Source organism: Apibacter sp. wkB309 (assembly GCF_002964915.1).
Taxonomy (GTDB): domain Bacteria; phylum Bacteroidota; class Bacteroidia; order Flavobacteriales; family Weeksellaceae; genus Apibacter.
This window is the reverse complement of sequence record NZ_PSZL01000022.1, coordinates 57,672-173,014: the sequence shown is the minus strand read 5'-3', so window position 1 is coordinate 173,014 and position 115,343 is coordinate 57,672. Positions and strand designations below refer to the sequence as shown.

At 29.7% G+C, this 115,343-nt stretch carries 98 protein-coding genes (1 of these 98 only partly in view); 56 read left to right on the top strand and 42 right to left on the bottom strand.

The genetic code is table 11. The annotated features are described in order from the left end of the window. A protein-coding gene (gene ahcY, locus C4S75_RS06580; RefSeq protein ID WP_105297508.1) for an adenosylhomocysteinase crosses the window boundary here: on the bottom strand, window positions 1-288 show its start. Its footprint begins 1,026 nt before the window's first position; the window shows 288 of its 1,314 coding nt (coding positions 1-288); its start codon is at window positions 286-288; the stop codon falls past the left edge of the window. A gap of 300 nt (window positions 289-588) precedes the next feature. On the opposite strand from ahcY, the gene C4S75_RS06575 reads away from it, so the two are divergent. Next, complete coding sequence (locus tag C4S75_RS06575; protein WP_105297507.1) at window positions 589-1,371, top strand: nitrilase-related carbon-nitrogen hydrolase; 783 nt, start codon at window positions 589-591, stop codon at window positions 1,369-1,371. 97 nt (window positions 1,372-1,468) lie between these two features. Here C4S75_RS06575 and C4S75_RS06570 read toward each other — a convergent pair whose 3' ends face one another. Together C4S75_RS06570 and C4S75_RS06565 are read right to left on the bottom strand one after the other, a co-directional pair. After that, window positions 1,469-2,023, bottom strand: a complete 555-nt coding sequence (locus tag C4S75_RS06570; RefSeq protein WP_105297506.1) for an RsmD family RNA methyltransferase — start codon at window positions 2,021-2,023, stop codon at window positions 1,469-1,471. Beyond that, entirely contained in the window at window positions 2,020-2,781 is a 762-nt protein-coding gene (locus C4S75_RS06565; RefSeq protein WP_158254228.1) for a DUF3822 family protein, read from the bottom strand. The genes C4S75_RS06570 and C4S75_RS06565 overlap by 4 nt, the downstream gene beginning before the upstream one ends. Window positions 2,782-3,236: 455 nt before the next feature. On the opposite strand from C4S75_RS06565, the gene tig reads away from it, so the two are divergent. Further along, entirely contained in the window at window positions 3,237-4,595 is a 1,359-nt protein-coding gene (gene tig / locus C4S75_RS06560) for a trigger factor (RefSeq protein ID WP_105297504.1), read from the top strand. A gap of 785 nt (window positions 4,596-5,380) precedes the next feature. On the opposite strand, the gene C4S75_RS06555 is transcribed toward tig, so the two are convergent. Beyond that, window positions 5,381-6,058, bottom strand: coding sequence for a hypothetical protein (locus C4S75_RS06555; protein WP_105297503.1), 678 nt, complete (start codon window positions 6,056-6,058; stop codon window positions 5,381-5,383). Between the two features lie 145 nt (window positions 6,059-6,203). Here C4S75_RS06555 and C4S75_RS06550 point away from each other — a divergent pair, with 145 nt between their 5' ends. Further along, a complete protein-coding gene (locus C4S75_RS06550) occupies window positions 6,204-6,554 on the top strand; it encodes a hypothetical protein (protein WP_105297502.1) in 351 nt (116 codons plus the stop codon). A 17-nt stretch (window positions 6,555-6,571) separates the two neighbouring features. Here the strand turns inward: C4S75_RS06550 and C4S75_RS06545 are convergent, their stop codons facing one another. The 5 genes from C4S75_RS06545 to C4S75_RS06525 all read right to left on the bottom strand — a co-directional run bounded on the left by C4S75_RS06545 (window position 6,572) and on the right by C4S75_RS06525 (window position 11,654). Continuing rightward, window positions 6,572-7,522, bottom strand: coding sequence for an endonuclease (locus C4S75_RS06545; RefSeq protein ID WP_105297501.1), 951 nt, complete (start codon window positions 7,520-7,522; stop codon window positions 6,572-6,574). Between the two features lie 381 nt (window positions 7,523-7,903). Then, window positions 7,904-8,464, bottom strand: a complete 561-nt coding sequence (locus C4S75_RS06540) for a hypothetical protein (protein WP_105297500.1) — start codon at window positions 8,462-8,464, stop codon at window positions 7,904-7,906. Between the two features lie 169 nt (window positions 8,465-8,633). Beyond that, on the bottom strand, window positions 8,634-10,673 hold the full coding sequence (metG, locus tag C4S75_RS06535) for a methionine--tRNA ligase (protein ID WP_105297499.1): 2,040 nt from the start codon (window positions 10,671-10,673) through the stop codon (window positions 8,634-8,636). Window positions 10,674-10,796: 123 nt separating this feature from the next. Next, complete coding sequence (locus tag C4S75_RS06530; RefSeq protein WP_158254227.1) at window positions 10,797-11,189, bottom strand: DUF2752 domain-containing protein; 393 nt, start codon at window positions 11,187-11,189, stop codon at window positions 10,797-10,799. Between the two features lie 90 nt (window positions 11,190-11,279). Beyond that, the gene (locus C4S75_RS06525; protein WP_105297497.1) at window positions 11,280-11,654 is read right to left on the bottom strand and encodes a CD225/dispanin family protein; all 375 of its coding nucleotides are present in this window, start codon (window positions 11,652-11,654) and stop codon (window positions 11,280-11,282) included. 359 nt (window positions 11,655-12,013) lie between these two features. Here C4S75_RS06525 and C4S75_RS06520 point away from each other — a divergent pair, with 359 nt between their 5' ends. From C4S75_RS06520 to C4S75_RS06480, 9 genes are all read left to right on the top strand, one after another. Beyond that, window positions 12,014-12,943 (top strand): dihydroorotate oxidase, encoded by a 930-nt coding sequence (locus C4S75_RS06520; protein WP_185116740.1) that lies wholly within the window; start codon window positions 12,014-12,016, stop codon window positions 12,941-12,943. A 72-nt stretch (window positions 12,944-13,015) separates the two neighbouring features. Then, on the top strand, window positions 13,016-13,636 hold the full coding sequence (gene udk, locus C4S75_RS06515; RefSeq protein WP_105297496.1) for a uridine kinase: 621 nt from the start codon (window positions 13,016-13,018) through the stop codon (window positions 13,634-13,636). Window positions 13,637-13,639: 3 nt separating this feature from the next. Further along, entirely contained in the window at window positions 13,640-13,993 is a 354-nt protein-coding gene (locus C4S75_RS06510; protein ID WP_105297495.1) for a septum formation initiator family protein, read from the top strand. 208 nt (window positions 13,994-14,201) lie between these two features. Next, the gene (locus tag C4S75_RS06505) at window positions 14,202-15,296 is read left to right on the top strand and encodes an AI-2E family transporter (protein WP_105297494.1); all 1,095 of its coding nucleotides are present in this window, start codon (window positions 14,202-14,204) and stop codon (window positions 15,294-15,296) included. Between the two features lie 148 nt (window positions 15,297-15,444). Further along, window positions 15,445-16,620: a class I SAM-dependent methyltransferase gene (locus C4S75_RS06500; RefSeq protein WP_255410599.1), complete on the top strand. Its 1,176-nt coding sequence runs from the start codon at window positions 15,445-15,447 to the stop codon at window positions 16,618-16,620. Window positions 16,621-16,745: 125 nt separating this feature from the next. Then, window positions 16,746-17,960 carry a serine hydrolase gene (locus C4S75_RS06495; protein WP_105297493.1) on the top strand — a complete coding sequence of 405 codons (1,215 nt, stop codon included), beginning with the start codon at window positions 16,746-16,748 and terminating at the stop codon, window positions 17,958-17,960. Between the two features lie 113 nt (window positions 17,961-18,073). Next, window positions 18,074-19,522: an asparagine--tRNA ligase gene (asnS, locus tag C4S75_RS06490; RefSeq protein ID WP_105297492.1), complete on the top strand. Its 1,449-nt coding sequence runs from the start codon at window positions 18,074-18,076 to the stop codon at window positions 19,520-19,522. 424 nt (window positions 19,523-19,946) lie between these two features. Continuing rightward, window positions 19,947-21,416 (top strand): RNA polymerase factor sigma-54, encoded by a 1,470-nt coding sequence (rpoN, locus tag C4S75_RS06485; protein WP_105297491.1) that lies wholly within the window; start codon window positions 19,947-19,949, stop codon window positions 21,414-21,416. A gap of 16 nt (window positions 21,417-21,432) precedes the next feature. Then, window positions 21,433-22,227: a thymidylate synthase gene (locus tag C4S75_RS06480; protein WP_105297490.1), complete on the top strand. Its 795-nt coding sequence runs from the start codon at window positions 21,433-21,435 to the stop codon at window positions 22,225-22,227. Window positions 22,228-22,314: 87 nt separating this feature from the next. Here C4S75_RS06480 and C4S75_RS06475 read toward each other — a convergent pair whose 3' ends face one another. The 8 genes from C4S75_RS06475 to C4S75_RS06440 all read right to left on the bottom strand — a co-directional run bounded on the left by C4S75_RS06475 (window position 22,315) and on the right by C4S75_RS06440 (window position 48,072). Next, complete coding sequence (locus C4S75_RS06475) at window positions 22,315-23,826, bottom strand: YARHG domain-containing protein (RefSeq protein ID WP_105297489.1); 1,512 nt, start codon at window positions 23,824-23,826, stop codon at window positions 22,315-22,317. Window positions 23,827-24,124: 298 nt separating this feature from the next. Beyond that, entirely contained in the window at window positions 24,125-25,519 is a 1,395-nt protein-coding gene (locus tag C4S75_RS06470; protein WP_105297488.1) for a DHA2 family efflux MFS transporter permease subunit, read from the bottom strand. A gap of 242 nt (window positions 25,520-25,761) precedes the next feature. Next, window positions 25,762-34,086 carry a CARDB domain-containing protein gene (locus C4S75_RS06465; protein WP_105297487.1) on the bottom strand — a complete coding sequence of 2,775 codons (8,325 nt, stop codon included), beginning with the start codon at window positions 34,084-34,086 and terminating at the stop codon, window positions 25,762-25,764. A gap of 11 nt (window positions 34,087-34,097) precedes the next feature. Beyond that, the gene (locus C4S75_RS06460) at window positions 34,098-39,236 is read right to left on the bottom strand and encodes a dockerin type I domain-containing protein (RefSeq protein ID WP_105297486.1); all 5,139 of its coding nucleotides are present in this window, start codon (window positions 39,234-39,236) and stop codon (window positions 34,098-34,100) included. Between the two features lie 701 nt (window positions 39,237-39,937). After that, window positions 39,938-40,600 carry a YiiX/YebB-like N1pC/P60 family cysteine hydrolase gene (locus tag C4S75_RS06455; protein WP_105297485.1) on the bottom strand — a complete coding sequence of 221 codons (663 nt, stop codon included), beginning with the start codon at window positions 40,598-40,600 and terminating at the stop codon, window positions 39,938-39,940. A gap of 94 nt (window positions 40,601-40,694) precedes the next feature. Continuing rightward, window positions 40,695-46,604 (bottom strand): alpha-2-macroglobulin, encoded by a 5,910-nt coding sequence (locus tag C4S75_RS06450; RefSeq protein WP_105297484.1) that lies wholly within the window; start codon window positions 46,602-46,604, stop codon window positions 40,695-40,697. Window positions 46,605-46,922: 318 nt separating this feature from the next. Then, window positions 46,923-47,312, bottom strand: a complete 390-nt coding sequence (locus C4S75_RS06445; RefSeq protein ID WP_105297483.1) for a DUF3037 domain-containing protein — start codon at window positions 47,310-47,312, stop codon at window positions 46,923-46,925. Next, on the bottom strand, window positions 47,290-48,072 hold the full coding sequence (locus C4S75_RS06440; protein ID WP_105297482.1) for a HipA family kinase: 783 nt from the start codon (window positions 48,070-48,072) through the stop codon (window positions 47,290-47,292). Before C4S75_RS06440 ends, C4S75_RS06445 begins: the two co-directional genes overlap by 23 nt. 281 nt (window positions 48,073-48,353) lie before the next feature. Between C4S75_RS06440 and C4S75_RS06435 the strand changes: the two genes are divergently transcribed. From C4S75_RS06435 to C4S75_RS06425, 3 genes are all read left to right on the top strand, one after another. After that, window positions 48,354-49,433: an Mrp/NBP35 family ATP-binding protein gene (locus C4S75_RS06435; RefSeq protein WP_105297481.1), complete on the top strand. Its 1,080-nt coding sequence runs from the start codon at window positions 48,354-48,356 to the stop codon at window positions 49,431-49,433. A gap of 14 nt (window positions 49,434-49,447) precedes the next feature. Next, window positions 49,448-49,687 carry a NifU family protein gene (locus C4S75_RS06430; RefSeq protein ID WP_105298136.1) on the top strand — a complete coding sequence of 80 codons (240 nt, stop codon included), beginning with the start codon at window positions 49,448-49,450 and terminating at the stop codon, window positions 49,685-49,687. A gap of 137 nt (window positions 49,688-49,824) precedes the next feature. After that, entirely contained in the window at window positions 49,825-50,610 is a 786-nt protein-coding gene (locus tag C4S75_RS06425; RefSeq protein WP_105297480.1) for a DUF3108 domain-containing protein, read from the top strand. Window positions 50,611-50,615: 5 nt separating this feature from the next. On the opposite strand, the gene C4S75_RS06420 is transcribed toward C4S75_RS06425, so the two are convergent. Further along, window positions 50,616-51,614 carry a hypothetical protein gene (locus C4S75_RS06420; protein ID WP_105297479.1) on the bottom strand — a complete coding sequence of 333 codons (999 nt, stop codon included), beginning with the start codon at window positions 51,612-51,614 and terminating at the stop codon, window positions 50,616-50,618. Next, window positions 51,611-52,177: an RNA polymerase sigma factor gene (locus tag C4S75_RS06415; RefSeq protein WP_105297478.1), complete on the bottom strand. Its 567-nt coding sequence runs from the start codon at window positions 52,175-52,177 to the stop codon at window positions 51,611-51,613. Before C4S75_RS06415 ends, C4S75_RS06420 begins: the two co-directional genes overlap by 4 nt. A gap of 176 nt (window positions 52,178-52,353) precedes the next feature. On the opposite strand from C4S75_RS06415, the gene C4S75_RS06410 reads away from it, so the two are divergent. The 4 genes from C4S75_RS06410 to C4S75_RS06395 are packed head-to-tail and all read left to right on the top strand — an operon-like array spanning window position 52,354 to window position 57,475. After that, window positions 52,354-53,433 (top strand): DUF6263 family protein, encoded by a 1,080-nt coding sequence (locus tag C4S75_RS06410; RefSeq protein WP_105297477.1) that lies wholly within the window; start codon window positions 52,354-52,356, stop codon window positions 53,431-53,433. A 30-nt stretch (window positions 53,434-53,463) separates the two neighbouring features. Continuing rightward, the gene (locus C4S75_RS06405; protein WP_105297476.1) at window positions 53,464-53,691 is read left to right on the top strand and encodes a hypothetical protein; all 228 of its coding nucleotides are present in this window, start codon (window positions 53,464-53,466) and stop codon (window positions 53,689-53,691) included. Beyond that, on the top strand, window positions 53,678-56,191 hold the full coding sequence (locus tag C4S75_RS06400) for a YfhO family protein (protein ID WP_105297475.1): 2,514 nt from the start codon (window positions 53,678-53,680) through the stop codon (window positions 56,189-56,191). The genes C4S75_RS06405 and C4S75_RS06400 overlap by 14 nt, the downstream gene beginning before the upstream one ends. A 3-nt stretch (window positions 56,192-56,194) precedes the next feature. Beyond that, window positions 56,195-57,475, top strand: a complete 1,281-nt coding sequence (locus tag C4S75_RS06395; RefSeq protein ID WP_105297474.1) for a glycosyl transferase family 1 — start codon at window positions 56,195-56,197, stop codon at window positions 57,473-57,475. 1,085 nt (window positions 57,476-58,560) lie between these two features. Here C4S75_RS06395 and C4S75_RS10120 read toward each other — a convergent pair. After that, window positions 58,561-58,947: a hypothetical protein gene (locus tag C4S75_RS10120; protein WP_185116739.1), complete on the bottom strand. Its 387-nt coding sequence runs from the start codon at window positions 58,945-58,947 to the stop codon at window positions 58,561-58,563. Window positions 58,948-59,028: 81 nt separating this feature from the next. On the opposite strand from C4S75_RS10120, the gene C4S75_RS06380 reads away from it, so the two are divergent. The 10 genes from C4S75_RS06380 to C4S75_RS06335 all read left to right on the top strand — a co-directional run bounded on the left by C4S75_RS06380 (window position 59,029) and on the right by C4S75_RS06335 (window position 65,590). Further along, window positions 59,029-59,265: a hypothetical protein gene (locus C4S75_RS06380; RefSeq protein WP_105297472.1), complete on the top strand. Its 237-nt coding sequence runs from the start codon at window positions 59,029-59,031 to the stop codon at window positions 59,263-59,265. A gap of 96 nt (window positions 59,266-59,361) precedes the next feature. Continuing rightward, window positions 59,362-61,362 (top strand): kinase, encoded by a 2,001-nt coding sequence (locus C4S75_RS06375; RefSeq protein ID WP_105297471.1) that lies wholly within the window; start codon window positions 59,362-59,364, stop codon window positions 61,360-61,362. 45 nt (window positions 61,363-61,407) lie between these two features. Next, window positions 61,408-62,262, top strand: a complete 855-nt coding sequence (locus C4S75_RS06370; protein WP_105297470.1) for an AAA family ATPase — start codon at window positions 61,408-61,410, stop codon at window positions 62,260-62,262. Next, entirely contained in the window at window positions 62,259-62,873 is a 615-nt protein-coding gene (locus C4S75_RS06365) for a hypothetical protein (protein WP_105297469.1), read from the top strand. The genes C4S75_RS06370 and C4S75_RS06365 overlap by 4 nt, the downstream gene beginning before the upstream one ends. Before the next feature lie 112 nt (window positions 62,874-62,985). Continuing rightward, window positions 62,986-63,177, top strand: coding sequence for a hypothetical protein (locus tag C4S75_RS06360; protein ID WP_105297468.1), 192 nt, complete (start codon window positions 62,986-62,988; stop codon window positions 63,175-63,177). A gap of 6 nt (window positions 63,178-63,183) precedes the next feature. After that, the gene (locus C4S75_RS06355; RefSeq protein WP_105297467.1) at window positions 63,184-63,648 is read left to right on the top strand and encodes a hypothetical protein; all 465 of its coding nucleotides are present in this window, start codon (window positions 63,184-63,186) and stop codon (window positions 63,646-63,648) included. A gap of 107 nt (window positions 63,649-63,755) precedes the next feature. Further along, entirely contained in the window at window positions 63,756-64,022 is a 267-nt protein-coding gene (locus tag C4S75_RS06350) for a hypothetical protein (protein ID WP_105297466.1), read from the top strand. Window positions 64,023-64,056: 34 nt separating this feature from the next. Continuing rightward, on the top strand, window positions 64,057-64,752 hold the full coding sequence (locus tag C4S75_RS06345; protein ID WP_255410598.1) for a DUF3164 family protein: 696 nt from the start codon (window positions 64,057-64,059) through the stop codon (window positions 64,750-64,752). Next, window positions 64,739-65,182 carry a hypothetical protein gene (locus tag C4S75_RS06340; protein WP_105297465.1) on the top strand — a complete coding sequence of 148 codons (444 nt, stop codon included), beginning with the start codon at window positions 64,739-64,741 and terminating at the stop codon, window positions 65,180-65,182. Before C4S75_RS06345 ends, C4S75_RS06340 begins: the two co-directional genes overlap by 14 nt. 213 nt (window positions 65,183-65,395) lie before the next feature. Continuing rightward, complete coding sequence (locus C4S75_RS06335; protein ID WP_105297464.1) at window positions 65,396-65,590, top strand: hypothetical protein; 195 nt, start codon at window positions 65,396-65,398, stop codon at window positions 65,588-65,590. Here C4S75_RS06335 and C4S75_RS06330 read toward each other — a convergent pair. After that, window positions 65,587-66,036, bottom strand: coding sequence for a hypothetical protein (locus C4S75_RS06330; protein ID WP_105297463.1), 450 nt, complete (start codon window positions 66,034-66,036; stop codon window positions 65,587-65,589). The genes C4S75_RS06335 and C4S75_RS06330 overlap by 4 nt on opposite strands. A gap of 575 nt (window positions 66,037-66,611) precedes the next feature. Between C4S75_RS06330 and C4S75_RS06325 the strand changes: the two genes are divergently transcribed. From C4S75_RS06325 to C4S75_RS06245, 17 genes are all read left to right on the top strand, one after another. Further along, entirely contained in the window at window positions 66,612-67,043 is a 432-nt protein-coding gene (locus tag C4S75_RS06325; protein WP_105297462.1) for an N-acetylmuramoyl-L-alanine amidase, read from the top strand. 4 nt (window positions 67,044-67,047) lie between these two features. After that, the gene (locus C4S75_RS06320) at window positions 67,048-67,560 is read left to right on the top strand and encodes a hypothetical protein (protein ID WP_146105586.1); all 513 of its coding nucleotides are present in this window, start codon (window positions 67,048-67,050) and stop codon (window positions 67,558-67,560) included. 74 nt (window positions 67,561-67,634) lie between these two features. Next, the gene (locus C4S75_RS06315; RefSeq protein WP_105297460.1) at window positions 67,635-68,834 is read left to right on the top strand and encodes a DUF2586 family protein; all 1,200 of its coding nucleotides are present in this window, start codon (window positions 67,635-67,637) and stop codon (window positions 68,832-68,834) included. Window positions 68,835-68,841: 7 nt separating this feature from the next. Continuing rightward, the gene (locus C4S75_RS06310; protein ID WP_105297459.1) at window positions 68,842-69,255 is read left to right on the top strand and encodes a hypothetical protein; all 414 of its coding nucleotides are present in this window, start codon (window positions 68,842-68,844) and stop codon (window positions 69,253-69,255) included. A 19-nt stretch (window positions 69,256-69,274) separates the two neighbouring features. After that, entirely contained in the window at window positions 69,275-69,580 is a 306-nt protein-coding gene (locus C4S75_RS06305; RefSeq protein WP_105297458.1) for a hypothetical protein, read from the top strand. Between the two features lie 181 nt (window positions 69,581-69,761). Then, entirely contained in the window at window positions 69,762-72,464 is a 2,703-nt protein-coding gene (locus tag C4S75_RS06300) for a tape measure protein (protein ID WP_146105585.1), read from the top strand. 11 nt (window positions 72,465-72,475) lie between these two features. After that, window positions 72,476-73,144: a DUF6046 domain-containing protein gene (locus C4S75_RS06295; protein ID WP_105297456.1), complete on the top strand. Its 669-nt coding sequence runs from the start codon at window positions 72,476-72,478 to the stop codon at window positions 73,142-73,144. Between the two features lie 5 nt (window positions 73,145-73,149). Next, entirely contained in the window at window positions 73,150-74,121 is a 972-nt protein-coding gene (locus tag C4S75_RS06290) for a hypothetical protein (RefSeq protein ID WP_105297455.1), read from the top strand. 3 nt (window positions 74,122-74,124) lie between these two features. Further along, window positions 74,125-74,628 (top strand): hypothetical protein, encoded by a 504-nt coding sequence (locus C4S75_RS06285; protein WP_105297454.1) that lies wholly within the window; start codon window positions 74,125-74,127, stop codon window positions 74,626-74,628. An 8-nt stretch (window positions 74,629-74,636) separates the two neighbouring features. Continuing rightward, window positions 74,637-74,846: a hypothetical protein gene (locus tag C4S75_RS06280; RefSeq protein WP_105297453.1), complete on the top strand. Its 210-nt coding sequence runs from the start codon at window positions 74,637-74,639 to the stop codon at window positions 74,844-74,846. Then, complete coding sequence (locus C4S75_RS06275; RefSeq protein WP_105297452.1) at window positions 74,843-75,130, top strand: hypothetical protein; 288 nt, start codon at window positions 74,843-74,845, stop codon at window positions 75,128-75,130. Before C4S75_RS06280 ends, C4S75_RS06275 begins: the two co-directional genes overlap by 4 nt. Then, window positions 75,114-75,464, top strand: a complete 351-nt coding sequence (locus tag C4S75_RS06270) for a hypothetical protein (protein WP_105297451.1) — start codon at window positions 75,114-75,116, stop codon at window positions 75,462-75,464. The genes C4S75_RS06275 and C4S75_RS06270 overlap by 17 nt, the downstream gene beginning before the upstream one ends. Before the next feature lies 1 nt (window position 75,465). After that, window positions 75,466-75,777 carry a hypothetical protein gene (locus C4S75_RS06265; protein ID WP_105297450.1) on the top strand — a complete coding sequence of 104 codons (312 nt, stop codon included), beginning with the start codon at window positions 75,466-75,468 and terminating at the stop codon, window positions 75,775-75,777. Between the two features lie 3 nt (window positions 75,778-75,780). Then, window positions 75,781-76,659, top strand: coding sequence for a nucleotidyltransferase (locus tag C4S75_RS06260; protein WP_255410597.1), 879 nt, complete (start codon window positions 75,781-75,783; stop codon window positions 76,657-76,659). Beyond that, complete coding sequence (locus C4S75_RS06255; protein WP_105297449.1) at window positions 76,649-77,137, top strand: hypothetical protein; 489 nt, start codon at window positions 76,649-76,651, stop codon at window positions 77,135-77,137. The genes C4S75_RS06260 and C4S75_RS06255 overlap by 11 nt, the downstream gene beginning before the upstream one ends. 18 nt (window positions 77,138-77,155) lie before the next feature. Further along, a complete protein-coding gene (locus C4S75_RS06250; protein WP_105297448.1) occupies window positions 77,156-78,157 on the top strand; it encodes a hypothetical protein in 1,002 nt (333 codons plus the stop codon). A 338-nt stretch (window positions 78,158-78,495) separates the two neighbouring features. Further along, the gene (locus tag C4S75_RS06245) at window positions 78,496-81,603 is read left to right on the top strand and encodes a hypothetical protein (protein ID WP_105297447.1); all 3,108 of its coding nucleotides are present in this window, start codon (window positions 78,496-78,498) and stop codon (window positions 81,601-81,603) included. 94 nt (window positions 81,604-81,697) lie between these two features. Here C4S75_RS06245 and C4S75_RS06240 read toward each other — a convergent pair whose 3' ends face one another. Genes C4S75_RS06240 through C4S75_RS06230 form a run of 3 tightly spaced genes read right to left on the bottom strand, consistent with a single transcriptional unit; the run spans window position 81,698 to window position 84,555 of the window. After that, complete coding sequence (locus C4S75_RS06240; RefSeq protein WP_105297446.1) at window positions 81,698-82,621, bottom strand: glycosyltransferase; 924 nt, start codon at window positions 82,619-82,621, stop codon at window positions 81,698-81,700. 9 nt (window positions 82,622-82,630) lie between these two features. Beyond that, window positions 82,631-83,542, bottom strand: a complete 912-nt coding sequence (locus C4S75_RS06235) for a glycosyltransferase (RefSeq protein ID WP_105297445.1) — start codon at window positions 83,540-83,542, stop codon at window positions 82,631-82,633. Further along, window positions 83,539-84,555 carry a hypothetical protein gene (locus C4S75_RS06230; protein ID WP_105297444.1) on the bottom strand — a complete coding sequence of 339 codons (1,017 nt, stop codon included), beginning with the start codon at window positions 84,553-84,555 and terminating at the stop codon, window positions 83,539-83,541. Before C4S75_RS06230 ends, C4S75_RS06235 begins: the two co-directional genes overlap by 4 nt. 95 nt (window positions 84,556-84,650) lie before the next feature. Here C4S75_RS06230 and C4S75_RS06225 point away from each other — a divergent pair, with 95 nt between their 5' ends. Then, a complete protein-coding gene (locus tag C4S75_RS06225) occupies window positions 84,651-85,283 on the top strand; it encodes a VanW family protein (RefSeq protein WP_105297443.1) in 633 nt (210 codons plus the stop codon). An 86-nt stretch (window positions 85,284-85,369) separates the two neighbouring features. Here C4S75_RS06225 and C4S75_RS06220 read toward each other — a convergent pair whose 3' ends face one another. Then, the gene (locus C4S75_RS06220) at window positions 85,370-85,960 is read right to left on the bottom strand and encodes an META domain-containing protein (RefSeq protein WP_105297442.1); all 591 of its coding nucleotides are present in this window, start codon (window positions 85,958-85,960) and stop codon (window positions 85,370-85,372) included. Between the two features lie 305 nt (window positions 85,961-86,265). Here C4S75_RS06220 and C4S75_RS06215 point away from each other — a divergent pair, with 305 nt between their 5' ends. Continuing rightward, window positions 86,266-87,057: a DUF2797 domain-containing protein gene (locus C4S75_RS06215; protein ID WP_105297441.1), complete on the top strand. Its 792-nt coding sequence runs from the start codon at window positions 86,266-86,268 to the stop codon at window positions 87,055-87,057. Here the strand turns inward: C4S75_RS06215 and C4S75_RS06210 are convergent. After that, the gene (locus C4S75_RS06210) at window positions 87,046-88,935 is read right to left on the bottom strand and encodes an LTA synthase family protein (RefSeq protein ID WP_105297440.1); all 1,890 of its coding nucleotides are present in this window, start codon (window positions 88,933-88,935) and stop codon (window positions 87,046-87,048) included. The two genes, C4S75_RS06215 and C4S75_RS06210, sit on opposite strands and share 12 nt — an antisense overlap. Window positions 88,936-89,100: 165 nt before the next feature. Between C4S75_RS06210 and C4S75_RS06205 the strand changes: the two genes are divergently transcribed. Beyond that, a complete protein-coding gene (locus C4S75_RS06205; RefSeq protein ID WP_105297439.1) occupies window positions 89,101-90,465 on the top strand; it encodes a dihydrolipoamide acetyltransferase family protein in 1,365 nt (454 codons plus the stop codon). Between the two features lie 88 nt (window positions 90,466-90,553). Continuing rightward, window positions 90,554-90,931 (top strand): copper resistance protein NlpE N-terminal domain-containing protein, encoded by a 378-nt coding sequence (locus C4S75_RS06200; protein ID WP_158254226.1) that lies wholly within the window; start codon window positions 90,554-90,556, stop codon window positions 90,929-90,931. Between the two features lie 82 nt (window positions 90,932-91,013). Here C4S75_RS06200 and C4S75_RS06195 read toward each other — a convergent pair whose 3' ends face one another. From C4S75_RS06195 to C4S75_RS06160, 8 genes are all read right to left on the bottom strand, one after another. After that, complete coding sequence (locus C4S75_RS06195) at window positions 91,014-91,589, bottom strand: hypothetical protein (RefSeq protein WP_146105583.1); 576 nt, start codon at window positions 91,587-91,589, stop codon at window positions 91,014-91,016. Between the two features lie 103 nt (window positions 91,590-91,692). Then, complete coding sequence (locus C4S75_RS06190) at window positions 91,693-92,304, bottom strand: J domain-containing protein (RefSeq protein WP_105297436.1); 612 nt, start codon at window positions 92,302-92,304, stop codon at window positions 91,693-91,695. A 145-nt stretch (window positions 92,305-92,449) separates the two neighbouring features. Next, window positions 92,450-94,099 carry a ribonucleoside-diphosphate reductase subunit alpha gene (locus tag C4S75_RS06185; protein WP_105297435.1) on the bottom strand — a complete coding sequence of 550 codons (1,650 nt, stop codon included), beginning with the start codon at window positions 94,097-94,099 and terminating at the stop codon, window positions 92,450-92,452. An 8-nt stretch (window positions 94,100-94,107) separates the two neighbouring features. Continuing rightward, a complete protein-coding gene (locus C4S75_RS06180) occupies window positions 94,108-94,401 on the bottom strand; it encodes a hypothetical protein (protein WP_105297434.1) in 294 nt (97 codons plus the stop codon). Further along, complete coding sequence (locus C4S75_RS06175; protein ID WP_105297433.1) at window positions 94,402-95,376, bottom strand: ribonucleotide-diphosphate reductase subunit beta; 975 nt, start codon at window positions 95,374-95,376, stop codon at window positions 94,402-94,404. Between the two features lie 299 nt (window positions 95,377-95,675). Continuing rightward, the gene (locus C4S75_RS06170) at window positions 95,676-96,551 is read right to left on the bottom strand and encodes an NAD kinase (RefSeq protein ID WP_105297432.1); all 876 of its coding nucleotides are present in this window, start codon (window positions 96,549-96,551) and stop codon (window positions 95,676-95,678) included. Between the two features lie 15 nt (window positions 96,552-96,566). Beyond that, on the bottom strand, window positions 96,567-97,223 hold the full coding sequence (locus C4S75_RS06165; protein ID WP_105297431.1) for a CBS domain-containing protein: 657 nt from the start codon (window positions 97,221-97,223) through the stop codon (window positions 96,567-96,569). Between the two features lie 51 nt (window positions 97,224-97,274). After that, window positions 97,275-97,610, bottom strand: a complete 336-nt coding sequence (locus C4S75_RS06160) for an MmcQ/YjbR family DNA-binding protein (protein WP_105297430.1) — start codon at window positions 97,608-97,610, stop codon at window positions 97,275-97,277. Between the two features lie 106 nt (window positions 97,611-97,716). Between C4S75_RS06160 and C4S75_RS06155 the strand changes: the two genes are divergently transcribed. Then, a complete protein-coding gene (locus C4S75_RS06155) occupies window positions 97,717-98,961 on the top strand; it encodes a D-alanyl-D-alanine carboxypeptidase (protein WP_105297429.1) in 1,245 nt (414 codons plus the stop codon). On the opposite strand, the gene C4S75_RS06150 is transcribed toward C4S75_RS06155, so the two are convergent. From C4S75_RS06150 to rbfA, 7 genes are all read right to left on the bottom strand, one after another. Beyond that, window positions 98,962-100,080, bottom strand: a complete 1,119-nt coding sequence (locus C4S75_RS06150) for a hypothetical protein (RefSeq protein WP_105297428.1) — start codon at window positions 100,078-100,080, stop codon at window positions 98,962-98,964. Between the two features lie 140 nt (window positions 100,081-100,220). Next, window positions 100,221-100,814, bottom strand: a complete 594-nt coding sequence (locus C4S75_RS06145; RefSeq protein WP_105297427.1) for a hypothetical protein — start codon at window positions 100,812-100,814, stop codon at window positions 100,221-100,223. A 17-nt stretch (window positions 100,815-100,831) separates the two neighbouring features. Then, a complete protein-coding gene (locus C4S75_RS06140) occupies window positions 100,832-103,252 on the bottom strand; it encodes a TonB-dependent receptor domain-containing protein (protein ID WP_105297426.1) in 2,421 nt (806 codons plus the stop codon). Window positions 103,253-103,366: 114 nt separating this feature from the next. Continuing rightward, window positions 103,367-103,690 (bottom strand): hypothetical protein, encoded by a 324-nt coding sequence (locus C4S75_RS10035; RefSeq protein WP_146105582.1) that lies wholly within the window; start codon window positions 103,688-103,690, stop codon window positions 103,367-103,369. 78 nt (window positions 103,691-103,768) lie between these two features. Beyond that, window positions 103,769-104,692 carry a UTP--glucose-1-phosphate uridylyltransferase GalU gene (gene galU, locus C4S75_RS06135; protein WP_105297425.1) on the bottom strand — a complete coding sequence of 308 codons (924 nt, stop codon included), beginning with the start codon at window positions 104,690-104,692 and terminating at the stop codon, window positions 103,769-103,771. Window positions 104,693-104,853: 161 nt separating this feature from the next. Continuing rightward, window positions 104,854-106,035: an ABC transporter permease gene (locus tag C4S75_RS06130; RefSeq protein WP_146105581.1), complete on the bottom strand. Its 1,182-nt coding sequence runs from the start codon at window positions 106,033-106,035 to the stop codon at window positions 104,854-104,856. Between the two features lie 3 nt (window positions 106,036-106,038). Then, the gene (rbfA, locus tag C4S75_RS06125) at window positions 106,039-106,398 is read right to left on the bottom strand and encodes a 30S ribosome-binding factor RbfA (protein ID WP_105297423.1); all 360 of its coding nucleotides are present in this window, start codon (window positions 106,396-106,398) and stop codon (window positions 106,039-106,041) included. 397 nt (window positions 106,399-106,795) lie between these two features. Here rbfA and C4S75_RS06120 point away from each other — a divergent pair, with 397 nt between their 5' ends. The 5 genes from C4S75_RS06120 to C4S75_RS06100 all read left to right on the top strand — a co-directional run bounded on the left by C4S75_RS06120 (window position 106,796) and on the right by C4S75_RS06100 (window position 114,278). Further along, entirely contained in the window at window positions 106,796-107,665 is an 870-nt protein-coding gene (locus C4S75_RS06120; protein ID WP_105297422.1) for a mechanosensitive ion channel family protein, read from the top strand. 301 nt (window positions 107,666-107,966) lie between these two features. Further along, window positions 107,967-108,500, top strand: coding sequence for a MarR family winged helix-turn-helix transcriptional regulator (locus C4S75_RS06115; protein ID WP_105297421.1), 534 nt, complete (start codon window positions 107,967-107,969; stop codon window positions 108,498-108,500). 2 nt (window positions 108,501-108,502) lie between these two features. Further along, a complete protein-coding gene (locus tag C4S75_RS06110; RefSeq protein ID WP_105297420.1) occupies window positions 108,503-109,651 on the top strand; it encodes an efflux RND transporter periplasmic adaptor subunit in 1,149 nt (382 codons plus the stop codon). Between the two features lie 57 nt (window positions 109,652-109,708). Then, the gene (locus C4S75_RS06105; RefSeq protein WP_105297419.1) at window positions 109,709-112,864 is read left to right on the top strand and encodes an efflux RND transporter permease subunit; all 3,156 of its coding nucleotides are present in this window, start codon (window positions 109,709-109,711) and stop codon (window positions 112,862-112,864) included. A gap of 25 nt (window positions 112,865-112,889) precedes the next feature. Then, window positions 112,890-114,278, top strand: coding sequence for an efflux transporter outer membrane subunit (locus C4S75_RS06100; RefSeq protein ID WP_105298134.1), 1,389 nt, complete (start codon window positions 112,890-112,892; stop codon window positions 114,276-114,278). A gap of 100 nt (window positions 114,279-114,378) precedes the next feature. On the opposite strand, the gene rsgA is transcribed toward C4S75_RS06100, so the two are convergent. After that, window positions 114,379-115,293 (bottom strand): ribosome small subunit-dependent GTPase A, encoded by a 915-nt coding sequence (gene rsgA / locus C4S75_RS06095; protein ID WP_105297418.1) that lies wholly within the window; start codon window positions 115,291-115,293, stop codon window positions 114,379-114,381. Window positions 115,294-115,343: the final 50 nt, after the last annotated feature.

The window sequence follows — 115,343 nt, the reverse complement described above, 5'->3', positions numbered from 1 at the left end:
TGCTATAGCAGCTGCTGCGTGATCTTGAGTAGAAAAAATATTACATGAGCTCCAAGAAACTTCAGCTCCTAATGCTTGTAAGGTTTCAATTAAAACAGCGGTTTGTATAGTCATATGAAGACAACCGGCTATCCTTGCGCCTTTCAAGGGCTGTTCGTCTTTGTATTCTTTACGTAAGGCCATTAATCCGGGCATTTCTGCTTCCGCTAATTCAATTTCCATTCTTCCCCAATCGGCCAATGAGATATCCTTTACTTTATAAGGGATATAATCAATTTTTGTGCTCATACTAATAAAATTTATTCAAAGTTATTAATTTAAATCACAACTTACAACTTAAATTTATCTTTAAAAATTAATAAATTCGTAGATTTGCATTATAAAAGAATAAAATCTAATCATACATGCAGTCAGATATTAAATTTTCGCGGAGATTGAATATAGGATCAATAAATTTTTTAGGTTATATATTGACTATTTTTTAATATTACTAATTTGATTCTTAAATATTGATGTTAAATAAATTTTATAAATTGGGTTAAAGTATTTATAGAATTAAAAAAGATACGTTTTTGTAAAATTTATTGTATGATTACGAATGATTTATTTGTCAATTTAATCGAATATTCTCCTCAGTGGGAAAATTGTTCTGAAAATCTTTCTTTTTTATCATTACTTATAGAAGATTTAACTTCAACGGATCTTATTATTTTACCTGAAATGTTTAATTCAGGTTTCAGCTTAAATCCCACTACAATCGCCGAAAAAATGGACGGTAAAACAATAGAGTGGATGATTGAAATTTCTTTAAAAAAACACACCGCTATTTGTGGAAGTTTAGTAATTGAAGATAATGGCAAATTTTATAATCGATTTATCTTTGTTGCTGAAGGAAAAATAGTAATGTATTATGATAAGCGACATTTATTTTCATACGGAGGAGAAAATCGATCTTATACAGCGGGAAATAATCGCGTTGTTTTTTCCTATAGAGGATGGAAAATTTGTCCAATGATTTGCTTTGATCTTCGTTTTCCGGTTTGGTTCAGAAATACGGAGTATTATGATTTATTGATAAATGTTGCTAATTGGCCGGATTCTCGTATAGATACTTGGGATACATTATTGAAAGCTCGTGCCATTGAAAATTTATGTTATGTTTGCGGAGTAAACAGAATCGGTTCTGAACCAACCGGGCTCAATTATATTGGTCATTCATCAATTTATACCCCCGCTGGTAAAAAGTTAGAATTAATCAATAAACGTAATGCAATTTATAGTCAAAACATTTCATTAGATGAAATAAAGAAATGGAGATCTCAGTATAATTTTTTAGAAGAACAAGATCATTTTAAAATTTTAAATGAATAGAAAAGAAATTGAAACAGATTTATCCTTTATGAATTCTTAAAATTATTTTTAATTAAAAAACATATTTAAAATAATTCGTATAAACATGTACTACTGGTTAATCATGAGATAAACTAAAAAAAGAAAATCGAACATTACCGTATTTTCTAGATTCTGTAAAATTTGGAAGTTCGGAAAAATCCTTTCTTGTGTTATGTTCTAAAATAAATTCCCCTTGTTCGGATAAAAAATGATTCTCAAATACAGATTTTATTAAATTTTCGTATTGTTTATCGTCTAAATCGAAAGGGGGATCCGCAAATATGAGATCATATTTTTTATAGCTTTCTTTTTCTAAAAAACTAAAAACATTTTGTTTTATCACATTTACTTCATTTATTCCTAAGAGTTTAATGGTGTCTTGAATAAATTTAACATGTTTTCCGTTCAGTTCTACCGAGGTTATATCTTTACAACCACGCGAAGCAAATTCATAATCTATTGAACCAATCCCGGAAAATAAATCAAGCACAGAAATATCAGATATCATATATCTGTTGGAAATAATGCTAAATAATGCTTCTTTTGCAAAATCAGTTGTGGGTCTAACCTCAAAATGTTTGGGGGCCGAAATTTTCTTTCCCTTTAATTTTCCTGATATAATTCGTATCATATATCTAATAGTGTATAATTTTCTCTTTTGAAAGTATTTTCATCGCCGGGTACTACCTTTTGAAAAAGCTCTTCAAATTTTTTTATTGCATTCAGATGGTGCGGTATGTGGTAATAATATAATATATAGGTTGATATATCTTGGGATAAAGTGTTTGCAATAAGTTTCAAAAAATATTCTATATCCTCAACTTTTTTGTATGGATATATATTATATAAAAATAATTTTTGATTTTCAATGATAGATACCTCAAAATAATGATCATAAATGTGTATAAAAAAACCATTACTGTAAAGGTTTTTGTTAATTTTTGATAAAAATTTAAACCCCGTATGAGAAATTCTTATTTTTTCGGAATAAGAGGTAAAGAGAGTTTCAATTATTTCGGGATAATAAAAAACTAAAACTAAATCAAAATTGGGAATTAAATTAAATCGTATTCCTAAATTTTCTAAATGCGGAACATTAAGATTTAAAAACTTTTCTGCAGTTCTTTCTTCAAAAAATTCGTTAGGTATAAGGGTAAATTTGTCATTTAATAGTGTAATGTCTAAAAAATTACACTTGGTATCAAAAAAATTATTTCTTAAAAGTTTATGTGTTAAAATTTCTTTATCTACTTGATTCACTAAATTTTCATAATGTAAAATTTTTTTTTCATTATTTATAATATAAGAAGCTTTTTTATCTTCAAATAAAAAATTTACTGTAGTAGATAATGATGGATTGGAGGTATGTAATCGTTTACTTTTTTTCAAAGCTTGATTATTATTATGAATAGCAAATATAAATCATATCAACATCATACACAATTTTTATATACATTATAAACTTTAAGAAATTAGTCTATGGACTGGTATTTAATTAACTAATTGTATATTTTCATGGTAAAACTTTATTTTTTTAGATTAGATGATTTATCAGTTTTTTTTATTAATCTAAATAAATTTGATTAAACCATTTATAAAACTATAAAATTTAAAATTCATATTAATCTTGATGAATTATTTATTTATTCAATAATAAACAACAATTTATTAAACATTTTTTATTAAATATTCCTTATAAACACATAAAATCTTGGAAGTATAATTTTGATAAATGACAGATATATTGAGAATTAAATATGATTTCAGTTTTATCCTTAGTATTAAAATATTTCCATTTTTTAAATAGTTTTTGTAAATTTGCCCGCTTATAAATTAGAATATAAATGAACGTTACACAAAACAAAATAGATGATTTAAATACTATTGTTAAAATCACCATTAAGCCGGAAGATTATAAACCCAACGTTGAGAAATCACTTAATGATTATCGTAAAAAGCTGAATATGCCTGGCTTCAGAAAAGGAAAAGCTCCGATGAGTATTGTTAAAAAACAATATGAAGGTGCGGTAACTTTTGAAGAAATCAACAAAGTTTTAAATGATGCTTTAAGTAACTTCATTTCTGAAAATAAATTATCCATATTAGGGCAACCTTTGCCTAAAGAAAATAATGAATTGGATACCAATGCTCAAGATATGACCTTTGAATTTGAATTAGGATTAGCTCCTGAATTCAAAGTTGATCTTTCTAAAGCTAAAATCCCTTATTATAAAATTGAGGCTACTGAAAAAGAGATTGATGATACTGTTGCTAGAATGCAAACTCAATTTGGAGAAGTTGTAGATGCCGATGCTATTGAAGAAGGTGGAAATTTTGTAGGAGAAGTAGAAGAAATTGATGCTGACGGAAATCCTGTAGAAGGTGGTGTAAATACTACTATAACTTTTATGGTAGACGATTTAAAGAATAAAGATTCTTTTTTAGGTAAGAAAAAAGGTGATGTTATTATTCTAAAGGCTCAGGATTTATTTAATGATGTACATCAACTTCAACATTTCTTTGGGCTTTCCCATGAAGATGCTCATCACTTTAATGCCAATTTAAAAATTACTGTTGAAAAAACTTCTATTAGAACAAAAGCGGAATTAAATCAAGATCTTTTTGATAAAGTTTACGGTAAAGATAAAATTAAGAGCGAAGAAGAATTAAGAGCTAAAATTAAAGAAGAAATCGAAAATTATTATAAAAAGGAATCTGATACTAAATTCATGAATGATTCTGTTGAATGGTTATTAGATACTATACAATTCGATTTACCCACTGAATTTTTGAAAAAATTCATTAAAAGCAAGTCCAAAGAACCAATGACCGACGAAGAAGCGGATGTGGAATATGAAAAATCTGCAAAAGCTTTACGTTATCAGTTAATTGAAGGTCAAATTCTTTCAGATAATCAGGTAAGCGTACAATATAATGATTTGGTTGAATTCACTAAAAATCAAATGAAACAACAATTTGCAATGTATGGATATGTAGATATTCCTGATTCAGAGTTAGACAAATATGTTGCGAATGCAATGAAAAATGAAGAACATGTTCGTCAATGTTCCGGCAACTTAATTCAACAAGAATTATTCAAAATTTTTGATTCAAAAATTCAGAAAAAAGAAAAAGCTATTACTTTAGAAAAGTTTGATGCAATACTGAAAAAAGAATCAGAAGAAAAGGAAGCTAAAAAATAAGTTAAAACATTTAGTATATAATGTAATAATCTTATTCTTAATAATATATTAAACAGGCTATTTAAAATAGCCTGTTTTTTTTATAAATTTTATAAAAAAATAAATATCATTTAATTTATTATATGTATATTGCAAAGCAAAAAGTCACCTTTTTGTGTTAAAAAGATGACTTTTCTAATAAATACTCAATCAATTATGATCTTTCAATTTCAAAATTGAGTTTTAGTGTTAATTAATTAATAATTCTTCTAAGCTTTTAGTGTTAAAGTGTGTGTGTTAAGTCTTAGTGTTAATTAATAATTTTAGTGTTAAAAGTGTTAATTAATTAATTCTAATAAAGTTAATAGTGTTAAAGTGTGTTAAGCTTTAGTGTTAAATTAATAATTTTTAGTTTCTAGTGTTTATATCTTTATATTATGTTATATTATATTTAGTTTTTAATTTCTTTACGTTAATCTTTATTTTCCTTAGCCTCATTTATTTGATTACAAAGTTATAGATTTTTTTCTAATATCCAAAACCGCTTAAATTCATTTAATCAATTATTGACAAAAAACTATATATTTTCAATACTGAAAAAAAAAATATTTATTTGATTATTAAGCAATTATACAACAAAAAGAGACAAAAAATGAGCAATGTTAAAATTATTATAAAATTATGAGTATAAAATTTTAGAAAATTTTAACTATATATTTTATCCTTGAATCTTTATTTAATAGATTTTTTTCCATATAGAAATTTATAATAGCATTATAAAAATTACTAATAGATAAATTAACTTTCTATTCTTCTTTATGCTTATTGTATGAATCCAATATTAATTTTTGTCTAAGATCCAATAACCTTTTCATATTATGGAATACTCTTCCGGTCAGGCTTCTCACCCACCCTTTCTTTTTTAGTGAAGGTAGTATTTGTTCCAATGTATCAAAATTCTTATTCATTTTTTGAATTTCCAATCTGCTTATCTCTTCATCATCTACAATAGATGTTATTTCTTCTTCAAGCTTTTTTCTAAGAAGTTTAAGTTTTTGTTTAATTCTTATAATTTCTTCCGTATTGAAATAATCATCATATTCATCAAATTTTTCACAAATTTTGTCTATTTGTTCTTGTTCTTCAGCCAAAAGACCTAATGGAGAAGCTAATGAAATTTCATTCCAAATAACTTCCAACCACTTTTCTATTTTTATATATACGTTAGCAATTGAATCTATAATGAAATTTTCATGCATTGAAAATCTGCCGGGAACTGCTTCTCCTGAAATAGTATATTTTTCATTATCCTTATTTTTAATGAAATAATTTTCATCTTTAAATAAAATATAATATTTGGGTTCTATTAAATATATAATTTTAATAGTATTTTGATTTATATCAACTTTAAAGTCAACATATTCAAATTTATCATTTTGTTTAAAAATTTCGATAATGTTCTCTAAAAAATCTTTTTGTATCATATATTGAAGCAGTTACACAACTATTTTAATTGTAAATATAAATATTTAATCTTGAAAATTATCAATATAAAACTTTTTTTTTAATTTTGTACTATTAATAAACATACCTTATTTTTTATATATTCATTATTTTATTCATTAAATTATGGAAAATAAACATAAAACTACTATTGACAGATTATTAGATTTTATGGTTTATAAAAACCTAAATGATAATAAACTAACCAAGTTAGCAAATTTATCTGTTGGACTTATCGGAAGAGCTAGAAGGAACAAGTCGGGTTTACATACAGATACGATTGAAAAAATTTTACATACGTTTCCGGAATTAAATCCTACTTGGCTGCTTACAGGTAATGGATCTATGTTATTAGATTCGAATGATATTCCTAAAGATAAACCGGTAATGAATGAGTCAGATACCCTTATTGATGAAATATTCATTACTCAAAAAGATATTATCTATATGTTGAAAAAGAAATATTTCAAAGTATAAAATATAAAATCTTATTTTTATTTTATATTTTCTATAATAGCATATACAGGAAAGTGGTCACTATACCCTCCTAAATATCTACTTCCTGTATAGGTCCGCCAAGGGGTTCCTAATTTTTCCCTATCCGGACTTTGAAGAAATGGAGGATTAAATACATTGGAATTTGAATATCTAAGTTTGCTGTTTTCATCGAAAAAAGATTTGGAAAAAATAATTTGATCAAAAAGCATCCCTTTTCCTTCATGAAAAGTACTGTATAAATCTCTTTTATATAAATTCTCAAAGGGATTATATAATTCGCGTTCTTTTAATTCTTGTATCGTTTTTTTATTCCAAAGTTGTTGATATAAATAGGTGGTGGTAGGATCTTCATTAAAATCACCCATTATAATAATATTTGCTAAGATATCTTTATCAAAAATTTCATTAATTTTTTTTCTTAATTCGTGTAGTATATGAATACGTTTAGAGACATTAATATTATTTTCTCTTTTAGAAGGTAAATGCAATACAAAAAAATGAATGGTTATATTTTCTAGTTTTCCTTTTGCATACGTAATATCTCTTGTATAATCTCTACTACCATCACTATTAAATATAGGAATTCTTATAAATTCTGAATCTTCAATAGTAAAGAATTCTTTATTATAAAAAAAAGCGGTATCTATACCTCTTTCATCCAATGAGTCTTTATGAACATACCCATAATTAGCTTTAAACGGAAATTCTTCAAGAAGTTCATCTATCACCTTTTTATTTTCAATTTCACATAAACCAAAAAACGTTGGTAATTTTTGAGTTTCTTCTTCTCCTATCCTACTAATGGTTTTGGCTATTTTAGCTAATTTATTTTTATATCTTGAAATGTTCCAGGAACGACTACCCTGAAAAGGTAAATCGCCAATATTTTTATTATTTCCGGATTCATATAGATTTTCAACATTGTAAAATGCAATAGTATGATGCATAAATATTTTTTATATATCAAATGTATTAATTTATTAAATAATGCAATATTTATTCCCAACCGTAAGCAATAATAACTATTTTTCCACTTATTGTATTACTTATTTAATCAATTGAAAGTTTTATAGCTATAGTCTTATTTACTATTGATGTTATAATTCCCTGATTGATATATATAAATTTACCTAATATATAAAAAGCTTTTAGCTGTAATTTAGGTTAATAAATATTTATAATTCATAAACTAAATACTTACAGTTAAACAATGCTTAATTATAGCATATGCACTATAGATATTGTATAAGATAATGTAAAACTTATATAAAGTATAGAATTAAATCATAATTTAGAAAAGTCAATAAATTAATTTATAGATAACATCATCAAAAAAACGACATCCAAAATTTTTGTTGCAAATAGGCTTTAAAATTATATTCCTCTATAATTTTAGACATCTCAAAAGGTATATATACCTGATAATCATTTCTTTCATCTTGCAGTTGATTTAATATAGTAACAAAACTAATATTAGAAATTATTTTTTCACCCAGGAATGCAGATATTAATAAGCCCAGTTTGTTTACTATAATTTTAGAATTTAATAAAGATATTTGAGAAGAAGAGGCAATCAAGGAATAATATTCTTCTAATCGATCTTTAAGTAAAAAAAACAAAAATTTAGAACTTGCACATTGCTTTTTTAAATTCGTTGGATCCAAAAATAAATTTGAAACACTAAATAATATATTCATCTTTCCAATACCTTTACACATGGATTCTAGCTTTTTTTGCTCTCCTTTCTCTAAAATTAATTCAAGTAAACTTGCTGTTGTAGTATGAAGGGCTTGAATAATATTTGATTCTTTTTCCTTTGAAATTTTGGAAATATTGGTTATTACTTCAGGAGTAATAAATTCAGAAATTGAATTAAATAAGTATTCCATAATTTTTAGTGTTAAAATTTAAAATAAAGAATACAAAAACTATACCAATTAATAGTTTATTATAATATATAAATAAATATCATTATTTTATTTACATATAATTTATTTATATAATAAATAAAAACCCCAAAAATAAAGGGGTTTTTTATATTATTTAAATATTCAGAAATTATTTTACAGATACACCATTTTCAATGACATCATCAGGGGTTATAAATGAAAATTTTCCATCTATATTCTTTGATAAAAGTAACATCCCTTGACTTTCAATGCCTCGTATTTTTCTGGGAGCTAAATTAACAAGTACGGTAACCTGCTTACCAACTAATTCTTCAGGAGAAAAGCTTTCTGCTATTCCCGATACAATGGTTCGAACATCTATTCCTGTATCTACTTTAAATTGTAGTAATTTATCAGCTTTTTCAACCTTTTTGGCTTCCAATATGGTACCTATTCTTAAATCAATTTTTTCAAATTCATCAAATGTGATATTATCTTTTTGAGGTTCGGCCCGGTTATTATTTAGAGAAGCATTCTGTTTTTTTGAATTTTCTAATTTTTCAATTTGATAATCAATTTGTTTATCTTCAATTTTATCGAAAAGAAGGGGTATAAGATTTATTTTACTTCCGGAAGGTAACAAGATTTTGCCTGATTCTAAATCTTTCCATGAATGATAAGTTAAATTTAAACCATTCATTATTTTTTGAGAAGAAAAGGGTATAAAAGGCTCAGATAATTCCCCTAGATAAGCAGCAATTTGAGCTGATACGTATAGAGTTTCTTTTACTTTTTCCGGTTCATCTTTAATTTTTTTCCACGGCTCTTGCTCTTGCAAAAATTTATTACCTAAACGAGCTAAATTCATTAAAGAACTTAAACCGTTCCTGAATTCGTAGTTAGATAAATAAGTTGATATTTCTTTGGATATTTTAGAAAGATATTCTAATTCTTCGGAATGAAAGTTATTTCCAACTTCGGGTATTTCACCATCATAATATTTATTAATTAGAACGGATACCCTATTTATAAAATTACCAAAAATTCCTACTAGTTCAGAATTATTTTTTGTTTGAAAATCTTTCCAAGTAAAATTATTATCTTTTGTTTCAGGTGCATTGGCTATTAAGGTATATCGTAATGAATCTTGCTTTCCCGGAAAATCAGCAAGATATTCATGCGCCCAAACCGCCCAATTTCTTGAGGTTGATATTTTATCGTTTTCTAAATTTAAAAATTCATTAGCCGGTACATTGTCCGGTAATATATAATCCCCATGGGCTTTCAACATAGCCGGAAAAATTATGCAATGAAAAACAATATTATCTTTTGCAATAAAATGAACCAACTTGGTTTCTTTATCTTGCCAATAAGGTTTCCAATCTTTTCCTGTTCTTTCTGCCCATTCTTTGGTAGATGAAATATACCCTATCGGTGCATCAAACCAAACATATAGAACTTTACCTTTTTCTCCTTCTAAAGGCACGGGTACTCCCCAGTCTAAATCTCGAGTCATGGCACGAGGTTTAAGTCCCTCTTCCAACCATGACTTCACTTGACCGTAAACATTAGGTTTCCAATCTTTTTTATGACCTTTTAATATCCAATCGGAAATAAATTCTTGATATTCGTTAAGGGGTAAATACCAATGCTTCGTCTTTTTTAAAATAGGCTTTTCACCACTTAACATGGAATGAGGATTGATTAATTCATCCGGACTTAATGTAGAACCACATTTTTCGCATTGATCTCCATATGCGTTTGTATTACCACATTTAGGACAGGTTCCTACAATATATCGATCTGCTAAAAATTCATTGGCTTTTTCATCAAAATATTGTTCTGTTTCTTCTTCAATGAATTTTCCATCCTCGTATAATTTTAAAAAAAATTCTTGAGCTGTTTTAATGTGTATAGGAGCCGTTGTACGCGAATAGTTATCATACGAAATTCCCAATTCCGTAAATGTCTGTTTCATTAATTCATGATACCTATTTACCACATCTTGAGGAGTGACACCTTCTTTTTTCGCCCTTATCGTAATTGGAATTCCGTGTTCATCTGACCCCCCTATTAATATAACATCATGATCATTTCTTCTTAAAAATCGGGCATACACGTCCGCAGGTATATATACTCCTGCTAAATGACCTATATGTAAAGGGCCATTTGCATAGGGAAGTGCTGTAGTTATAGTATATCTACTCATTTAATATTATGTTTTTTGTTTAAAAAATGCAGTATGCAATCTTTAACAAAGGTACAAAGTAACAAAATACTAAAAAAGGATTATCTTATTTTTATGTTTTTATCCTATTATATTAAATAGTATTTATTTAGGAGGAGCTAAATATATAAATGGTTCATAAGGGATATTTCTTAAAAAAGTAAAAATAATTAGAAACACTAAAATCAGTATTCCAATTTCATTTGAAAATATAAATTTGATAACATACTTTTTACTTTTAAAAATATACATCTGAATTGATGCAAATAATGCATATAAAAGAAAAGGAAGAAAATATATTAAAATATTATAACGTGTCGCTTGTAAAAATTCTCCATGTAATAAAAAATGAAAAGCTCTTTGCCCACCACAACCCGTACAATTTAGTCCTGTTAATAATTTAAAAAGACATGGTAATGCTAAATTTGTTTTATTGGGATTTATAACATAATAATAGATACATAAGAAAGTAATTAGAGTTAGTAAGCTAAACCACATTAAACCTCTATTTCGAAGTATTTTGATTAACATAAATTACAGAAATAGTTATCAATTTATTTTTAATATTATAAGTGGTTTAAGAACAACTTAACCATTCTTAAACCATCCTTGGTAATAAAACATATTTCCAAAAAATATAATAAAGAGAATAAGTAAAATGTATATTAATATATTGAAAAAAAAGATTATTAAAGAAATTATTGATAAAATTCGAGTGTCTTTTGATTTTAACATTGCTCCGAAATGATCTCCGGAATAATAAATAGTTTTTACCTCATTAGCAAATATTATAGATAAAACACCAAATATAATTCCTATTAAACTAAAAGAAAAAATATTAAGTATGGTAGAAATAATCGCTAATACCATATGATTATTGGGTAATCTATCATTTTTTTCGTCAGTTGGAACTGTCGAAGCAGCTGAATTTTCATATTGCAAATTTGAATGTTGATCTTCCATAAATAAAATTTTTTATCATATATAATTTTCTATTGAACCAATAATTTTAAATATTTATTAATTTATGAAATATATTCTTATTTGTAAATCAATATTTAGTAAAAAAATGATTAAAATAAAAATTATTTTTTATTAATCTCAATAATTACAAAAATTATACCTTTTATCATAAATTTATAATCTTAGAATGTTAATTTAAATAAATTATATTAATCAAAACCATGATCCTAAAGATTATATTAGTTATAAATAAAATATTCTAAGCATCTATTATAAAGCAAGTAGTAACTTTTTTAAAGAGTGATAGAAATAACTTTCTATTCACCATAAATATTCTGATATTTGCAAAAAATATAGTAATGATATCTTTAGAAACAACCATTTCCAATAAAAAATTCAGTAACTGTTTGATGAATGCATCGGGTGTAAAATGTATGACGTTAGAAGAGTTATCGAACATGAAAAACTCAGGATCAGGAACTTGGATAACTAAAAGTTGTACCCTATCTCCTAGAGAAGGTAACCCGTCTCCTAGATATGTTGATTTAAAATTAGGAAGCATTAATTCAATGGGATTACCAAATTTAGGTTTTGAATTTTATCTTGATTATGTTCTTAATGAACACAAAGAAGGAAATTATAACTTATTTTTTTCAGTTGCCGGTTTAACTTTAGAAGATAATATAGAAATGTTGAACCAAATTGAAAAGTCTGATTTTCAAGGTTTGGTTGAATTAAATTTATCTTGCCCAAATATACCTGGAAAACCACAAACAGGTTATGATTTTGAAAGAACTGAAGAAGTTTTGAATAAGGTATTTTCATTTTATACAAAACCTTTAGGGGTTAAGCTGCCTCCATACTTTGATATGGTACATTTTGAAATGGTTGCCGAAATTTTAAATAAATACCCGATTCAATTCGTAACCTGCATCAATAGTATCGGAAATGCCTTGTACATTGAAGATGAATCCGTTGTTATAAAACCTAAAGGAGGTTTTGGAGGAATTGGAGGGGCTTATGTAAAACCTACTGCTTTAGCTAATGTTAGAATGTTTTATAAATTATTAAGAAAAGATATTTCTATTATCGGATGTGGAGGGGTTGAAACCGGTAGAGATGTTTTTGAACACATCTTATGCGGGGCTTCCATGGTTCAGGTTGGTACACAGTTAATGAAAGATGATACTAAAATTTTTTCCAAATTATCTTCTGAATTAAAGGAAATAATGAATACGAAAAATTACTCTACATTAACCGATTTTAAAGGTATGCTTAAAGAACTTTAATATTTACTTTAGCTAAATTTTGGTACACTATTTTCTGCTTAAAAAAATAAACTCAAAAATATAATAAAATAAATGTTAACCATTGGTATTGCCGGAGGAACCGGTTCCGGAAAAACAACCGTTGTAAACAACATCCTTAATCAATTGGATTCCAACAGTGTAAATGTACTCACTCAAGACAATTATTATCATTACAATCCTGAGTTATCATTTGATGAGCGTGAACTGTTAAATTACGATCATCCGAGAGCTATTGATTTTGATTTATTAATCGACCATGTAAAAAAGTTAAAAGCGGGGCAAGCTATTGAAGAGCCTCTTTATTCCTTTATAACTCATTCCAGAACAGAAGATGTTACGATTATTCAACCTAAAGAAATCCTTATTGTCGAAGGAATATTAGTTTTGACAAATCCTGAATTAAGAAAAGAATTTGATGTTAAAGTATATGTCAATGTTGATTCTGACGAAAGATTAATTAGAAGAATCAGAAGAGATATTCAGGAAAGAGGCAGAGATTTAGAAGAAGTATTGAGTAGATATCAATCTACTTTAAAACCGATGCATGAAGAATTTATACAGCCTTCTATGGCTTATGCTGACATTATAATTCCAACAATGAAAAAAAATACTGTTGCAATTGATTTATTAAGTACGGTTATACAAAATACTTTAAAAAATCGTTCTAACTAAAGAATGGAAAAAAAAGGCAATAAATCGTCAGATAAAAAATCTATCTTTGGTAAACATTGGTATTCCAGTATTTACTTAATACTTTCCATTATATTTATAATTTGGATGCTTTTTTTTGATACAAATTCTTATTTAACTCATAAAGAATTAAATAATGAAATTTCCAAATTAAAACACGAAAAAGAATATTATAAAAGTAAATTAGATTCTGAAAATATTCAGTATAAAAATTTAAAAAATAATAAAGATGCTCGAGAAAAATATGCTCGAGAAAATTATTTTTTTAAAAAAAATAATGAAGATATTTTCATCATGGTAACGAAAGATGATTCTATAACGCCAAAATCTAATCCTTAAATCTTAGATTTATTAAAAAAAGTTACATGTTTTTTAGCTTTTTAAAATAAATACATTGAAAATGCATATTTTAACATTTATTTCGTTATTACTTTATTAAATTAATTAATAAGCCATAAAACAATTTATATTTTTATAATCGTTAAAAAAATTAGTATAATATAAATAGTAAGAATAAGATTGATAAGGAAAAAGATATTTATAATGTATGAATTACAAAGATATTAGTAAAGGTATAATTAGCGCTGTATCCGTTATTGCACTCACAGTTCTTTTATTTTTTTTATTATGGAAAATTCGATTTGTCTTAGGCTATATTTTTGTTGCATTTGCCTTTTCTTTAATGGGAAGACCTTTAATGAATTTTCTAAGTGAAAAAGTTCGAATATCTAACACCATTTCTGCTTGTATTACTCTATTAATTATGGTGGGTACTCTTCTTACTTTTTTAAGCTTTGTAATTCCTTTAGCCATCGAACAAGCCGGAAATTTATCTTTGTTGGATACAGATAAATTACAAAATTCAATTACAGAACAAGTAAAATTAATTGATGAAGCCTTACGAAGCAAGCATATCTATTTATTTGAAGATAATTATGCACAATTATTTACTTCAAAGTTTAATTTTAAAATTCATATGGATACGCTGCAAAGTGGATTTTCGATTTTAGCTGAATTAGGTATTTCCATATTTTCTGTAACATTTATTACTTTTTTCTTTTTAAGAGAAAAAGACTTATTTAACAGAATGATCATTGGTGCTGCTCCAACCAATGACATAAAAAAAGTCATTCAGGTGCTCTCTAATATTAAAGATTTGTTAACTAGGTATTTTCTTGGATTGTGTTTACAAATATGTTCTATGTTTTTACTTTACTTAGCTATTTTAGGCGGATTTAACATTAAAGATATGGTAATAATAGCTATGTTTTGTGCATTTTGTAACCTTATACCCTATTTAGGACCTTTGCTTGGTTTTTTTATTATCAATTTGCTCAGCATGAGCAGTATGTTTTCCTTAGGTATGGACTTTAATACTCAAATTATACCTACCATATTTTGGATCAGTATTTTATATTTAATTGCACAATTAATTGATAATGCGATTTTTCAACCTTTAATTTATGCTAAAAGTGTCAAATCTCATCCATTGGAGATTTTTTTAGTTATGTTAATCTTCGGTATTTTATTTGGTGCTATAGGTGTTACTTTCGCAATTCCCGGTTATACGGTATTAAGAGTCGTTATGAAAAGCTTCTTCAACCGTTTTAAAATTGTACAAGCCATTACGAAAAATTTGTAGTTAAAAAACTTTCAATCTTGCTAAGATTCTATAAATGTCTTTTGGTAAAAAATCTATTTTAAAATTAAATAAAGTACTTTATATAAATCAATATTTAAATTATTTACAATCATGTAATTTTGTAACTAATATATAGCTTTCAAGAATTGTGATAAATACTCATTTACTACATAAAGAAGTTCAAGAATATATAACCAACCACCTAAATTCTAATATATCTGAGTTAAGGTTAAAAAAATCTCCTTTTACGGGGATCTCTTCCCTAGAATTAATTCAACAGATTCAAGGTAAGAAAATATCTCAAAAAAAATTTCCATTTCTTTATGAGAATAATGAGATCATATACCCTCCGCATATTAACCTTGAACAAGCTTCATCTCAAAGTACGGCTTTATTCAAACAATCAATTATAAACGGTAAAACCGGTATTGATTTAACAGGTGGTACGGGTATTGATAGTTTTTTTTTATCGGAACAAACCAATGAATTTTATTATGTCGAGCCGAATCTCGATCTCCTGGAAATAGTAAAACATAATTTTACAGTACTTGGTAAAAAAAATGTGAATTTTATAAACAAAACCGCTGAGGAATTTATTTCTACTAATTCTACACATTTCGATTTTATTTATATAGATCCATCCAGACGTGATGAAAATAAAAATAAAAAAATCGATTTAAAAGACCTTTTCCCCAATATATTAAATTTAAAAGATACATTATTCAAATTTTCAAAATCCATTTTTAGTAAGCTTTCTCCTCTTCTTGATCTTCAAAGAGCAATTGATCAATTACCGATTTCAAAAATTTATATTGTATCAGTTAAAAATGAAACCAAAGAATTAATAGTGCAATTGAATCCTGAGGATAAAATAAACCTATCCAATCCATATGTACATTGCATCAATCTGGAATCAGGACAGCCTGATTTTTGTTATTTTTGGCAAGAGGAAAAAATATCTCCTGTTCCCTCCTATTCCATTCCGAAATCGTACCTATATATACCCAATTCATCCATATTAAAATCTGGAGCCTTTAAACAATTAGGTATTAAATTTTCTATAGATAAGTTACATTCTAATTCCCATATGTACACTTCAGAAAACAAAATTGAAAATTTTCCGGGCCGTACTTTTATACTTATTGACAAAAATTTTAATCCTAAAAAAACTAGTCAAAAACAATTTAATATAATCAGTCGAAATTATCCGTTAAAGCCTGAAGAAATTAAGAAAAAATATAAGCTTGTTGATGGCGGAACTAAGTATTTAATTTTTACACGTTCTTTACAAGGAAATATTTGCATGCTGGCAGAAAGTATCTAGATTGCCAATTTAATATAACTTAATTTTATAACATTTTATATTTAATTTAAGAAATAATTAAGATTATTAAATTTAACTTGCAAAATCATTTTAGAAGAACTAATTATTCAAACATTCATTAAAAAATGTATAAAAAAATTATATATATTATATCATTAATAAGCCTTTTCAATACAACCTTTACCAATTGCAAAAAATCAAATTACGAAGTAAATAAAAGCGTTCAGAATAAAAAACCTTCAATCCCCGGATATTACAATATAAATTTTGATTCTATATTTACTAAAAAGGATAATTATTCACCTGAAGACGATACCATTGTATATCAGTTGAATAAATATTTCACCCATGTCTGGAAATCAAAAAATTTAAGCGGTGGTATTTTAGTCGCTCGAGGCAACACCATACTGTTAGAAAAATATAATGGATATTCCAATTGGGAAGATAAAACATTGATTTCAGCCCAAACCTCTCTGCACGTGGCTTCGGTAAGCAAAATTTTAACTTCCTTAGCTGTATTGAAATTAGTTGAAGCACACAATATAAATTTAAATCAGAAAGTAAATACCATACTTACCGATTTTCCCTATTCTGATATAACCATACATGATTTATTGACACATCGAAGCGGTCTTCCGGAATATACTCATTTGGTTGATTTAATTAACACTTGGGATAAAAGAAAGAAAATGTCCAATGAAGATGTTTTAGATTTATTTTCAACTCATACTCCATTATTACAATATAAACCGAATACTCATTTTTCATACTCAAATTCTAATTTTGCTCTGTTAGCCTTAATCGTTGAGAAAACGACCAAAATGTCTTTTCCGGAAGTCATAAATACAATGATATTTACCCCTTTGGGAATGAAACATTCGTATATACTTCAAGAAAAGGATTTAAAAAAAGCTAATCTATCCTACTATCCTGATGGCAGACCCTATAAATTCAATCACCTGGATTTAGTTTACGGAGATAAAAACGTTTATACCACTCCTGAAGATCTGTTCCGATTAAGTCAGGCCATGTTTGCTCCAAATTTTTTACGAAAAGACTTATTAGAACAAATGTACACTCCGTACAGTAATGAAATACCGAACATTAAAAACTACGGATTGGGTATGCGATTAATGGTATTTAAAAACGGCAAAAAATTAATCTACCATACCGGATGGTGGCATGGAAGCAATGCCATATTTATACATCTTGTAGATGAGAAAGTTACTATTATAGCCATTGGAAATAAATATTCAAATATGATCTATTCCGCTATTCGATTAGCACCTCTATTCGGCGACTACCCTTTACCAAATATGAATAAGTATAAGTACGATTAAATTTACTTATCAATAAACAGTATAGTAGTCAACCTTATGTATATTTGGATGGAGTAATACCATAAAATACGTTGAAATTTATTTATATTTGCTTACCGATTAAAATATATTAAATGAACGATTACAGTATTAAAGAATTGTTAGCTAAAGGAAAAAAAGCTTTACAGGAAGAAGTAGTAATTAGAGGATGGGTGCGATCTTTTCGTTCCAATCAATTTATTGCTCTTAATGATGGTTCGGGGCAAAATAATATTCAAATAATAATCAATTACAACGATTTTGATACTGAAACTTTAAAACAAATAACAACAGCATCTTCTCTTTATGTTGAAGGAAAAGTTACTGAAAGCAAAGGAGCGGGACAAGAAATTGAAGTCGTAGCCAATACAATAAAAATTTACGGATATGCTAATCCTGAAGATGTACAGGAAACTATTTTACAGCCTAAAAGACATTCATTGGAAAAATTGAGAGAGCAAGCACATCTTCGTTTTCGCACCAATACCTTTGCTGCGGTAATGAGGGTTAGAAATGCTTTAAGTTTTGCCATTCACCAATATTTTAATAAAAATGGATTTTGCTATATCAATACTCCTATAATTACCGGTTCAGATGCTGAAGGCGCGGGAGAAATGTTTACCGTTACCAATTTCAATTTAGATAATCTTCCTAAAAATGACGAGGGAAACACAGATTTTTCTCAAGATTTCTTTGGAAAAAAGACCAATCTGACCGTTTCAGGACAATTGGAAGCAGAAACTGCTGCTATGGGTCTAGGAAAAGTTTATACATTCGGACCTACTTTTCGGGCTGAAAATTCAAATACCACTCGACATTTAGCAGAATTTTGGATGGTTGAACCGGAAGTTGCTTTTTATGATTTAGATCAAGATATGGATCTTGCAGAAGATTTTCTAAAATATTGCATCCAATATGCTGTTGATAATTGTAAAGAAGATTTGGAATTTCTAAACAAACGATTTGAAGAAGAGCAAAAACAAAAACCGAAAGAAGAAAAATCGGATCAAAATTTACTTGAAAAATTAGATTTCGTATTAAATAATAAATTTATCAGGCTTAGCTACACGGAAGCTATTGATATTCTTAAATATTCGAAACCGAATCAAAAGAAGAAATTCAAATATCTTATTGATGAATGGGGAGCAGATTTACAATCTGAACATGAAAGATATTTAGTTGAAAAACATTTTAAAAGTCCGGTAGTGTTATATGATTATCCGGCAAAAATAAAAGCTTTCTACATGCGTTTAAATGACGATCATAAAACCGTACGTGCTATGGACGTTCTCTTTCCGGGTATTGGTGAAATCATTGGAGGATCACAAAGAGAAGAAAGAATTGATATTTTAAAACAAAAAATGAAGGATATGAATGTTGACGAAAAGGAATTATGGTGGTATTTAGATACACGTAAATTCGGTACAGTGCCTCATTCAGGATTTGGACTTGGGTTAGAACGCCTCGTTTTATTTGTTACAGGTATGAGTAATATTCGTGATGTTATACCTTTTCCTAGAACCCCTAAAAACGCTGAATTTTAAAATTGATTAATAATTATTTTAAAGATGCTTATATATATGTAAGCATCTTTTTTATTATTATTTATATTTTATTAACTCTTCTACTATTTACTCAAAGAATTGATGAATAAAATATATTCATTACTAGTCTAAAATCCATTAAATGAAAAGAAATTGCTAAAAAATTCACTTAAATCATCTCTTAGATAACGATATTTTTATTATATGTTTACTATATAATAACTAGTAAAAATTGCTTTAAAAAAAATAAAACCACCAAAAAAAATATTCTGAAGTTTTAATTTAATATAAATTGAAAAATTTAAGACTTTAGCGAAAAAAAATTCATTACAAAAATTATGCCTTTATTTGTATCTTACATATTAATAATGTAAATTTGAATTTATAAACCTTACTTAATCTACTTTTATAAAGAAACTATTTTATGTTAAAACAGGATTTAAGACTAAAACAACTTTTAAAACTATCTCCTCAGCAAATTCAGCTAATGAAACTAGTTCAGCTTCCCACCCTTGCATTTGAGGAAGTAGTAAAACAAGAAATCGAAGAAAATCCTGCCTTGGAAGATAATTCTAATGAAGATTATTATGATTCTGCTGATTCCTTTGATTCCGAAAAAGAATATGATGATTCCGCAGACAATGAAATTATTGAAGCTCCGGATATAAATATCGATGATTATCTAAGTGATGATGAAGTACCCAGCTATAGGGTACAATCCAATAATTACAGCGATGACGATGATGATAAAGAGTTACCCTATGCTCAATATGAATCATTTCAAGAACATATATGCTCTCAATTACACACATTTAGATTAACGGAAAATGAAGAAGAAATAGCCGATTTTATCGTCGGAAATCTAGACGATGATGGCTATTTACGAAGAGATTTATCATCCATCGTGGATGATCTGGCATTTACTCAAGGGATTTATACTGATGTTCCTACAATTGAAAAATTGTTAACAAATTATATTCAAAGACTAGATCCTACCGGTATTGGAGCCAGAGACCTCAGAGAATGTCTGTTATTGCAACTCAGAGCAAAAAATCCTACAGAATCCACGGAACTGGCTTACAAGATTATTAATGAAATGTTTGATGCTTTTACAAAAAAGCATTACAGTAAAATACAGCAAAAATTTTCCATTTCTGAAGAAAAGCTTAAATGCGCGGTGAATGAAATTGAACGCTTGAATCCTAAACCGGGAAAGGCTTTTACCAACAATTCAAAAAATACGGAACAAATTATTCCTGATTTTACAATTAGAATTGTAAACGGAGATTTGGAATTAACGCTCAATGGTAGGAATGCTCCTGAATTAAAAATTTCCAGAGAATATTCTGAAATGTTGGATACATATAAAAATACCGAACATAAATCGAGAGAGCAAAAAGATGCGGTAATGTTTGTTAAACAAAAGTTAGATTCTGCTAAATGGTTTATCGATGCAGTTAAACAACGTCAACAAACCTTGTATGTTACCATGAAATCAATTATGGATTATCAGAAGGAATATTTTTTGACGGGAGATGAAGAACAAATTAAACCAATGATTTTGAAAGATATTGCTGAAATCACCGGTTTAGATATATCCACTATTTCAAGGGTTGCCAATAGTAAATATGTGAATACTCCTTATGGAACTTTGCTTATAAAAGATTTATTTTCTGAAAGTCTTACCAATTCAGAGGGCGATGAAGTTTCCACACGTGAAATTAAAACCATCTTACAAGAAGTCATTGAAAATGAGGACACTAAAAAACCTCTAACCGATGATAACCTGATGAAGATACTTAATGATAAAGGATATAATATAGCAAGAAGAACCATTGCAAAATATAGAGATCAACTCAATATTCCTGTAGCAAGATTAAGAAAAAAAATATAATTTAAATTCATTGTTCATGCAGGTCTATTTAGAACTTTTACAACATATATTAGATAAAGGAACTCGTAAACAAGATCGAACCGGAACGGGTACAATCAGTACTTTTGGGTATCAAATGCGATTCGATTTACAAAAAGGATTTCCTCTTGTTACGACTAAAAAGCTCCATTTACGATCCATCATTTACGAATTACTTTGGTTTTTAAAAGGAGATACCAATATTAAGTATTTAAACGATCATAAAGTTCGTATATGGAATGAATGGGCAGATGAAAATGGTGATTTAGGTCCTGTTTACGGGCATCAATGGAGAAGCTGGGGGGCTCCGAATGGAAAACATATCGACCAGATCTTGGAAATCATCGATCAAATTAAAAATAATCCGGATTCTCGTAGAATTATTGTCTCAGCTTGGAATGTAGCAGATATTCCTCAAATGGCACTTGCACCTTGTCATGCACTTTTTCAATTTTATGTGGCTGACGGAAAGTTATCTTTACAATTGTATCAAAGAAGTGCAGATGTTTTTCTTGGCGTGCCTTTTAATATTGCCTCTTATTGTTTGCTGTTACATATGGTTGCTCAAGTATGTAATTTAAAGGAGGGAGAATTTATACATACCTTTGGAGACGTTCACATTTATAATAACCATATTGATCAGGTAAATCTTCAATTAACACGTGATCCTCGACCGCTTCCTACGTTGAAACTCAATCCTGATAGGAAGGATATTTTCAGTTTTCAATACGAAGATTTTTCCATTGATGGCTATGATCCTCATCCTCATATTAAAGCAGAAGTAGCTGTTTAATAATCAGAACTTTTTATTTTTATAAAGCCAATTATAAGATATAATTAATAGTATAATTATACCTTATAATTAAATAACAGTAATCGACTAGTTGTTATATTTAACTTCAATCATATTTAATGATGAATTTCTGCTATCTTTTTCATTAAATATTACTGAAAGTAAACGATTGTCTTTGCCCCTGTTAGTCACTAATACCTTAACATCCGTTCGTTGTTTGATGTTTTCTATATCATCAACTATTTTATAACATTTGGTTTCCAAAATTACATCATTAAATTTATTATAAGTATAATCACAATGAAGGTCTTTATCCTTAATATATCCCGTCAATAAATTTTCGTCATCATAAATATATTCTGTAACCATGTGTTCCGATCCATCATCATCTTTATAATATTCTTTTTTTAGATTTCCTTCCTCATCGTATTCATATAAAACGGAGCTGTTAAAATCATTATTTTGATAAATATTCTTTTTAGTTATATTTTCATTTGCATCATAATCAAAATAGGCTTCTTCGGTAGTTTGATTAGCATAGTCGAGTTTCACAGATTTATAAGGTAAACCATTTTCATTATAATAATAAAAGGTATCATTTAAATCATCTATGTGCTGTATAAGAAAATCGTTATAAAAATAATTTACATATACATCTTTCTTGTTCACACAATCTTGCTGAAACAAGGCAATACCCTGTTTATTGAATTCTGTGAATTTACATTTTTTACCGTAAATACTGTCTTTAACTATATATTGAATACTTTTTAGGGCCTTTTGATCATATAAAGTATTACTGGTAGTTTCTAAGGGTATAATATGACTGTATGCTTTCTTATTAATATCTTTATAAGTAATTAATTTTTTGAATAAATCAATCATGGCTACATTATCGGATTCCAAATCATTTAATTCAATATTTTTATTATCAACAATCGGTTCATACCAATCTTGTTTGTAAAAATATTTCACATCATCCGGATTTGAAAAACGATATCCATACCTGGCATAAATTTCATTTTTCATTAATTCCAACTCTTTCGGTTTTTTATCTTTTAAATCTTCAATACCCAAACGAGTAAAAGCAGTTTGCGGATATTTTCCTGGAAATTCTTGAGGGGTTAAGATAACTTCATCATCATTAATACGACAATTCCTATTCCCGATTTTATCTTTGGTACAAACCATTAATTTGATTTTCGAATTACTTTCACTATGGGATTTATCCTTTTCTTTTAAAAATATAAAAGATGCTTTGACCTGATCTGAAATAAAATTACCATCTTCTATCTTAATATTGGTTAATTTTTGTACTTTACGGTGTAAATCTCCCCCTTTTCTGCTGTTAAAATCCAATTTTATAAATTCACTTATTCCCTGTGCATATGTTTTACCGTCTAGATTTAAAATTTTAATGAAGTAATTTTTTGTATCATTCTTGAAATGAAAAACGGTATTTATTTTAGTAACACTATCTCCCACTTTCTCATCAACTAAGGAGGGATCAACTCTCATTCCACTTTGCGAATAAATTGTTTTTTTTTGTGCCATAAAAAAAATAGGTATACATACCATTACACCTAAAAATACTTTTTTCATATAAAAATGTTTATTAATGCAAAAATACACAAATATGTATAACCTCAAATTTACCTTATATGTTTATGCCTATTTTTATATAATTATGGTTTTAAAAAAAAAACAAATTAAGCTAAAAGTTGGGTATATAAAACATTTGCATCCATAAATATCAAAAAAATTTAAATATTAATCCTATCATGAATTATATTTATTTAACCTATATTAATAATAATATAAAATTCTATAATTTTATTACAATATTAAATAATGTTTACACAAATAAAATGAATAAATATTATTAATTTTTACTGTTCAGTTACTTAAATTTTTTTATTCCTGACATCTCTGCTCCATCTTCGGGATTTAGATATTTAAATGTGAAGGATGAAAGTATGGTTATAATACCCAAAATGAATAGAGTTGCTTTAAAGCTTGAACTTACTTCGGTAAATATTTCCGATTGATTGAATCCCCTTAAAATTAGGGAACTTAAGGATATTCCAAAACTCACGGATAGCTGTTGTGTAACTGAAAGTATCGTATTACCTCCGCTTGCATTAGCGGGATTTAAATCAGCAAGAGATATGCTATTCATTGAGGTCATTTGAATGGAATTAAAAAAGCCATACAAAACTAAAATAGGAATCAACCAAAACAATGAAGTATTTTTATCCGGAAATGAAAATAATGAAATCGATAAACCTAAAATTATCGTATTTGAAATTAATAAATTTCTATATCCAAATTTCTTTACCAACGGGATTACCCAAGATTTAGCAAAAATGGTTGAAATAGCAGAAAATATAAGCATCATTCCTGAAACTGTGGGTGATTTACCGAATCCGACTTGCAACATAAGTGGAAGCATTAACGGAACGCCTCCAATACCTAATCGAGTGATCAAATTTCCAATGATTCCAATTTTTAACGTCCTTATTTTAAATAAGTTTAAATCGATAATAGGCCGAACTATCTTTTTTGAATATATCACATATACACTTAATAAGCTAATACCTATGAGTAATAAAATCAAAACGTTAATTATATCGGTCATTCCTTCTCCGGCAAATTCTAAACTTAACGAAAGCAATACTAAACCTAAACTGAATAAAATAAATCCGAAAAAATCAAATTTGCCTGTATTTTTTTTATAATTTGGAAAGGCTTTCCAGGCAACTAAAATTCCTATGATACCTATAGGGATATTAATTAAAAATATCCAATGCCAACTAGCAATTTCAACCAACCAGCCTCCTAAGGTTGGCCCAATTACCGGTCCTATTAATCCGGGAATAGTAATGAAATTTATAACTTTCAAAAGTTGATGTTTAGGATAGGAATAGATCAACGTTAATCTTGAAACGGGAACCATCATAGATCCTCCTATGGCTTGCACAATTCTCATGCAAACCAACATTTTCAGAGATATTGAAACTACACATAAGAAAGAACCTATAGTAAAAACAGCAATAGCTATAATAAATATATTTTTAGATCCGAATTTATCTGAAAGCCAACCACTTAAAGGAATTAGTAATGCTAACGTTAATACATACGCTATCAAAACCGATTGCATTTCGAGGGGAGATTTATGTAAGTCTTTAGCTATGGAAGGAAGGGCTGTATTTAATATGGTTGAATCCAGAAATTGCATAAATATAGCCATTGCAGCTATCCATGGTAAATATTTTGAAACTTTTCTTTCTGTCATTTTTTATATAAATCACAAAATAATTTTACAAACCTCTTAATATATACATTGTATTCGGCAAAGTTATAGTTTTAACTATACAAAATTTGTACTGGAAATATATTTATAAAAAATATGTTAAACATTACAATAAGTTTACATTTTTATATTTCACATAACTTTATCTCTGTTTAATTTTTTTACAATTTATTAAATAAAAAAAGCCCTTTTAAAAAAAGGGCTTTTTAGTAAGTTTAAATCATTTATTCTACTGTAAATTTAAGTTTATATGCTTCTTTACTGTTATGTAAAATCAGATAATATACTCCACTCTGAATTGGACTTATATTAATTAGTTTCTTAAAGTTATCAGTTACTTTTATTTTTTCTTCACTATAAATTTTTCGTCCGCTTAAATCATATATTGACAAATTGAAATTTCCTTCTTTACCTTTCATCAACAAGGTAAAAATCCCTTTGTTAGGAACCGGTACTAATTTTAACGTTTTAGTATCAGTTATTTCAATTTCATCAATGGATAAAGAATTATCTACTTTTACTTTTATTGATGTTGACTTGTTGCAGAATGTTGGTGTTTGATATTCCAACGTAATAGTTTGATCTCCTTTTTCCTTCCATTTTACCGATAGTACGTTTTTATTTTCATTAACAATCTCACCTCCGGTAACTGTCCATTTATATGAATTCATGTCTGAAGCGGCTACATAGTTTTCAACCGCATTAACTGATGAGGTTTCAGAACCGGAAATTTCTGATTCAAAGTATTGGATTTCACCTAATTGTATAGATGCTATACCGTTTCCTTGCAATCCGCTAATTTTTTTATGGAGATAATTCAAATTAACGCCTAAACTTATATCACCGTTATTTTTTAGACTTTCCAAATTCGAAATTTCAAACTCTCTATCAGATATTGAATTTATTTTTAAATCTTTACCTGATATTTTTATCCCTGCTGATTCGATCACTAAAGCATCAACATTTAAATCTGATCTTACTATATCTTCAGTAAAATTTAATTTGATATGTTCTATCTCTGAACATGAAACAGTTCTTTTTGTAATTTGCAAGAAATTAGCTGAAAGTTCGTTTCCGTCAATGTAAGTATCTAATACTACAGGACTACTAGCATTTCCATATGAGTCGTAAACTATCGCTTTGAATTTATTTTTGCCTTTAAAGTTACCTACGGGTATCTCTATCAATCCTTTATTATCTTGAACTATTTCTTGAATTATTGTTTCATCGGATATAGTACCCATATATATAATAACTTTTCTATAATCTTCAACGGTTTCCATCTGCAACATAACATCATCTCCGGAAGTGATATTATCTGTTGATGATATACCTCTATCGGGTGTTAAGTGCATATTAATTACTGACAGAGGCTTTTCGAAACGAACCGTCCAATTTTTATTTACAGAACCGGTACCATAATTTCCAAATTCATCTATAAATCCTTCTTGATTTACTAGTAGCTTATAAGATCCTTCTGACTGAGTATAGTTACCTAATCCTGAAATTAAATAATGTATTTCATCTTGTTTAGTTACCGTAATTAAAGCTTTTTGATTTTCAGATCCTTTAATTAACTGAACCCATTCAGGCAATAATTCAGAAGTGATCGGTTTGTTAAGGGTTATAAGAACATCCGTTACATTTTGCGCATGTACAGCACCTTGATATTGAAGCTCAAATTGATCAACTTCCGGAAGATTTTTATCTACTTTCCATGAGAATTTTTGTACTATCAAACCTTTTGATCCGTCTTCTGCTACCATTTCCGGTAAATTTACCTCTAATTCATAATTACCGTTTTCCACATTATATTCATTCAAACCACTTATTGTATATTTTATGCCTCCGGCTACATTAGTTATTGTAATGTTTTCCAAACGTTTTCCATTTAAAGAAATTTTTTCTTTATTAAATTGATTCGAAGCTATTTTTTTATTGAAAATGATTTCTATACTGTTTAAAGGTTGTGAATTAAGTTGATCTGAGGTAAACTGCATAATTCCCAATTCTCCGATAACCTGAGTCCAAGAAACTGATTTTCCTTCTGTTCCTTCATTTCCTTTAAGATCTTTAATTCCCGCGCATTGAACCGTTAATTCATAATATCCTGAAGTACGAGTTAATGCTTTTAAATCCACAACAAATACAGAATCATTAGTTATACCTATTTTAACATTATCTTGTGATAATTTAATTTCTGCTCCTTGATGTATCAGACGTATATTCTTATAACTAAATGTTTGTTTCTGTATAGGTTTGTTAAAATGTACTTCCACATATTCAACCGGTTGTGTAGTGGTTTGCTCAGGAATATTCGCAAATGACACTACTTTCGGAACATTCGTGTCTATGGGCGTATAATATAGTGTATAGGTAGTGGTTCCCTCTACTTTATCTACGAAATGAAGTTTATTTTCATATTTAGGATCTTTTCCGTCTCTTAAGGTTACAAAAGTTTGCCAGAAATTTTCGATAGGTAATTCTAAATTATCTGAATTACGAATAACTTTAATCAACTTATACAAATCTTTACCCGGATCGGTAATATTTCCATAATTCCAACCTATGAAAGATGGTGTAATGCTTAACTGTGTAGTAACTTGCGATGGTGATATTTCGTTAGTTACTTTAGCGGCAGAAACTTGAGAAACTTCTTCACTTTCACCGTTAGAATAATAAATCATATCCGGCGTATCATTTAAATCTGGAATATCATTTACCAAGAAATCAGAAATATCATCTTGACCTTTGCCGTATGCTTTTACACTTTTAATTAATTCATGTATATGGTATTCCTTGATCAAACTTAAATCTTTATTTCCATAACTATTTAAATGTTTTACCTTAATATCGTATTTTACAAAATGTCCTAATAAAGTGCTGGTAAACCACCATTGACCAACCATAGCTTTTTGCGGCGCAATTGAACCGAAATCAATATTTAACAATCCTAATTGCTTCGGTTGATTGTTCATTCTACTACCAATCATTTCAAAATCAATCAATAAACCTTTTTTATTTTCGATTATTTCCGGTTGCATGGATTGTACTTGAACATTTTTTGCGGTTCCATAGCCTTCATTTTTAATTAATAAAGACATTTCTGCCGGCACCATAGGCTCTACTTTTTCCGTTAATGGATCGTCACCGATAATATCTCGTTGCATAAAATAATGCAATACTAAATCGGGACTTGGATTTACTTCTAAGGTTACCGGAAATAATTTTGCTGATACTTTTTCTCCGGTCTCCGGATCCAAATAAGATAAGGTTCCACCAAACGAATATGATTTTGATACGGTAGGTGCTGCTTCTTTGGTCGGAATATAGATAACTGTTCCTATACCATTTGAATTAGCTCCTACTATTCCGGATCCGTTTAAAAATTCGTCCTTATTAATTTGGAATAAATGAGTTACATCTTTATTATTTTCATCGGTGATAACCAAATTTAAATTGATATCTTTTATTTCTTTAGAAGAACTGTTATTAATATTTAAAGTTCCCTCAAATGCTTCTCGAGTCATGGTCATTTTTTGCGAAAATCGAACAGTGATTGTAGCGCATACTGATGGTTTATTAGATTCTTGTAATTCATTATTTAATTCTTCAAAAAAATCTAAGTCATCTTGAAGCATTTTTTCTGCTGAATCATAACCTCTGTTGTTTACATATTTATTAAAATTTTCTATTTCAAGTTTATATTGAACTAAACTGTCTTTACTTATTATATTTGGATACTCTTTATTTGGTGATAAAATTCCTATATTCCAAGCATCTATGGAAGAATTCCATCTATCACAAAATTTATCTATATAAATATCTGTAAAATATGTATTAATTAGATTTGATTTAATTCTTGCAATATCATTAATACTAAATTTCTTATCATTATCAAGAAAATTTGCTACTTCCAATAATAATTGTTTAAAATCATAATTATCTCTCCAATTTTCCTCATTAAAAATTTCTTTTATTTTTTTATCCTGAGCATTATTTGCTTTATTGAAAGCTTCAAAATCTTCATAAAAATATATCAATTTTTCTAATTCATTGGAATAATTATAGGTATTCAATTTATCTTTTAAAGCTTTAATGCATGCTTTTAATATCGAACCTATTCCAAAAGCGCAACTTAATTTACCTGAAGTTAAGCATCCACCTATAGCTAAGCCTAAATCTTTTAAATCAGATGAAGTTGCAATTGATACAGTACAAGTTATCGGAGCTACAATAGTACCTACAACACATGTAAAAAAGGTATTCACAACGCTAATTACACAACTTTTATCACTATCACATATATTAGGTAGATTAGTAATATAAGTGGGTATAGACCAAGGATCAATATCAATATTTCCATCTCCTTTAGGATAATTAGGGCCATCAGGAGTATTAGTAGGAGCTTTAGGTGGATCATTTTTAGATTCACAATTTCCAAATACTTTAAAGTTTCCTGAAGCAATTATATCAGCTAAACTTGGACCACATGGGAAAAGAGCCATTATATCAAAAATAGCAAAACATGGAAGAAAATTAAATTTAGACTCCGGAATTTTTTCAATTAAAACCGGAATAATTACTGAACTTTTAGCTTGTATAACATCTAATCTATCTATAAGCGGTGTTAATTTATACCCATTGATTTGACTAATTGATATTTTAGCATCTAAAGCATTGATCAATCCATGATTTGTTACAGTTACGTAACTCATCATACTTTGTCCAGTTTCCAATTTTATTATAGATTGATCAATATCAACAACTAGAACGGGTTTTGGTACATTGGTTTCAAATGTAACATCTAAATCCATCTCGTATTGATCTTCTATTTCCGTGGGTTTTACATTCCATTCATACGAAACCGCTTGATAAGATAAAAATACCGATTTTTTATTCGTTTTTCCAGGTTCTATCTCAAAATTATTTTGATAAGAATCATGCTTATTAGCGGATACTAAGACCGAATACCAACCTTCCGCCATATTTTCAGCAGAAAATATTCCGGTACTATCGGTAATTCCTTGTGCAACTATGACTCCTGTATACGGATGACGAACAATCACTTTAGCTCCTTGCACATGAGGCGCTTTTTCTGTATTGTAGGTATACTCATCAACAACATCTATTTGTAAAGTTCCTTTATTTTCTGATACAGTTTCAATGGTAAAAGGAATACCAATTCCACTACCATTAGATAAATTAAGAGCTATACTTCCTTTTAAAGGTACATTTATTTGTTGCTTATCCGTTGGTTTTAATTCAAATACTATTTTTAATGTATCTGAGGCTCCCAATTTATCAATTTTCTCAGGAGATTTCAATTTTAACCATTCCAATTTAGGAACATCTATTTTTATATTTTTAGCTTCGGTTGAACCTATATTTACAACTTTTACTTCATATAATCTCGATTTTCCTTTGACCATGCTCGTGTTTATAGTTACAGGATCTACTATGAGCTTAGCTTTTTCCGTATGACAATAATACCAAGAGGTAAAAGGAGTTTTAGCCCCTTCATCTGAAATAAATTCTGCTCTTATTTCATAATATTTTCTTACTGACGATGCTGCATTAGGAATAAGGGTGTATTTTAAAACGCCTTCCTCACCGGCATTTAGATTTAGTGATTTAGTTTCCAGTTTAAAATCAGCAGCAGTTGGTAATTTCACTAGTATATTAGTGAGTGTTGTTCGAGTATTATTTTTCAATTTAAATTCTCCTTCCAATCTTTGTCCTTCGGTGACCTCCCATTTCAAATAGTCCGACGGTTTATTAACCCACTCTACTCCTAACAAATTGAAATCATCTTGTGCCTTAACTTTCATTCCCGGATAGCCGGCGGCTATTTCATAAAATCCGTTTTCTCCTTGGAGAGGAGCAAAATCATAGGCAAAATTTCCTGTGACATTGGTTTTTATAGTAAACGATCTTACAAAACCTCCGTTATTTATGCTTATTTCAACAGGCTTATTAGCGGCTAAACTTCCATTAATATATTTTGCCGAACCTTTCATGGTTATGATTTCTCCCGGTTTATATACTTTTTTATCTACCTGTATATCCGCCGCATAAGAAGGTTTTAACTCTATTTCTTTATAGGATTCATTGTTAGTATATGTTAATTCTTCTATATTCTTATCTGAGTTTAGAACTGCCACTAAGTTAAAAGAACCTGCCCGATCCGGTAATTGAATTGTATGTTTAAAATCTATACTTTTACCGGGATTGATTTCATTTTCAATTACCGCCTCATCAAAAGGTTTTAAATCTTTTATCGATGTATTTGTTGATAAATAGTATTCTATTTTCATACCTTTAGGAAGCACAGCAAATCCCTGATTTTTAATTTCGATTGATATCTCTGTAACTTTCCCTCCCTCTACTGTTTCCGGAGCAATAATTGAGTTTATAATTGCATCAGGCTTATTTTGATCGGTAACTAATATCCAACCGAACCCGGAATTATAATCCTGCGCTTCTGCCTGTATCCTAATCGTTTGATCTCCTTTAATCGTTGGGTCAATTAATGTATTAATTGTTACTTCAACAGATTGTTTTCCTGAAGGTATCTCAACTGTTTGTGGAATTTCCAAAATTGTTGGCGAATCAGATGAAAGTTTTACTAAAAGTGATTTAGTAAGATCTTCATTTCTTACCGTATTTCGAGATATAATAATTTTTGCTTCTTTTTTAATCCCTGCTTTTACTGTAGATGGATTTGCTTTAACTAGTAAGGATAAGCCATCATTATCTAAAATTGTTACTTTACTTTTATATTCTGTCCCCGATATTCCACTAGATGCACCACTACATCCACAACCTGGAATATATAGGGATGCAGTAACGGTAACTATTCTGGTACTGTCAACTATAGAATTATCTACTACTCCTATTGAAAATTTCTTTTGAGATTGTCCGGTTGTAAAAACTAGTTTTGAAGGAATAAGTAAAGCATCCGCTATATCCGTTTTTAACAGAAGGGTAGCATTACTTTCCGTATTATCTAACCTTCTAATAATTGCTGTAGTTGCGTAAGTCCCATCTCCTTCAGAAATTGTTGAAGGTGATATAATAAATTCAAAGGAAGGGATGTTAGCTTTATTTAATTTTATGTTAATACTCTCCTGTTTATAGCCGACAGCGCGCGCGGTGATTTTAGCTGAAAGTTCGGCTTCTGGAACTTTGGTTTCAATTGCTTCAACATCAAATGAAATTTCTTTCATCCCTGCTTTTACCAGCAGTTCATCAGGGATTTTTAATCGTTTATTGTAATCTGTTTCTAAATTAATTTTAATATCAGTAGAAGGAATTTGCATAAAATGCAAGGTAATTTTACTTTTATCTCCCGGATTTAAATTATTAGAAGAAGCAGTTATATTAAATGATGGTATTTCATCATCTATAATTGTTATATCAAAAAAAGTCTCTTTATAATCATTCCCTGAAATTGTAATCCTTACTGTTCTATCACCGTCAATCTTCGTATTATCTATGGGTTTCGCATAGATAACTGCTGTAGATGCCCCATTTTTGATGGTAACGGATTCCGGAAGTGCAAACTGATTTTCTATAGAGCTTTGAATAGTAAAAGTTTGATCTTTTGATATATCTCCGCTTCGGTTTAAAACTATTTTAATTTTATCTTCAGAATTTTCAATAATTTTATTTTTATCAGTTTCAATAAACAATACTTTATTTAAAAATATAGAATTAGCAGAAAGTGCTTTATTGTTATCTTTATCTGAATCAGGTTCTTTAACAGATGATTCAGCGATAATATTTACTTCTAATTTACAATTTCCATCAAACCCGATAATTTTAGGTAATTTAAATTCTCCTTGCCTTATAATATTATCATTTTGATTTAAATCATTTTTATAAAAAATTGAACCTAATAAATATTTTTGATCGGTTATCTCTGAAACAAGATACACTTGTTCTGTCCAACCTCCTACGGCAATTTTTTTTCCTAAATTTTTAACTTTCCACGAAGCTGTAAGTTTTTTATCGGGTACAGCTTCTGACCCTAAAGTTGTAACTTCAGAAACTTCTAAATCGGGAGAAAAATCTTTTTTAATTAGCAATTTTCCTCCTTGATGGTTAGAACCTACATCCTGAATTTTAGTTGAACTTACTATAACATTTTTTAATAAAATATCAAAAGATTGTCCATCTTTATAAGTGATTGGTATTTCAATAGGAATTTCAATAAGAGTACCTCTATTTCCTTTAAAGACTTTATTAGTATAGGAAAATACCATGAAATGATAATTCCCATCTTTATCCAAATTAGTAAATAGTACATGATCTTCTCCTTTACGATCTTGCTTCAAAATACTTTCTTTATCATATACGATTAAACCTTTCGGAATTACTAATGTAAATTCTACTCCAATAATAGGATCACTATTAGTTAAATCTATATTTATTTTCGTTTTTTCACCTATACTTGCTGATACACTCGGAATTTGTAAACTATTCTGAGCAGATAACATAGTTATGCATAATGTAAAAACGATTTTAAATAGCGTTTTTAGTTTCATAATCATTTTTATTAATCGGTTACTAAGATTTTTCTTTTATATGTTTTCTTATAATTTCTAAATTTTTGTTCTAAAAAATAGATATATATACCTGGCGTGAGGTTGCTTTTAAATAAAGTATACTCACAATTTCCTTGCTTTACCGGCAAATTTTTTACAACCTTTACTACCCTTCCTTGAAGATCATATAAAGTTAATTGAACATCTAATGCATTATCCGGAAGATAATACTTTATAAAAGTTTTCTCTGAAAAAGGATTAGGTGTGTTAGTTACTTTATTCGATAAATCATTAGCTTCATTAGTATCCTCAATATTTAATAATTTATCATTAATTTGGAACACAATTTCTTCGGCCTTTTCATTGGACAATAGTCCAGATACAATTTCACTACCTGAAGGAATTTGAGCTATGGGATGTTTTCCAACTTTAAGTCCATCTTTAGTGCTAAAGCATAGTATACTAATTAGTTCATGATTTTTAGAAACATGTAAAGTAAAATCTTTTGGATTTAGTAAGGATATTATATTTTCATTTAATCCACCTTTTAATCGAATATCAAAAGCTGAAACCGTTTGATCAAAATTTTCTATATATAAAATATTGTTTTCAATACTTAAATTATTAGTCAAATTTCGAGAAGTAACTTCATTTTTAACTTGAGAATTTTTTTCTAAAGTATTACTCTGAATCTGATTTACTAATAGTAATACATCCAGTAAATTTATATCAGAATCCTTATTTATATCAGAAGCGGAATAATTAAAATATTTAGGATAAATAGATTGCAAATAATTTAAAATTGTTTGTATGTCAAGAACATTAACTACTCCATCCATATTTGAATCTCCGTCTTTAAAAGTCAATGTATAGCTGAGATTACTATATTTTGTAGTACCCGATATCTGTTTTAAAATTATCTCCTCTTTATTTGGAATATTCCATCGTTGAATTAAGTCTACTAATTTTATACCTTTCTCCGGTATAGTTATATTCTTACTGAAATCACCAATAGTGATCGAATAACTTTGATTAATAAATTTTTGTGATTTATGATCGTATCGATTTATGCTTGTATCTTTTATCACAGTTTGATCAGATAATGGTAAATTTCCTAAATCTATAGTTTGACGATCCAAAATGACTGTTACATTTGATGGAATTATTTTTTCAATACCATTTATACGGTTGGATGAAAGATTTATCGATTTAAGTTTAGGTAAATCTGCTATTTCTTTCGGAATTATTCCGTTTAAATTATTGTCGGAAAGATTTATTTCAATGATATGTCCTTCATTATGAATTATCCCTTTCCAAGATTGTATATGTAGATTATTCGATGAAATATTCCATTTTTCTTTCCATTGATCACCGTTTGTTTTTTGGTATAGCTTCACCAAAGCTCGATATTCTTCGTCAAAGACCGGAGTGGTAGATTGTCGTACAATGCCTTTATATCGGTTATGTGAACCTGACGCAGAACCATCTGATTGCCAAATGGCTATGGAAGCACTATCGGGTATTTCTGATATATTTATATCTGAGAAAATGACCAAACTGTCTTTAGCTGTACTTTTGGATATATTTAAATTATTAGCCTGTAAGTAAAATGTATTTTTAGCTTTGAAATCAGAATTTTTAGTATCGTATAAATTAATTTTATTTAGCTTGACGATAATTTTATCATCTTTTAATTCTAAATATTCATCTTTGCTGCTCTCTTGATTTCGTATATCTGCATTGTTAAAAGTTAATGGATGATCAATATCGGTAAAAGAATTATTCGATAAATCAAGCTCATTTATTTCTTTTAATTCATTTAACACTATTGAAGGAATATTCCCGGAAAAATTATTATTAGATAAAATCATTTTTTTTAGTTCTTTTGATTCCGACAATGAGGCAGGTATGTTTCCGGATATTTTATTGCTTAAAACATTTAAAATCTTTAGTTTTTTTAAATTACCTAATGATATGGGTAATTCTCCTTCGATTTCATTTGAGTTTAAATTTAGGACTTCAAGATATTTCAATCCCGAAATTTCCTCAGGAATAGTTCCCATCAACAAATTGTTCGGTAAAGAAATGGATATTATATGTCCATCTTTAATTCCTACACCATACCAATTTTCTAAATGAAGATTATTTTTCGACACATCCCATTTATTTTTCCATAAAACTCCTAATGTAGATGAATGAAACTTTTTTAAAATTTCAAATTCAGTAGCTTCCACCTGTCTACCGAAAGTTAATTTGTCATAATATATGTTTGTGCCTTGTGCATATCCTTCCGTTTGCTCAATTCTTACTTTATCTCCATATTTTACTCCCCACGAAGCTATATCCTTAAAATATAAAATTCCGTTATTAGAATACGTTGAACCCTTTCTTACATTATTAATATATATATTAAAAATATATTTTCCATTAAGGTTTGAAGAACCGTTATTTATGGAGAAAACGCAAATTTGCGGAAGTTTGATAATCAATTCATTAGTTCCCGTTTCTAATTCTGAAATTTTAATAGTTTGATTTTTAAAATTTAAATTTGAAATTGCCCAATGATCTTGAATTAATGATTTTGGTATATCTTGTATTTGGTTTCCATCTAATTCTAATTTTATTAAATTTTCCATATTTCCTATGGTGGAATGTAATTGATTTATTGAGTTATACCTTACTTCTAAATGCTTTAATTTCTTTAATTCTCCCCAACTCTCCGGTAATGATCCTTCTATTTTATTCCCATACAGATATAAAACTTCTAAATTCTTTAATCCCGATAAAATACTCCAATCCGTTCCCTGAAAATCTTTTTGTATATAATATGAGGATAAATTTAATATTTTTAAGTATTCTAAATTTTTTATGCTTGACGGTAGTTTGCCTTTTACATCATAAAAATAATAGAAGCTTAACTCTGTTATATGACCATTTTCTACTGTTATGCCATCCCATTTTACTTCATGTAAATTATTCTCCGTTATATCCCATTTTTTCCAATCATATCCTTTCCAGTTCGCTCCATTAAGCTGGTTATAAATATCTACTAAGGCTTGGTATTCTTTTTCAGGTACTTTCGGTAATTCTATATTTACTCGGGAAAATCGTAGATAATTGTCTCCCATGTAGGTATTATTTTGTGTATATGTATCTTGATATAAATATAGATCATCTCCTTTTTTAATTGTGGATATTAAATTATTAGGAATCGTAACTACCCCTTTTTCTGATATTGGTAAATTCCCGCTTATTTTTTTTCCTCTTAAATAGAGTATCATGGTCGGTTTTTGACTGAAATCGTTTTTCGATCTGTTATATAAAAATAGTTGGGGTAAGCTTATTTCTATATCTTCTCCTTTATATGTGATTAGAGGTAAAGTAATGGTTTGCTTTCTTAAATTGTAATCCGTTATGCTATAAGGTAAAAAACCCTCTATGGATGAAATTTGATTACTATAAAATTTTACTGTCTTTAAGCTTTTGATCTCTTCCAGTTCTTTGGGTACTTTTTTGAAATTATTATATGAAAGATCTAAATATTCCAACTTACATTTAGAAATTGATGGAGGTAATTCTTGTATTTGATTTCCATCTAATTCTAATCTTATTAAATTTTCCATATTTCCTATAGTAGAATTTATTTGATATACACTTGAATAACCTATATTAAGATATTTTAATTTCTGTAATTCTCCCCAACTTTCAGGGATTGGTCCGCTTATTTTGCTTCCATATAAGTATAAGCTTTCTAAATTCTTTAATCCCGATAAAATACTCCAATCCGTTCCCTGAAAATCTTTTTCAACTCGATAAGAGGATAAACTTAAATAGTTTAAGTACTCCAAATTTTTTATACTTTCCGGCAGTTTGCCTTTTACATTATAAAAATAATATAAACTAAGTCCGGTGACATGTCCATTTTCTACTGTTACTCCACTCCATGGTATCTCATGTAAATTATTCTCCGTTATATCCCATTTTTTCCATTGATATGAGCCACTCCAATTCGAGCCGTTCAATTGGTTATAAATATCTACCAAGGCTTGGTATTCTTTTTCAGGTACTTTCGGTAATTCTAAATTTACTTGGGAAAATCGTAGATAATTGTCTCCCATGTAGGTATTATTTTGTGTATACGTTTCTTGATATAAATAGAGATCATCTCCTTTTTTAATTGTGGATAATAAATTCTTAGGAATTGTAACTACCCCTTTTTCTGATACCGGCAGGTATTCTCCTATTTGACTACCTCTTAAATAAATACGAAGTAATGGTTTTTGACTGAAATCGTTTTTGGTTCTATTATATAAAAATACTTGGGGTAAGCTTATTTCAACATCTTCCCCTTTATATGTGAATAGAGGTAAAGTAATGGTTTGCTTTCTTAAGTCGTAATATGTTATATTGTAAGGTAATAAGCCTTCTACTTCTGAAATTAGATTGTTGTAAAATTTTACTGTTTTTAAGCTTTTGATCTCTTCCAGTTCTTTGGGTACTTTTTGTAAGTAATTATGTGATAAATCTATATATTCCAGCTTGTTTTTGAAAATCGACTTGGGTAGGTCTGTAAGCTGATTTTCACTGGCTTCTAATTTTATTAAACTCGTCATATTTCCTATGGTTGAATTTAATTGGGTTACCATTGAATTACCTACATCTAGATATTTTAATTTCTGTAATTCTCCCCAACTTTCAGGGATTGGTCCGCTTATTTTGCTTCCATATAAGTATAAGCTTTCTAAATTCTTTAATCCCGATAAAATACTCCAATCCGTTCCCTGAAAATCTTTTTCTATATAATAAGAGGATAAACTTAAATAATTTAAGTACTCCAAATTTTTTATACTTTCCGGCAGTTTACCTTTTACATTATAAAAATAATATAAACTAAGTCCGGTGACATGTCCATTTTCTACTGTTACTCCATCCCATTTTATTTCATGTAAATTATTCTCCGTTATATCCCATTTTTTCCATGAATTGGATCCACTCCAATTCGAACCGTTCAATTGGTTGTAAATATCTACCAAGGCTTGGTATTCTTTTTCAGGTATTTGATTGCTGGAAGAGCTATAATTAAAAGTTTGTGATATACTATTGTTTTGAAAAATTAGATAACAAATAATAAATTGTAAAAAGTGTTTCATAAATTAATTATTTTATATAAATAAATTTCACAAATAATTAAAGCATTTAAATATATAAAATAAAAAATAAATTATATTTATATACAATAATTATTATATAATTTATACAAATATAAAATAATTATTAACTTATATCTATTTTTATTTAAATTTAATTTTAAATATCATAAAAAATTTATAATATCATTAAAAATCAACCATAATAAAATATATTTTTATATATTATTTATGTAATTTTTTAATATTTATATTATATAAACAAAAATAACATGTTTAACTAATTAATAAATAAAGGTATTTATTAAAAAAATTAACATAAATCCATGAAATGTAAGTAAAGAATTTTTTTTATATGGAAAGATTTTTTTATCTTATTATAGTGTATTACTAAATTTTAAACACTAGATTAGATCTTTAAATTTTATCCAATTTAGTTGGATGAACAGTAAGAATATAGAATGGTATATAAATAATTTTTTTATTAATATATTAAACAATCAAAAAACCTATAAATTTTTAATACCAATTAAATAAACTATTCAAAGGTAAATGAAGATTATTAAAACTGTATGTATGATAAATAATTTAGCTGAAGAAAGGAGATTGAAATAATTTTAAGAGAAATTTAATTTATTTATAAATTAATGATTTACAATTGAGAACTTTATAAATGATGTATGTAAAAAACCTCATATTGATATCTAGGGTTTATAAAAATAAACGATATCGATGACATCAGATTTGGACATAGCTCCCGGATTAATTCCTAATTCTCCTTCCGGAATAGGAATTCCTAATTTTTGAAAATTACTTTCCCAATACGGAATAAATTTTCCTGTCTCAAAGGATTTAAATGTCATTACATTTAAAGGAAATACTTCTTTATTACCATTGGATATATACAAAATTTTATATATAAGCTCTGAACAATAGTATTGATCATTAGTTAAATCAAAAGCGTCATCGTATTCTTTACCTATTAATTTTTGAGCTTCTTTTATCGCTTGTGGAATCAATTTTTGATAGGGTGCTTTCAATCTTCCAACAACAGAAATGGGTGGTTTATTTTCATATTTTTTTGGAATTAAAAATTCTTCCAGCGGTGTAATTTTTACTTTGGGATGAGTTGCTTCAATTACATTAAATGATTTTGTAATAGAATCTTTATATACCATTCCAACATGGGTGAAATTATAATTATCTATGCCTGAAGTAACCTGTTTGATCGCGCTATCCATATTTTTAGCATAGGATTCTTGAAACAGTAAATCTCCATCTTTTAAATCAAATGTAAATGAACTATAACTTTGTGAAAAAACAAAACAAAATTGATATATAACGATTAGGCTAAAATACTTTTTCATAGAATCTATTTTTCGATACAAATATAAAAAACACATAATAGTTTATGTGTTTTTATATTTTTTTAAGTTTAAATTAAAATTCAATCATTTTAAATTAGTTTATTGTTATATAATCTACACCACTATGAGCGGACATTTCAGGCGCATAGACGGATTGCACTGAAGTAAACCCATTTGAAAATTCTCCTTTATTATTAGCTCTTACCTCATATTCAAACACATACGTTCCTTTTCTTATATGTTCAAAGAAAAAATTAGTAGATGAATCGCGAGTACTTTCATAATAACTTAATCCGTTTTGATATTTATACGAAGAAAAAATATTCACAGGTTCAAATCCTGAAGCTCTCATATCTTTAATATGAATAAAATCCATATCACGATCAGCTTTTAGTATCAGTCTTACAGTAATTACATCACCGATGGATATATAATTTTTACTCGAAATATCCTGTAATATAAAACCCTGATCGGATATCGTTTTTTTAAATAATTTTTTCTGAATTTTAATAGCATTTCCTGCATCTGTTATTTTATCTAAATCTTCGATATATTGATAATATAATCCTCCCCAAGCTATACCGGGAGATGTTTTCTCAATTTTTATATCTCCTATTTCCGATTTTATTTGCTCAGAATTCCATGTTTTTTTAAAATATCCTGTAGTTTGAGTCATGGAAGCATCGACTGATGGATAAATTTGCTTGTTTCCACTAAAAATGCTCACATTTTTTTCTCCTTCAGACCAATCTTTTCCAAAATTCAATAAAGCATACAAAGCATTAGTTGTAGCTTTCGTAGAGCCCCAAGAATTAGTCTGTTTATTACCTAGCAGCCAAATTTTCATTTCTTCTACAGAATTAATATCCCGGGAAGTTACCTCTGCAAAGGCTTCTATAATTTTAGTTTGAGATTCGATAGGTGTTTGGTATCTGGACCATCCGGCTAGATTATCTTTCCAATACATGCCTGTAGTTTCTGATTTCACCGATGTTTCTTTCAGATTATGAAGCACAGTTTGCGCTGATGTTGTATATCCAAATCTATGCAAAGTAACGGCCAACATCGCTTTATTTTGTGTATCTAACTTTTTAAAATACTTTGTAAAATTTCTGTTAATCTCTTTACTATAGTTTTCTGTTTCTAATGGTAATGGATAATGATCTTTCCAAAAACTTCTTACATAATAATACTGCAGTAAATCGCTCTCATCTTCTTTTTTTTCCATTTGATTTTTTTGGATATAATCCAAAACGTTTTGATCGGAATATGCAATAGCTTTTTTAATCACCTGTTCCAGATCATTCGGTATATATGTCGAATACTGAATGCCCAACATTTTTCTAAGTTGCCCAATTCCGGCAATAATATTATCAGTTATATATACATTAGAATTTCCTCCTTCAAACCAAGCAAAACCACCATCAGGATTCTGCAAGTTTTTAAGTTTATCTAGAACTTGAGCATTTTCTTGAGCCATTTGGTTTAAATCGAACAGCAAAGAAATTCTCTTTTTCTCTTCGGTTTCATTTTCACCGGTACGTATCCAAGGGGTTTCTTCTAATAGTATATTTTTCAATTCTTGATTCTTTTCTAAATTGGATATGTTGATCCCTTTAGTATTCCAATCATTTAATACATTTTTAATATTCGGAACGGTATTTACTATAAAAGAGGCCAATACATTCCCATACAAACGACTAAACACTTGCTCCGAATTTTCATAGGGATATTCCTTTAAATAGGGAATGGTAAATATAGCCAGCCATACAGGGTTAGTAGCAACCTCCAGATTTAAATTTAATGGAGATAAGGACTTTGAAGAATGAGTACTAAGCTTATCTAAATGATATTCTTTTGTTTCATTTTCTTTTATGTTGATAGGTATAGATTCAGTGATTAATACCCTATCGGAAAGTATGGGAAGTACACTTTCTTCACCATCTGAAAAATTACCTGCATTTGCAACTATGCGGAAACTGACGGCTTGAATATTTTTTGGAACTTTAATTTTCCAACTTACTTCGGTATTTTTAGAAAGTTCTGCTTTGAAAGGTATAACAGGGGATAAATTATTAAATGTATTATCTACCGATTTTTGAGTCAATGCATCAAAAAGAAAAAGTCGTGCATTTCCTGTTATATTTTTTCCGGTTAAGTTATTAATTTTTGTACGTATCGTTAGTTCATCTCCTTCTCTTAAAAATCTGGGAAGATTAGGCACCACCATGAGATCTTTCTGAGTTTGTGTATGAAATTCAGCTGTTCCCGTATGTAAATCTTTGGTGTGAGCTAAAATAAGAAGTTTCCATTGAGTTAAAGCCTCCGGTGAGGTAAATGAAAATGTAACGTTACCTTTCTCGTCTGTATAAAGATTAGGATAAAAGAATGCGGTTTCTTCTAAATTCGTACGATATTTCAATTGAGAAAGATTCTTTTCTACATCTGCATTTTGATTTAATACCTTTTGCATACTATTTCTTCCTATAAGTCCATTTTCCAAATTTGAATCGGATTGCATATAATCTGCGTTTTTAGGAATAGCAATTGCAGAAGTAGCTACCACTTCCCCATCGTATAAAGTTCCTATGGATATATCCTTCAAATCAACATTTTTGGGGTTTTTATAAATTAAATTAGGTAACTTTTCTGATAATCTGTTTGAAATGAGATTATAACCAATGGTAGAAGCCGATTGATATAATACCCCATACGTATAATATTTCCAAGGAGTGAATGTGTAAGTAGTAGGAACAAATTGGTCTAAAGACTCATCGTACATTGTAGCCAGTACTTCTGCAGCAATTTTATCTTTATCATTCCCGCTAATAGTCAAAGTCCAAGTTTCTTTTTGTCCAGGAATTAGCTTATTTCTAAATACATCAGTTTTAATTTTTAAGTCTTTAGGTTTTTCAACAACCTCTATTTGAAAGCTTTTTACTTGATATCCATTTTCATTAACCAAATAAGTTAAAACAAATAGTCCATTACTAATAAAATCCTTAGTTGCTATAAAGGAATAGGTTCCTCTACCTTTAACTAAAGGTATTTCTTTGTGTACTATCCATTTTCCGTTACTTTCCAAATGTAAAACGGCTGTTGAATTTTTTAAATCAGAAAAAAAGTTGAGTTCAATTTTTTCACCTACCTGATATGATGATTGAGAAGCATTCACACTAAAATATTCATAATCTGATGATTTTAATGTTTTATCATCTTTTATTTCAATAATTCTTTGAGTTTTAACGGTATCAGTACCCAATACAGTTTCAGCTTCCACTAAATAAAATCCTTTTGATAATGGAGAAGAAAGGTTAAGAGTATCAGATATTTGAGTATCAAATTTATAGGTATTTATTTTTTCTTTTTTCCATGCCGACGGATCCTGTTCATCTTTAGCATAAGGTAAATGTGGAAAATAACGTTCAAATGATTCTTTATCGTATAATTGATATTCAGGAACGATTGCTAATTTATTTGGAAGAAGTATTCTGGATGGACCTTCTAATTTATATAGGTTAACAATCCCTTGAGCATATACTTTTACCTCATTTAAATTAGTTGATTGTATGATTAGTTTAGTAAAATCTTTTTGAGTGGATACATCCGGTGTATGTAAGGTTAGTTGCAGAGGGATATCTCCCAATGTAATTTTAGTTTTTTTAGTTTGGGTATCTCCGGTATTATCTGTAACATCTACGGTTAAAATATAGGTATAATATCTATATTCATTACACTTTTTAAGATCTTTAGCCTTTGCGAAATAAGAAATTGTAAAAGCTCCCTCTTTATCTGTATTTACTTCTCCATGCGCTATTATTTCGGATTGATCTGAATAAGGCATGGGATAATACATCCTATATAAAGGTACTAAACCTTTTCTTTCAACCCTGTAATTAACTTTTGCATCAGAAACAGGCGATCCGTTATATGATAACGCTTTACCTTTACTTTCCACCTGTTCATCTAGTTTATAATTTCCTGAAAAATCATCAAATGTGATTTCAAATTTTGGTCTTTTGTATTCTTCTACTGAAAAATAATGAGTATCATTACTGAAATTGGAAGATATATAATAATTTCCTGTCAGACCTCCTTGAGGCAGAATAAACTCTCCAAATATACTTCCGTAATCATTGGATGTTAAATTTAAAGTTGAAATTTCCTGTCCATTCGCATTATTTAATGAAAGAGTCACTTTTTGCTGTTTTACTACTAAGGTTTTATCCTTATCTTTAGTATAAAGTATTCCTTTAAAAAAAACTTTTTGCCCGGGCCTATAGATTGTTCTGTCCGTAAAAAAAGCACTAATCTTTTGAGTATCATTTTTAATAATATCACTTTCATCATTGTACATGCTTGAAGGAAGTTTCATATAGGAATGTGAAGAAGGAATATATATATAAGTATCTCCAAATTTTGAGCTAAGTTTAGATAAATCAAAAACTCCGTGTGAGTCGGTTTTAATGGTATAGGACTCAAGTAAATTTTTTGAATCTATATTTTTATTTTGTTTTTTGTATACAGTTATAGATTTAGTTGGATAAACCTTTCCCGTTTTACGATTTAATAATTGAAATAATGGATTTACGTATCTTCCTAATTTAACAATACTCCAATCATGGACCATAAAGTATAAGGTTCCATTGAACTCTGAATTTAACTCTTTATTGGGTATAAATGATGAATTAGTTGACAATTCCAACATATAATTTCCTTCTGATAGGCCATCTAACTTAATTAACGTAGAATGAGTCTTAAAATCTGAAAACGATTTCCATTCCAACACACCATTTCTAATCTGCTTTTTATTTTCTATAGAATAAATTCCGTTGGATATAAATTCTGAATTAGTCGAATTTATCATCGTATTATTAACCGTATTTAGCTGAAAAATTCGATAATAAACTTTATTGATATTGGTTGCTTCTATTACCAACGGGATGTTTTCATTAGGTAATTGAACTTCATCCAATGAAGCATTGAGGGATATTTTTTGAATTTCTTCGATAAGATTTTTACAATTTACAGTCCAGGGGTTATTTTCAGAATAGGTAACATTTTTACAAATTGAATATGCTTTTTCTTTGTTTGAATTCATATTCATACTCGCAGCTTTGTAATATAAATAGGCGGAAAATTTTTGAGTCGGATAAGAATTTGCTAAATTCTCTACTAAAGCTGCTTTCTTCTCAAAAGTTTCAGAAGAATAAATAGTATTTTCAATTTGTTTTAATTTAACGTTTAGAAAAGCTGATTTATCCGAATCATTTTTGTGAAATTCGTATAAATCTTTATAAAAATCGTTAATTTCTTCTTCTTTATTTTTTTTATCCAAAGACCCTTTGTTCTCAGTTGTATTCTGCGTTAAAATAAACTCGCTTGATGAGTCGTTTTTTTCTAACGCATTGATATATCGAAAAACTAAAACATCGTATAAAGTGGGATATAATTCTATATTTTCATCTGAATTTAAAATGTTTTTCCAATGTAATGTTTTTTCTTTCTTAAGTAATTGATCATTTTTAATGGATTCTTTATATAAGGAAAAACTCTTTTGTATGAGTTGTTGCGTGGACCAATCGCTGACATTATTGGAAACAAATTCAGTTTCAGTTATATTTCTCCTTTCCCAACGAGTTCTAATTGAATAATCTTCATAAATTTTTGCTAACATCGATTTTGTCAAGGACAAAGTAATCCCTTTAAAAGAATTGATTTCCTTTTCAAAATTTTGGATTACAAGTTTGTATGGATCATTATCTTTATCCTCTTGAGTTTGTGATAAGATTCGATATTGATATATCAAGGAATTAATAATTTCCGAAGAATTATTTTCTTTTTTTGCCTGAATGTATAGTTGATTAACTTTAGGAAGTAAAGATTTAAATTCTCCATTCTTCATTTCTATATCAATTTCCTTCCACTCTATATCATAATTTATAACTTGTGCCATACCTATTTGAATTATCCAAAAACTTAAAAATAAAAAAATCGATTTCATATGATTTTATTTCAAATTATAAAATATCTAATCTTAATTTATTACAATAAAGATGCTTAAATTACTAAATTCCATAAAGATTGTATATAATTTTTTAAAAAATTAATCTTATACATGGATAAAATAATAATAAATTTAATTGATAATATGATATAATATTCTATAAATTATATAATACAATATAAAAAGCTAAAAAACAATTATTCGAATTAGAACTAATTATCAAACTATGATTACTGAATTTTAGCGTAAAAATTACATATAATTTTAAATGAAAAGATAAAAGAAAATGATCTTTGTGATAACAAGGAATTAGTTTTACAATACCAATTCGTTAAATAATTTTAAAAATGTTTGATTAAGATCCGAAGAAAACCCGGGATGTGGTCTGGATGTTTGAATCATAGTACTTCTTTCAGAAGTTAGCCAACGAAATCTTTCTGCTATACTCATAGCAGCTATGCCCCGTCCCGTTGAATCTCCTATACTAATTTTTTTAAATCCTTCCAATGCATTTATAATACAATCAATATCAAAAGTATTATCTTTACTAAAACATTTTATTTTCTCTTCATCAACTATATATTCGACTTTAATAAATTTAGCTTCTTTTGAAAACAAAATAATTCCCACATTTATAAATTCTTGTCTTTCTACTTTCGGCACCAATCGTATGACGGAATATTCATATAATCGTTTTTCTTGCATTATTAGCTTCTTTTATAAATAGTTGTGAATTATTTAATCTGTTAGAAAGGAATTTTTGATAAATATTTTTTATATCCTGTATGGATTCTTCTGAACTTCTCCAATCTAACCAATCATCGGGTATTAAATTTACTATTTCACCGATTTTTTCTAAACTTATTAGTTCTTTACACTGTTGATCAATTTCTTCGAGGTGCGAGGCAAAAGGTAATAACACATGGTTTTTAATTTCGGCAAAAGGTGTAACCGATAATCGTTCCCAGTTTATCCAAGAATGATGAAAATATAAGGAAGCTCCCATATCAATCAGCCATAATTCTTTATGCCAAATAAGCATATTCGTATTTTTAATCGTTCTGTCAATATTAGTTAAAAACGCATCTAACCATACAATTTTTGAGGCTAGATAGGAATCAACCTTTGTAACCACCGGATCATAAGTTAACGCTCCTGACAAGAAATGTAAACCTAAATTCAAACCTCTACTTGCTTTAAGTAAATCTTGTATTTCTTCATCAGCTTCCGTACGACCAAACGCTTCATCTAAGTAAATAAATACTATTTCAGGAATGTTCAATCCTAACAATCTTGCAATTTCTCCTCCAATTAACTCAGATATTAAAGCCTTAGTACCGTGTCCTGCTCCCCTGAATTTAATTACGTAATTAAACCCATCATCAGCTTCTGCCAAGGCAGGTAAGGAACCTCCTTCTCTCAACGGGGTAATGTATCTTGTAACGTGTACGCTTCTCAGTTCCATAGTGAATGGGTTATCCTCGGTAAAGTTACATTTTTTTCTAACTATTAATTTTTATTAAAAATTAAATTTTCACTCAACATAAGTTTTTATCTTAGCTTAAACTCAAATTAAATCCGAATACCCTTTACTAGGCAAGTTAAAAATTTAACATACTTTGATTCATTTAAACTATTCAACTATAGATTTTCTTTAGTAAAAAGTATACATAAATCCATAAAGATTAATACATTTGTACAGACAATAAAAAGGAATTATACTTTTTTATTTTAAGAAAATACAAGATGGCAAGTAAAGAAGAAATTAAAAACTTTTTGAAGGAAATAGAGGTTGATGACTTAGTCAGGAATATACAAATAATGGGTGATACCGTTATCATCGATATGCTTTCTCATTCACCTGCCCTACATGAAAAGAAAAGAATGGAAACAGCTATGCATACAGCTTTTGAACAAAAGTTTGGAAAAGATGTACAGCTTAAATTGAATATTTCAGTAGAAGTACCGGAAAAAAAGGATTCCAGAGGAAATGCTATTCCGGGTATTAAAAATATAATAGCGGTTGCTTCAGGAAAAGGCGGTGTCGGAAAATCTACCGTTGCATCCAACTTGGCAACTGCGTTAGTTAAAATGGGATTTAAAGTGGGCTTATTGGATGCTGATATATACGGACCTTCGGTTCCTACCATGTTTGATGTTACCAATGAAAAGCCTTTATCAGATAATAATAAAATTATACCTGTGGAAAGTTACGGAGTAAAGCTTCTTTCTTTAGGATTTTTTGCAGGAGCCAATCAGGCGGTTATTTGGAGGGGAGCTATGGCTTCCAAAGCGATCCACCAATTACTTCATGATGCCAATTGGGGCGAATTGGATTTCCTTCTTATAGACCTTCCTCCGGGAACCGGAGATATACATCTATCGATCGTACAGGAAGTTCCCGTAACCGGATCCGTAATCGTTAGTACACCGCAACATGTGGCCCTGACGGATGTAAAAAAGGGGGTTGCTATGTTCCAAATGCCGGAAATTAATGTACCTGTTCTGGGTTTAATTGAGAATATGGCTTATTTTACGCCAAAAGAATTACCGAATAATAAATATTATATTTTCGGAAAAAAAGGTGTTAAAAAATTAGCTGAGTCTATGGACCTTCCTTTCCTCGGTGAAATTCCTATCATACAATCCATCAGAGAGGCTTCTGATTACGGAAGACCGGCCGTATTGCAAGAAGATGAAATGGTATCCGGAATTTATATGAACTTGGCTAAAAATATGATAAGCAGCCTGGTTAAAAGAAATGAAGATTTACCACCTTCAGAAGCGGTAAGAATTACAACAATGGCGGGATGTTCCAACAATTAATTTTATTATTTTACATGCAAATGAATACATTAACAGACAGAATAAATCAAGCATTAGAAGAAATTCGTCCTTTTTTAATGTCCGATGGCGGCGATGTTAAACTTATAGAAATCAAAGATAATAAGGTTTTCGTAAGCTTTACAGGCGCATGCTCTGATTGTTCAATTAATCAAAGTACATTAAAATTAGGAATTGAATCAACTATAAAAAAACATGTACCCGAAATTGAAGAAGTAATAAGTATAAGCGAATAAAAAATTTAATCCTGCTCTTTTGTTATTTAATTTTTGGCAATAAGTTTGATAGAATTATGATATTTTAATCTATTTTTATATTAATTACTTTTATTTAATAAATGTTATGAACTATAACTAATAACCAAAAATTTGGAATGAAAAAATTATTTACGATAGTAGTTACGTTCTTATTCTTTTTTATATTTATATCAGCGGATTATTCAACGCCCTCTCCTACTCAATTTAAAGACGGGGAATATTTAAAGTACAGGATTCATTATGGTTTTTTAAATGCCGGATATGCTACTTTTACCACAAATGTGGTAACATATAATGAAAAAACTCACTATCATGTGGTTGGTAAAGGATATTCTACCGGTGCGGTAAAATTATTTTTTAAAGTGGAAGACCTATATGAAACTTATATAGATAAATCCACTATGCTTTCTTCTAAATTTATACGTAAAATTCGCGAAGGTTCTTATGTAAGAGATCAAACGATGGTTATTGACCATACGAATAAAAATATTACTTATACCAATAATAAATCCAATACTTCCAAAACCTATAATTACACGGGAGAAATGCACGATATGTTATCTGCATTTTATTATTTAAGAAATATGAATACCGATAATTATACAGCGGGCGATTATATCAATCTTAATATATTTATGGATGGTGAAACTCTAAATTTTAAACTTAAAATTTTGAATAGAGAAACAATCTCTTCTAGTTTTGGAAAAGTAAAATGTTTAAAAATCAGACCCTATGTCCTTGCAGGAAGAGTTTTTAAAGAGAAAGAAAGTGTAACTATGTGGGTAACCGATGACTCAAATCATGTTCCAATTCAAATTAAAGCTGAATTAGCCGTTGGATCTTTAAAAGCCGATTTAAGTAGTTATAAAAATTTAGAAACTCCAATTAATTTTAGTAAATAATCAAGTTATCTGACAAAACGATATATTCCTTCTCCTTCCGTCCAATTGCTTCCCGATTTAATTAATTTAATGATTCTATTGGCTAATTTATCGCAATTGGATTGAAGAATGTGTAATTTCTTCGGTCTGCCTTCTTTACTTACAGTAAATCCGATAACTATCTTAACTTCATTAGTATCGCATTTTTCTTTTTTAAATGATAGATTTTCATAGATATAGACATTGAAATTTTCCCTTCCTATAGTAGGCTCAGATTCTAAACTTTTATTCATACTACTATAAGATTGAGAATCTCTTACTAAAGAATCGCTTAAATAAGTTTGATTTATTTCTCGTTCAGTTTTGTTGAGTTTTTTTACCGGTTCAAGAGAGGAATCTCTATTCATTGTTTTCAAAGATAATAACGGTTCCTCAACTTTTTCTTGACTGAGTTCAGCGCTTATATCCCGGTGTGCAATAAATTTATTTTCAAAGGTATCGGTATCTTCTTCGATTGATTCCGGTTCTATATTTCGAATAAATTCTTTAGGATCAATTTTTTGTTTCAATGTATGATTAGATACGATAGTCAAAGGTTTACTTTTATTTTGTGATTTTACTTTGAAAGTATCGGAAAAATCCTTCTTTTCATTGTTTGAACTATTGTTGTATTCATTGATTGCAAAGGGAATATTCGTATTCCTGTCGTTACTTCCTGATTTTTCATAAGCGATTAAATTTCTTTCCTTTCTTTGACCGTTTGTTAATTTATATAGTATACTTATACTGACTAGAAGAACTAATCCGGCAGCTACGACATAAATTGGAAATATATTCTTTCGAGGATTCGTTTTATCTAAAATTTTTCTTTCAAGCTTTTTAATATCCTTATTTGGGTCTCCTTGAACTTCTTCATAACCCTCTAAAGCTTCTCTTAAAAAGTCATCCTTCATGGATTGCCTTTCAATATCTCTGGCATCTTTACCTCTTTTTCTACCTCCTATATAGTTAAGTAATTTTTTCATTTAAGATTTTTTTCTAAGCAAAGCTTTAAATTTCTTTTACCGTTCTGTATATAACTTTTAACACTTTTCAAGCTGTATTGAGTAGCATCACAAATATCCATATACGATTTATCTTTGAAAAAAAACATTTCAATGGATGTCTTTTGAGGTTGAGGTAGCCTGGATATACAATCTTCTAACATTTGATATTTTTTATCATCATTATTTTCATCCAATAAGTCCCAAACATCCTCAGATTGCACATTTTCCATAGCATGATCTATATTTATTTCTATACCTTCTCTTCTTAATTGTTGTAAACAATAATTTTTGGAAACTGTATATAACCATGATCTGAAATAATCTATTTTATAATTTAAAATTTTAGGAAGTAAATTTTCAAACAGTTGCATTACTGCATCTTGGGCTTTATGTTCATCTTTTAAATATTTAAGGCAAAGTCCATATTGTAAAGGAATATACCTGCTATATAATACACCAAAATATTCGATATCTTGAGTTTCCCTATATTTATCTAAAAGCTCTTGGTCTTTGTATGTCTGAAGTTCTAAACGATTTTTCAAAAATCCTCGAATAAATAATATTTAACGCTAAAATACAAATTAATTAGCCTGATAGAATTTTCAAAATATATAATTTTCAAAATTATTGTAAACAACTGAGAAAAAACTTAGGTTTTTCCGAGCTTTATCATTTGTTTACTAATTATCTTTAGTAAATTGCAGAAAATTTTGACGTAATGAAAAAATTGTCAGTCGTATCTTATTTGTTTATATCTATTTTATTGGGTGGTGGTCTTGTATCATGCAAAAATGAAGAAAAATCCAAACAATTACCAGATACTTCAATTTCAAAAAAAGATGAAACAAACCGTTCAGGAATATCTTTGAACGCGGAATCTTCTTTACCGAGTAATGATACTCATAAACAAGAAAAAAGTAGTCCTGAAATTATAACCGGAATCTATCAAGATGCGGATAGCCTTTATCATCTTAGATATATTCTTGAAAAAGGTAAAACCTATTCTTTTAATTCCAGAGAAATTAATAAGCAAACAGTAACTTTTAGAGATAAAAGTCAATCTGTTTCGCAAGAATCCATAGATCCAATAAGCTTTACGGTATTAGATATCAAAAATGATATATATACCTTACAAGTATCCATGGGAGGCAAAAAAGTTATTACTAAAGCGGATGGTAAAGTAGTGGTATTTGATACCAACGGTAAGAAACCGGAAAATCCCGATCAAGCAAAATTGTGGAAAATATATAGAGCAATCAGCAATGTTACTTTTACATTAACGATGGATATTTACGGAAATGCTTCCAACATAAAGGGTATGGACGCTATTTATGAAAAAGCAAAATCAACCTTAAAATCCGAATTGAAAGGAAAAGAACTGGAAGATTTTATTAATGCTTTTAAATTGGGTCTGAATCCTGAAACTTTTAAAGCACAATTTGAAGGTTCCATTATGAAATTTCCTTCAAAAGGATTAAAAATTGGAGAGAAATGGAATACTCATCCGGAATTGAAAGACCAAGGGTATAATCAGTTAGTAAAAGTGGGTGACAGTTTAACTGAAGTTCGTATTCAGGGAACTTTACCATCAAAAACAGATTCTAAAGTGGTAGAAGGGATAACCTATAAATTATCCGTAAAGGGCACTCAAAGTGGAAAAATTATCATAAATAATAAATCCGGTTGGATTTCCAATGCCAATTTTACTATGACTGTTACAGAAACCAAATCAGCCAGTAAAGGTGATGAAACTGAAAAGGTGGTTCAGAAATCTGTAAATAACACGTATATTAATTGATAGGTTACTAATTAATTTATATATTTATCGATGGGAAGATTAATTGAATTTATATTTTTTGCCACAATTGCTTATTTTGTTTTTAATATTTTAAATAAAATTTTCTCGGGTACTCGTGCAAAAAAGAAATTTTCCAGGTCCAAGCCCCATCAATTTAATAACCAAAGAAAAAATTCTTCTCAGAATAAGGATATTAAATGGGATGCAGAAACAGTTGATTACGAAGAAGTAGAAACTAAAGACAATGAAAAAAAATAGTTATTTTTTGCCGGTTGTAGGATGTTTGCTTTTTTTTGTCATCCTCTCCTTTATGTATTTTAGTCCATTATTATCAGGGAAATATATTTCTCAACCTGATATCATCCATTATAAAGGCGGAGCGCATGAATTAGAAGAGTATCGATCTATTCATGGTGAAGACACCTATTGGAGCAATTCCATGTTTGGGGGTATGCCCACCTACCAAATGGGAGCTAATTATCCTTCAGATATAATTAAAAGTATCGATCGTTTATTAAGAACTTTTCCTACTCCCGCCAGTTATTTATTTTTATTGTTATCCGGTTTTTACTTGTTAGGTATGGTATGGCTAAAAAATTGGAAATATGCTTTGCTGGGAAGTATTATGTTTTCTTTTTCAACCTATTTTTTTATCATAATTGGAGCCGGACATAATGCTAAAATTCATACGATAGCCTATTTTGCCCCATTTATTGCAGGTGTATATTTACTGTATCAAAAAAAATATGTTACAGGATTTATTCTTACCACTTTATTCTTATCGTTACAAATTGCAGCCAATCATCCACAAATGACCTATTATCTGTTTTTAGCTTTAGGAATTTTTGGTTTGATTGAACTTATTCACAGCTTTAAAACGAAAACATTAAAATCTTTTGGTATTTCTTCTGGCTTTTTTCTTCTGGCATTTTTACTGGCGTTAGGAATGAATTCTACCCGTTTGCTATCAACCTATGAATATTCAAAGGAAACCACACGAGGCAAGTCAGATTTAACTATAAATAAAAATAACATTTCCTCTAATCAGGGATTAAATACAGATTATATTACTCATTGGAGCTACGGCATTTTAGAGACGGCAAATTTATTTGTTCCTAATTTTATGGGGGGTGGCAACAATGAAAAAGGATTTAAAACCTCTAATCTTGAATCATCTTTACGGGAAAATATTAGATCACAGGAAGAATATACTCAATTTCAACGTACTTTTAATGGCTCTTATTGGGGAGAGCAACCGGGTACAGTAGGCCCTGCTTATCAAGGTTCTGTAGTCATATTCTTAGCCTTTTTAGCTTTATTTTACTATAAAGGGAGATATAAATGGTGGTTAATTGCAGCAACCGTTCTAAGTTTCTTTTTAGCTTGGGGTAAAAATTTTGGGATCTTTACTGATTTTATGATTCAGTATTTCCCATTATATAATAAATTTCGAGCTGTTTCTTCGGCTCTCGTGATTGCTGAATTTACTATTCCTTTATTAGCTTTATTGGGTACGTATTCATATTTTATGGACAAATCTCTTACCCAAGTTTATAAAACTAAAATTTTATATATAAGTTCCGGTTTTATATTGGTTATTTTATTACTTCTGTATGTATTAGGATTACAAATATTTAGCTTTCATACTTCTTTAGAAGGTAATTCTATAAAATCTGAAATACTAGAAGCAATTAGAAAAGATCGTTTTGCCCTTTTCCAATCAGATATTTTACGAACTTTTTTCTTCGTTTTAGTTTGTTCTGTACTTCTTTGGGCAGCGCAAATTAAGTCTTTTAAATCAAGTTATGCGGTTTTAGCTATTGCCGCATTATCTTTAGTTGATTTATGGGGAGTGGATAAACGATATTTAAATGATGATAATTTTGTCGACAAACAATTTTATAAAAATCCTTTTCCTACTCAAGTAACAGAAAGTCAATTAGAAAAAGCCGAAACCGATCCAACCTTGGCTCGTATTGTCAATGCAGCACCTATTAACCAGGCATTAGATATAATTAAACAAAACGATCATGCTCATTACAGAGTATTCAATCTGTTGTTAAGTCCTTTTAATGAAACTAATACCTCTTATTTTCATCAATCGATTGGTGGATATCATGGAGCTAAATTAAGAAGATATCAAGACTTAATAGATTTTTATTTATCGGACAGCTTAAATTTACCTATACTTGATATGCTAAATACCAAGTACATCATCACTGCCGATTCTATAATCAGACCTATTCCTAATCCTAATAATAATGGAAATGCTTGGTTTGTAAATGAAATTGTTTTTGCAAACAATGCCGATGAAGAATTATTAGCATTGGGAAAGATTGATAACAAAAGAAAAGCAGTAATAAATTCAAAATATAAAAAAGACTTTACCATACAATCTTCCTCTGATAGTTTGTCTTCTATAGAATTAAAAGAATATTTACCGAATAATTTAACCTATGTTTCTAATAGTAAAGAGGAAAAATTAGGAGTATTTTCGGAAATTTATTATCCACATGGTTGGAAGGCTTCAATCGATGGAAAAGAAGTTCCTATTTATAGAGCCGATTATACGTTACGTGCTTTAAAAATACCTGCAGGAAAACATACTATAAATTTTTCCTTTAATCCTCCCGTAATTCAAAAAGGAAAATATATAACTCTGGGAACTTGTCTTCTTTTTGTAATCATAAGCAGTATATTATTGATATACGACTACAAAAAAAGAAGTAAATCCTCTGAGATTTCAAAACCTTTGTAAGACATGTGTAAAAAGGTTTTGATCATTTCCTATTATTGGCCTCCGGCCGGAGGCCCAGGGGTACAAAGATGGTTAAAATTTACAAAATATCTACCGGAATTCGGTATTGAACCTCATGTTTATATTCCCGAAAATCCCTCCTATCCTATTTTAGACCCAAGCTTGGTTGATGAAATAAATCCAAAAATAAAAATTATCAAAAAACCTATATGGGAACCGTACCGTTTAGCTGAGAAACTCACCAAGAAAAATAAAGATTTTAAAGCCGGCCAATTTGAAACTTCTAAAAAACAAGGAATTTTATCCAGGGTTTCCGTATTCATAAGAGGAAATTTTTTTATTCCCGATGCTCGGATGTTTTGGATTAAACCATCGATTAAGTTTCTTGAAAAATATATGGATGAGTACGATATAGATACTTTAGTAACAACCGGACCTCCTCATAGCATGCATTTAATAGGATTAGGATTAAAGCAAATAAAAAAAGACAAAATCAAATGGATCGCCGATTTTAGAGATCCTTGGACTCAAATTTCCTATTACTCTCAACTAAAACTAACTCAAAGATCAGATCAAAAACATAAGGAAATGGAAAAAAAAGTTTTTCAAAATGCTGATCTTATTCTTTCGACCAGTTATACAGATAAAGAAAATTTTAAAAAATTAGGAGCTAAAAATGTTGAATGTATTACTAATGGTTTTGATTCAGAAGTAAATAGAGCAGATGAACCAACTTCTGTATTCACCATTTCGTATGTTGGGATGCTCGAGACGCTACGAAATCCAACTAATTTATGGAAAGTATTAGCGGAATTAATTTTAGAGAATCCAACATTTGCCTCTCAATTTCGTTTAAAATTAGTGGGAAAAATTTCTGATTCGATTATAGAAGAGTTAAATAATTCGGCTTTAAGAAACAATTGGGTCAATATAGGATATTTATCTCATCTTGAATCGATTAAAGAAATGAATAATTCTAATTTATTGCTATTAACCAATTTTAATAATGTAAAATCCAAAGGTATCATTCCGGGTAAATTATTTGAATATTTAGCAACAGGTAAAACCATTTTATCTATAGGACCACAAAATGCCGATGTTAAGAAAATTTTAATTGAAACCGAATCAGGTAAACATTTTATTTATAGCGATCACGATCATCTAAAACAATTCATTTTAACCGAATTTAAAAGTTGGAAAAGCAATACTTCGCATGTTCCATCATCAAAAATTTCCAATTTTCACAGAAAACTTCTGACTGAAAAATTAATTAAATATTTATAGAAATTATCTCAAATAATAAGTACATTTTCTGCATTATAAAAATTTGAGAATGAAAAAAATTACTATTAAATACAATACAATTTTTTATAGATTATTATATAAACAAGTAAAAATAAAATGTACTTAAATCAATATATTTAAATATTTATAATAATATGTATATTAAAGAATTAAGAATTATAAGAAAACTACTTAAGTTTTTTATATTGTACAATATTATTAACTTCTTACCTTTTTGCATACAATTTCCTCAATATAAATTCATTTCTAACGATATAATCGATTAACTGTTTAAGTTAATCATTTACAACAATTTATAACGAAATAGATTAAAAAAATATTCTTTTTTTATTTCCTAAAAAATTCATTCTAAACCACAGTAAAAAGTTGGGTTTAAAATTGGGTATACAGTTGGGTATACAAAATACAATATACTTTATAACGTTAAAATATATATAATTCTAATTATCTATTAAAAATATAACTTAAAAGCAAAAATAACATACATATATTCCACGAAGAAAAAAATATAAATTTATTAATGCATTGACTATCAGCTATTTGAAATAAGACAGGATTTTTGAATGTGTAAGTTATAAGATTAAAAAAATAATTTAATATATTAAGTTAAAGCATAAAATATTATAAAGATAAGTAGTTAATTTCTAGTAAAGATTCCCCATATATTATTTATTAATTATTTAAATTTTTGTCTAAATACTTTTTACAAAGTGTTTTAAAATCTATCAAATTAGATTTTTTATACTTTTTGATATAATATTCATTATCATATGCGAAATTTTTTAAATAATCAAAATATATCTGTAATAATTCCAATATTATATCTTTATTTTTATATAACCAATTAAATTTTTTTTCAGAAATAGTGCCTTTTTTATTTAAATAAGTAATTATTCTTATAAGCGTATTTTCGTCCATTATTTATAGTAGTGAAAAGTTTTTTTGTTTTTTTGTAAAACTATAAATGTACGAATATACAGGATAAATGAAACGATATTTATATATAGCTGCCTAAAATTTATCTTTTTAAAATATATATTTTAATATAATTTATTCTTTATAAACTAAGTATTAATTTTTTTTTCCAATTGTTTTATCTCTTGTTTGAGCTCTTCAATTTCTTCTCTATAAAATTCATTCAGTTCAATTAATATTTTTATTTTTTTTTCGGCTACATTAAGTTTTTTTTGCATCCTTATAGCATCTATAAGTGCAATGTCTGTTAAATCATCATTACTTTTTAACATTTCGCCGTCACCGGTTAAAAGCCATACAGGGTTTAAATCTAAACAATTGTCTAATATTTTATTAAGTACACCTTCTCCTAAGTCAGATTCTCTTTTTAATTGAGTACCTATATACCCGTTAGACAGATTATTTTTTTTCTCAAAAGAACTATTATTAAGTCCTTTATAATCAATGTATTGCTTGATTCTATGTATAGCTTTCATAATAAATATTAAAATATTGTCTAAATATTTTGTTTTATTAGACTATTGTTTATATATTTGTAAAAACATGTACACAAAGTTATGGAAAGAAGTAAGAATGTTAACAAAAACGCACAAAAAATACAATATGGAGATTTTGTAACCCTATCGGAAATGTTAGGTTGTACCAGTCAGGCAGCACGTATGAGGTATGAAAGAGGTGATTTAAATGCAAAAGAAGCTCTGGATATTATTATAGAAACTCGAAAAAAAATTATCCAAGAATACCACTTAAAAAATCCCACGAAAAAAAATTCAACTGTTTTAAAAACAAATTAATGAATCAAAAATAGTCTAAGAAAATATGCATCAGTATATTAAAAACTCGTCTAAATAACTAACGCAGAATAAGAATACTAATTTTTATCAATACCAATGGAAGTTTATGAATTCTATAATAATAAATGGGGTGTTTTATCCAATTGGTTATTTGGAAAATCCGGTTTACTCAAACAAAGTACCTATAAACAATTAACACAAAGAAACCATTTAATTCTCTTACGAAAAGGAGGAAATGGAAGAAAGGCGTTAGTTGAATTTGACAGTATGAGATCCGACATTAAAAAATCGGTATTAGAATTAGCCGGAGATCCTTATACTATAGGAAAAAAATACACTTTCTTAGAATGCATAGAAAAAGACGAAAAAGCAGAAAAATTTTTCAATGAATACCTATTGGAAAATGGTCAATCCTTGCCTGAAAACAGAAAAAAAGAATATACCTGTAATGCATCCCTGCTAAATACTATTTCAAAAATTATAAATCATACCCTGATGCGCCGTCGTGTCTTGGGAGGCAATCAAAAAAAAATGTGGGAAAATATTGCGGAAATTGTAAAAAATCTCGATAAAAATAAATGGCCGCATTCTTTACCGGAAAATTACCGCCGTTTACGAGAACGATTAAAATTATATCAAACTCATGGATATCAAATCTTAATACATAAAAACTATTGCCATACCCACAGTCAAAAATTGACAGAAAATTCCAAACTCTGGCTGTTAGCTAAATGGAGCAATCAAGTCCAAAGAACAGTCTGCATATCACAATTACATCAAGAATATAACCTTTATGCCCGGAGCGAAGGATTAAAAACAGTTGAAGAAAAAACCATATACAATTTTATATATGATGAAGAAATAATGCCCCTGTGGTACGGACACAAATTTGGAGAACTTAAATACAAAGAAAAATATAACTACCAACAAAAAACTAAATTACCGACACTACGAGATTCACTATGGTATAGCGACGGAACCAAATTAAACTTCTTTTACCTAACTGAGGAGGGCAAAATGGAAACCATTTCTGTTTACGAAGTTATGGATGCATACAGCGAGGTTTTGCTTGGATATCATATCAGTAAAGAAGAAAACTATCAAGCTCAATATTCAGCATATCGGATGGCCATTCAATTTTCAGGACATAAACCCTATCAAATAGGTTTTGATAACCAAGGAGGACATAAAAAGCTTGAAACCGAAAATTTTTTAAATAAAATAGCCCATTTGTCCATAAAAACCGAGCCATACAACGGAAAATCCAAAACCATTGAAAATGTATTTTATCGTCTGCAAAATCAACATCTTGCTCGATATTGGTTCTTTACTGGACAAAATATACAAGCTAAAAAAGAAATTTCTAAAGCTAACATGGAATTCATCTTAGCTAATAAAAGCAATCTCCCCTCCCTTACCGAAATAAAAGAAATTTATAAAAAAATACGAGAAGAATGGAATCTTTCTCCCCATCCGTTCAGCGGTAAATCCCGACTTCAAACGTATTTAGACAGCGAAAATGAAAAAGCACCTAAGATTGAATTATGGGACATGGTCAATTTCTTTTGGGTTGAAAGAAAACAGCCTGTAAAATGGTCTTCCTTCGGATTCTCTTTTAAGGAAAAAAAAGTAACCTACGACTATTTTGTTTATCGAGAAGATGGAATGCCCGATTTAGATTTTCATGAAAAAGCCGTGAATCAATCATTCTTTGTCAAATATGATCCGGAAGATATGAGCATGATTTATTTATATCAGAAAGATCCTCAAGGACAATTACGATTTGTAAGAGAAGCCGTTTTAAAAACCGAAATACACCGAGGAAAACAAGAACAAGAACAATTCGAAGCAGAATGGATTAAAAAGGTCAAAAAAGAAAATAAGAATAAGCGTATCCAACGAAGAAATGAAATGGATGAGATCCTTAAAAGTTTTAATATGGACGCGGAGTCCTATGGATTGGTTAAACCTAATCTGAAAGGTTTGGAAAATTCCAAAATTGGAAGAAAAAGCAAAAAAGTGACGCATGAAGATGTTGGAAGTTGGCAGAAAAAAGAAAGTTTACAAACCGTAGAAGATATCAGAAAACTTTATTAAAAAACAAAAATGCCCCCCTTAGGGGACTAAAAGCCGAACAAAAATATGGATAATGAAGAAAAAATACAAACAGTTCAAAAAATTCAAGCCTATGTTAAACAACTGGGAAGTGAAACAGAAGCCGCCAATAACTTGAAAATAAGTACGGATCAACTCACTCAGATACTCAAAGGAGAAAAGCCGGTTATCAAAGACAACGTATGGAAAACTATCAATGCACAACTGAAAATTCACGAAAAAGGTTGGAAAGTAGTAGAAACAACGAATTTTAAAAATCTTCGTACCCTGTTTCAAGATGCAGTTGACGACTCACAAGTATTTGCCGTAATAAACTTTGCCGGTAGTGGTAAAACCGAGACAGCAAAGGTATTTGTTGAAAATACACCCAATACCTATCTCTTACAATGCAATGAATATTGGAATCGGAAATACTTTTTAGCTGAATTATTAAACGTCTTGGGAAGAGATTCCGGTGGACTGACCGTTGCCGAAATGATGTCTGAAGCTGTACGGATTTTAAAAAAAAATAAAAAGCCAGGTATAATCCTGGATGAAGCAGATAAATTAAGTGATCAAGTCCTTTACTTTTTTATTTCCCTCTATAATCAATTAGAAGATCATTGTGCCATTATCTTAATGGCAACCGATCATCTGGAAAAAAGAATCAAAAGAGGTTTAAAATTAAACAAAAAAGGATATAAAGAAATTTTCAGCCGAATTGGCAGGAGATTTATAGAATTCGGAGGAATCACGGCATCAGATGTCGCTTCCATTTGCATAGCAAACGGAATAGAAAATAAAAGCCGTATTAAAGAAATATGGCAAGATAGTGAAGGAGATTTGCGCAGAGTGAAAAGAAAAATATATGCCTTAAAAAAAATAAACAAAGAAATTAAATGAAACGAGCAATATCCATCCATGAAATTTATACCAAAAGAAGAAAAGTATTACCATTTGATGGAATATGGGAAGCACATATAGGTAAACCGGAATTAAAAGGCAGTTGGATTATTTGGGGAAATTCAGGAAACGGAAAAACCGGATACGCCATACAATTAGCCAAATATCTCTCGAAGTTTGGCAGAGTGGCTTATAACGGACTAGAAGAAGGAAACAGCGAATCTTTTGCAGAAGCCTGCAAAAGAAATAATATGGACAAATGCCGAGGAAGATTTGTACTGATTGAAGACAGCATCGAAGAATTAGACCATCGCTTAAACTTGCACAAATCGCCGGACATAATATTCATTGACAGTTTACAATATTCAGGAATCAACTATACCTCGTATAAAGAATTGATAAAAAAATACTCAAACAAATTATTTATATGGATTTCACATGCCGAAGGTCGCAATCCGGAAGGACGAATTGCAAAAAAAGTGCGATACGATGCCTTTGTTAAAATTTATGTTGAAGGCTATACAGCAAATGCCGTAAGTAGATACGGAGGAAAAGAAAGTTATATAATTTGGCAAGAAGGTGCCGATCAATACAATCTAACCATTAGATGAAAACCAATCAGTTAGAAAAAAACAAAAGTTAATTTTTGAACTTTCACACCGTGAACAACAGTAAAAGTTGAACTCTCAATAACTAGGTAAAACTAACCCGAAATAAACATTTATGACAGTAAAAGAACTAAAAGAAAAAATCAATGATTTGCCTGACGATATGGAAGTTATGCTAGAGCAAACCAAAGAAGAGTTTAAATATGGCCTATTAAATACAATTAAAGTAAATGAAGAATTATTTATAGATCCTTTTTTTCATGTTACCCTAATAACTGATGAATCTATTATTTTATCTGACGAATAAACAACTATGAAACCAACCCATACACAAATTAATTTTTGCCGACTTACAAAAACTTCACAAGAAGACTATCAAACCAATCTGTTTGAAACGGGATGCGAATTTGCCGAAAACTTGGGATATACCTGTCCTCAAAAGTATAAAGAAGAATACATACAAATATTACTTTCTCTTCCCCAATATTGGAAGTGGTGGTCAACCCAATGGAATATACGAACACAAGAAGCATTCGGAGTAGTCGGAATATCAGAAAATGAAACCCATATAAATTCACTCGAAACAGATGCCCTTAACGAAGCATTTGCCTCGGCGCACAGCTTATCAAGCTACCAACATATTTACCCTAATAATTTAGTAATGAAAGCCTTAAAAGAAAAAATACAAACCCATGAAACCACTACCCTTAAATCAAATACCTCTAAAGGAATGGAGCGAAACCGAATTAGAAGATCACGTGTATCGGTTGAGCTGTGAATTAGATAAATATCAAGAAGGAAACATTTTGCTTAGAATTTTACTCCGTATGGAAAGAACACGAATACTAAAAGAATTAATAAGAAGAGACGAAAATAAATGTTAACATGAAACTATTGGCAAATATTGAAATATTACGAGACCTTTTATCCTATGATACAGAAGAAAAGAAATTTTTAAACTTAGCAGAGCGCTGTGAAATCCATCGAAACATTGGCAAGATTACAAGATGTCAGCCCCCTTCTTTTCCCCTTTCATTACAGGAAAAATTAATTACCAAACTTTTGGAAATCAGAAGAACCGAATGGAAACGCCCTACGATGCATTGGGAAGAAAATCATTTCGGCCAAAAAGTGAAAATAAAAATTAACTAGCTTTTAAAAACTTTAATTTAAAATCAATTATAACATGTCCATACCAGATTTAAGCAAATTAACCGAAAAAGAGCTTTTAGAAGCTTTAAAAAAGAAAAAAAAAGAAAAAGAATCGGACCGGATAGCTTATAAAGAGTTAGTTGAAGAAACCATACCGGAAGTCATCCACCATCTAATTAAAACTTCCCAAGAACTTCGCTCATCCAAAAAATTTACCTTTTCAGCTTTAAAAAAACTCATTCAATTAAAATACTCCATATACGGAGTAAAAGAAGAACAACAATCCCATACATTTACCACCTCAAACGGCGAATCTGTAACCATCGGTTACCACGTAACCGATAATTGGGATGACACGGTAAACTCAGGAATAGCAAAAATAAATGAATACATAAGGTTCCTTGCCAAGAAAGAAGCAGACGCCCATACTATAACCATCATTAATCAACTATTAAAAAAAGATGCCAAAGGAAATTTAAAAAGTTCCCGTGTGCTTGAATTAATTTCATTAGCCGATAAGTTGGATCACGAAACTTTCACCGATGGGGTTCGTATCATACAACAAGCCTATAAGCCTACCCGTTCCAGCTTTTTCATAAAAGCTCATTACCTCGATAAGTTGGGTCATAAAGTAACCATAGATCTCTCCATCGCTTCCGTAGATTTTCCAAAAGATTTTGACTTAACATTTTTACTTCCTGAAAAACATAAACAAGATGAAAACACCTAAAGTACAAAACTATCAAATCAAGCAACTTTACAGTTTATTCTCCGAAGATGTAAAAAAAGACCCTGCCCTGCGTCAACAGTTGATTTTTCATTTTACTCACGGGAGAGTAAGCAGTACCAAAGATCTTACCGATGAAGAAGCTAACAGGTTAATTGCGGCTCTCAAAGGAACATATACCTACTGGGGAATGTTTGATAAAAATAATAAACAGCATTTAACTCTATTGCGTTTATGTTACGATTTGAACTGGACTACTTTTAATAAAAAACATAACCGTACAGTCGCCGATTTAAATACACTGGGAAAATTCATAGCAAGTAAAAAATCACCGGTAAGAAAACCTTTATTAGAAATGTCAGTAAAAGAATGCAGTAAACTAATTACAGCCTTAGAAAGAATTCTTGAATTCAAGTATAAAAAAATGGATTGAGAAATATCGCCGCCGTCAGCAGAAACATATTTTGATTGTGCATTTTACTTTTAAAAAAAACAGAGTTACCAATGGTCGATAATTGCTGTATAAAAGAATCTGTTCAATCGCTCGAACAATAAAATAATAAGAGGTTACATCATTCTAACTATCAAAAAATCACAAAAAAATCATTATTTGGATATTTCATACAATAATAATAATTTTGTGTAAATGAGTACCAAAAACTTACGAAATAATACAAAATTAAGATACAGAGCCATAAAAGAAGAATACCGTTTACAAGTTAAACGCAATAACGGTATGCCTCTTACTCAAATATACAGACAATTTATTTATCCCAAGTTTTTCATATCCAGACAAACCTTATATACGATCATATTTACTCCGGATTCCGATCTGAACTAAAAATTGGATATACCCATCGTATAAAATACATGAAGTTCTTGAATACCATCCTCTCTTAGGACAGATCTCCAAGAAGATCTTTTCAAGCTCCCGCAAAAACTTTTCGGTCTCCATTCGTGCAATTTTTCATGTATTTTTTTTAAATAATTCCAACCTTCCCAAGCATTTGCTTGCACATCCTCAGAATTACTGTTTTGACTTGAAAATTTTAAAGTAGCAACCGTTATGTCAAACGTTATAAAACCTTGTTGTTTATGATGGGAAGTCATTGACTTGCTTTTTCCATTATCTTCGAAAGTAGCTTCTTTAATAGAAATTAATGCACAAGGCCAAGATAAAGGGTAAGGGATTTCTTCATAATTTAATTGTCCCCAATCTTCTCCAACATATGAAAATTCCTTAATTTCAGCTATTCTCGACTGTAGAGATTCTAAAATTTCGATCATTAATTATAAATTTGGTTAATAAATATCTTACATCAACATAAAAAGTATTATTATATGAACTTTCTCTAATACTTTCCTGTTGAAAATTTTATCAATAATGAATTGCTTATAAAAACTTATATACTTGAAAAAGGTTACTCTTCACTAAAATCACTAGTTAATAAGAAACCGAAACATGGCTAAAAAATAATTCGGCTGTGTATCATAATTACCCGCGTCTAAGAGTAACCTGTACTATGGTTTTAAACAAATATATAAGAAAATACACGCAACTTTTATTAGTATGTAAAGAAACTTGACACTTCTGTGCAAGTACTTTACAAGATTGTCAAGAAGCTTTACAACTTTCTTTACTTGCAATCTTTTATGATTCAATTTTGCCGTATAAAATTTCGAACGATTAAAGATTAGTTACGGTAAAAGAATTATCCGTCATTAAAAAAAATCATTTGAAAACATACTAAGAAAATAAACCAAATAAAAAAATATTGTCTGCTAAGCAAAAAGTTAACCAACGCGTTAAAACGAAATTCACGAATGAATCGCAGGCAGACAGTATTTAATAAAATAGCAATATGAACCTTAAAAAATCTATACGAACCATAAAATATTTGGTTATACACTGTGCCGCGACTCCCGAAGGAAGGAACGATAAGGCCAAAGACATAGATCGTTGGCATAAAGAAAGAGGATGGGCCGGAATCGGATACAATTACGTCATAGATTTAGATGGTACTGTTGAACCGGGAAGGGATGTAGACAGAATACCTGCCCAAGTTGCCGGACATAACAAAAATGCCATAGGTATTTGCTATATAGGAGGAGCTGATAAAAACTTGAAAGCTAAAGACACACGAAATCCGGCACAAAAAAAAAGCCTGATTGAATTACTTAAAGAATTAAGAAAATTATATCCAAATGCTCAAATACTGGGACATAGAGATTTTGCATCTGCCAAGACCACTTGTCCAAGTTTTGATGCCATAGAAGAATATAAAAATATTTAAAGAAATGAAATCGTATAATTATAGGAAGATCGTCGTAATTTTTATTATTCCCGTATTCTTTACTATGCTTTTGATAAGCTGTAATGAAAATAATAAAATAGCCACCCCTGATCGATTTACAGATAAAAAAATAACTAATAATGAAGTAATCAGAGATACGATTTTTAAAATCCAACCCGATACAAGTTCTTTAAAGGCTTTAATTGAGTGGAGAAACGGAAAAGCTGTAATTAAAGAGATCATCCAATCAGAATCCGGAAAAAACCATCTAAAATTCCCTAAAATCCAAATTAAGGATAATATTCTTACCGTGGATTGTGAAACTCGTGCGCAAGAATTAGTGGCCACTTGGAAAGAACATCACACAAAAGAATTTAAAACCGAAACCATAACCCATACCGAATTTAAAAATTTATCACGCTGGGAAAGTTTTTGTTTAGGGACAGGTAAAATTGTGACTTTATTATTCATAAGTACTTTCATTATCTATCTACTTAGAAAGGGTATTAAGAAATAAAGTGCATTACAATCAATCACAAAAAACAAATAAGATAAATAACATCAATAATCAAAAATCAAAATTAACTAATAATGAATTTACCAAAAATAACCATAGACTTTGACAATGGTGTTCTAGGAGCAGTAGCAGCCAATTCGGATGGCGTATTCGGATTAGTGGCACATGCAGAAGCTACTGAATTTTTCGAATTGAATAAACCCTACATGGTTAAATCCATGAAACAAGTAGCTCAGTTGGGCATAGTATCGTCAACGAACCAAAATTTATATAAAACCCTATCTGAATTTTATAAAGAAAGCGGAGAAGGGCGTGAATTATGGTTACTGGGTATGCCTAAAAGCACAAAAACTTCAAATTGGTTTTCAGTGGACGAAGTTACAGGAAAAGCACCGGTTGAAAAATTATTAGATGCTGCCAATGGTAAGCTTACCGGTATTTTTACTAAATGTTCTTCGGATGATAATGAGAATTTAACCATCGTAAACGGATTAGATGAAGATGTGTTACTTACTGCAACCAATGCTCAATCCTTAGCAGAAAGCTACACAAAATCTAAGTATGCACCTTTCTTTGTGGTTTTAGAAGGATACGGATTTACCGGTAATGTAATTGAATTACCAAACTTATTCGAATATTCCAACAACCGTGTATCCATACTTTTAGGTGATACAGAAAAAGGTAAAGGTTCAGCCATCGGTATTGTAGCCGGCAGACTGGCAAAAAATCAAGTACATCAAAATATTGGAAAAGTTAGAGACGGGGCTTTAAGCAATTTACATGCTTACATTGCAAATGAACCGGCAGAAACTTTTGATGTAGAAGCTTTAAATGAAAAAGGGTTTATCACCTTCAGAACTCATGTCGGAAAATCAGGCTATTATTTTACAGACGACCATACAGCCAGCCCGGTGAGTGATGACTACCATTATCTTACTAACAGAAGGGTAATTGACAAAGCATACCGAATTACTTATCAAACATTAATCAACTATTTATTGGATGATATCGATTTGGAAATCGACGGAACCATCAACCCTATTTATGCCAAATGTATAGAAGGAGATCTTGAAAATGCTTTGGTTTCGCTTATGACAAACTACGGTGAATTGTCTTCCAACATTGAAAATAGAGATAACGGAGTTAAAATATTTGTAGACCCGTCTCAAAACGTTGTGGCAACCTCCCGAATAAATGTTGTGGCTCGAGTTCGTCCTCACGGATATAACCGATTTGTAGATGTGTTATTAGGCTTTGATATAACTAAAAAATAATAAAAAAATGTTTAACAGTAGAGAATATGAATGGGCAGATTTTACTGCTACGTTAGGAGGTAAAGATTTAACCGGAATCAGAGGTGTAAAATATACCCGAAAAATAGAAAGAGAAGCCGTATATGGAAAAGGCAGAAATGCACGAGCAATTCAGTCAGGAAATGTTTCCATAGAAGGTGAAATTACATTACTGCAATCAGAATATGAAAGTTTAGTAGCTTCTGCTAAAAACAGAGACATACTTAACCTTTGTTTAGATTTAGTAGGTGCCTATGGTAACCCAACCAATGGAGATATGTTAATTATGGATCGTATCACCGGTGTACGTTTTACAGAGGCCGGAAAAGAATTTAAACAAGGAGACAAATTCATGGAAATTACCCTTCCGTTTATTGCTCTTGATGTAATATCTCAATGCTAATTAGAAATTAAAAAAAATTATGAATACTCAAACTAACTCAATCAGCCAAGAACAAATCGAGGCATGGAAAGCTAAACACAAAGAAATTTTTAAATTAATTGTTGAAGATAAAGAGGCCTATCTAAAAAAACCGGACAGGAAAATCTTAGCTGCCGCAACTGCTGCAAGTTCAACTAATCCTATGAAGTTTAATGAAGTTATTCTTACCAATTGTTGGTTAGGGGGAGATGAAGAAATAAAAACCGATGATTCTTACTTTTTAGGTGCTTCCGCTAAATTAAACGAGCTAATTGAAATAAAACAAGCGGAATTGGAAAAGCTTTAGCCGCTGCCAAGATCGTCGAGGAAAATGTAGAATGGATACGTTTGAGCCATGCCATGCTCAGATATTATTTTCATATAGATCCGGATATATTAACAGATAAAGAATGGGCAGAAAGAATGCAAGAGCTTAATTATATCCGGATTAAAGAAAATTCAACTAATGCCAATTAATGTCATACCTAGTGAAAAACTCAAAAGAGATAACCGATAATGTTCTAAAAGCCATACAAAAAATGGGTATGGGTAACAATTCTGCATCATTTAAAATGCAAGAATTGGTTTATATAAGTACAATAAGTTTACACGCAAGATTAGGCAATTTAGCATCCAAGACATCTAAAAAGTTAAGTAAAGCAGCGGAAAATTCTAATAGATCAATATCAGAAATTCAAAAATCCGTAACCAATACTTTAGAAAAATTAGAGAATAATTCTAAAAAATTAGGTTATACTATTAAAAGTATCAATTCCAATTCTTTAGAAAATGTAGTGGAATTTTCTAATAATTCAGGATCCGGAGCTCAAAATAACGTTTCCTATAATTTTACTAAAACAACGGAAAGTTCTAATAAATCAGGAATTGAAATTCAGAATTCCGTTATAGGTAATTTATTTAAAGCAACAGAATATTTTAAAAATTTTGGACCCGGAATTCATAAAATCTTTGCCGATAATTTTATTAAAGCTGCGGATAGTTTTAAAAAAATAGCGCCCGTAATTCAAAAAACTTTTGTTAAAACAGCAGATATTTTTAAAAAATTAGGACCTATAATTCTAAAAACTATTTATAATAAGATAGCTAATTCATCAGGACTAACAAAAAAAATAGCTCCTTTTATTCTAAAAACTATACTTAAAACAGCCGATAGTTTTAAAAAATTAGGATCTATAATTTATAAATCTGTTTCTAATATAATAGGTAAAACCATTGGATTTTCTAAAAGATTTGGATCTGCGCTTCAAAAAACTGTTTCTAATAGTAGATTAGGCAAAACCATTGGATTTTCTAAAAAATTAGGATCCGTGGTTCAAAAAACCGTTACTAAAGCTGCATCAAAAGTAAAAAATTTTGGTAAAAAAGGCATATCTAAAAAGGGTTCAAATAATCAAAAATCCGGAAAAAATAATACAAGTAGTACTTCTGATTCTGAAACAAATGGCAGTGAAAATGAATTAAATTTTAAATTTCCGCAAGAAGCATTTGTCGATTTTTTGAATATGGGAATTCAAAAAGAATTAAGCAAAAAAAGGTTTGAGGTTTTACTTAGTTCAAAGAGTTCTGCTAAAAAAATGATGGATGATATTACAAATCTGTCGAAAAAAGTAAAGATTTTTGATCAATCCACTCTGGAAGGCAATGCTCAAACACTATTAAAAAGTGGAATGAATGCGGATCAGGTCGTGCCTAATTTGGATGCCATCAGCAACATATCCATGGGTGATACTCATGCAATGGATTCTCTTACTTCTTCTTTAGCCCAAGTAATAAATATGGGTACACTTACCGAAGACTCGTTACTGGCTATGGTTGAGGCAGGTTTCAATCCTCTGAATGAAATTTGCAGGACTACCGGATTAAGCATGGATAAGGTTAATGAAGAAATGATGAATGGTACTATTACTGCCCAAATGGTTACCAACGCTTTTCAATCAGCGGCCTCAGAAGGGGGACAATTCTTTGGAGTTGCCAATCAATTGTCCAATACGTTGGGAGGTCATTTACAAAGTACTACCAATAATTTAAATAATGTATTATTCAGATTATATGAAATCATTGCCCCTATGGTTCATATGTTCTTGGATTTAATTGACGCAGCCTTATTTTTAGCCGATACTTTATTTGATGTTACTGACTTTTTCAGTGAAGTATTGAATAAGTTTTCCATCGGTAAAGGTGCAATAACAACTCTCAAAGCGATTATAGTGAGTTTAGCATCTGCATTTATGACATATAAATTTGTTATGGGCTTGGCTGCTGTAGCTCAAGCAATCCTCAATGGAGTTATGATTGCCAATCCAATCGGACTTATTATAGCCGGTGTCGTTGGGTTAATAACCTTTATATATCTTTTAATAAACTCTGTGGAAGGTTGGGGTGATGCTTGGGATCATACCATGGAAATGGTAAAATCATTATGGGATGCAGGAATTTCATATCTGAAACTTTCGTGGTTGAATTTTAAAGATATACTTTTAACCGGTATAGAACAGTTACAAATTGCTTGGTATACGTTCTCTAAGCTTTGGAATAAAAAATCAGCAGAAGAACATTTAAAACAAATCAGAGAAAATGCTAAAAAACGTAGTGATGAACGTAAGCTATTAATTAACGACATGGCTGATAGTATGTTAAATGCTTGGGATCACTTTAAACAAATTGGAGGAAGTTTATCTTTTAAAACCAGTTCTGATAAAGAGAGTCCGATTATTTTAGACAATACTACTGAAGTATCTTCTAACAATGCCGGAGCTGAGAGTTTAACAGCAATCAATAAAAATTTTTCGTTACTTACTGACAGTTACAACAAAACCACTACGGACAATAGCCTATTTAACGACAAAGGCGGATTATCTTTCATCAGTGATACATTGGAAAAATATAATCCTAAAAATAAAATTGCACCGCCTAAAAAGTTAACCGAAGACACATCGGCTAATTCATTAAAAACTGTAAATCCATCGATAAAATCAACAGGAACAGCAACCAATAGCTCTATTGTTACCGGTGGAGAAAAATCCAGCACAATAAATATTTCCATTAAAGATTTAATCGGAGTATTAAATATTCAAGGTAAAGATTTCAACGAAACAACGGATAAAATGGTTGATCAAACTGCAGATGCATTATTACGATTATTAGCCATGGCAAATTATTCAGTAGGATAAAAAATAAACGTATGAAAATTAATAATAAAAATTTATTATTGGCCGGTTTATTAGGTTCAAAGGTGGCCAAAAAATTACCACGGTTTGAAGCACTTGAAAATGAATTAGCTAAACATGTGTTGCCACCAAAACCTTTTTTACCTCTTAAAAATAAGTCAAGATTTACTTATCAGGAAGTAGATTGGAATGATAAATTCATAGTAATGCCGGAACAAATTCCGGAGGATCAACAATTTTTTCCCGTAAAAATCAGAAATATCAATGACAGCCAATGGTATTTGTTGCCTTATGAACCTATGATTACAATCTCAGGTAAAAACAATATCATCAAGCGAGAAGTAGCTAAAAAAGGAAATGATAAAAATTTGTTCGGTACTATAAAAGAATATTGGAGTCAAGACGATTACGAAATTACGATAACCGGTGCCTTATATGGAGCTTTAGAAACCGGATCTGTTGATGATTGTTATCCTAAAGAAGATTTCAGAGCCCTTAAAGACTTTATTCTCAATCCGCAAGGAATTGAAATTGATTGTCAACCGCTGAAATTATTAGATATTACCAGAATAGTAGTTGAAGATTTTACATTTCCGTTTACCAAAGGTGAAAATGTACAGGCATATGAAATTAAAGCAGTGAGTGATTCTACCTACGATTTGTTTAAACTTTTAAATGACTAAAATATATGTATAAGTTGTCATGGGACATAGAATTCAGCCACGAATCTAAAAAATTTAATTTGCCTGTAATAGCAGAATGTGAAATAAATAAATCTGTTGATTCTTTAGTATCCACCGCTGTTATCATCTTGCCTGAATACATAGCCAATCGTCCTTTGAATCTCGAAAAAAAGATTCCGATAGGTTCTCAAGTAAAAATTAAATTAGGATACGACGATGTTTTAATCAATGAGTTTAGCGGATACGTGCAAAGAATAACCAATGTAGACAGCTGTTTAAAAATTTTTTGTGAGGATGATATGTATGTATTTAGAAAACCGGTAAAAAATGAGGAATTAAAGCCTACTTCTATTGACAAAATTGCTCAAACCCTGTTAAATCAAGTCATGCCCGAATATACTTTGAACTGTGACTATGAACTTTACTATGAAAAATTCGTCATCTTTCGAACAACGGCTTATGATGTATTGAAAAAATTACAGGAAGAATCCGCAGGAAATATATATTTAGATACCGAAAATAAAGTACTCCATATTCATCCTCCTTATGTTCAAAAAAAAGGCGAAGTCAAATATTCAATGCAACATAATATAGAAAAAGCCTCTTTAGAATATAAAAAAGCTTCAGACAAAAAAATTCAAATTACTGTTGAAACAACAGATAAAAACGGTAAAGTGCTTACCGAGACTTACGGCAATGAAGATGGAGAGAAAAAAACGGTTAAAATATCAAGCATAGCGCTGGCTTCACTTAAAATACGAGCAAAATATGAATATACCAAGCATGCATACGACGGATACGAAGGTACTTTTGATACCTGGCTTCTGCCCTATGTTGAGCCTAGTTATTCAGCAAAAATAACAGACGAAGATTATCCGGATAAAAACAGCAAGTATTACGTGGTAAGCGTTAAAACCAGTTTTAGTTCTTCCGGAGGAAAAAGAACCATTACACCCGGTATACTTTTATCAGTTTAAACTATGGAAAAGGGAGAAAAAATAAAACGATTAATAAAACAACTGGTTGGTGCAAATCCTAATTTCCCAATTATAGGGACTGTTACTGAATTACAAAAAGAAACCTGTTCATTGGCATTGGATGAAGATTTGATTATTACCGATGTGAGGTTAAAGGTTAGTTATGGTGGTTCGGAAAACTATATGATTCAGTACCCAAAAATAGGTTCCAGAGTTGTGGCCTTGAGTATCAGCGGCGAGCTTTCTGATTTGATGATAATCAAGGTAGATGAAATTGAAAAAATAGAAATCAATCAAAACGGATTGGTCTTGTTGCTGGACAGTAGTGATGGAAAAGTTTGTATAAAAAATAACTCTCGCAGTTTAATAGACCTGTTCCAGCTGCTGACTGATACTCTCAAGGGACTGAAAGTATTTACATCAACAGGAGCCAGCGGAACTCCTTTACCGGATACTCAAAAAAAATTAATTGATTTTGAAACGGGATTTAAATCACTTTTAAAATAGATGTTAAAATGGCACTAAATAAAGGAAGTTTACAATCAGGCATAAAAAAATTGTTAACTGACATGCATACCAGAGAAGATTCATCCATAGAAGAATTTTCAAAGAGATTAAGTGAATTGATAGACAGCTTTGTAAAAACAGCTACTATAAAATATGATGGCGGTTTATCTGCTCCCAACGGACCGGTAAACGGAACTTTTAAAGGAAAATTGGAATGAGAGACATATTAATTACAAATGAAGGTGAGCTTAAAATTGAGAACGGAGATTTTGTAGTTGAAAATTCAACTTTACAACATCAAGCGTTACTACTTTTAGCCAATCCGGGAGAATTCAAAGAAGATCCGATGCTGGGCGTGGGAATTGAAAATTATATTTTGGATTCCTGTATGGACGAATGCGAATTTGAAGCGCATAAGCAATTTATATCGGATGGAATGAGAGTTAAAAAATTACTTTTTAAGTCCAAAGATAATATGATTATAGATGCAGAATACGGATAATATGAAAGAATTATTTACAACCTATGTAGGAGAATTTTTAACCGTGCTGACGGCCGGTTTCGGAGGATGGTTTTATAATCGAAAAAAAGAATCCAACAATAATCATAATGCAGCCATAGATCATGGAGCAAGAGCTGTTAATATTTATAAAGAAGCATTGGAAGATCTGGGGATCTGTTATGAAAAAAAATATAAAAACATTATAACATTATACGAAAGTCGTGAACAACTTTTAAGGGATGAAATAATGGCATTGAAAAATAAGATAAAAATATTGCGAAAAGAAAATATTTCCTTAAAAAGGAGGATTGAAGACTTGAAAAAACAACTGTAATATGAAAATAATTATTCGTAATAATCAATCCCTATTGGATGTAGCCGTCCAATATCGAGGAACAGCTGAAGCTGCCTTTGAGATAGCTTTGGCTAATAATATAAGCATTACGGACGATCTTACAACAGGGCAAGAACTGATCATTCCCAATACACGATATTATAATAAAATAGTTTCTGAGTATTACGAAGGAAAAGGATTTTTACCCGCTACCTCCATATCCGATGATTTTATTAACAATTTGGTAGATCCGGAGATTGGAGAGATGATTATAAATATAAACTTTAAGCCTAAAGCATTAAAAAATAGTTAAGATATGGCAAGGAAACTTAAGGACATAACAGAAGAAATTTTAAACGAAAAAGGAAAATATCGTGAATTGGATCCGTTGGATTCTACCTCAAAAACCTCAATATGGAGATTGTTTGTATATGTAATAGCCTATACCATATTTAATTTAGAATTGCTGTTTGACCGACATAAAGAGGAAGTAGACAGCTTAATTGCCGAATTGAAACCGCATTCGGCAAAATGGTACAGAAATAAAGCATTGGCCTTTCAATATGGATTTGATTTATATCCGGATACGGATATATTTAATAATGAAGGGTATACCGATGATCAGATAGAAGCAAGTAAAGTAGTAAAATATTCTGCCATAACTGAGGACAGTACTCAAAGCAGACTTATTGTAAAAGTGGCCGGTGAAAAAAATGGTGATTTGGTGCCTTTAACCACGGGTGAAGTAAACTCTTTTACAGCATACATGGAAGAAATTAAAGATGCGGGTGTACCGTTAACCATCATCAATTATCTGCCTGATTTATTATATTTAAATATTACAATAAAAATTGATCCATTGGTATTGGATGAACACGGAAACGCCATAGCCCCATTAAAGGGAAATATACAACCGGTGGAAACCACAATACGTCAATATTTACGTGAATTACCTTTTAATGGAGAATTAATGTTGTCGAAATTGGTGGACAAATTGCAGCTGACTCCGGGGGTTAAAGACGTAAATATTTACAGAGCTTCGTCTTCATGGATCGATCCTGAAACCAAGAATTACGGAAATCCAATTGATTTTACGATGAGTATAATCCCTAATTCCGGATATTTTACCACTATAAAAAACAATGGAGATAATAAGTTGGAAAATTTAGTAAAAATAGATTACAATGTGGTATAATATAAATATAAAAAAACTGGCAATTTTACATTTACCCACGGTGCTTAGAAAAAACCGAGAAATCAAATTTTTACTGAGCCTGGTAAAGCCGTTATCCCGTATACATTACGATTGGTTATTGCTAAGAAATGAAAATATATATAAGTTAAACCACAATTCACAAGTATGCTACCTGCGCAAAACTCTAAATGATCGTTTTGACCCTATTGAAAGAAGAATACTTATTTCGGATTCTCAAATATATAAACAAAATTATATTTATACTGAAGGAGAAAACAAGCCCTATAAATTGGGAAACAGCTCATCAACCGATTGCGGCCCCATGTATTTAAGACAGGCTTCTGACTATAACCTAACTTCCATAAACTTTATAGTTAAAGTACCCAATGAGCTGTTAATCGATAATATAAATAAAATAAAAGCAATTATTGATTATTACAAACTAGCGAATAAAAAATACAAAATTGAAAAATTATAAACGTATAAGTTACTAAAAATGGATTATATTAAATTTAATCAAACCGGTGGATTTCCCTTGCAAACAGACACTTTAGAGTTTTTGCAACAAATGTTCAGACCATTTCTTAACGGTATAGGACGTATGGCCGGTAGAAGAGCAATAATTTGCGGATGTGAAGAATATGGCACTAAGATAACCCAAGGGATCATTCAAATAGACGATGAAATTTTTATTTTAGCTGAAGGAACTAAACAAGAATCCATCACTATAATTGAAGAAAATAAAGAGTATGAATTTGAAAATGGTGAAAAAAAGGTAACCATTGTTATCAGACATGCCACTTTTGGCTCGGGAGCTGTCTCCTATTCCTGGAGTGAATTTAAACGAGTACCGGATCTTAGCTTGATTACTGAAGATTTTAAACGGTTGGATTGGAGAATAGACGGAAGAGTACCTTATGACGTTTTTAATCAACACCTAAATGAAAGCAAAAGTAATCAAGCTCATCTTCAAAAACAAATTGATGGACGTGTGACAAATAAAGAATATGGTGAGTTTTATAACAAAAATAAAGAGGTACAAGCGTATCTTCAAGAACAAATTAACGGGCGTGTGACAAATAATGAATTTGGTGAGTACTACAATAAAAATGAAAAAGTTCAAACCTATCTTCAAAAACAAATAGATGCTCGAATTACTACTGATAATTTTGCTAAACATTATAAAGAAAATTCGGATGCTCATAATTTTCTTCAAAAACAAATAGATGCTCGAGTTACTAATGAAAATTTTGCTAAACATATCAAAGATAATTCAGATGCTCATAAATCATTTCAAGCACAAATTGATGTTAGGTTAACTCATACCGAACATGCAAAATTTTATCATGAAAATATGGATGCTCATCAATATCTTCAAGCACAAATTGATGGTAGGTTAACTCATACCGAACATGCAAAATTTTATCATGAAAATATGGATGCTCATAGCTATTTACAGAAACAAATTGACAGACTAAATCAAAGAGTTTTTAGATAAATCAACTGTTTTCTTAAATGCACTTAAAATGAAAACTTATTAGTCGGCCTTCGATTATCGAGTTTAAAATAAATTGTCAGATTATTTAAAAATATATTATATATATTTTTTATATATAATCATTATAATTTACAAAAAAATAAATAGTTAACCTATAAATCTTATCAGTTGGATGAATTTTTAAATGACAAAAAAAGGTACTTTAAAACAATAAGTTAAAAATAAAAAAACCGGACGAGTATCAATTCTCAAAGTAGATGGTTAAAAATTTTAATTTATCTAACATAGATTCTAATTTTTACCTTTTTTAAAGATAAATAATATTAAAATTTACAAAAATGACAACAAAAGATACATTAAAACAGTGGTTTAAAAATGGCAAGAAACCTGACGAATCTCAATTCTCGGAATGGTTGGAAAGCTATTGGCATAAGGATGAAAAAATACCAATCGAAATCATTGAAAATATAAATAATATATTAGCTAATAAATCAGATACTTCTCTAGTCAAAAGCCTGATAAATCAATTGGAGGGAAAAGTAGATAAAGAAGTTATAATGTCTTTAGAAAAATACATAAAGGAGATCATTGATGATAATCTCAACACAGCTTCGGATAAGACCTATTCTATAGATAAAATACAACAAATTGTTGAAACTGTTAATAATAAACTTGAAACAAAATCTGATGCCTCTTCCCTAGGTATTTTATTTGAACAACTTGATACCAAGGTTGATAAAAATGTTGTTCAAAATTTGACCAATCATTTATATGGTTTAATTGATGATAGTCAAACTTCTGCTTCCGATAAAACGTATTCCATAGATAAGATCCAAGAAATTATTAATACGTGTGTTAAGGATGCAGTTATCGATATCAAATATAATGATCAAACCAACAAATTATTGATTCAATACCAAAACGGAGAATCCCAAGAGCTGATTATAAAGGATAATTTTTTATCGGAAATTACTTATGATCCATCCCATAAAGAAATTAAGTTTATTCTTGAAAGCGGAAAAACCTTTACTACAAATATCTCTGATTTACAGGACATTTACAGGACGACTGAAAACGGGGGGATTGAGATAGATAGTGAAAATCAGATATCAATAAAAAAGGGTGGTATAAACGAATCCATGTTTGACGAGGATGTTAAAGATAAAATCAATCATACTGATACTTTACAACAAATTACTGAAAAGGGCAATTCAACTACTAAAGATTTACTTATAAATTCTGCTTCTCTGGGAGCTGATAGCAATGGTAATATCAAATTTGGTACAGATGCTTTAAACAGCAAAAACGAATCGACGCGTAACAACCTGGCTATCGGAAGTCAAGCATTATCGAAAAATGTTACCTGTCCGGATGTCTTAGCAATCGGAAATCATGCATTGAAGGAGTTTGACGGTATGGGTTCTGAATCCGATTGGATCACAAGTATTGGGCATAACTCCGCAACAAAATTAAGAAACGGCGCAAACTCTTTATTTACGGGACACGGTTCCGGACAAAATTTAGAATCCTGTAATTTCGATACGTTTATGGGCGCTTTAACCGGTGCAAATGCTAAAAAATCTGTCAGCAATGTTCTGATTGGACAAGCAGCGGCCTACAACGCTCAACAATTGACAGATGATACTGCTATTGGTCATCTTGCATTGGGAAAATATAAAGGAGTAGATTATAAATCATCTACAGATAGTAAACCTATGACTTCGGGAGGTAATATTTCCATTGGTAAATATGCTTCATATAAAACTTTATATGGTCGCGAAAATACATTTATCGGCCACCAATGTGGATACGATTTTTTAAATTACGGTGAATATAATACCTATTTGGGTTCCGGTATAACCAAAGGTTACAATCAAGTATATGGAAATACCAGTGTTGTTATTGGTGCATATGCAAGTTTGCCGATGAGGTTTGAATTAACTAATAAATTGGTGATCGATGCCAAAAGACCGGAAGATCCTAAAAGTGATCCTTTAGTTTATGGAGATTTTAAAGAGAAATGGTTTAAAATAAACGGAAAACACAGACTTAATTATGAGTATACGCCCAATGCGGATTTAAACCGAGATTTTAAACCAAGCCATATGCTTGTTTCTGATGATGAAGGTAATGTGGGAGTAACAAAATATGTAGATATAGTTAAGGCTACTTATTCACATGAATATGAAATTAACGATTCTGAGTTTTCGAAGATATGTTCTTTTTCTTTTAATCAATTAAACGGTCAAGCATTTTTAAATCTATTATTAGATGGGATTGATGCTAATTTGAATAATAGCATTTCAACGGCATATATACGTTCAAGTGTGATAAATAATTCCAGGATAGTTAAAGGTCTTCAAGAAAACAAAACGGATAATGTCAACTATAAGCTTTATTATAAAAAAGAATTTGGAAAAACAGATGATTATATTTTTCAACCCATAAGCCAAGATAATGGTACAAATTTTAATTTAATATCTAAAAATTATAAAGATTTATATATTTTAAAGCCAAAAACCGGATATAACAGATATTATATACCGATGGATAAAATTACAAATTTGGATGATGAAAATCGATATTATACTGCTTCAATGGTTGTAATACCAAATGAACTGGATACCCAAGATACTTTATTTTTCAATACTATCATATTAGGTGGAGTAAATGGCAATAATTGGAATCATAGAATTGGATGGAAAGATTTTAAAAAAATCAATAATTCCGATGGTAGTGTTTTTCTATATAGTACATTCTTAGTTGAAAGATCTTCCGGAAGACAATTTACAGAATTTAGTTTTGTATGTGAAAATAACTCGACCCAAAATCAGACAAAAATAACTAATTTAAAGGTTGAAGAGGGAGAAAAGTATACTCCGTATATTGAAACTTTTAATGATTATTCTAATGAATCAAATGGCGTAACTTTCCCGATTAAAGGCTTGCCCGGTTCTTCCCTTATCTGTATTGATGATAAATATGTTCATGTTGCTTATGCTGATGATAGTAACGGAAATGGATTCTCTATTACGCCAGAAGGTAAAAATTTTGTAGGAATATATGTCGATCGTATTTCTGAAACTAATGAAAACCCTAAATTATATACATGGAGTTCAGTTTCAGATCTTCTTGCTGCCAATGAAGATGTCATAAATATATCTTGCGGTGAATTCGAAGGTAAAAAGCATTATTTACATGTTGCATATGCCGACAATCATAAAGGAGATGGATTTTCCACAAATAATACTAAAAAATTTATAGGACTTCTCTTGGATACAAATGAAGTAAATCAACAATTTTCTCTATTTCTTAAATCTGAAGATGCAGATATGAAAGTTCAAGTCAGCGTTTTATCTTTGGATGAGAAAATGGGCAAAATAAATTTTATCCAAGATGAAAAAATAGTTTACGATAAATTTTCCGGTGAATTTTCAGTTTTATAATAATTTAATATTCTAATTATTTAATAAAAAAGCCTCATATAAGAGGCTTTTTTAGTTTATATTTATGTGTGTAATCTTATACACAATTTAATTATTATAAAAGGTACATTTTAATTTTCGGATTATATAATGTTCTTATATAATATTTAACATAAGTTTTTAAGCGTATTTTATTACCATTATTTTTAATAATTTTCATTACTTCTTTCATTTTGGATGCTCCCCCGTAGTTATAGGATTCTAATAAATCTTTATCTAGATCAATGGTAAATTTTTCTTTTTTAACTTTATTTAAATAAGTATTTATCCTAATTTTAGCCATGAATCGTTCGTCGAATTCATCTTCGTTATCAAGACTAAAGCATAAACTATCCTTTCTATAGGTAATACAATATAGAGGAAAATCATCAACGGAATAGTTTTTAGATAACTCACCTGCTTTGATAACAAACAAAGCTTCTTCCCCGATTCTTTCTTCATCAAAAATTAAGTTATTTTTTTCGATAAAATTTCTGTTAAACATTTTAGCCCAAACTTCCCAATTTTTATATATTAATTGATCTTTTGCTTTAATTTTATTATATCGCAACTTTTTGTAATATTTTTTCCTAGTTTTGAGTAAATATAAATGTCTAGTAGATTTCTGTAACGAATTACTTTCTACACTGGTAGCCAAATAATAAATTATTTCTTTAGTACTGTTTTTATATTTATCTAGTGCATTTAAAAAATTTGAATTAAAAAAGTCATCGGAATCTGCAAATAACAGCCATTTTCCTTTAGCTTTTTGTAATCCTATATTACGTGCATACCCAACTCCTTTACCCTCTTTGGTAAAATATATTTCGACATTTTTTCTATTGTATCCGGGAAACTTTTTAAAATCCACTAAAGAAGAATCACTGTTGTCATCAATAATTATAATTTGTATATCATCTCTATAAGGAATTGAATTTAAACACCTTTGTAATAATTTAGGTGTATTTTTATGTGGAATAATTATAGAATAGGTATACATATAGGAACTTTATTTAAAAGATTTTTTTAAATAAATTTTTAATCGCTTGGAGTAAGGAATGTCTTTTATATTATTGAAAAGTTCAACGCTTATATATTCCGGGATTTTATTTTTAGGGGTTGTAAGGTATATTTTCCTTAGTAATTTATTTCTATATTCTTCTGTTTTTTTTAGTAATTGATTTAATTTGTTATTCTTACAAAAGTCTATTCGATCTTTCAATGCTTCGATAAAAGCGATTTCTTTTTTATATGAAAATTCTTCATAAATTTTATTGGTTATACTATTTGCCCTTTTAAAATAATAATAAAGAACTTGATCCAATTCACATATTTTATGGGCTTTAAACATAGCTTTAAACCAAACATATTCATCTTCGCATATTTTTACATTTTCAGGAAATCTCAATTCATCCCATAAATATCGTTTGTAAAGCTTATTCCAAATAACTACATAACGAACGGTATCTTTCTTGTAACTAAAATTTTTAATAAAATTATATCCATTGTATTCATTGCTTTTATATAAAGAACGGTGGTCCTCCTTTATTTCATTGAAATGGGTGAAATTTTGAAAATTACATAAAATGAGGTCACTATTCGTCTTAATCAATGTATTATATAGTATTTCATAGAAATGTACAGATATAACATCATCAGGGTCTACAAATCCAATGAACTCACCTTTTGCTCTGTCTAAACCTCTATTCCTGGCTATTGAAGTTCCTTTATTTTCCTGATGAATAACAACAATCCTGGAATCTTTTTTTGCATATTCATCACAAATAAATCCGCTAGAATCTGTAGATCCATCATTAACCAGAAGTATTTCCAAATCTGAATAGGTTTGATTTATTACAGAATCTATACATCTACTTAAATATTTTTCTACATTATAGATGGGAATTATAACTGATATCATTTATTAGCAGGATTTGTATTAAAAAATAATTGTAATTGATTTTCAAATTCTAATTCTTCATTTAGAACTTCATTTCTGTACTCATTAAAATCCAATATGGCATGATCATAATTAATCATAGAATATTCTATTTTATCGATAATTTTTGAAAGTTCATTTTTTGCATATTTAAACTTATATCCCATTGGAATATTCAAATCTTGTTGATATTTTGAAGATCCACCCATACCTGAAATAATAATACATTTCATTACTGATGATTCTCTTAACATTTTGTCTCTTCCGGGATTGTATCCAAAATCTATATATACTTTTGCTTTTTTCATGGTTTCAACCACTTGATCGGGTGTCATATTCTTTATGGCTATCCATGTATACTCCGAGCTTTTCTTTTGTATGGATTTTAAATCTTTATTATTTTTTTTAGGATTATAGATTATTATATTTTCTTTTTTAACTAAATTTTTAATTTGATTACTTTCTGATAAAAAAAGAGGATTTACATAATCGCATACAAAAGATATCTTATTTTCAGGTATGTGATTTTCGATAAGATATATATAGGATCGGTAAGATTGAGCCCAATGAAATACATCAGGAAGATTTTCAAAATGGTACTCTTGCTCTTCTTGCTGACCTTTAAAATATTTTGAAATATAAAATTTTAATCCTCTGTGTCTATTCTTCATACAAATTGAATAGAAATCAACACTCAACCACCAAACGATCTTCTTACTTTTTTTAAACTTAAAAATATAATTGGTAAGGGATTCCGGAATGATAATAACATTATTGGGATGATCATCAATAGTTTCAATCTCTGATGTATCGTAGATATTATAAACTTGCGGTTTTGGATTTACATTAGATTTTTTATGTATATAATACATTTTAGCATCTAATTTAAAAACAGTTCTTAATTTATGACTTAATTGATGTAATGCTTCAGGTCCACCAGTTGAGATATTTGCAGGACAAATTATATATATTCTAGATGGATAAGTTATTATCATAATGTCTTCTAGCTCTGCAAATGTAATCAATTCTTACATTCTATAGAATTCCGCAGATGTTTTTTTATTAAATTTACGTTACTAATTTCTTTACGATGAACATAGTTAAATGTTTAAAAAACTACTTTACATTTACTAATTATGCTAAACATGTAGAAAAAGATGAAGCAAACTATCCTCATGAAATTCTCTTATCATATAGGATTACGAACCATCCTTTTGTTTCTTTAGAACGGTCAGCTAATCAGATGTTATGGATACAAAATTCACTTTCTAATGTAGTAATTAAACCCAATCAGGTATTTTCTTTTTGGAAAGTTTTAGGTAATCCCGTTCATATGTTACACAATTCTGATTCAACCTTCTTATACGAAATATACAGCAGTATTATTTACCATCTGGCACTAATAAGTGGATTAGCAATACTTGAGAGACATCCTTCAACGGTAGATCATTTCACTGAAGATCATAGAATATATCCGTTAGGTGCGGAAGCATCGGTGTTATATAAATCCAGAGATTTAAAAATTAAAAACGGTTATGCTTTTCCTATAAAATTTAATTTTCAAATTAAAAATCAAATTTTGAAAGGATCTATTTTAAGTTCAGAAAAAATAATACGTAACGAAGTAGTTTTTACCAATAGAGATTTTAAAAATTTCAAGGAAGTTTTAACTCGAATAAACCGTAGAACTACAGAAGTTTCCTTTTATAAAAAGAAACTATAAAAATATAGCTTCATGTATTCTAACATGAAGCTACGTTTTTAAAAATTTTTATTAACTGTTTAAATTTAAAAACTTTATCTATGAAATCATGAATTAAATCTTTCAAAAACTAAAATTTCTTGTCCATTATTATAAAATGATAAAATAGAATCTCCTTCTCTAATTTCATCAATACTTTGCAAAGCATTTAAAAATTGAGATTCATCAAAATCACAAGGCAATTCGGTTGAAGATAATCTTGATAAATTAAAAAAAGTATTTTCCCAAGTATAATAGGCAGTAAATTTGTTACAACCTGTTGTTCCGTAAATTTGTTTCCAAGGTTCATCAAATCTCATCAAGGGTAAAGTTTCGTATAAATCAGAAGCATTTTGAGAATTCAATCTAACTAATTTCCATTTCACTACATTCTCATCACCTAGATAAACCATTATTTTATCTAGTTTGTCCTTAGGTTTTTTAGTTGTATTAGTTCCTTGATCCTCTACTTTTATAGTAATTACATTATCTGCATTATCGATTGTACCGGTACTTATAGTAACTTCATCAACCGATTGATTTATTTGAACTTCGTTATAATCTTTCAATGCTTTTTTTGATGTTCCACAGCTAGTGATTAAAAATAATGGAAATAACCCTAAGAAAATTAAATGAAAATCTAATAAACTTTTTTTCATAATATTTAAGAATGTATTGTACGATTAATTAACTTTTTGAGCATAATAAATATTAGGTAAAGATATAAAAAACCTGCAATAACAACTATTTTTTTTATATTTTTTTTTCAAACAAAAATAAGATTTAAGTTTCAAAATTAATTTTATTTTATTGAATTAATTGAAACAAAATAACTTAAGCTATATATGTGACAAGAATTTTTATTTGAAAGTACTATAAATGAGTAAGGATTGAATAATATCATATTTATATATTTGTAATATTCAAGATAATAATTCAGACTAATGTAAATAAATTATTCTTTATGCATCTAACCGGACAACTATCCAAAATGATAACCGAATATAATTCTCCTATTCAGTATTATCTAAATTTTAATGATGAAATACTTATTATTAATCAACTATTAGATAAAAAAATCAAAGTACGATTTGATCATTATAAATGTCTCGGATGTGGTTTGGATAAAGAAATATTTGCCATGGGATATTGTAAGGATTGCTATTTTACTTCTCCCTATGCAGGAGATTGGATCCTAAGACCCGAATTATCTAAAGCCCATTTAGGCATGGAAGACAGAGATTTAAGTGTTGAATCTCAAGCTCAACTTCAACCTCACATAGTTTATTTAGCAAACTCCGGTGGAATTAAGGTTGGTGTCACAAGAAAATCTCAATTACCTTATCGTTGGATCGATCAAGGTGCTGAGTATGCCATAAAATTAGCAGAAACTGAAAATAGATATGAAGCCGGAATCATTGAAACCATTCTTAAAAAACACGTTTCAGATAAAACTAATTATAGGAAAATGTTGAGAGAATCTGTTCCCTATATAGATTTATTAACTGTGAAAAATGAGCTTAAAACATTTATACCCGATCAGCTAGAAAATTATATTTTAGAGGATAACAAAATTTTTAATTTTCAATATCCTGTAATCGCATACCCACATAAAGTAAATTCGGTAAACCTTAAAAAGGTTTTTGAATTTGAAGGAGTTCTAAAAGGTATTAAAGGTCAATATTTGCTTTTTGATAATAATATGGTGTTTAATGTTAGAAATCATGAGGGATTCGTTGTCGATTTAATCCTTTGATTTTACTAAAGATAATTCATTATCTATCAGTCTGTTATTATATTGTTGAATATACGATTTAATTTTTAATTCAAGGTTTTCTTTAGGATAATTTGAAATTGAATGTTGTAATAAACTGTCTTTTGTATAATCATATACTCGTAAAATCTTTTTACCGTCAAAAGCAACATAATACTGATTGATTAAAAATCTATAAATACCTTCATTAAAATTGGCAACAACTCGATCTTTACTTTCAACGGGATTACCAAAAGAAAAAATTTGTCCTTTATAACCCAGATAATTCAAAACTTCGGGGTAAATATCAATTTGACCCATTAATTTATTTTCTGTCCCCTTTAATTTAGAATTTGAAGGATCAAATAGTAATATAGGTATTGAATAATTACCTATTTCTGTTAAAAAATATTCAGGTTTCGCTCCTCCTCTACTTGTATGATCGGGAGTTAAAACAAAGACCGTGTTAGTATACCATTCTTGTTTTTTGGCATTTTCAAAAAACTTTCTTAAAGCAAAATCGGAATAAGCAATACTTTCGTGAATATCTCTGTTTCCTTTAGGAAATTTATTTTTATATTGTTCAGGAATGGTATAAGGAGAATGTGAAGAAACGGTAAAAATAGTTGAAAAGAAAGGTTGTTTAAAAGTATTAAATTTTTTTAGTGTAAACTGTAAAAATTCTTCATCAAAAATTCCCCATACTCCATCATATCCCCCTTTTTCCGTATATTCATTTTTACCATAATAATTATCATAGCCGGAAATACGGGCAAATTCATTGAAATTTTGACTTCCATTAAAGGCCCCGTGAAAAAAAGATGTATTATATCCTTCCTTTTTTAAAACAGCATTAAATCCATCAATTTGATTAAAGGAATAAGGTGAAGATATATAAGAAACTTCCATAAGACAAGGTATAGATGTAATTACTGATGGTACTGCATCAATTGATTTTAATCCGTTAGCAAAAGCATTGGTGTAATACCTGCCTTCTGTAAGTAAAGAATCTAAAAACGGTGTTAATTTTCTACTTTCAAATTGTTGGTAAATATTTTCTTTTCCAAAACTTTCCAAAATAATTATCACTAAATTCTTTTTGTTAAAAATTCCTTCCGAATTGATATCTATAACCGGATGATAAATATTTTTTAATTGTTGAGGGGTAAAATAATTCTTCTTTTTTAAATTATCTTTTTTATTTATAGTTTTAAAAATTGTAAAAGTTGTGTTTAATACCACAGCTGTATTTTGGGGATAATCGGTATAATTAATAGCATCAACTGTTTTAATTGGAGCTCTTTGGATACCTCCTCTTCCCAATAATATAATTAAGCCGATAAATAATAAAAAAACTAATGAGCTCACGAAGATACCTTTCCATCCGTTTTCTTTTTCTTGTCTATAAGATATTTCAGGAATAAATTTCCAAAAACAAAACATAGCCACTAAATATCCTAAAAACATATACCAATATTGAGCTAGGAATACAGGAATTAGTCTGAGTATGTCACCTTCCATACCGGAAGCGGTAATCAATGCATAGGTACTTCTTTTATTAGTATATATATAATATTTTATATCAATGAAATTGACCCCTATAAAAAAGGCGTTGATTAAAAAAAATAGTATTTTTAAACTTTTTTGATAGGTATGATTATACTTGAATTTGCCCGGAATCGTACTTAATAGAATTATGAGTATATTACTTAAAAAAATTGCTGCCAAATCAAATCGTAAGCCTCCTAAAAATTCCGATAATCCTATGTTTTTGAAAAAATGAAAATTGAACACATAGAAAATTGCTCTACAGAGTTGGTAACAAAAAATTAAGAGCAATATTCTAAGCAATAACTGTTTTATGCTTAATTTATAATTCATAATAACAAGTGAATAGTTAGTAAGACAAAATTATATAATTTTTCATCAATTTAATCAATAAAATTTGTCTTTTTTTAATAATTTAATACTGATTCTGAGTATAACATAAAAAATTTAATCTCATTCCATATTTTTTTCCTAGTTTTGTCTTTCTAATTATTAACTATGGCTGAATATAAACTTATATTACCTCCTATGGGAGAAGGTATAATGGAAGCTACTATTACCGGATGGGTTAAAAATGAAGGAGATTATGTAGAAGAGGATGAAACTATTGTTGAAATTGCGACAGATAAGGTCGATTCAGATGTCCCTTCCTCCATTTCGGGAAAACTACTAAAAAAGCTTAAAGAAGTAAATGATATTTGCAAAATTGGAGAAGCTTTTGCTATATTAGAAATAGAAGATGCTGATGAAAAATCATCTGCTGTTTCTAAAACTGAAATATCTTTAAATCAGGATGATACTTTAACTATCAATACATCTATAAATGTTCCTAATATAACATCTGAATTAGAAATACCTTTGGTTTCTAATTCTGAACTACATAATAGTAATGCTTCTAAAAGTACGTATTATTCACCCTTAATTAGATCTATTTGTAAAAAAGAAAATATTTCACAATCGGAATTAGATTTATTACAAGGAACGGGACTAAACGGTAGAATTACAAAAGAAGATATCCTTTCCTATTTAAAAAGTAGAAATCTTTCCGCTACCATAAAAGTATCACCTATACTGGAACCGGTTCATAATAGCCCTAAAGTATCAGAAAATACGTCTGAAACCTCTATATTAAATTCTTCTCCTTCCATATCGGATGGTGATGAAATCATAGAAATGGACCGTATGCGTAAGCTTATTTCTAAAAATATGCTGCAAAGCAGACAAATTTCGGCTCATGTTACTTCATTTGTTGAAGCAGATGTCACCAATATAGTACTTTGGAGAAATAAAAATAAAGATTCTTTCTTCAAAAATGAAGGAGTAAAGCTCACTTTTATGCCTATGTTTATTCAGGCAATTGTAAAAGCAATAAAAGATTTTCCTATGATTAATATCTCCGTAGATGGGGACACAATTATTAAAAGGAAAAATATTAATATAGGTATAGCAACAGCTGTTCCTAATGGCAATTTAATTGTTCCTGTTATAAAAAATGCAGATCAGTTGAGTTTATCCGGACTTGCAAGATCAATAAATGATTTAGCAAATCGTGCAAGAAATAATCAGCTAAAACCGGAAGATACCAATAATGGAACGTATACTTTGAGTAATATTGGAAGTTTTGGAAACCTTGCAGGAACGCCGATCATCAACCAACCTCAAGTTGCCATTATGGCTGTTGGATCGATTGTTAAAAAACCGGCAGTTATTGAAACTCCACAAGGAGACATGATAGGTATACGCCATATGATGATTATCTCACATACCTATGATCACAGGGTCATAGATGGAGCTTTAGGAGGTGCTTTTGCTAAAAAGGTCTCTGATTATTTAGAAAAATTTGATCCTAATACAAAATTTTAAAGTTGAAATACATTTAAAAAATTAATTGTTGCCTGTGAACATTCATTCAATACAATATTATATACTGCTAATTATATTTAGTTGCCTTTTGAGCAGTTGCGTTAAGAAACAAACGATAAAAGCTTCTAACCAAACTGATTCTTTATCAGTATCTTCTTCAATTAGGGATACTTTACCTAAGAAATTTATCGGTACTTATCAAGGAAGTATTTCATGTGATGATTGTGAATTTGTGGTTCTGACTTTAGATCAAAGTAATACGTATAAGTTAAAAATTCAACTTTTTACTGATGAAGATTCTAAAGGATCAATTATTTATGAACAAGGTAATTTCAATTGGGATAGAAAAAATTCAACAATTGCTTTAGATAAGTTTGGTTTTAAATTTAAAGCTTTTGAAAAAAAACTGTACTATCTTGACAATACAGGTCAATACGATACTGAAGAATATTTACTTAAACAATAAATTATATAATTAATCAAGTAAGTTTAATATTACTTGATTATTTCATTCTCAGTAAATTTTGTCGATTTTTTGAAATAAATATTTAAAATTCTAAATCATAATTAGAGATAGATAAACTTATTAAAATATTTTTTTCATTAAAGTAAAAAGTAGTATAAACTTTGTCTGATATTACTTTATATGTTGGTTGTTTCGTGTTTTTAAATTTTATTAAACGCTTAGCATATATTTTTTCAATGGAATTTAAAGAGGATTGATGTAAGACAATTGAATTTGATAATTCCACCGAATTGATTCCTCCGTAATTGAAACTAACCAATGAAATTTTATCATTACTTCCTAATCGCCCGCCACCCTCTGATATTGCACTAATTTGAAAACCATTCGTGAAATCCCAAGTATATATGTTTCCTGAACCTTCGATGGGTTCTGCACCCGTATAAGTAGCTATAGTATTGATTGCCTCTATTTTTTGCGGTAATTTAAATCCTTTAGCAGTAAAAAATAATTCTTTAATTTTAGCCGCAGATTTGGGACCTAAAATAAGGCTTTTCTTCTTTAATTTAGTAGTTGTTATCCTATTGGTTTTATTTTGTGAAAACAGCTCTCCGCTGTTTAAAATCATTAGTAGAGTGAAAACGAATACAATTTTTTTCATTATAATTATTTTAGTATCTTACAATATATCTAATTTTTTTGGCTTTAAAATTACAATTTCAAACGGTATCGTCTGTTTTAGCCTATTATTTGAATCCATTAATTTATGGAACAAACATTTGTTTTATTTTATAAGTAAACCTTGAAAAAATAGAGGTAAAAAAATACTTGTTTTCCGTCTGATTAGTGGAGAAACTTATAAGAGCAACAAGATTATAATCATTATCGGCTAACTTTAAAAGCTTGGATATGATTTTTTCTTTATCTAAAGACGGTAAAAACTTTATACATTTTAAATTTTCAATTATAATTTGCTTACGAACTTCTTTATTACTTTTTAAAATTAGGAAATTGATATTTTCATCAGACAATAATTTTTCCAAACCTGAATATAACGCATTTTTACTTATTTTATTAATGCCTCTATCATAAATAAATTTACGAATATCCTGAAACTTTTTTAAAAAAATATAAGGTGTAATGGGTTGAGAATAAGAAGAAATTTTTTTCCTATACCTTACGTCATAATTTTTACGAAATTCTTCATTGGATAAAATATGATATGCTTCGTTAATATCTATAAAAAGCTTTTCATTATCTTTATTATTTAAGTTCCTGTCCGGATGATATTTAAGAGCTAATCTTCTATAAGATTTTTTAATTTCCTTATGCGATGCAGTCGGATCGACTTCTAATATAGTATAAAAATCTTTCATAATTTTAGGCTACAACCAGTATTAAAAAGAACATTCGGCACAAATATATGCTATTTAAAACACATTTACACCGATTGATAAACATTTAAAAGAAAAAAGACTATTTAAAATAGTCTTTTTATAGGATGTAAGAAAATTATAATCACTACGATTCACAACTACTGCAATTAACCAAATTAACCACAAGCTCTTTGGCCACACTTTGACTTCTTTGATAATATAAAGTTTTAATACCTAATTTCCAAGCTTCTATTAATAATCGGTTTACCTCTTTTACCGGAAGTTCAGCAGGTATATTTAAATTTAAAGACTGGGATTGGTCCACATATTTTTGTCTTATAGAGGCCTGTTGAACAATTTCCAATTGGCTGATCTCTTTAAAAGTTTTGAAAACTTGTTTTTCTTCATACGATAAATCTTTTAAATGTTGTACACTACCACCATTTAGCATAATACTTCTCCAAGTGTCTTCATTATTAATATTTTTCTCCGTAAGAAGCATATCCAAATACTTATTTTTACGCATGAAATTACCTTTAGAAAGACCCGCTTTGTAGTAATTGGAACTGAACGGCTCTATCCCCGGTGATGTTTGACCTAAAATCGCAGAAGATGAAGTGGTTGGCGCAATAGCCAATAAAGTAGAATTTCTTCTTCCATAACCTTTTAATAATTCTGGTTCTCCATAAATTCTGGCTAAATCTTCAGTTGCTTTATTCGATTTATCCTGCAAATATTTAAAAATCTCAACGGTTTTTTGTTTAGCAACCATTCCTTCAAAAGGAATCATGTTTTTCTGCAAATAAGAATGCCATCCTAAAACTCCCAAGCCTAGTGCTCTGTGCTTTTTAGCAAATTTATTTGCGGGTGACAAGTAATAATTACCTTCTGTTTTTACAATAAATTCCTGTAAAACGGCATCTAAAAAGAATACGGCTAATTTTACTGCTTCCGTGTCTTTCCATTCATCATATAATTCCAAATTCATGGATGAAAGACAACATATAAAAGATTCTTCTTCTGTGGAAGGAAGCATGATTTCAGAACAAAGATTAGAAGCATGAATAACCATTCCTTTATCTTTGTATACCTGTGGCTTATTTTTATTAATATTATCAGTAAAGAATATATAGGGTAAACCTTTTTGTTGACGACTTTCTAAAACTTTAGCCCAAATTTTTCTTTTATCAATATCTCCGTCAATCATTTCCTGCATCCAATAATCAGGAACGCATATACCGAAAAATAAATTTTGAATCGGATTTCCTATATCGCGTATGGATAAAAATTCTTCAATATCGGGATGATCAATATCCAAATAAGCTGCAAAAGCTCCCCTTCTCACTCCCCCTTGAGATATGGTATCCATGGCGGTGTCAAATAATTTCATGAAACTTACCGCTCCACTACTTTTGCCATTATCCGAAACCGCTGATCCTCTTTCTCTTAATGCTCCAAAATAACCGGAAGTACCTCCGCCAATTTTGGTCTGCATGATTACTTCTCCTAATTTATGAGTTATTCCTTCTATACTGTCAGGAATATGAACATTGAAGCATGATATAGGCAATCCTCTTTCTGTTCCCATATTTGCCCATATGGGTGAGCTTAAACTCATCCAGCCTCTTTCAATCATTTCCTGAAAAGCTTCTTTTAATTCAGGTTTGTATAATCGTTGAGCTGCAGCGGAAGTAATACGATCAATTGCTCCTTCAACCGTCTCTCCCTTTAGAAGATACCCCCTATTTAATATTTGTTCACTTTCCGAATTTTTCCACCAAAGTTTTTCGCTCATAATATATATTAATCTAATCTTTTAACCATTAATTCTAATTTACCTTTTAATCCGGTTTCATTATTTACTGCCATTCTTCTTAAAAAATACCCGTTATCTTTTCCTTCTTCATCAATAAAAGGCATTTCATATATTTCAGATAAAGAAAATGCTCGAAGATATCCTGAAATTATTTCTATTAACTCCTCCCATATTTCTATATGACGTTCTCTGTCATCTAATTTTGTTGCAATTTCTCTTTCGATGGTTGCATTAAAATCAAGATATATAAAATTGGCTTTAATTAAATAAAAATCTCCCATTTAAAATAAATCGTTTTCAGTTATACTTTTATCATATTTGGTATATTCGGTAGGTCTTTTCGCAAAAAAGTCGTCTAAACTATTGGCAAATACTTCCTCTTCAAACCATGCCATAGGTTTGTATTGCTCAGGTGTAACATTATACAACCGTTCCATTCCTATTTGTTGTAAGCTTTCATCTACCCTGAATTTCATGAAGTTTAGAAGATTTTCTTTTTCTATTGAGTTTACTTCTCCTTTCTCAAATATCCAATCTAATATTTTACCTTCAATGATGATTGAATTCTTAACGGTATCTTGAATGTGCTTAATGGTATCTTCATCGAAAAAGTCGGGATATTCTTCTTTAATTTTATTAACTAAATAGATTCCAGCATTGGCATGAATTTGCTCATCTACAGAAGTCCAACCAATGATATTGCTAACATTTTTCATCAGACCTTTAAATCTTGTAAATGATAAGATTATAGCAAATTGACTGAATAAAGAAACATTTTCAATAAGAATAGTAAATAAAATAAGTGATACTACGTATTTTTTTCGGTCATCGGATTTAGCATATTTTAATGCATTATCTAAGTATTCCACTCTTTCCCTGATAACGGGAATTTCCAACAACTTTTCGAATTCATTATTATATCCCAAAACCTCCAACAATCTTGAGTAAGCTTCTGAATGTCTAAATTCACATTCCGCAAAAGTACTTCCTAATCCATTGAACTCCGGCTTTGGAAAATGCTGATATATATTTCCCCAAAAACTTTTAACAGCGACCTCAATTTGGGCAATTGCTAATAAACTGTTTTTAATTGAATTTCGCTCTCTGTCTTCTAAATGCGAATGAAAATCCTGTATATCGGCGGTAAAGTCTACTTCTGAATGTACCCAATAGGCATGATTGATTGCTTCTGTAAATTGTAAAATTTCAGGGTATTCAAAAGGCTTGTAATTAATTCTTCTATCAAATATTGACATAATCCTTAATTTATTTTTCTTTTTTTAATAATTTTTACTTTATTTTTAAAAGACAGAAAATTATTTATAAGAGCCGGTCTCGTGTATAATTTTTAACGTATACAAACTCTTACATTCAAATTTTATAATCTTATGATTTTTATAATTAACTTTCTTTCAATTAATTAATTCTTTTGTTTTAGGCTCTTACTATGTATTTAAAATTAAAAATATTTAACATATTTGACCCTAGAGAATCTCAAAAGATATTAAGAAGTTATAAACACTGAATTTTATTTTGAATTGAAAAAACAAGTTTTTTAATTCCTCGAATCAGTTCCCCATTTTAATTTTTCCCGAAGATTTTTAAAATAAGAATAATTATTATACTTGACTATTTTTATTTTAAATGGTGCTTTTTTTATGATTATTTCATCGTCTATTCCTACCGTATTATACCGTGAATCCAGACATAAAGAATATTTTTCCGATCTACTATGAACTTTCAACCGTATTTCTACATCATCTTTTAAAATTAATGGTCTTACATTTAAATTGTGCGGACAGATTGGAGTGATAACCACTATATCGGCTTTAGGATAAATAATGGGACCTCCACAACTTAATGAATAGCCCGTTGAACCGGTAGGAGTTGATATAATTAAACCATCTGCCCAAAAGGTATTCAGAAATATATTATCTACATAGGCATCTATGGTTATCATTGAGGTTGTATCCTTACGCATTACTGCTGCTTCATTTATGGCATAAGGCAAGAATTTATGAAAATTACTTTTCACTTCTAGTACGGAACGTTCACTTATAGTGCAATAACCATCTAAAATATGGGGCAATTCCTTCAAAAATTCATTTTTCTGAAATGTGGCTAAAAATCCTAATCTTCCTGTATTGATTCCCACAATCGGAATATTAGATCCTTTAATATAAGCAACAGTAGACAAAATAGTTCCGTCTCCTCCAAAGGTAAATAATAATTTGGTTTCTTTAGGAAGTCCTTTCTTTTTAGTGAAAGGAATAAAACCGGGATTTTTTAATCCTAACATTTCTTCTAATTCCTTCACGTAGGATTCATATACATAAATGGTTATACCTTTTTTTTCTAATTGTTGAAAAAAAGCCGAATAAAGTTCATAATCTTCTTTGTGAACTACTTTTCCATATACACCTACTATCATTGAATTTTAATTAATTTATACTTCCATAAATTTTTGCAATTGATCAAATCTCTCTTTTAAAAGCTCTTGCTTGGAATCTTCAAAGTATTTGTTGGAAATTTGATACCCAAATCTCTCGAAAGTATCTCCAATGGAACTTATATTTTCTGCACTAATTTTAAGTACTATTTGAGTTGAGTCTTCATCGGTATTGACTAATAACATCCCTAATATCCTTCCATTATTGCTTTCTACTATATTTGCTATTTCACTGGTAGAATATTTTTTTATAGGAGTCGTAATGATCATATAAACTCCATATTCGGTAGTAAATTGAAAGGAGGCTAATTCATCAATAACTGTTTCTTCTAATACTACTCCTAAAAATTTTTCTTGGTAGGATAAGATTGGGATTATATTAGTTTCATTTTCACTAAAAACGCGTAAGGAATCAAAAAGTATAGCACTATCAAGTAGATAGAACTGTTCTAAATCTAAAAGATGATCTTTTAGTGATTCTGATTTATCTAAATCTCTAATGATATTTAAACCTATATTTCCTTTTACTCTTCCTTTACTTATAACAGGATAATGGCTAACTCCAAGATCAATCATCAATTGCTCTGCTCTTCCAACGTTGTCATTTTCATAAAGAGTTAATACATCATTTGAAATATAATTGGTAATTATCATTATGCTAAGATATAATAAGATTTTTGAGTAACCAAAATTTTAAAATTTTGTTCATCTCTTTTTAGTTATTTTTTTAAGCACCTCTGTATAAGATAGTTTAATAAGATTTTTTATAAAATCATCCGTTAAATTTCCATTCATAAAAACTGTATTCCAATACTTTTTATTCATGTGATATCCGGGTTGTATTTCCGAATAATTTTCTCTTAACTCCAACGAATATTCTGTCTCACATTTTAAAATTATCTTAAAATCCGGATCATATAGATTAGTTAATGCAAACATCTTACCCTTTACTTTAAAAACTAAAGTTTTTTCATCAAAAGGAAAACATTCTTCCACATCTGTAAATTGTAAACAATACTCTCTAAATTCTTCAATATTCATAGATTGATTAGCTTAAATTTTAAAAATTTTAAATTTAAGATAAAAAATTAGATTATAAGATTTCGTATTAGTACATTTGAATGAAATGCTATAAATTAGTTATCATATGAAAAAAATATTTTTTATAGTTTATTATATTTTGATAAGTATATCTCTTTATTCACAAAAAACATTTTTAATTAAACATTTTGATTCTGATTTTTATGCAAAACAGTGGGCCGGCTTTTATTTATATGATCCTGTGCAAAAAAAGGAAATTTTTAATTATAATGGTAATAAGTATTTTATTCCGGCTTCCAATGTAAAAATTTTTACCTTATATACCGGATTGAAATTAATTTCTGATTCTATACCTTCCCTAAAATATGTTTCCAAAAATGACACGCTTTATATTTGTGGAACAGGAGATCCAACTCTATTGGAACCCTATTTTAAACAAAATAAAGTAATTGAATTTTTAAAAAATCGAAAAGAAACTATAGCTTTATTTACAAAAAATTTTGATGATACTATCTACGGCCCCGGTTGGTCTTGGGAAGATTATAAAGAATATTTTTCACCCGAACGCACTTCTTTTCCTATGTACGGAAATTTAGTAACTATTTCTTCACCAACTCAAGTATATCCCTCTTATTTTATAAATGATGTACTATTGGACCATAAAGAAATTGTAAGAGATTTAAGAAAAAATAAGTTTCATTACTCCGATAATAAAAAAATGGAGATACCCTTTATTACTTCCGATTCGTTAACTAAAATACTTTTAGAAAGAGAACTTAATAAATCCGTTTATTTAACCGAAAAATTTCCTGTTGAAAAACCTGCATATTTATATAGCATACCCTGCGACAGTTTATACAAGAGAATGATGGTTGTAAGTGATAATTTTTTAGCAGAACAAATTCTTCTGATGGGAAGTCTTTCCATTTCAGATAAACTTAACAGTTCCTCTGCAATACATCATATGTTGTCTTCTTATTTAAAAGATTTGCCACAAAAACCCAGATGGGTTGATGGATCCGGTCTTTCCAGATATAATAATTTTACTCCTAAAGATATGGTTTATGTTTTAACTAAGCTCTATGAAGAAATCCCGTATAAAAGATTAATTTCATTATTTCCCGCAGGAGGTGTTAGTGGAACTTTAAAAAATAATTATAAAGGAAATCCGCCGTATATATATGCAAAAACAGGAGGAATGAAAGGAATATCAAACCTGAGCGGATATTTAGAGACCAAATCGGGAAAAGTATTGATATTTAGCTTTATGAATAACAATTTCCAATATCCATCCGGGGAAATAAAGAAACAGATGGAAGAAGTATTGGTACATGTGAGAGATTTTTATTAATCAATGTTTTACAGCACATGTGGATATTTGCGTAGGAATATTTCTGCTAAATTCAATTCCAAATCCAAGTTCTCCGTAATCATTCCTTCCCCATCCCCATAAGCTCCCATCTTCTTTGATGCCTATACTATGCTCAAAACCGGCGGAAACTGTTTTCCATTGGGAATGATCCAATAATACGGGGAGATTTTTATTAACTTGGGTTCCGTCTCCTACTTGTCCGCTATTATTCTTTCCCCATCCCCAAAGTGAACCGTCTTCTTGTATGCCTAAGGAATGGTATTCTCCTGCAGCAACCATTTTCCATTTAGAATGACCGATACGAACAGGAAAATCCTTATCCCGATTGGATTTATCTCCTAATTGGCCAAATTCATTGTATCCCCAAGCCCAAAGGCTACCATCTGCTTGAATTCCTAAAGTATAGTCAAATCCGGACGTAATGTATTTCCATTTACTGTAACCAATTCGTACAGGAATAGTAGAATATTTAAATTGGTCAGTCCCTAACTGACCGTCTTCATTATTACCCCACCCCCACAATGTCCCGTCTTCCTGTATTCCCATACTATAATTAAAACCGGCTGTTATAAACTTCCATCGTGCATTTCCTATTTTAATTGGTTTATTTTTATCGTCGGTGGTGCCATCTCCCAACTGACCTTCTTCGTTGCTTCCCCATGCCCATAAAGTTCCGTTTTCTTTTATAGCTAATGAGTGATATTCTCCGGCGGAAACACTTTTCCAATTGGAATGATCAATTTGAACCGGATAAATTTTAGTAAAATTTGTACCATTACCCAGCTGACCGTTTTCATTCAATCCCCAGCCCCATAGGGAACCATCTGATTTTATACCTAATGAATGATTGTAACCGGAATACACTAATTTCCATTTTTTGTAAGGATCCACTTCGGTAGGAAGGGATTTATTTTGGTCGGAGCCGTCTCCTAACTGACGTTTATCATTTTTTCCCCAGCTCCACAAGGTGCCATTATTTTGTATACCTAAACTGTAATAATTTTTTACTGAAATCAATTTCCAGCAGGCATTAATTTGTGCATTTACATCAATAACATTTATACCTGCAAATGCCAAAAATATACAAATAAATTTCATACAACTTTTGCTTCCCTGTTTTTAAGCGTACATAACGGTAAATATAAATTTCTCAATCAGTAAGTGAGATTTACTTATCAAAATAAATTTATATTATAAACAAAAGTTGTATGTTATTTATTGTTATATAAACAATTTTTTTATTTTATATCTTTATTTTTTACTGTAAAGTGAGCTTCTAAATCAATTTCTCCACCTAATAAAGCTGCAGAAGTGGCTTCAGGGTCTTTCTTTGCCGGTTGATGCAGTAAATAAATATACACCGTTGAAAAAGCTTGATCCTCTACGGTCCAGACCGTATGATGTCCTAACTTTCTGCCTAATGTATCTATATTATCATGTTCTGCATAGATAATGCTTAACCCTTTAGAATCAACCTTCTGATATAATACAAAATGATCATCGGCATCTTCAATAAAAATTTCATCGGTCACATCGTGTAAATGATTTTCATGTTGTGAATAAAATTTTATTTCAACATTATACGTTCCTGTAGGTAAGCTAATATCCGTAATCGGTATTTCGGTGCTTCCTTCCGGTACTTCGTAAACATATTCTCGAATTAAATTTGGATCTGAACTATTTCTAAACTGCAGTATCACCTTTGACATTTCATCATGATCGTGTTCCGGTAGGGAATTTAAAATGTCATCTCTGTCATGGGAAGAACAAGAAAAAATAGTAAATAAAAGTAAGGTTAACGGTAACAAAAAGATTAAATTTTTAATTTTCATATATGTATTGTATATTCTTAAAAGTTAAATTGTATTTTTAATAAAAAGCTTCTTCCGCTTTCTTCTATATAAAAACGCAACCGATTCATATAATCTCTGTATGCGATGTCAAAAATATTTTTTACACCTAATGAAATATTCATCGTATGTATGGTTGTGATATCGAGTGAAAAACCGGTAATAAAATCAAAGAGCTGATAAGCAGCAGGAGGAGAACTAATATCTAATGTTTCCGAAACCACTGCTCCATTTTTCACTATATCAATTTCAAAATTATAATTAGGAAAGTGCGTTTGCTTAAACACAGAAGTGGAAGTAAGTTTTGCAAAATAATTTCGCCATTTTTTATTTCTATATTCTATTGAATTGACCCAATGCAAAGGAGGCATGGAAATTAAGGACGTTTTATTTTTTATATCTTTTCCTCTCAAATAAGAAAAATTAGTAGAAAATTTCAATGGTCCCAATGTTTGATAATCAGCCATTACATCAATACCGTAAATTTTAGCATTGGTTTGTTTATATTGCCAAACCGGAAATGCTCCTCTAATCGTATATTCTGCACTTACAGGAATAGAGTTTATAAAGTCATTTATATAATTATAATAAGCCGTTAATTCAAAAGTTAACTTATTATCCAATCCAAACCCTTTATAGGTCGTCATAAACTTATTAGACTTCTCATTTTTTAAGTCTAAGTCTCCCAATTCAATGGCAGCGGCTGAATGATGTAATCCGTCGCTAAATAATTCACTTGGGTTGGGTGCTCGACTGCTTAATGAATAATTAAATGCAATTTCATCAAACATTCCCAACTTTAATTTTAAGCCTAAAGTAGATGCAAAACCGTTATAGGTAAGAATCGGATTTACCAAATAATTGAGACCGGTATCTTTAAGTATTTTTTTTGAATATTTTTTATCGTAACCCAAAGATACCCATCGGCTTTTTTTATAAAATTTTAAAGCATCTATTTTTTGATGATCAAATCGTATTCCTCCTTCGATTAGTAATTTTTTACTTATAGTAAAATATTCAATCCAATAGAAGGAATAATTATTTTTTTCATAAAAGGGGATTAATGGACTTACGCCGGTTCCTGCATTTGGAAAATTTTCTTGATAAGAATAGCCGCTTCCTAATTTTGTTTTAAGCTTAGTATGGGCAATCGATTCGTAATCTAAATTGAGAGTATGTGTAGTTAAATCCAAATTGAGAGATGCCTTGTCGGCAAGTCCGCTTCTTCTGATATCATATTCTTTCCGATTATTAAATTGATATCCGTACACTAAACTTAATTTACCAAAATTAAAATTATAATGGGTATTGAATTTAAATAAATTATGCTGAATTTTCTGTTTGGGCGCATCTATTTTCATCGTAAAATCATCAATAACTAAGGGTTGTTTATTATTGATGGCATTTAAAAGATTTTCCAGGTTACCTACATGCGCTGCTTTTAAAATCCCGGTGTCTGAACCGAAATAACTATAGAATAATTCTATGCCGTAATTTCTTTGATTTTTACCTGCTTGAATTGAAAAATCATTTTCTTTAAGCCCCGTATTAGACATAATATAATCAGGCGCAGATAGATCTCCGGATCTTTTATAAGTACCTTGTAAGCGCATAGCCCATCCTTTTTTCCATCCTTTTTCAATTTGGGCTGTAGTATTTCCTCCTTTACCGTTGGAAACATAGGAAGTTATAAGACTTCCCGTAAGAGTATCTTTTGTATATAATTTTTTTGGTTCAACCAATACGATACCCCCGGTAGCATCGCCCGCATATTGTAATGCTCCCGCTCCTTTAATGATTGAAATGGAATTGGCAACATTAAGGTCAATATCCGGTGCATGTTCAACGCCCCATTGTTGATCTTCCTGCCTTATGGCATGATTAAATATGGGCACACGGCTACTATGCAATCCATGAATAATAGGTTTAGCTATATTATTTCCCGTTTTTAATATACTCACTCCCGCAATCGAAGCTAATGCACTAGCTAAGTTAGAATCCGAAAATTCATTAATTTGATTTTTGGTTAATTTATTTTCTGTTGAAGTTTTAGTTTTTCCTAAGGATTTTCCAACGGTTACTATTTGTTGTAATTCTTTTTCTTTAAGTTCTAATGAAATAACTTGATTTAAATTATTCTTTACTGTTATTTCTAACGTTTGAGTAGTATAGTCAGGATGTGAAATAATAAGTCGATACACTCCTTGACAAACATTGGAAATAGTATATTCTCCTGATAAATCAGTTATTGTTATGGATTCTTTTCCATTAGTTGCTATGAGCTGTATAGAACCGTTTTTTATTCCACGAGTGGAATGTAAATCGGTAAGTTTACCTTTAATATGCAAGGTACATTGAGCATACGATTTTATATTCAATAAAATAAGAAATATAAAAAAAACGTATATTGTCTTTTTCATAAAAAATAATATAAGGTATGACTTAATTGAAAAAAGTTATATCCTTTAAAAAAGATATAAATACGGATCTTTTTTTTAATTTTTATTAAATAATCCGTATCATATTATTATGTTTTATGAAAATATAGGAGGTGGCCTGTTGAAATAGTTAGATTTGTTTATATTCTTATAAAATATAAAGGTATAAATATCTTCAGGGTGATTAATTATTTCAGAGTGATGAGGTAGTATAAATGTTGGGTCTTCCGCAACATCAAATAATTGATATTTTCCTAAATGAAAAATTGTATGACATTGTTGGCAATGATCATGACTAATTTTGTTTACTTTATGTTGTTCTAAGTGAATATATTTCTGTATTGAAAATACCTTAAATACGAATACTATGGAAAATAAAAGATAGATAATTCGTATTTTATTGGAATGAAGGAATTTCACTTTAGATTGTATAAATTATTTGGAAGCAAATTTAAATAAAAAAAAATCTTTCATGAAGTTGAAAGATTTTTTATTTTATCATTTTTTGCTAACTACAGCTAATTTTTCTTTTTCTGTAATTTGTTTTTTTTCAAGTTCTTTGCCCAATTCAATAATGTAGTCTTGCAAACTATCTTTTATTTGTGGATGGACTAAACCATATTGAATACTAGTTTTCATAAATCCGAATTTATCTCCTACATCATAACGGGTACCGCAAAAATTACGAGCAAATACTCTTTGAATTTTATTAAGGGTATCAATTGCGTCTGTTAATTGAATTTCACCACCTGCTCCGGGAGCTTGATTTTCCAAAATACTGAATATCTCGGGTGTCAATAAATATCTACCGATAATTGCCAGATCACTGGGCGCATCTTCCGGCTTAGGTTTCTCTACAAAGTTGAGCACATTATACAACCCTTTTTCTATTTCTCTTTCAGGAGCGATAATTCCATATTTTGAAGTTTCTTCATGGGGAACTTTCATTACTGCAATGGTAGAAGCATAAGTTTTTTCAAAGTCCATAATTAATTGCTTTGTTAATGGTACTTTATCTTCCATTATATCATCTCCTAACATCACCACAAAAGGCTCATTACCTACAAATGCTTTTGCTTGTAATACAGCATGTCCTAATCCTTTAGGATGAGACTGTCTAATAAAATGTAAGTTTATATCAGTCGTTTCTTCAACGAGTTTTAATAATTCCGTTTTATGCTTTTCTCTAAGATTAGCTTCTAATTCGGGATTGGAATCGAAATGATCTTCTATAGGTCGTTTTCCTTTGCCGGTTACAATTAAGATATCTTCAATACCGGAGTTTATAGCCTCTTCTACTATGAATTGGATAGTAGGTTTATCTACAATAGGAAGCATTTCTTTAGCCAATGCTTTTGTAGCTGGTAAAAACCTGGTACCTAAGCCAGCAGCCGGAATAACGGCCTTTTTTACTTTTTTCATAATTTTATAAATAACGGTTAAAAATAGCTAGTTCAATAAAATATATAAATGATTTATTTATGTTTGTTAATTCATATTTTATTTTATACAAATATAGAAAAATGAACTTTAATTTCTTTCTATGAACAATATTAAATTAATTATTTAAATAAAAAAATATTTTAAAAATTTAATTTTCTCGATGATAAAAATGATACAGAAAATCCTATAAATAATACGGTAATCAATACAATAAAATAGTTAGTAAGATCGAATTTAACCGGAAATGGCATAAAAGGATTTGCCATGACTAGTCCGAAATTAGATTGTAACCAGGTCAAAAAGGTTCCTAATACTATACCTATAACTACTCCAAACATGGTTATGATAATTCCAATGGTAAAAAATAATTTTTTTAATCCTGAAATGCTATATCCCAGAGCAATAAGCGATTTGGATTGATATTTCTTATCCAATATTATAATAATAATGGCTCCTGCTAGGTTAAAGGAAGCAATTATAATAACTAAAATAAATATTAAATAAATAAACAATTGCTCTACTTTCATCATTTTTAAAAAAGAGGCATCTTGCTCTTGTCTATTTTGAATGATATAGTTCTTTCCCAGTTCTTCTTTTAATTGCTTTTGCAAGGATTTTACATTGTTCTTAACCTTTATTTCAATTGAAAAAGCACTATTAGGAGGTAAATTCAAAAGATTGCGTGATAACTGTATAGGTACAAAAATATAATTTTCGTATTGATCATTTAAAGCAAATACTCCCGTCATATGCACAGTTGCTTTTTTAAATGCATCATCCGTATTAGATATCAGTTTCTTTCCCGGTTTAGGCATATATAAAGAAGCGTAATATTCTTTATCAATAGGAACACCCAAACGATAGGCTAAAGCGTTACCAAAAGCCGCTTCATTATCGGAAGATGTGTTAGGAAATTTTCCCGCTTGAAAACAAGTGTCAATTTTAACAACTTTCAAAAAATTTTCATCCACCCCTTTAAGATATGCTATTTCATCCTTTTCATAAAATAAGACATATACTTTCTCTTCTATGACTTTCGTAAATGCTTTAACTTCCGATTGAGAAGAAAGAATTTTTTCTACCCGTTCAATATCTGGCAAGGTTTTGCCTGTTGCCGGTAAAATTCTTAGATCCGGATTAACATCACTAAAAAGTTTAATATTAAAACTCTCTAATCCACTAAACACCGAAAGGATAACAAACATAGCACAGGTAGCAATCGCTATGGCTGTTAAAGAAGTATACATAATGATACTTACAGCTTGAGTGCTTTTTTTGGATATAAAATACCTGAAGGCTATGTACCAGGATAGATTTTTCACAAATTACAAAATAGGATTTTCATCTTTGCCTTTTAAAGCTTTCTCTATCTTTTCAACAGTATCTAAAGTTACATCAAGATAGAATATCAATTCGGGAACTTGCCTTAGCTGTTTAGCAATTCTATTACCTAAAATTTTTCTAATTTTTGGATTAAGAATTTGTATTTCCTTCATTAAGGCCTCTCTGTACTCTTGCGGATAAATACTTAAATAGACTTTAGCCACTCCTAAATCTGAAGACACTTTTACTTCGGTAACAGATATTAGTATTTTAGAATTCATCTCCGCTGATTGTTTCCTAAAAATTTCAGCTAACTCTTTTTGTAATAATTGATTTATTTTCTTTTGTCTATTGCTTTCCATAACTATTTTACAAATTTAGATAATTTTAAGTACTGCAAAAATTTTAATTTTATAATCTTATTTCTATTTAACTTTTCAAATTATTTTACCATCACTACGTTATATCTATAATTTATATTAATTTGTAATTATATATTTTCATTTTATACGTATCAATTTTTATAATATACTATATGTATTTTAGTAATTAATTACCAAAATAAATAAAGTCCTATTAAATTAACCGGTAAATTATAATTTATCAGAAAAATTTGAAACATTCAACAAATAAAAAATTCAGACGGATAAACTGTTTTTAACTAATATCTTATCAACTCAAAGATTTAATTATAAAATAGTATTATTTTTGCTTATATATATAATAATGTATAATTAATAGATAATAAATAAATTAAAAATGAATTTGTACCAAGTAAATCATCAATCAATTTCCAATGAAATAATCAATCCCACTGCCATTGAAAAATTGCTAAATAAATTACTTGATTTGGTTTATGATCTGGGAATAAAAATTGTTACCTGCTTAGTGGTTTATTACCTGGGAAGGTTTTTAATAAAATGGATTGAAAAATTATTTCATAAATTTTTAGAAAGGAGAAAAATTGACCCTTCTGTCAAGTCATTTTTGGGAAGTCTATGCAATATTACATTAACCATTTTGTTGGTTATGTCCATTATTGGAATTTTAGGAATACAAACCACCTCCTTTGCAGCATTAATTGCTTCTGCCGGTTTGGCTATTGGTATGGCTATGAAAGACAATCTTGGAAATTTTGCCGGGGGAGTCATGATTCTTTTTAACAAACCTATAAAAATAGGAGATCACATCTTAGCTCAAAATCAAGAAGGAATTGTGCAATCTATTGGAATATTATATACAGTTTTAACGACCGGTGATAATAAAACCATATATATCCCTAACGGACCATTATCCACAGGTTCCATACTTAATTTTTCCACGCAACCACAAAGGAGAATAGATATAACCGTAGGGGTCGATTATGGAACTTCACTTCAAGATGTCAAAGACATTCTTAATGAAATTATCAGATCTAATACTTCCATACTAAAATCTCCTGAACCTTTCATTGGATTATTAAAATTAAATGACAGCTCTATTGACTTTGTGATTAGGGTTTGGGTAGAATCATCTAACTATTGGCCTGTTTATTTCTTTCTCAATGAAAACATTTATGAGAAATTTACACATGCCAAAATTAATATACCATTCCCTCAGCTTACCGTGCATGTGGCCAATGATAATTAATAGCTAAAACAAACTTTTTAAAGATCTATTTTTCCTTTAAACTAACTTAATTATTTTGAAAAATTTTACGAATATCTTTAAAAATTTAAGTTAAAAATTTATTCATATTGTTAAAATAACTATATATTTGCACCGTCAAATATTTAGGTCAAATACATTTTGGCCTAGTATTTGATATTGTAAAACACGATTAATAAGCACACTTATTATATGGAAACTTATAAATTTAACAAACAATAATTTGCATTTTAGTAAGTATACATATTATATTTGCACTTTCAATTTTTGTTAACGAAAAAATATGCAAACTAATTATAAGGGATTTCTCCTAAATATCACCGATAGCGACAAAACAGGATTTCTGCTTTGGAAAGTAAATAATCTTTGGCAAAGAGAATTTAAAAAAAACTTTGAACACTTAGATTTGACACATAGCCAATTAGTATTGCTTTTATCTATTTTATGGGGTGAAACTAACCAAACCGAAGTAACTCAAAAAAGTCTTTCAGATAAAGCGGGTATTGATCCCATGACTACTTCTACCGTTTTACGAACTCTACAAAAAAAAGGATTGATCAAAAGAAAATTTAATAAAAAAGATTCGAGAACTAAACTAATTTCCTTAACAGAAGATGGAAAAACAATTATTAAAAATGCAACTAAGGTTATAAAAAAATTCAATACATCATTTTTTAGTTCACTAAAAGATCAACAAAACCAATTTCAACAAAATTTAGTAACTCTTTTAGATGACGACATTTATGCTGATGAAATTAAACAAACCTGTTGTAAAGAATACGTACTTAATAATAACAATAATTTAGAAAAATCATAAATATGAAACTCAGAAAAATACAAATTATAGCTTTGCTATTCACTGCTGCAACATCCACATTGTATGTGTCTTGTGGTGGTGATAAGAAAAATGCAGCAGGTATGGCTGCTATGGGCGGGCAAGCCAATCAAGTGCTACCCTATCCGGTAAAAGTAGTTACTTCACAAACTGCTGTTTTGGAAACAGATTATCCGGCAACCATAAAAGGTGAAGAAGACATTGAAATTCGACCTATGGTTGAAGGATTCATTAAAACTATTAATGTAGACGAAGGTTCTGTAGTTAAAAAAGGACAAGTTTTATTTACATTGGATGCTCCACAATACAAACAAAATGTATTAAATGCTGAAGCTGCTATTAAAACTGCAAAAGCTCAAGTTGATAATGCAGTTATGGATGTAACAAAAATCACCCCTTTGGTTGAAAAAGGAATTGTAAGTAAATATCAATTAGAATCAGCACAATATGCTTTACAGACTAAACGTGCCGCTTTAAATCAAGCACAAACTTCTTTAGCTATTGCGAATACCAATTTATCTTATACAGTTCTTACCAGTCCGGTTAACGGAATTGTAGGTTCCATACCTTATCGTTTAGGTAGTTTAGTTAACAGTACCACTACCTTAACCACTGTGGCGAATACTTCCAATGTATATGTATATTTTTCTTTAAACGAAAAACAATTATTGGATTTCCTTAAAAATACACCGGGAGCAACTCAAGCAGAGAAAATTAAAAAATCCGAACCGGTAACTTTAATTTTAGCTGACGGTACCGAATACAATGAAAAAGGGAAAATTGAAACTATCAACGGTATTGTAAACACTTCTACAGGTTCTGCAAATTTCAGATCTAATTTTCCTAATCCGCAAGGTATCTTAAGAAGTGGTTCAACCGGATCCATACGAATCAGTACAACTGTTGAAAATGCTTTGGTTATCCCTCAAAAAGCAACCTTCGAAATTCAAGGTCAAACTTTTGTTTTCGTGGTACAAAAAGATAATAAAGTAAAACAAGTAACTATCAAAGTTACTCCAACGCCGGATGGACAATCCTTTATCGTAAATTCAGGATTAAACGAAAACGATAAAATAGTTGTTAACGGAATCCAGAATTTAAAAGAGGGAATGGAGATCAAACCTCAACTTTAATTTTCTTATCGTAAAAAGAAGTATTAAAACTTTAAATAATAAAAAAGAAATAAAACAATGCTTAAAACATTCATAGAAAGACCCGTTCTTTCCACAGTTATATCCATTATAATTGTGATTCTGGGTATTTTAGGGGTAGTTTCTCTACCGGTTGCCCAATATCCCGAAATTGCTCCGCCAACGGTACAGGTAACTACAAACTATCCGGGAGCAAATGCCGACGTGGTCATGAAAAGTGTTATCATTCCATTGGAAGAACAAATCAATGGAGTTGAAAACATGACTTATATAACATCGAGTGCAACCAATGACGGTAGTGCTACCATTACTGTTTATTTTAAACAAGATGCGAACCCTGATATTGCTGCCGTTAACGTTCAAAACTTGGCAGCTCGTGCCAACAGTTTACTTCCATCGGAAGTAACCAAAAACGGGGTGATTGTACAAAAATCACAAAGTAGTAATATCTTGTATATCGGTTTAGTTAGTAAAAGTAAAAACTACGATCAAAAGTTTTTACAAAACTATGCGAACATCAACATATTACCTCAGATAAAAAGAATCTCCGGAGTGGGTGATGCTCAAGCGAGAGGTGCTAATACTTATTCCATGCGTATATGGTTGAAACCTGACGTAATGGCAACTTACGGTATTACTCCTGCTGACATAAATGCTTTATTAGCTGAGCAAAACTTAGAAGCTGCTCCCGGTGCATTAGGTGAAAATAGTGCTCAAACATTCACGTATACATTAAAATATACCGGTCGTTTAGTAAGTTCTGAACAATTCGGTAATATGGTTTTAAAATCTCTTCCAAATGGAGATGTTTTACGATTAAAAGATATTGCAAGAGTGGAAGTTGGTTCTGAAAACTATCAAATTACTTCTACCATCGACGGAAATCCATCTGTAATTATCAGTATTGCGCAAACTGCAGGTTCTAATGCACAACAAATTATCAACGAAGTTGAAAAAGTTTTAGATAATGCAAAAAGTTCTTATCCTCCGGGAGTAGAAACTGTATATATGATGAATGCGAACGATTTCCTTAATGCTTCCATTGAAAAAGTTATTCATACCTTATTTGAAGCATTCGTATTAGTATTTATCGTTGTTTTGGTATTCTTACAAGATTTACGATCTACTTTGATTCCTGCAATTTCAGTTATCGTAGCTATTGTTGGTACATTCTTCTTCTTGTTAATATTTGGATTTACCATTAATATTTTAACCTTATTCGCATTAATTCTGGCAATTGGTATCGTGGTGGATGACGCGATTGTGGTCGTCGAGGCTGTCCATGCTAAATTGGAAGACGGGATGAAAGATGCCAAAAAAGCTTCTTTACATGCGATGGACGAAATAGCGGGGGCAATTGTAGCCATTACATTAGTAATGTCTGCGGTGTTTATTCCGGTTAGTTTTATTGGAGGAACCTCAGGAGTTTTCTATAAACAATTCGGGTTAACCTTAGCGGTTTCTATTGTACTTTCTGCGATTAATGCGCTTACGTTGAGCCCTGCATTATGTGCATTATTATTAAAACCTCATGATGACAAAAAACAAAATTCTGTTGTTAAAAAATTAAAAGACGGATTCAACGGAGCTTTTGAAAGTTTAACCAACAGATATAAAAAAGTTTTAATTTGGACCTCTAAAGCTAAATGGTCTGCATTTGCAATTATTATTGTTTTCTGCGGAATTTTATATTTTCTTATGAAAACAACTCCTACCGACTTTGTACCTCAAGAAGATAGTGGATTTATCATCGGGGATATAAGTCTTCCTCCGGCTTCAACACTTGAGCAATCCACAGCTATTGCTAAACAAGTATTTGAAGTTGCGAAAGGAATTGAAGGAGTATCCAATGTTGCTCAAATTAACGGTATGAGCTTTATTAGTGGTGCGGGAGGAAACTACTCCGTAATATTAGTAAAATTAAAACCGTGGAAAGAGCGTCCTAAAATCCAAATAAACGATGTAGTAAAACAGTTGTTCATTAGAACAGCAGGTATACAAGGTGGTAAGATTATCTTCTTCGGAACTCCTACCCTTCAAGGTTTCGGTATCAGTAACGGATTTGAATTCCAAATTCAAGATAAAACCGGAGGTGATATCCGTAAATTCTATGAAATCAGTGGTAAGTTCTTAGGAGCATTAAATCAACGACCTGAAATCATGTATGCAACTACTTCATTCAACCCGAACTATCCTCAATACCAAATTAATGTAAATGTTGCTAAAGTTAAACAAGCCGGTTTAGCCGTAACAGACATTTTAGGTGCTTTACAAGGATACATTGGTGGTGTGTATGCTTCTAATTACAATGAATTCGGTAAACAATATAAGGTTATGATCCAGGCAGATCCTAAATACAGAAAAAATGTGGAAGATCTTAATGGAATGTATGTAAGGACCAATAGTGGAGAAATGGCACCAATTGCCGGGTTTATTACCTTGACTAGAGTGTACGGTCCGCAATCTCTACAAAGATTTAACCTTTACCAATCCATACCTGTAAATGGACAACCCAATGCAGGATATAGTGCCGGTGATGCGGTTAGAGCTATTGAAGAAGTTGCTAAACAAACGCTTCCTCAAGGATATTCTTTCGAATATTCAGGAATGACCAGAGAGCAAGTGAACAACAGTGGTTCACAAACTGTTTATATATTCTTATTGTGTTTGATTTTCGTATATTTCTTATTATCAGCTTTATATGAAAGCTACATTTTACCTTTAGCTATTATTATTTCTTTACCTATAGGTTTAGCAGGAGCTTTCTTATTCGCTAAATTATTCGGAATTACAAACAATATTTATTTACAGATCAGTTTAATTATGCTTATCGGTTTATTAGCGAAAAACTCTATTTTGATCGTAGAGTATGCAGTTCAACGTAGAGAGCATGGAATGAGTATCATTGATGCTGCCGTTGAAGGTGCCGTTGCTCGTTTAAGACCTATATTAATGACCTCCTTTGCATTTATTTTCGGATTATTCCCGTTAATGGTAGCAACCGGTGCAGGAGCTGTTGGTAACCGTTCGATCGGTACAGCTGCTATTGGTGGTATGTTAATTGGTACTGTAATTGGCTTAGTAGTTACTCCTATGCTGTTTGCTGTATTCCAATCTTTACAGGAAAGGGCAACACATAAACCTTCCGTGGTTTTAAGAGAACAAAACGATAACGATGATGATGATGATGAATAAGTATAACAAAATAAAAGAATTAAGAATGAAAATTCGACCAATTCAATATACAACCTTATTATTAGTTTCAGTAGTACTTAGTTCATGTATTACCGCTAAATATGAGAAACCTCAGATAACCGATAATCAATTGTACAGGGATATGCCTGTCAAAGACAGTACTACTATTGCAGATATTCCTTGGAGTGATTACTTCAAAGATCCCAATTTGCAGAGCTTGATTAATGAAGGAATTCAAAACAGTTATGATTTAAAAATAGCTGTTGCAAGAATAAAACAAACAGAAGCTTCGCTTCGTTCTGCCAAACTAGGTTACTTACCTAGTTTGTCTGCAGACGCTTCTTATTCTAACAGTAAATTAAATACTGTTCAAGGAAACGGAGTTAAAACGCATTCAGAAGTTTTCCAATTGGGAGCATCTGCAAGCTGGGAGCTTGACATTTGGGGAAAAATTTCCAGTGCCAAAAGATCTGCTCTAGCTACTTATCTTCAAAGTGATGCGTATAGACGTTTAGTTCAAACTTCTTTAGTGGCAAATATTGCAAATAATTATTATTCTCTAATTGCTCAAGATGAACAATTGAAAATAACGCTAAACACCATTAAATTATTAGAAGATAATGTGAAAACTATGGAAGATCTAAAAGAAGCTAACATAGTAACCGGTGCAGCTGTTGAACAAAGCAGAGCTTTATTATACTCTACTCAAGTGAGTGTTCCTGATTTGGAAAATAATATCAAATCTTTGGAAAACAACATCTGTTATTTATTGGGTAGAACTCCCGGACCTATACAAAGATCTTCAATGGCTCAACAAACAGTTCCTAGTCAATTTGACTATGGTGTGCCTGCTCAATTATTGTCTAAAAGACCTGATGTAATGATGTATGAACTTGCGTATCGTGCTGCATTTGAAGATACCAATGTTGCGAAAGCATCTTTATATCCTTCTTTAACAATTACCGGTAATGCAGGGTATTCTACCTTAAAGAATTTAGATAATTTCTTTGATCACTCCAGTCTTTTTGCAAGTGTGGTAGGAGGTTTAACACAACCTATTTTTAATCAAGGAAAATTAAGAAGCCAACTGAGAATAAGACAAGCTCAACAAGAAGAAGCCTTGCTTAACTTTAAAAATTCGGTTTTAAATTCAAGTGTTGAAGTTTCTAATGCTTTATTTGCTTATGAAAAAGCTAAAAGTAAAGACTACGACAGAAGCTTACAGATAAATTCTTTAGTTAAATCTGTTGATTTTACTAAACAATTATTAATATACAGCGATGCTAATTATACAGAAGTTTTAAATGCTGAAAGAGACTTATTAAATGCAAGATTAAGTCAAGTAAATGATAAACTTCAACAATTACAAGCTTCAATTAACCTTTACAAAGCTTTAGGTGGAGGTGTTAACTAAACCAAAGATGTAATGTATATAAAAAGTCGGATTTTATAAAAATCCGACTTTTTTATTTTATGTTATAAATTTCAAGTTAACTAAAATGTAAACACAAGAATTATTTTAATTCTTGCATTAACTTTAAATAATGTGAATATCTTTTTTCTGATATTCTTCCTTCCTTGACTGCCTCAATTACGGCACATTGCGGTTCATTGATATGTAAGCAATTATTATACTTGCAATAAGTTTTTTCGCGTAAAATTTCGGGAAAATAATCTTGTAATTCTTCTTTATGAATGTCTACTAATTCAAATTCTTTAATACCGGGTATATCAATTATTGCACCTCCAAAATCCCATTCATACATTTGCGCAAATGTGGTGGTATGTTTCCCTTTTTCATTATAATTTGATATAGTCGCTACTTTTAAATTTAAATTTTCTTGTAAAGCATTGATGGTCGAAGATTTTCCACTTCCCGAATGTCCAATAAATACAGAAGTTTTATCTTTGATTTTATTTTTCAATTCTTCTATATGAAGATTGGTTAATGCAGAAATTCGTAAGGTTGAATATCCAATATTTTGGTATATATTTTCTATCTCTTGCAATTCTTCTAACTCCGTTTCGGATAACAAATCGATTTTATTAAACACAATCAAAACAGGAATTTGATAGGCTTCACAAGTGATCAAGCAACGATTTAGAAAACCTAAAGAAGTTTGAGGATGTTTTAGGGTAAAAACTATACAAGCCAAATCTATATTGGATGCTATAATATGTGTTTCTTTAGATAAATTAACCGATTTGCGAATAATATAATTTTTTCGAGGATAAATTTTCGTTATCCAAGCAATATCATGATCTTCTAATTCGTATTGTATGCGATCTCCTACAGCTAACGGATTGGTATTTCTAATTTTATCTTTTTTAAATTTTCCGCGAATTCGAGCATCATAAACTTTTCCTGTTGTTATGTCTTTTACCAAATACCAACTTCCTGTAGATTTTAATACGATTGCTTCATTCATAACTCAAAAATATAAAAAAATGCATCCTAAATTGATGCATTTTTATTACT

What these genes read in the sequence shown, in the direction of transcription:
- C4S75_RS06430 (WP_105298136.1), top strand. Translation starts at nt 49,448, where the DNA reads ATGCAAATGAATACATTAACAGACAGAATAAATCAAGCATTAGAAGAA.
- C4S75_RS06450 (WP_105297484.1), bottom strand. Translation starts at nt 46,604, where the DNA reads ATGAAATCGATTTTTTTATTTTTAAGTTTTTGGATAATTCAAATAGGT.
- C4S75_RS06555 (WP_105297503.1), bottom strand. Translation starts at nt 6,058, where the DNA reads ATGATACAAAAAGATTTTTTAGAGAACATTATCGAAATTTTTAAACAA.
- C4S75_RS06345 (WP_255410598.1), top strand. Translation starts at nt 64,057, where the DNA reads ATGTCCATACCAGATTTAAGCAAATTAACCGAAAAAGAGCTTTTAGAA.
- C4S75_RS06520 (WP_185116740.1), top strand. Translation starts at nt 12,014, where the DNA reads ATGATATCTTTAGAAACAACCATTTCCAATAAAAAATTCAGTAACTGT.
- C4S75_RS06220 (WP_105297442.1), bottom strand. Translation starts at nt 85,960, where the DNA reads ATGAAAAAAAGTTTATTAGATTTTCATTTAATTTTCTTAGGGTTATTT.
- C4S75_RS06165 (WP_105297431.1), bottom strand. Translation starts at nt 97,223, where the DNA reads ATGATAATTACCAATTATATTTCAAATGATGTATTAACTCTTTATGAA.
- C4S75_RS06180 (WP_105297434.1), bottom strand. Translation starts at nt 94,401, where the DNA reads ATGGGAGATTTTTATTTAATTAAAGCCAATTTTATATATCTTGATTTT.
- rbfA (WP_105297423.1), bottom strand. Translation starts at nt 106,398, where the DNA reads ATGGAAAGCAATAGACAAAAGAAAATAAATCAATTATTACAAAAAGAG.
- C4S75_RS06550 (WP_105297502.1), top strand. Translation starts at nt 6,204, where the DNA reads ATGGAAAATAAACATAAAACTACTATTGACAGATTATTAGATTTTATG.
- C4S75_RS06265 (WP_105297450.1), top strand. Translation starts at nt 75,466, where the DNA reads ATGAAAATAATTATTCGTAATAATCAATCCCTATTGGATGTAGCCGTC.
- C4S75_RS06155 (WP_105297429.1), top strand. Translation starts at nt 97,717, where the DNA reads ATGAAAAAAATATTTTTTATAGTTTATTATATTTTGATAAGTATATCT.
- C4S75_RS06445 (WP_105297483.1), bottom strand. Translation starts at nt 47,312, where the DNA reads ATGCAAGAAAAACGATTATATGAATATTCCGTCATACGATTGGTGCCG.
- metG (WP_105297499.1), bottom strand. Translation starts at nt 10,673, where the DNA reads ATGAGTAGATATACTATAACTACAGCACTTCCCTATGCAAATGGCCCT.
- C4S75_RS06495 (WP_105297493.1), top strand. Translation starts at nt 16,746, where the DNA reads ATGTATAAAAAAATTATATATATTATATCATTAATAAGCCTTTTCAAT.
- C4S75_RS06150 (WP_105297428.1), bottom strand. Translation starts at nt 100,080, where the DNA reads ATGAAATTTATTTGTATATTTTTGGCATTTGCAGGTATAAATGTTATT.
- galU (WP_105297425.1), bottom strand. Translation starts at nt 104,692, where the DNA reads ATGAAAAAAGTAAAAAAGGCCGTTATTCCGGCTGCTGGCTTAGGTACC.
- rpoN (WP_105297491.1), top strand. Translation starts at nt 19,947, where the DNA reads ATGTTAAAACAGGATTTAAGACTAAAACAACTTTTAAAACTATCTCCT.
- C4S75_RS06505 (WP_105297494.1), top strand. Translation starts at nt 14,202, where the DNA reads ATGAATTACAAAGATATTAGTAAAGGTATAATTAGCGCTGTATCCGTT.
- C4S75_RS06160 (WP_105297430.1), bottom strand. Translation starts at nt 97,610, where the DNA reads ATGAATATTGAAGAATTTAGAGAGTATTGTTTACAATTTACAGATGTG.
- C4S75_RS06575 (WP_105297507.1), top strand. Translation starts at nt 589, where the DNA reads ATGATTACGAATGATTTATTTGTCAATTTAATCGAATATTCTCCTCAG.
- C4S75_RS06105 (WP_105297419.1), top strand. Translation starts at nt 109,709, where the DNA reads ATGCTTAAAACATTCATAGAAAGACCCGTTCTTTCCACAGTTATATCC.
- C4S75_RS06100 (WP_105298134.1), top strand. Translation starts at nt 112,890, where the DNA reads ATGAAAATTCGACCAATTCAATATACAACCTTATTATTAGTTTCAGTA.
- C4S75_RS06350 (WP_105297466.1), top strand. Translation starts at nt 63,756, where the DNA reads ATGAAACTATTGGCAAATATTGAAATATTACGAGACCTTTTATCCTAT.
- C4S75_RS06510 (WP_105297495.1), top strand. Translation starts at nt 13,640, where the DNA reads ATGGAAAAAAAAGGCAATAAATCGTCAGATAAAAAATCTATCTTTGGT.
- C4S75_RS06215 (WP_105297441.1), top strand. Translation starts at nt 86,266, where the DNA reads ATGCATCTAACCGGACAACTATCCAAAATGATAACCGAATATAATTCT.
- tig (WP_105297504.1), top strand. Translation starts at nt 3,237, where the DNA reads ATGAACGTTACACAAAACAAAATAGATGATTTAAATACTATTGTTAAA.
- C4S75_RS06370 (WP_105297470.1), top strand. Translation starts at nt 61,408, where the DNA reads ATGGATAATGAAGAAAAAATACAAACAGTTCAAAAAATTCAAGCCTAT.
- C4S75_RS06380 (WP_105297472.1), top strand. Translation starts at nt 59,029, where the DNA reads ATGGAAAGAAGTAAGAATGTTAACAAAAACGCACAAAAAATACAATAT.
- C4S75_RS06295 (WP_105297456.1), top strand. Translation starts at nt 72,476, where the DNA reads ATGAAAATTAATAATAAAAATTTATTATTGGCCGGTTTATTAGGTTCA.
- C4S75_RS06305 (WP_105297458.1), top strand. Translation starts at nt 69,275, where the DNA reads ATGAATACTCAAACTAACTCAATCAGCCAAGAACAAATCGAGGCATGG.
- C4S75_RS10120 (WP_185116739.1), bottom strand. Translation starts at nt 58,947, where the DNA reads ATGAAAGCTATACATAGAATCAAGCAATACATTGATTATAAAGGACTT.
- C4S75_RS06170 (WP_105297432.1), bottom strand. Translation starts at nt 96,551, where the DNA reads ATGATAGTAGGTGTATATGGAAAAGTAGTTCACAAAGAAGATTATGAA.
- C4S75_RS06185 (WP_105297435.1), bottom strand. Translation starts at nt 94,099, where the DNA reads ATGAGCGAAAAACTTTGGTGGAAAAATTCGGAAAGTGAACAAATATTA.
- C4S75_RS06175 (WP_105297433.1), bottom strand. Translation starts at nt 95,376, where the DNA reads ATGTCAATATTTGATAGAAGAATTAATTACAAGCCTTTTGAATACCCT.
- C4S75_RS06325 (WP_105297462.1), top strand. Translation starts at nt 66,612, where the DNA reads ATGAACCTTAAAAAATCTATACGAACCATAAAATATTTGGTTATACAC.
- C4S75_RS06250 (WP_105297448.1), top strand. Translation starts at nt 77,156, where the DNA reads ATGGATTATATTAAATTTAATCAAACCGGTGGATTTCCCTTGCAAACA.
- C4S75_RS06460 (WP_105297486.1), bottom strand. Translation starts at nt 39,236, where the DNA reads ATGAAACACTTTTTACAATTTATTATTTGTTATCTAATTTTTCAAAAC.
- C4S75_RS06330 (WP_105297463.1), bottom strand. Translation starts at nt 66,036, where the DNA reads ATGATCGAAATTTTAGAATCTCTACAGTCGAGAATAGCTGAAATTAAG.
- C4S75_RS06435 (WP_105297481.1), top strand. Translation starts at nt 48,354, where the DNA reads ATGGCAAGTAAAGAAGAAATTAAAAACTTTTTGAAGGAAATAGAGGTT.
- rsgA (WP_105297418.1), bottom strand. Translation starts at nt 115,293, where the DNA reads ATGAATGAAGCAATCGTATTAAAATCTACAGGAAGTTGGTATTTGGTA.
- C4S75_RS06225 (WP_105297443.1), top strand. Translation starts at nt 84,651, where the DNA reads ATGAACATAGTTAAATGTTTAAAAAACTACTTTACATTTACTAATTAT.
- C4S75_RS06255 (WP_105297449.1), top strand. Translation starts at nt 76,649, where the DNA reads ATGTGGTATAATATAAATATAAAAAAACTGGCAATTTTACATTTACCC.
- C4S75_RS06245 (WP_105297447.1), top strand. Translation starts at nt 78,496, where the DNA reads ATGACAACAAAAGATACATTAAAACAGTGGTTTAAAAATGGCAAGAAA.
- C4S75_RS06405 (WP_105297476.1), top strand. Translation starts at nt 53,464, where the DNA reads ATGGGAAGATTAATTGAATTTATATTTTTTGCCACAATTGCTTATTTT.
- C4S75_RS06240 (WP_105297446.1), bottom strand. Translation starts at nt 82,621, where the DNA reads ATGTATACCTATTCTATAATTATTCCACATAAAAATACACCTAAATTA.
- C4S75_RS06335 (WP_105297464.1), top strand. Translation starts at nt 65,396, where the DNA reads ATGAGTACCAAAAACTTACGAAATAATACAAAATTAAGATACAGAGCC.
- C4S75_RS06260 (WP_255410597.1), top strand. Translation starts at nt 75,781, where the DNA reads ATGGCAAGGAAACTTAAGGACATAACAGAAGAAATTTTAAACGAAAAA.
- C4S75_RS06110 (WP_105297420.1), top strand. Translation starts at nt 108,503, where the DNA reads ATGAAACTCAGAAAAATACAAATTATAGCTTTGCTATTCACTGCTGCA.
- C4S75_RS06230 (WP_105297444.1), bottom strand. Translation starts at nt 84,555, where the DNA reads ATGATAATAACTTATCCATCTAGAATATATATAATTTGTCCTGCAAAT.
- C4S75_RS06395 (WP_105297474.1), top strand. Translation starts at nt 56,195, where the DNA reads ATGTGTAAAAAGGTTTTGATCATTTCCTATTATTGGCCTCCGGCCGGA.
- C4S75_RS06145 (WP_105297427.1), bottom strand. Translation starts at nt 100,814, where the DNA reads ATGAAAATTAAAAATTTAATCTTTTTGTTACCGTTAACCTTACTTTTA.
- C4S75_RS06470 (WP_105297488.1), bottom strand. Translation starts at nt 25,519, where the DNA reads ATGACAGAAAGAAAAGTTTCAAAATATTTACCATGGATAGCTGCAATG.
- C4S75_RS06355 (WP_105297467.1), top strand. Translation starts at nt 63,184, where the DNA reads ATGAAACCAACCCATACACAAATTAATTTTTGCCGACTTACAAAAACT.
- asnS (WP_105297492.1), top strand. Translation starts at nt 18,074, where the DNA reads ATGAACGATTACAGTATTAAAGAATTGTTAGCTAAAGGAAAAAAAGCT.
- C4S75_RS06290 (WP_105297455.1), top strand. Translation starts at nt 73,150, where the DNA reads ATGTATAAGTTGTCATGGGACATAGAATTCAGCCACGAATCTAAAAAA.
- C4S75_RS06310 (WP_105297459.1), top strand. Translation starts at nt 68,842, where the DNA reads ATGTTTAACAGTAGAGAATATGAATGGGCAGATTTTACTGCTACGTTA.
- C4S75_RS06270 (WP_105297451.1), top strand. Translation starts at nt 75,114, where the DNA reads ATGCAGAATACGGATAATATGAAAGAATTATTTACAACCTATGTAGGA.
- C4S75_RS06400 (WP_105297475.1), top strand. Translation starts at nt 53,678, where the DNA reads ATGAAAAAAAATAGTTATTTTTTGCCGGTTGTAGGATGTTTGCTTTTT.
- C4S75_RS06410 (WP_105297477.1), top strand. Translation starts at nt 52,354, where the DNA reads ATGAAAAAATTGTCAGTCGTATCTTATTTGTTTATATCTATTTTATTG.
- C4S75_RS06440 (WP_105297482.1), bottom strand. Translation starts at nt 48,072, where the DNA reads ATGGAACTGAGAAGCGTACACGTTACAAGATACATTACCCCGTTGAGA.
- C4S75_RS06455 (WP_105297485.1), bottom strand. Translation starts at nt 40,600, where the DNA reads ATGAAAAAGTATTTTAGCCTAATCGTTATATATCAATTTTGTTTTGTT.
- C4S75_RS06115 (WP_105297421.1), top strand. Translation starts at nt 107,967, where the DNA reads ATGCAAACTAATTATAAGGGATTTCTCCTAAATATCACCGATAGCGAC.
- C4S75_RS06190 (WP_105297436.1), bottom strand. Translation starts at nt 92,304, where the DNA reads ATGAAAGATTTTTATACTATATTAGAAGTCGATCCGACTGCATCGCAT.
- C4S75_RS06205 (WP_105297439.1), top strand. Translation starts at nt 89,101, where the DNA reads ATGGCTGAATATAAACTTATATTACCTCCTATGGGAGAAGGTATAATG.
- C4S75_RS06530 (WP_158254227.1), bottom strand. Translation starts at nt 11,189, where the DNA reads ATGTGGTTTAGCTTACTAACTCTAATTACTTTCTTATGTATCTATTAT.
- C4S75_RS06340 (WP_105297465.1), top strand. Translation starts at nt 64,739, where the DNA reads ATGAAAACACCTAAAGTACAAAACTATCAAATCAAGCAACTTTACAGT.
- C4S75_RS06195 (WP_146105583.1), bottom strand. Translation starts at nt 91,589, where the DNA reads ATGAAAAAAATTGTATTCGTTTTCACTCTACTAATGATTTTAAACAGC.
- C4S75_RS06285 (WP_105297454.1), top strand. Translation starts at nt 74,125, where the DNA reads ATGGAAAAGGGAGAAAAAATAAAACGATTAATAAAACAACTGGTTGGT.
- C4S75_RS06570 (WP_105297506.1), bottom strand. Translation starts at nt 2,023, where the DNA reads ATGATACGAATTATATCAGGAAAATTAAAGGGAAAGAAAATTTCGGCC.
- C4S75_RS06375 (WP_105297471.1), top strand. Translation starts at nt 59,362, where the DNA reads ATGGAAGTTTATGAATTCTATAATAATAAATGGGGTGTTTTATCCAAT.
- C4S75_RS06365 (WP_105297469.1), top strand. Translation starts at nt 62,259, where the DNA reads ATGAAACGAGCAATATCCATCCATGAAATTTATACCAAAAGAAGAAAA.
- C4S75_RS06140 (WP_105297426.1), bottom strand. Translation starts at nt 103,252, where the DNA reads ATGAAAAAGACAATATACGTTTTTTTTATATTTCTTATTTTATTGAAT.
- C4S75_RS06525 (WP_105297497.1), bottom strand. Translation starts at nt 11,654, where the DNA reads ATGGAAGATCAACATTCAAATTTGCAATATGAAAATTCAGCTGCTTCG.
- C4S75_RS06235 (WP_105297445.1), bottom strand. Translation starts at nt 83,542, where the DNA reads ATGATATCAGTTATAATTCCCATCTATAATGTAGAAAAATATTTAAGT.
- C4S75_RS06540 (WP_105297500.1), bottom strand. Translation starts at nt 8,464, where the DNA reads ATGGAATACTTATTTAATTCAATTTCTGAATTTATTACTCCTGAAGTA.
- C4S75_RS06475 (WP_105297489.1), bottom strand. Translation starts at nt 23,826, where the DNA reads ATGAAAAAAGTATTTTTAGGTGTAATGGTATGTATACCTATTTTTTTT.
- C4S75_RS06210 (WP_105297440.1), bottom strand. Translation starts at nt 88,935, where the DNA reads ATGAATTATAAATTAAGCATAAAACAGTTATTGCTTAGAATATTGCTC.
- C4S75_RS06545 (WP_105297501.1), bottom strand. Translation starts at nt 7,522, where the DNA reads ATGCATCATACTATTGCATTTTACAATGTTGAAAATCTATATGAATCC.
- C4S75_RS06420 (WP_105297479.1), bottom strand. Translation starts at nt 51,614, where the DNA reads ATGAAAAAATTACTTAACTATATAGGAGGTAGAAAAAGAGGTAAAGAT.
- C4S75_RS06480 (WP_105297490.1), top strand. Translation starts at nt 21,433, where the DNA reads ATGCAGGTCTATTTAGAACTTTTACAACATATATTAGATAAAGGAACT.
- C4S75_RS06360 (WP_105297468.1), top strand. Translation starts at nt 62,986, where the DNA reads ATGACAGTAAAAGAACTAAAAGAAAAAATCAATGATTTGCCTGACGAT.
- C4S75_RS06275 (WP_105297452.1), top strand. Translation starts at nt 74,843, where the DNA reads ATGAGAGACATATTAATTACAAATGAAGGTGAGCTTAAAATTGAGAAC.
- udk (WP_105297496.1), top strand. Translation starts at nt 13,016, where the DNA reads ATGTTAACCATTGGTATTGCCGGAGGAACCGGTTCCGGAAAAACAACC.
- C4S75_RS06465 (WP_105297487.1), bottom strand. Translation starts at nt 34,086, where the DNA reads ATGAAACTAAAAACGCTATTTAAAATCGTTTTTACATTATGCATAACT.
- C4S75_RS06425 (WP_105297480.1), top strand. Translation starts at nt 49,825, where the DNA reads ATGAAAAAATTATTTACGATAGTAGTTACGTTCTTATTCTTTTTTATA.
- C4S75_RS06320 (WP_146105586.1), top strand. Translation starts at nt 67,048, where the DNA reads ATGAAATCGTATAATTATAGGAAGATCGTCGTAATTTTTATTATTCCC.
- C4S75_RS06315 (WP_105297460.1), top strand. Translation starts at nt 67,635, where the DNA reads ATGAATTTACCAAAAATAACCATAGACTTTGACAATGGTGTTCTAGGA.
- C4S75_RS06280 (WP_105297453.1), top strand. Translation starts at nt 74,637, where the DNA reads ATGGCACTAAATAAAGGAAGTTTACAATCAGGCATAAAAAAATTGTTA.
- C4S75_RS06120 (WP_105297422.1), top strand. Translation starts at nt 106,796, where the DNA reads ATGAATTTGTACCAAGTAAATCATCAATCAATTTCCAATGAAATAATC.